Origin of the sequence: Pseudomonas sp. UBA2684, from assembly GCA_002354655.1 — a bacterium.
Classification (GTDB): Bacteria; Pseudomonadota; Gammaproteobacteria; order Pseudomonadales; family Pseudomonadaceae; genus Aquipseudomonas.
Map to the genome: position 1 here is coordinate 1 of DELY01000040.1, position 110,980 is coordinate 110,980.

Annotated in this window: 106 protein-coding genes, 4 tRNA genes and 2 pseudogenes (1 of these 112 cut by a window edge); 68 read left to right on the forward strand and 44 right to left on the reverse strand. The window is 61.8% G+C overall.

The window, feature by feature from the left end; all coding sequences use genetic code 11:
* Positions 1–274 precede the first annotated feature (274 nt).
* Entirely contained in the window at positions 275–877 is a 603-nt protein-coding gene (locus tag B3M58_RS13090) for a hypothetical protein (RefSeq protein WP_296219704.1), read from the forward strand.
* Here B3M58_RS13090 and B3M58_RS22625 read toward each other — a convergent pair.
* The 3 genes and pseudogenes from B3M58_RS22625 to B3M58_RS13100 form a co-directional block, all read right to left on the reverse strand.
* Positions 832–1,203, reverse strand: coding sequence for a KilA-N domain-containing protein (locus B3M58_RS22625; RefSeq protein ID WP_414704086.1), 372 nt, complete (start codon positions 1,201–1,203; stop codon positions 832–834). The two genes, B3M58_RS13090 and B3M58_RS22625, sit on opposite strands and share 46 nt — an antisense overlap.
* 607 nt (positions 1,204–1,810) lie before the next feature.
* Positions 1,811–3,481, reverse strand: coding sequence for a recombinase family protein (locus B3M58_RS13095; RefSeq protein ID WP_296219706.1), 1,671 nt, complete (start codon positions 3,479–3,481; stop codon positions 1,811–1,813).
* A 64-nt stretch (positions 3,482–3,545) separates the two neighbouring features.
* A pseudogene (locus tag B3M58_RS13100) lies at positions 3,546–3,734 on the reverse strand (FKBP-type peptidyl-prolyl cis-trans isomerase); the annotation flags it as partial.
* A 253-nt stretch (positions 3,735–3,987) separates the two neighbouring features.
* On the opposite strand from B3M58_RS13100, the gene B3M58_RS13105 reads away from it, so the two are divergent.
* Positions 3,988–5,913: a DEAD/DEAH box helicase gene (locus tag B3M58_RS13105; RefSeq protein ID WP_296219708.1), complete on the forward strand. Its 1,926-nt coding sequence runs from the start codon at positions 3,988–3,990 to the stop codon at positions 5,911–5,913.
* Between the two features lie 52 nt (positions 5,914–5,965).
* Here B3M58_RS13105 and B3M58_RS13110 read toward each other — a convergent pair whose 3' ends face one another.
* Positions 5,966–6,895, reverse strand: coding sequence for a DMT family transporter (locus tag B3M58_RS13110; RefSeq protein ID WP_296219709.1), 930 nt, complete (start codon positions 6,893–6,895; stop codon positions 5,966–5,968).
* A 109-nt stretch (positions 6,896–7,004) separates the two neighbouring features.
* Here B3M58_RS13110 and B3M58_RS13115 point away from each other — a divergent pair, with 109 nt between their 5' ends.
* The gene (locus B3M58_RS13115) at positions 7,005–7,802 is read left to right on the forward strand and encodes an AraC family transcriptional regulator (RefSeq protein ID WP_296219711.1); all 798 of its coding nucleotides are present in this window, start codon (positions 7,005–7,007) and stop codon (positions 7,800–7,802) included.
* 17 nt (positions 7,803–7,819) lie between these two features.
* On the opposite strand, the gene B3M58_RS13120 is transcribed toward B3M58_RS13115, so the two are convergent.
* From B3M58_RS13120 to B3M58_RS13135, 4 genes are all read right to left on the reverse strand, one after another.
* Positions 7,820–9,016, reverse strand: coding sequence for an MFS transporter (locus B3M58_RS13120; protein ID WP_296219712.1), 1,197 nt, complete (start codon positions 9,014–9,016; stop codon positions 7,820–7,822).
* Positions 9,017–9,317: 301 nt separating this feature from the next.
* Positions 9,318–9,929 carry a LysE family translocator gene (locus B3M58_RS13125; protein WP_296219713.1) on the reverse strand — a complete coding sequence of 204 codons (612 nt, stop codon included), beginning with the start codon at positions 9,927–9,929 and terminating at the stop codon, positions 9,318–9,320.
* Between the two features lie 160 nt (positions 9,930–10,089).
* Positions 10,090–11,163 (reverse strand): hypothetical protein, encoded by a 1,074-nt coding sequence (locus tag B3M58_RS13130; protein WP_296219715.1) that lies wholly within the window; start codon positions 11,161–11,163, stop codon positions 10,090–10,092.
* A gap of 92 nt (positions 11,164–11,255) precedes the next feature.
* Complete coding sequence (locus B3M58_RS13135) at positions 11,256–12,866, reverse strand: FMN-binding glutamate synthase family protein (protein WP_296219717.1); 1,611 nt, start codon at positions 12,864–12,866, stop codon at positions 11,256–11,258.
* A gap of 389 nt (positions 12,867–13,255) precedes the next feature.
* On the opposite strand from B3M58_RS13135, the gene B3M58_RS13140 reads away from it, so the two are divergent.
* From B3M58_RS13140 to B3M58_RS13185, 10 genes and pseudogenes are all read left to right on the forward strand, one after another.
* Complete coding sequence (locus B3M58_RS13140; protein ID WP_296219718.1) at positions 13,256–14,377, forward strand: beta-ketoacyl-ACP synthase III; 1,122 nt, start codon at positions 13,256–13,258, stop codon at positions 14,375–14,377.
* A complete protein-coding gene (locus B3M58_RS13145) occupies positions 14,377–14,988 on the forward strand; it encodes an RNA polymerase sigma factor (RefSeq protein ID WP_296219719.1) in 612 nt (203 codons plus the stop codon). Before B3M58_RS13140 ends, B3M58_RS13145 begins: the two co-directional genes overlap by 1 nt.
* Entirely contained in the window at positions 14,982–15,212 is a 231-nt protein-coding gene (locus tag B3M58_RS13150) for an anti-sigma factor family protein (protein ID WP_296219720.1), read from the forward strand. The genes B3M58_RS13145 and B3M58_RS13150 overlap by 7 nt, the downstream gene beginning before the upstream one ends.
* A gap of 263 nt (positions 15,213–15,475) precedes the next feature.
* On the forward strand, positions 15,476–15,769 hold the full coding sequence (locus tag B3M58_RS13155) for a hypothetical protein (RefSeq protein ID WP_296219722.1): 294 nt from the start codon (positions 15,476–15,478) through the stop codon (positions 15,767–15,769).
* A gap of 21 nt (positions 15,770–15,790) precedes the next feature.
* A complete protein-coding gene (locus B3M58_RS13160; RefSeq protein WP_296219723.1) occupies positions 15,791–16,633 on the forward strand; it encodes a DUF692 domain-containing protein in 843 nt (280 codons plus the stop codon).
* Positions 16,630–17,337 (forward strand): DNA-binding domain-containing protein, encoded by a 708-nt coding sequence (locus B3M58_RS13165; RefSeq protein WP_296219724.1) that lies wholly within the window; start codon positions 16,630–16,632, stop codon positions 17,335–17,337. The genes B3M58_RS13160 and B3M58_RS13165 overlap by 4 nt, the downstream gene beginning before the upstream one ends.
* Positions 17,338–17,364: 27 nt before the next feature.
* The gene (locus tag B3M58_RS13170; RefSeq protein ID WP_296219725.1) at positions 17,365–17,961 is read left to right on the forward strand and encodes a DoxX family protein; all 597 of its coding nucleotides are present in this window, start codon (positions 17,365–17,367) and stop codon (positions 17,959–17,961) included.
* A 313-nt stretch (positions 17,962–18,274) separates the two neighbouring features.
* Positions 18,275–19,573, forward strand: coding sequence for an OprO/OprP family phosphate-selective porin (locus B3M58_RS13175; RefSeq protein ID WP_296219726.1), 1,299 nt, complete (start codon positions 18,275–18,277; stop codon positions 19,571–19,573).
* Between the two features lie 106 nt (positions 19,574–19,679).
* Positions 19,680–20,579: pseudogene (locus B3M58_RS13180) on the forward strand (ParB/Srx family N-terminal domain-containing protein).
* Between the two features lie 104 nt (positions 20,580–20,683).
* The gene (locus tag B3M58_RS13185) at positions 20,684–21,808 is read left to right on the forward strand and encodes a GNAT family N-acetyltransferase (protein WP_296219728.1); all 1,125 of its coding nucleotides are present in this window, start codon (positions 20,684–20,686) and stop codon (positions 21,806–21,808) included.
* A gap of 126 nt (positions 21,809–21,934) precedes the next feature.
* On the opposite strand, the gene B3M58_RS13190 is transcribed toward B3M58_RS13185, so the two are convergent.
* The 5 genes from B3M58_RS13190 to B3M58_RS13210 all read right to left on the reverse strand — a co-directional run bounded on the left by B3M58_RS13190 (position 21,935) and on the right by B3M58_RS13210 (position 26,796).
* Positions 21,935–22,435: an REP-associated tyrosine transposase gene (locus B3M58_RS13190; protein ID WP_296219730.1), complete on the reverse strand. Its 501-nt coding sequence runs from the start codon at positions 22,433–22,435 to the stop codon at positions 21,935–21,937.
* Between the two features lie 97 nt (positions 22,436–22,532).
* Positions 22,533–24,365, reverse strand: a complete 1,833-nt coding sequence (locus B3M58_RS13195; protein WP_296219732.1) for an ABC transporter ATP-binding protein — start codon at positions 24,363–24,365, stop codon at positions 22,533–22,535.
* A gap of 117 nt (positions 24,366–24,482) precedes the next feature.
* Positions 24,483–25,037, reverse strand: coding sequence for a peptidylprolyl isomerase (locus B3M58_RS13200; protein WP_296219733.1), 555 nt, complete (start codon positions 25,035–25,037; stop codon positions 24,483–24,485).
* A gap of 12 nt (positions 25,038–25,049) precedes the next feature.
* Positions 25,050–25,856 carry an alpha/beta fold hydrolase gene (locus tag B3M58_RS13205; protein ID WP_296219735.1) on the reverse strand — a complete coding sequence of 269 codons (807 nt, stop codon included), beginning with the start codon at positions 25,854–25,856 and terminating at the stop codon, positions 25,050–25,052.
* A 13-nt stretch (positions 25,857–25,869) separates the two neighbouring features.
* Positions 25,870–26,796, reverse strand: coding sequence for a LysR family transcriptional regulator (locus tag B3M58_RS13210; protein ID WP_296219737.1), 927 nt, complete (start codon positions 26,794–26,796; stop codon positions 25,870–25,872).
* 85 nt (positions 26,797–26,881) lie between these two features.
* Here B3M58_RS13210 and B3M58_RS13215 point away from each other — a divergent pair, with 85 nt between their 5' ends.
* The 3 genes from B3M58_RS13215 to rarD all read left to right on the forward strand — a co-directional run bounded on the left by B3M58_RS13215 (position 26,882) and on the right by rarD (position 29,427).
* Entirely contained in the window at positions 26,882–27,196 is a 315-nt protein-coding gene (locus B3M58_RS13215; RefSeq protein ID WP_296219738.1) for a 3-phosphoglycerate kinase, read from the forward strand.
* 174 nt (positions 27,197–27,370) lie between these two features.
* Positions 27,371–27,970 carry an FMN-dependent NADH-azoreductase gene (locus B3M58_RS13220; RefSeq protein WP_296219739.1) on the forward strand — a complete coding sequence of 200 codons (600 nt, stop codon included), beginning with the start codon at positions 27,371–27,373 and terminating at the stop codon, positions 27,968–27,970.
* 563 nt (positions 27,971–28,533) lie between these two features.
* Positions 28,534–29,427 (forward strand): EamA family transporter RarD, encoded by an 894-nt coding sequence (rarD, locus tag B3M58_RS13225; protein ID WP_296219741.1) that lies wholly within the window; start codon positions 28,534–28,536, stop codon positions 29,425–29,427.
* Between the two features lie 2 nt (positions 29,428–29,429).
* Here the strand turns inward: rarD and B3M58_RS13230 are convergent, their stop codons facing one another.
* Positions 29,430–29,843 (reverse strand): anti-virulence regulator CigR family protein, encoded by a 414-nt coding sequence (locus B3M58_RS13230; RefSeq protein WP_296219743.1) that lies wholly within the window; start codon positions 29,841–29,843, stop codon positions 29,430–29,432.
* 174 nt (positions 29,844–30,017) lie between these two features.
* Between B3M58_RS13230 and B3M58_RS13235 the strand changes: the two genes are divergently transcribed.
* Complete coding sequence (locus B3M58_RS13235) at positions 30,018–31,370, forward strand: DEAD/DEAH box helicase (protein WP_296219744.1); 1,353 nt, start codon at positions 30,018–30,020, stop codon at positions 31,368–31,370.
* A 99-nt stretch (positions 31,371–31,469) separates the two neighbouring features.
* On the opposite strand, the gene B3M58_RS13240 is transcribed toward B3M58_RS13235, so the two are convergent.
* Positions 31,470–32,450: a zinc-dependent alcohol dehydrogenase family protein gene (locus tag B3M58_RS13240; protein ID WP_296219745.1), complete on the reverse strand. Its 981-nt coding sequence runs from the start codon at positions 32,448–32,450 to the stop codon at positions 31,470–31,472.
* A 280-nt stretch (positions 32,451–32,730) separates the two neighbouring features.
* Positions 32,731–34,512 carry a S8/S53 family peptidase gene (locus B3M58_RS13245; RefSeq protein ID WP_296219747.1) on the reverse strand — a complete coding sequence of 594 codons (1,782 nt, stop codon included), beginning with the start codon at positions 34,510–34,512 and terminating at the stop codon, positions 32,731–32,733.
* Between the two features lie 185 nt (positions 34,513–34,697).
* Between B3M58_RS13245 and B3M58_RS13250 the strand changes: the two genes are divergently transcribed.
* The 3 genes from B3M58_RS13250 (at position 34,698) to B3M58_RS13260 (ending at position 37,027) form a co-directional block, all read left to right on the forward strand.
* A complete protein-coding gene (locus tag B3M58_RS13250; protein WP_296219748.1) occupies positions 34,698–34,865 on the forward strand; it encodes a hypothetical protein in 168 nt (55 codons plus the stop codon).
* A 135-nt stretch (positions 34,866–35,000) separates the two neighbouring features.
* Complete coding sequence (locus tag B3M58_RS13255) at positions 35,001–35,723, forward strand: substrate-binding periplasmic protein (protein ID WP_296219750.1); 723 nt, start codon at positions 35,001–35,003, stop codon at positions 35,721–35,723.
* 155 nt (positions 35,724–35,878) lie between these two features.
* A complete protein-coding gene (locus tag B3M58_RS13260) occupies positions 35,879–37,027 on the forward strand; it encodes a PQQ-dependent sugar dehydrogenase (protein WP_414704087.1) in 1,149 nt (382 codons plus the stop codon).
* 21 nt (positions 37,028–37,048) lie between these two features.
* Here B3M58_RS13260 and B3M58_RS13265 read toward each other — a convergent pair whose 3' ends face one another.
* Together B3M58_RS13265 and B3M58_RS13270 are read right to left on the reverse strand one after the other, a co-directional pair.
* On the reverse strand, positions 37,049–39,262 hold the full coding sequence (locus tag B3M58_RS13265) for an LTA synthase family protein (protein ID WP_296219753.1): 2,214 nt from the start codon (positions 39,260–39,262) through the stop codon (positions 37,049–37,051).
* A gap of 240 nt (positions 39,263–39,502) precedes the next feature.
* Positions 39,503–39,691, reverse strand: coding sequence for a hypothetical protein (locus tag B3M58_RS13270; protein WP_296219754.1), 189 nt, complete (start codon positions 39,689–39,691; stop codon positions 39,503–39,505).
* A gap of 323 nt (positions 39,692–40,014) precedes the next feature.
* Here B3M58_RS13270 and B3M58_RS13275 point away from each other — a divergent pair, with 323 nt between their 5' ends.
* From B3M58_RS13275 to B3M58_RS13285, 3 genes are all read left to right on the forward strand, one after another.
* Entirely contained in the window at positions 40,015–40,857 is an 843-nt protein-coding gene (locus B3M58_RS13275; protein ID WP_296219755.1) for a CvfB family protein, read from the forward strand.
* Positions 40,858–40,989: 132 nt separating this feature from the next.
* Positions 40,990–41,065, forward strand: a tRNA-Thr gene (locus B3M58_RS13280).
* Positions 41,066–41,178: 113 nt separating this feature from the next.
* Positions 41,179–41,526 (forward strand): hypothetical protein, encoded by a 348-nt coding sequence (locus B3M58_RS13285; RefSeq protein ID WP_296219757.1) that lies wholly within the window; start codon positions 41,179–41,181, stop codon positions 41,524–41,526.
* A 43-nt stretch (positions 41,527–41,569) separates the two neighbouring features.
* Here the strand turns inward: B3M58_RS13285 and B3M58_RS13290 are convergent, their stop codons facing one another.
* The 3 genes from B3M58_RS13290 to msrB all read right to left on the reverse strand — a co-directional run bounded on the left by B3M58_RS13290 (position 41,570) and on the right by msrB (position 43,336).
* Complete coding sequence (locus B3M58_RS13290) at positions 41,570–42,007, reverse strand: ABA4-like family protein (RefSeq protein ID WP_296219758.1); 438 nt, start codon at positions 42,005–42,007, stop codon at positions 41,570–41,572.
* A gap of 121 nt (positions 42,008–42,128) precedes the next feature.
* Entirely contained in the window at positions 42,129–42,809 is a 681-nt protein-coding gene (gene msrA, locus B3M58_RS13295) for a peptide-methionine (S)-S-oxide reductase MsrA (protein WP_296219759.1), read from the reverse strand.
* A 2-nt stretch (positions 42,810–42,811) separates the two neighbouring features.
* Entirely contained in the window at positions 42,812–43,336 is a 525-nt protein-coding gene (msrB, locus tag B3M58_RS13300) for a peptide-methionine (R)-S-oxide reductase MsrB (RefSeq protein WP_296219761.1), read from the reverse strand.
* A 437-nt stretch (positions 43,337–43,773) separates the two neighbouring features.
* Between msrB and B3M58_RS13305 the strand changes: the two genes are divergently transcribed.
* Positions 43,774–44,085, forward strand: coding sequence for a DUF485 domain-containing protein (locus B3M58_RS13305; protein ID WP_296219763.1), 312 nt, complete (start codon positions 43,774–43,776; stop codon positions 44,083–44,085).
* Positions 44,082–45,740, forward strand: a complete 1,659-nt coding sequence (locus tag B3M58_RS13310) for a cation acetate symporter (protein WP_296219765.1) — start codon at positions 44,082–44,084, stop codon at positions 45,738–45,740. The genes B3M58_RS13305 and B3M58_RS13310 overlap by 4 nt, the downstream gene beginning before the upstream one ends.
* A gap of 155 nt (positions 45,741–45,895) precedes the next feature.
* On the opposite strand, the gene B3M58_RS13315 is transcribed toward B3M58_RS13310, so the two are convergent.
* Together B3M58_RS13315 and B3M58_RS13320 are read right to left on the reverse strand one after the other, a co-directional pair.
* Positions 45,896–46,939, reverse strand: a complete 1,044-nt coding sequence (locus B3M58_RS13315; RefSeq protein ID WP_296219766.1) for a GGDEF domain-containing protein — start codon at positions 46,937–46,939, stop codon at positions 45,896–45,898.
* 191 nt (positions 46,940–47,130) lie between these two features.
* Positions 47,131–47,559 (reverse strand): GNAT family N-acetyltransferase, encoded by a 429-nt coding sequence (locus B3M58_RS13320; RefSeq protein WP_296219767.1) that lies wholly within the window; start codon positions 47,557–47,559, stop codon positions 47,131–47,133.
* A 531-nt stretch (positions 47,560–48,090) separates the two neighbouring features.
* Between B3M58_RS13320 and B3M58_RS13325 the strand changes: the two genes are divergently transcribed.
* The 3 genes from B3M58_RS13325 to B3M58_RS13335 all read left to right on the forward strand — a co-directional run bounded on the left by B3M58_RS13325 (position 48,091) and on the right by B3M58_RS13335 (position 51,416).
* Positions 48,091–48,882: a PP2C family protein-serine/threonine phosphatase gene (locus tag B3M58_RS13325; RefSeq protein ID WP_296219768.1), complete on the forward strand. Its 792-nt coding sequence runs from the start codon at positions 48,091–48,093 to the stop codon at positions 48,880–48,882.
* A gap of 23 nt (positions 48,883–48,905) precedes the next feature.
* A complete protein-coding gene (locus tag B3M58_RS13330) occupies positions 48,906–50,438 on the forward strand; it encodes a serine/threonine-protein kinase (protein ID WP_296219770.1) in 1,533 nt (510 codons plus the stop codon).
* Positions 50,439–50,549: 111 nt separating this feature from the next.
* Positions 50,550–51,416, forward strand: coding sequence for an FHA domain-containing protein (locus tag B3M58_RS13335; protein WP_296219771.1), 867 nt, complete (start codon positions 50,550–50,552; stop codon positions 51,414–51,416).
* Positions 51,417–51,445: 29 nt separating this feature from the next.
* Here the strand turns inward: B3M58_RS13335 and B3M58_RS13340 are convergent, their stop codons facing one another.
* The 6 genes from B3M58_RS13340 to B3M58_RS13365 form a co-directional block, all read right to left on the reverse strand.
* A complete protein-coding gene (locus B3M58_RS13340; RefSeq protein ID WP_296219772.1) occupies positions 51,446–51,703 on the reverse strand; it encodes a hypothetical protein in 258 nt (85 codons plus the stop codon).
* A gap of 176 nt (positions 51,704–51,879) precedes the next feature.
* Complete coding sequence (locus B3M58_RS13345; protein ID WP_296219774.1) at positions 51,880–52,497, reverse strand: hypothetical protein; 618 nt, start codon at positions 52,495–52,497, stop codon at positions 51,880–51,882.
* A gap of 195 nt (positions 52,498–52,692) precedes the next feature.
* The gene (locus tag B3M58_RS13350) at positions 52,693–53,394 is read right to left on the reverse strand and encodes a YebC/PmpR family DNA-binding transcriptional regulator (RefSeq protein WP_296219776.1); all 702 of its coding nucleotides are present in this window, start codon (positions 53,392–53,394) and stop codon (positions 52,693–52,695) included.
* 190 nt (positions 53,395–53,584) lie between these two features.
* Positions 53,585–53,845 carry a hypothetical protein gene (locus tag B3M58_RS13355; protein ID WP_296219778.1) on the reverse strand — a complete coding sequence of 87 codons (261 nt, stop codon included), beginning with the start codon at positions 53,843–53,845 and terminating at the stop codon, positions 53,585–53,587.
* A gap of 117 nt (positions 53,846–53,962) precedes the next feature.
* Complete coding sequence (locus tag B3M58_RS13360) at positions 53,963–54,697, reverse strand: sulfite exporter TauE/SafE family protein (RefSeq protein WP_296219780.1); 735 nt, start codon at positions 54,695–54,697, stop codon at positions 53,963–53,965.
* A gap of 295 nt (positions 54,698–54,992) precedes the next feature.
* Positions 54,993–55,274, reverse strand: a complete 282-nt coding sequence (locus tag B3M58_RS13365; RefSeq protein ID WP_296219781.1) for a peptidylprolyl isomerase — start codon at positions 55,272–55,274, stop codon at positions 54,993–54,995.
* Between the two features lie 223 nt (positions 55,275–55,497).
* On the opposite strand from B3M58_RS13365, the gene B3M58_RS13370 reads away from it, so the two are divergent.
* The gene (locus B3M58_RS13370; protein ID WP_296219782.1) at positions 55,498–55,839 is read left to right on the forward strand and encodes a hypothetical protein; all 342 of its coding nucleotides are present in this window, start codon (positions 55,498–55,500) and stop codon (positions 55,837–55,839) included.
* 108 nt (positions 55,840–55,947) lie between these two features.
* On the opposite strand, the gene B3M58_RS13375 is transcribed toward B3M58_RS13370, so the two are convergent.
* A complete protein-coding gene (locus B3M58_RS13375; protein WP_296219783.1) occupies positions 55,948–56,313 on the reverse strand; it encodes an STAS/SEC14 domain-containing protein in 366 nt (121 codons plus the stop codon).
* Positions 56,314–56,414: 101 nt separating this feature from the next.
* Entirely contained in the window at positions 56,415–56,714 is a 300-nt protein-coding gene (locus B3M58_RS13380) for a hypothetical protein (RefSeq protein ID WP_296219785.1), read from the reverse strand.
* 184 nt (positions 56,715–56,898) lie between these two features.
* Here B3M58_RS13380 and B3M58_RS13385 point away from each other — a divergent pair, with 184 nt between their 5' ends.
* Positions 56,899–57,750 carry a CAP domain-containing protein gene (locus B3M58_RS13385; RefSeq protein WP_296219786.1) on the forward strand — a complete coding sequence of 284 codons (852 nt, stop codon included), beginning with the start codon at positions 56,899–56,901 and terminating at the stop codon, positions 57,748–57,750.
* Positions 57,751–57,910: 160 nt separating this feature from the next.
* Here the strand turns inward: B3M58_RS13385 and B3M58_RS13390 are convergent, their stop codons facing one another.
* The gene (locus tag B3M58_RS13390; RefSeq protein ID WP_296219788.1) at positions 57,911–58,492 is read right to left on the reverse strand and encodes an NAD(P)H-dependent oxidoreductase; all 582 of its coding nucleotides are present in this window, start codon (positions 58,490–58,492) and stop codon (positions 57,911–57,913) included.
* Between the two features lie 153 nt (positions 58,493–58,645).
* On the opposite strand from B3M58_RS13390, the gene B3M58_RS13395 reads away from it, so the two are divergent.
* Both B3M58_RS13395 and B3M58_RS13400 read left to right on the forward strand, forming a co-directional pair.
* Positions 58,646–58,951, forward strand: a complete 306-nt coding sequence (locus B3M58_RS13395) for a putative quinol monooxygenase (RefSeq protein ID WP_296219789.1) — start codon at positions 58,646–58,648, stop codon at positions 58,949–58,951.
* Positions 58,952–59,049: 98 nt separating this feature from the next.
* A complete protein-coding gene (locus B3M58_RS13400) occupies positions 59,050–59,649 on the forward strand; it encodes a DJ-1/PfpI family protein (protein ID WP_296219790.1) in 600 nt (199 codons plus the stop codon).
* Between the two features lie 666 nt (positions 59,650–60,315).
* Here B3M58_RS13400 and B3M58_RS13405 read toward each other — a convergent pair.
* Together B3M58_RS13405 and B3M58_RS13410 are read right to left on the reverse strand one after the other, a co-directional pair.
* Positions 60,316–61,686: a sensor domain-containing protein gene (locus tag B3M58_RS13405; protein ID WP_296219791.1), complete on the reverse strand. Its 1,371-nt coding sequence runs from the start codon at positions 61,684–61,686 to the stop codon at positions 60,316–60,318.
* Between the two features lie 279 nt (positions 61,687–61,965).
* Complete coding sequence (locus B3M58_RS13410) at positions 61,966–62,652, reverse strand: GNAT family N-acetyltransferase (RefSeq protein ID WP_296219792.1); 687 nt, start codon at positions 62,650–62,652, stop codon at positions 61,966–61,968.
* Between the two features lie 170 nt (positions 62,653–62,822).
* Between B3M58_RS13410 and B3M58_RS13415 the strand changes: the two genes are divergently transcribed.
* Positions 62,823–63,566: a class I SAM-dependent DNA methyltransferase gene (locus tag B3M58_RS13415; RefSeq protein WP_296219860.1), complete on the forward strand. Its 744-nt coding sequence runs from the start codon at positions 62,823–62,825 to the stop codon at positions 63,564–63,566.
* A gap of 594 nt (positions 63,567–64,160) precedes the next feature.
* On the opposite strand, the gene B3M58_RS13420 is transcribed toward B3M58_RS13415, so the two are convergent.
* Positions 64,161–64,691 (reverse strand): REP-associated tyrosine transposase, encoded by a 531-nt coding sequence (locus B3M58_RS13420; RefSeq protein WP_296219793.1) that lies wholly within the window; start codon positions 64,689–64,691, stop codon positions 64,161–64,163.
* A gap of 146 nt (positions 64,692–64,837) precedes the next feature.
* Positions 64,838–65,890, reverse strand: coding sequence for a hypothetical protein (locus tag B3M58_RS13425; RefSeq protein WP_296219795.1), 1,053 nt, complete (start codon positions 65,888–65,890; stop codon positions 64,838–64,840).
* A gap of 1,208 nt (positions 65,891–67,098) precedes the next feature.
* Between B3M58_RS13425 and B3M58_RS13430 the strand changes: the two genes are divergently transcribed.
* Positions 67,099–67,971: a hypothetical protein gene (locus tag B3M58_RS13430; protein ID WP_296219797.1), complete on the forward strand. Its 873-nt coding sequence runs from the start codon at positions 67,099–67,101 to the stop codon at positions 67,969–67,971.
* Positions 67,972–67,994: 23 nt separating this feature from the next.
* Here B3M58_RS13430 and B3M58_RS13435 read toward each other — a convergent pair whose 3' ends face one another.
* On the reverse strand, positions 67,995–69,245 hold the full coding sequence (locus B3M58_RS13435) for a ribonucleotide-diphosphate reductase subunit beta (protein ID WP_296219799.1): 1,251 nt from the start codon (positions 69,243–69,245) through the stop codon (positions 67,995–67,997).
* Between the two features lie 456 nt (positions 69,246–69,701).
* Entirely contained in the window at positions 69,702–72,608 is a 2,907-nt protein-coding gene (locus B3M58_RS13440) for a ribonucleoside-diphosphate reductase subunit alpha (RefSeq protein WP_296219801.1), read from the reverse strand.
* Between the two features lie 684 nt (positions 72,609–73,292).
* Here B3M58_RS13440 and B3M58_RS13445 point away from each other — a divergent pair.
* Together B3M58_RS13445 and B3M58_RS13450 are read left to right on the forward strand one after the other, a co-directional pair.
* Positions 73,293–74,060, forward strand: coding sequence for a response regulator (locus tag B3M58_RS13445; RefSeq protein ID WP_414704088.1), 768 nt, complete (start codon positions 73,293–73,295; stop codon positions 74,058–74,060).
* Positions 74,057–75,661 carry an ATP-binding protein gene (locus B3M58_RS13450; RefSeq protein ID WP_296219804.1) on the forward strand — a complete coding sequence of 535 codons (1,605 nt, stop codon included), beginning with the start codon at positions 74,057–74,059 and terminating at the stop codon, positions 75,659–75,661. The genes B3M58_RS13445 and B3M58_RS13450 overlap by 4 nt, the downstream gene beginning before the upstream one ends.
* Before the next feature lie 163 nt (positions 75,662–75,824).
* Here B3M58_RS13450 and B3M58_RS13455 read toward each other — a convergent pair whose 3' ends face one another.
* The 4 genes from B3M58_RS13455 to minC all read right to left on the reverse strand — a co-directional run bounded on the left by B3M58_RS13455 (position 75,825) and on the right by minC (position 78,542).
* Complete coding sequence (locus B3M58_RS13455) at positions 75,825–76,460, reverse strand: RluA family pseudouridine synthase (protein ID WP_296219806.1); 636 nt, start codon at positions 76,458–76,460, stop codon at positions 75,825–75,827.
* Between the two features lie 175 nt (positions 76,461–76,635).
* Entirely contained in the window at positions 76,636–76,890 is a 255-nt protein-coding gene (gene minE, locus B3M58_RS13460; RefSeq protein WP_025165363.1) for a cell division topological specificity factor MinE, read from the reverse strand.
* Positions 76,890–77,702 (reverse strand): septum site-determining protein MinD, encoded by an 813-nt coding sequence (minD, locus tag B3M58_RS13465; RefSeq protein ID WP_296219808.1) that lies wholly within the window; start codon positions 77,700–77,702, stop codon positions 76,890–76,892. Before minD ends, minE begins: the two co-directional genes overlap by 1 nt.
* 99 nt (positions 77,703–77,801) lie before the next feature.
* Positions 77,802–78,542, reverse strand: a complete 741-nt coding sequence (gene minC / locus B3M58_RS13470) for a septum site-determining protein MinC (protein ID WP_296219810.1) — start codon at positions 78,540–78,542, stop codon at positions 77,802–77,804.
* A gap of 155 nt (positions 78,543–78,697) precedes the next feature.
* On the opposite strand from minC, the gene B3M58_RS13475 reads away from it, so the two are divergent.
* The 16 genes from B3M58_RS13475 to B3M58_RS13550 all read left to right on the forward strand — a co-directional run bounded on the left by B3M58_RS13475 (position 78,698) and on the right by B3M58_RS13550 (position 95,092).
* A complete protein-coding gene (locus tag B3M58_RS13475) occupies positions 78,698–79,627 on the forward strand; it encodes a lipid A biosynthesis lauroyl acyltransferase (protein WP_296219811.1) in 930 nt (309 codons plus the stop codon).
* Positions 79,628–79,671: 44 nt separating this feature from the next.
* Entirely contained in the window at positions 79,672–80,874 is a 1,203-nt protein-coding gene (locus B3M58_RS13480; protein WP_296219812.1) for a patatin-like phospholipase family protein, read from the forward strand.
* A 341-nt stretch (positions 80,875–81,215) separates the two neighbouring features.
* Positions 81,216–82,436, forward strand: coding sequence for an aspartate aminotransferase family protein (locus tag B3M58_RS13485; RefSeq protein WP_296219814.1), 1,221 nt, complete (start codon positions 81,216–81,218; stop codon positions 82,434–82,436).
* A gap of 135 nt (positions 82,437–82,571) precedes the next feature.
* Positions 82,572–83,588, forward strand: coding sequence for an arginine/ornithine succinyltransferase subunit alpha (gene aruF / locus B3M58_RS13490; protein ID WP_296219815.1), 1,017 nt, complete (start codon positions 82,572–82,574; stop codon positions 83,586–83,588).
* Positions 83,589–83,597: 9 nt separating this feature from the next.
* Complete coding sequence (astA, locus tag B3M58_RS13495; protein ID WP_296219816.1) at positions 83,598–84,617, forward strand: arginine N-succinyltransferase; 1,020 nt, start codon at positions 83,598–83,600, stop codon at positions 84,615–84,617.
* A 72-nt stretch (positions 84,618–84,689) separates the two neighbouring features.
* Positions 84,690–86,153: a succinylglutamate-semialdehyde dehydrogenase gene (gene astD, locus B3M58_RS13500; protein WP_296219817.1), complete on the forward strand. Its 1,464-nt coding sequence runs from the start codon at positions 84,690–84,692 to the stop codon at positions 86,151–86,153.
* On the forward strand, positions 86,153–87,499 hold the full coding sequence (gene astB, locus B3M58_RS13505) for an N-succinylarginine dihydrolase (protein ID WP_296219819.1): 1,347 nt from the start codon (positions 86,153–86,155) through the stop codon (positions 87,497–87,499). Before astD ends, astB begins: the two co-directional genes overlap by 1 nt.
* A gap of 81 nt (positions 87,500–87,580) precedes the next feature.
* A complete protein-coding gene (locus B3M58_RS13510) occupies positions 87,581–87,868 on the forward strand; it encodes a topoisomerase II (protein WP_296219821.1) in 288 nt (95 codons plus the stop codon).
* A 10-nt stretch (positions 87,869–87,878) separates the two neighbouring features.
* Positions 87,879–88,889, forward strand: a complete 1,011-nt coding sequence (gene astE / locus B3M58_RS13515) for a succinylglutamate desuccinylase (RefSeq protein ID WP_296219823.1) — start codon at positions 87,879–87,881, stop codon at positions 88,887–88,889.
* A 180-nt stretch (positions 88,890–89,069) separates the two neighbouring features.
* Positions 89,070–90,071, forward strand: coding sequence for a low-specificity L-threonine aldolase (ltaE, locus tag B3M58_RS13520; RefSeq protein ID WP_296219825.1), 1,002 nt, complete (start codon positions 89,070–89,072; stop codon positions 90,069–90,071).
* Between the two features lie 185 nt (positions 90,072–90,256).
* A complete protein-coding gene (gene alaS, locus B3M58_RS13525) occupies positions 90,257–92,881 on the forward strand; it encodes an alanine--tRNA ligase (protein WP_296219826.1) in 2,625 nt (874 codons plus the stop codon).
* Between the two features lie 112 nt (positions 92,882–92,993).
* Positions 92,994–94,232 (forward strand): aspartate kinase, encoded by a 1,239-nt coding sequence (locus B3M58_RS13530; protein ID WP_296219827.1) that lies wholly within the window; start codon positions 92,994–92,996, stop codon positions 94,230–94,232.
* A 185-nt stretch (positions 94,233–94,417) separates the two neighbouring features.
* A complete protein-coding gene (csrA, locus tag B3M58_RS13535) occupies positions 94,418–94,603 on the forward strand; it encodes a carbon storage regulator CsrA (protein ID WP_025165378.1) in 186 nt (61 codons plus the stop codon).
* Between the two features lie 62 nt (positions 94,604–94,665).
* A tRNA-Ser gene (locus B3M58_RS13540) sits at positions 94,666–94,756 on the forward strand.
* A 109-nt stretch (positions 94,757–94,865) separates the two neighbouring features.
* Positions 94,866–94,942 (forward strand) — tRNA-Arg (locus B3M58_RS13545).
* A gap of 73 nt (positions 94,943–95,015) precedes the next feature.
* Positions 95,016–95,092, forward strand: a tRNA-Arg gene (locus B3M58_RS13550).
* 57 nt (positions 95,093–95,149) lie between these two features.
* Here the strand turns inward: B3M58_RS13550 and B3M58_RS13555 are convergent.
* The gene (locus B3M58_RS13555) at positions 95,150–95,641 is read right to left on the reverse strand and encodes a DUF4124 domain-containing protein (protein ID WP_296219828.1); all 492 of its coding nucleotides are present in this window, start codon (positions 95,639–95,641) and stop codon (positions 95,150–95,152) included.
* Between the two features lie 324 nt (positions 95,642–95,965).
* Between B3M58_RS13555 and mgtE the strand changes: the two genes are divergently transcribed.
* From mgtE to B3M58_RS13575, 4 genes are all read left to right on the forward strand, one after another.
* Positions 95,966–97,408 (forward strand): magnesium transporter, encoded by a 1,443-nt coding sequence (mgtE, locus tag B3M58_RS13560; RefSeq protein ID WP_296219830.1) that lies wholly within the window; start codon positions 95,966–95,968, stop codon positions 97,406–97,408.
* 196 nt (positions 97,409–97,604) lie between these two features.
* Positions 97,605–97,856 carry an OadG family protein gene (locus tag B3M58_RS13565; RefSeq protein WP_296219832.1) on the forward strand — a complete coding sequence of 84 codons (252 nt, stop codon included), beginning with the start codon at positions 97,605–97,607 and terminating at the stop codon, positions 97,854–97,856.
* A 25-nt stretch (positions 97,857–97,881) separates the two neighbouring features.
* Entirely contained in the window at positions 97,882–99,654 is a 1,773-nt protein-coding gene (gene oadA, locus B3M58_RS13570) for a sodium-extruding oxaloacetate decarboxylase subunit alpha (RefSeq protein WP_296219833.1), read from the forward strand.
* A gap of 11 nt (positions 99,655–99,665) precedes the next feature.
* Positions 99,666–100,802 carry a sodium ion-translocating decarboxylase subunit beta gene (locus tag B3M58_RS13575; protein ID WP_296219835.1) on the forward strand — a complete coding sequence of 379 codons (1,137 nt, stop codon included), beginning with the start codon at positions 99,666–99,668 and terminating at the stop codon, positions 100,800–100,802.
* Positions 100,803–100,892: 90 nt separating this feature from the next.
* Here B3M58_RS13575 and B3M58_RS13580 read toward each other — a convergent pair whose 3' ends face one another.
* Complete coding sequence (locus B3M58_RS13580; protein ID WP_296219836.1) at positions 100,893–101,219, reverse strand: Arc family DNA-binding protein; 327 nt, start codon at positions 101,217–101,219, stop codon at positions 100,893–100,895.
* A gap of 398 nt (positions 101,220–101,617) precedes the next feature.
* Here B3M58_RS13580 and phnC point away from each other — a divergent pair, with 398 nt between their 5' ends.
* The 12 genes from phnC to phnN all read left to right on the forward strand — a co-directional run.
* A complete protein-coding gene (phnC, locus tag B3M58_RS13585) occupies positions 101,618–102,451 on the forward strand; it encodes a phosphonate ABC transporter ATP-binding protein (protein ID WP_296219837.1) in 834 nt (277 codons plus the stop codon).
* A 55-nt stretch (positions 102,452–102,506) separates the two neighbouring features.
* Positions 102,507–103,511 (forward strand): phosphonate ABC transporter substrate-binding protein, encoded by a 1,005-nt coding sequence (phnD, locus tag B3M58_RS13590; RefSeq protein ID WP_296219839.1) that lies wholly within the window; start codon positions 102,507–102,509, stop codon positions 103,509–103,511.
* Positions 103,512–103,577: 66 nt separating this feature from the next.
* Positions 103,578–104,372 carry a phosphonate ABC transporter, permease protein PhnE gene (gene phnE, locus B3M58_RS13595; protein ID WP_296219840.1) on the forward strand — a complete coding sequence of 265 codons (795 nt, stop codon included), beginning with the start codon at positions 103,578–103,580 and terminating at the stop codon, positions 104,370–104,372.
* Between the two features lie 37 nt (positions 104,373–104,409).
* On the forward strand, positions 104,410–105,114 hold the full coding sequence (phnF, locus tag B3M58_RS13600; protein ID WP_296219842.1) for a phosphonate metabolism transcriptional regulator PhnF: 705 nt from the start codon (positions 104,410–104,412) through the stop codon (positions 105,112–105,114).
* 14 nt (positions 105,115–105,128) lie between these two features.
* Positions 105,129–105,575, forward strand: a complete 447-nt coding sequence (phnG, locus tag B3M58_RS13605; protein WP_296219844.1) for a phosphonate C-P lyase system protein PhnG — start codon at positions 105,129–105,131, stop codon at positions 105,573–105,575.
* The gene (phnH, locus tag B3M58_RS13610; RefSeq protein ID WP_296219845.1) at positions 105,575–106,186 is read left to right on the forward strand and encodes a phosphonate C-P lyase system protein PhnH; all 612 of its coding nucleotides are present in this window, start codon (positions 105,575–105,577) and stop codon (positions 106,184–106,186) included. Before phnG ends, phnH begins: the two co-directional genes overlap by 1 nt.
* Complete coding sequence (locus tag B3M58_RS13615; protein WP_296219846.1) at positions 106,186–107,277, forward strand: carbon-phosphorus lyase complex subunit PhnI; 1,092 nt, start codon at positions 106,186–106,188, stop codon at positions 107,275–107,277. Before phnH ends, B3M58_RS13615 begins: the two co-directional genes overlap by 1 nt.
* On the forward strand, positions 107,274–108,152 hold the full coding sequence (locus B3M58_RS13620) for an alpha-D-ribose 1-methylphosphonate 5-phosphate C-P-lyase PhnJ (RefSeq protein WP_296219848.1): 879 nt from the start codon (positions 107,274–107,276) through the stop codon (positions 108,150–108,152). The genes B3M58_RS13615 and B3M58_RS13620 overlap by 4 nt, the downstream gene beginning before the upstream one ends.
* A complete protein-coding gene (gene phnK / locus B3M58_RS13625; RefSeq protein WP_296219850.1) occupies positions 108,149–108,958 on the forward strand; it encodes a phosphonate C-P lyase system protein PhnK in 810 nt (269 codons plus the stop codon). Before B3M58_RS13620 ends, phnK begins: the two co-directional genes overlap by 4 nt.
* Before the next feature lie 116 nt (positions 108,959–109,074).
* Positions 109,075–109,788, forward strand: a complete 714-nt coding sequence (phnL, locus tag B3M58_RS13630) for a phosphonate C-P lyase system protein PhnL (RefSeq protein WP_296219851.1) — start codon at positions 109,075–109,077, stop codon at positions 109,786–109,788.
* Positions 109,778–110,923: an alpha-D-ribose 1-methylphosphonate 5-triphosphate diphosphatase gene (locus tag B3M58_RS13635; RefSeq protein ID WP_296219852.1), complete on the forward strand. Its 1,146-nt coding sequence runs from the start codon at positions 109,778–109,780 to the stop codon at positions 110,921–110,923. Before phnL ends, B3M58_RS13635 begins: the two co-directional genes overlap by 11 nt.
* A protein-coding gene (gene phnN / locus B3M58_RS13640; protein ID WP_296219854.1) for a phosphonate metabolism protein/1,5-bisphosphokinase (PRPP-forming) PhnN crosses the window boundary here: on the forward strand, positions 110,923–110,980 show its 5' end (the start). Its footprint extends 536 nt past the window's final position; the window shows 58 of its 594 coding nt (coding positions 1–58); its start codon is at positions 110,923–110,925; its stop codon lies off the right edge, out of view. The genes B3M58_RS13635 and phnN overlap by 1 nt, the downstream gene beginning before the upstream one ends.

A 110,980-nucleotide genomic window follows, 5' to 3' on the forward strand; every position in this document is an offset into this window, starting at 1 on the left:
GAGTCAGCGTGGAATCCGCAGACAGCCCAGAGAACGCCCCCGATCAGGGCGAGAACGACTAGCAGGCCCGATAGAAAATCGAGTGTTTTGATTACCATGTTTTTCATAGTTTCCTCCGTGAAGCGCCAGTAGTGCGTACTTGTCCAATGCAACAGTGCCAGCATCTCTGCCACTACGCCACCCAGCACCCACGCCTAGTATTTGTGCACAGCCCCACGGCGGGGCAGGGGTTTGGTAGCATCGCTGCCAATACAGGGCAGATGGGAGTAGCGGAATGGGTGTTGTGGATTGGATGAAACACCACTGGAAAGGGGGCGCTACTTTTGTGCTCGCCACCACTGCTGCAGCCATCATCACAAAGATCGTTGATCAGCGTTTTGATTTAGGTTGGTTTGCAGTAACCCCCGACTTGGTTGCCAACATCTACCGCCAGCTGACCGGCTGGCTAGCATTCCAAGTCTCGTTACCTGTCTGGTTGCTGCTTCCAGTCCTGGCGGCTGTCGTATTTATCACGCTCCGCCTACGTGGTGACCGCTCCCAGCTGACTCAATCGCTGACCGAAGCCATGACAGAGCTTGAGGGGCTGAAGCAGCCAAAGACCCCTGCTGTGCCTGTCCTGAACGCTGATCAACAGATTGTGCTCCAGACCATTGCCGCCGAGATTGAGAAGCAGCGTGGCTTTCCTTGCTTCGCAGATTTGAAGAGGGGAACGGGGTTTAGCCACCTTGTCACTGAAGGTGCAACAGACGTTCTTATAGACGCAGGGTTGATTCGGTGGGATTGGGATCGTATGGACATTATGCGCGCGAACTTGACCCCTGCCGGACGTGCCTACCTGCTGAGCACTGGAATCAGCGACAGCCAGCCGCACGGATAACCTTCAAATGATACTCGGGGCGGGAGACGGCGTAGCTGACGACCTCTCCACATGGCATATGCGTACACCAGCTCCTTCACTGCGTAGGTGCCAACCCGTTGCTTGGACACTAGTGGGGCAATACTGGGATTTCCCAGTATTAGTTCCTGAATAATGGATTGCCCTGACAGGCGGACCCACTGGCTAGGGGCGCTGGTGATGGCGTGAGCACCACTAGCCTTGTGCACATCGTTCAGGCAGTAGCGACCATGAGCATCCTGCTTAATAATCCAGCCATCAATCATCACTACAGGTGCAGCGACAGCTTCGCCGTCTTGCGAATTCATCGTGCACGGACAGCAGCAAGAGCATTGCACTACCAGAGTCTACGGCCAGCGCATACTACCACTCGTCAGATATAGCTTGACACTATCGATATGCTGCGTACAATAGAGCGAAAGCGAGTACGGAGCGAAGCGTAGTACGAAGCTTGAGCGATGCTCTTGATCTTATTGTATTAGGAAAACACTACATCTAGTATTTTTGAACGTAGTGAACCTACTAGATAAGCTATTATCACTGTAAGACTATGTGTTCTTATCTTATATCTAACAGAGTGAAACTCTGAGATTTATACTACTTATAGATATAAGGTATTTAACAGCTAGCCCTAAAGGGCTCCTGCTTCGCAGGCCCTACGCTGTTTCCTGCGCTTCCAGCAGCGCCCCGCCACAAAGCCCCCGCTTACCAAGCAAAATCCCCGATTTCGGAGATTAACGCCAATACAACCACCCGCACAGCCAGCACAAGGCGCAGGAAGGCACCAAAGAAGCCCGTAGAGCCTCATAGCGGCTATTGGTAGTGGATTGGTAGCCACAATTGATAATCGTTTGTTGTATTGGCCTTACTGGAGCTTCTAGCGAGCTGAATGCTGGTCATGATCAAGCATGAACGTTACTTTCGCTTCCACTGTACATAAGGCGGGTCAAGGTGCTCTTCTTCCTCGCCTTCTTGCTCAATCACCAATTCCGCATACCGTGCATAACGAATATCGACTTCTTCCGGGGCGGCATCTTCGCCATCGCCAAGGACTGCCGGAACCTCAACCGCCACGTCTGGATTGATTAGGAGTGTGGTTGACCATCCCCCCTCCCCGGCTCGCAACCTGTACCCCTCTGTCGTGTTGCTTCTGGCCTTCCGCTTAACGCCAAGATATGTCCACTGCTTGCCGTTCTCCGTGGTCGTAACGTTCCCCACGATGTCGCAGTAGATCGCATACCCCGAATCTTTGAGCATGGCATTCAGGACAATGGAGTCAGATTCCAATAGCTTGGTTTCTTCCCTGAGAACCTTGACCGATTCGCTAAGAACCTTGTCGCCGGCTGCAAGCGCTTTGAGTTCTTCTCCCAGCTTCCCGCGCTCGGCTTTGAGTGCAGCAAGCTTCTCTGCCACCTCAGCAAGATCAACAACAGCCGCCAACTCAACCAGTTTGCCAATCTCCTTGGCTACCCGGTCAAGCTCAGCTTCGAGTGTAATTTTCCGCTTCTCAGATGCTGAAAGTGTTTGCTTGGCGAGTGCGCGCTTGAAGGCCAGGTTTGAGGTCAACACCTGCACCAACTTAATTATGTTGATTGGAATGGACTTGTTGTTCTGGCAGCCAGCCAGTTTCAGCCGATGATGTGTCAGACACCGCATGGCCGCAGGCTTGCCATTTACCATGTGCATGACCATAGATTTTTCGCAGTGCTTGCACCTGACCAATCCCACAAGGAAGTGCTTGCTGGTTCTGGCACGGACTACCGAACGTTCTTTAAGTAGCCTTTGTGCCAGATAAAATGTTTCAGGTTCGATGATCGCCGGGTAGACGCCCGAGATTGAGTCAGCATCTGTATCTGAGTTCGCCCACGATCCAATCACAGCAGGATTGCTCAACCATCCCTGGACAGTTGGCCCGGAACACTTGGACAGTTTTTCGACACCTGACAGCCTGATCTTCGCTGCAATGGAATGCTTGCCAACACCAGCGATATACCAGTCAAAGACCAACGCAACCTGTTGTGCAATCTCAGCGATCACAGCGCCATCTGCAGTAAGCCATACAGGTGTGTGCCGCTTGATCGCTTCCCCTGCTAGCGCCAGCTTTCGCCGCGCCTTGTACGACGCCGCAACTCGTTCTGACAGGGCTTTACTGTAGTTGTGTGCGGCTTGTAGCTTAGCTATCAGCAGAAATATCTGAGAGCCGTTCAAGCTCTGTTCGGTGTATTCCTGCCCGTCATCAATCGTGACGATACTCACCCCGGCACGCAGGATAGGCGTTAGCAGGTCTAGTGCATCGAATGTCCCCTGCCTAGTTGCTCTGTCGATTGCTTCGATGAGCACACAATCCCCAGCCCGGATCAACCCCGCCTCGATTGCTTGCCGAATCTTGATAAACCCGCTGGCAGCCTTTCCTGCCTTCGTGGAGAAGCCACTTTTCTTTAGGTCGTCGTACACAAGATTTGATTTCGTGTAATCCGTGTGACTGCTTAGCCAGCTCTCAATTAGGTCAGCCTGTCGCCGGTAGGAGTCACCCTCGGATTGTCGGAACGATGAATATCTGATGTACGGAATGGCCTGCTTGGTCATGCTCTGTTGTTCCGGGTGCATGGCGGAAAGGGCTACCATACCCGAAAGTCAACTAACGTAGAAGCTGCTCCCAGCCTTTGATCACCCGACCGCTGCCAATCACGCATTGGAACGGCTTGCCGCGATCGTAGGATGAATCGAACGGCGTTCCGTCTTCGAGAAAGCCGCTGTACTGGGTGGTGATCAAGGCGCCTTTGACCACGGCTTTGCCGTCACCCAATTGAATGTCTACAACCTGCAATTCGTTGCTCATCACTCACTCTCGTTGATTCGCTGGCCTGTGGATGGCTATCCGGGCAGCGTTTTCTCAAGAATTGCCCGGCCTGGCAAGTGCCTTGAGGGGCAGCGGCGCAACGCCGTTGCCCGACCAACGCAGTGGCCAACCGAGGTATGTGATGGCCATGGTGTAGACGAAGGACTGACCGCTCCTCCAGCGGTTGCCAGCCATCGGTAAAAAGCACTTATCATTCAACGATATACCTGATGGTCTGAGTGGGAATCGTGGAATGCTGGCTGCTGTAAAACGCTACAAATTGCTCCTCTCCGGGGCGTTTGCTCGGTATTTTCCGCGCACGACGGCGTATTTACATGCCGAGCGCGAGGCGGCCGTGCCGCAGAAAACGCCCAGGGCGCGGGTCAAGGCGGCCAGCCGGGCGAAAAAGCCCACCAAGCCGCGCGCGGCAAGCCCCCAATCGCTCAGCACTGCGATCTACGGCCCCGCGCTGATGGCGGTCGACGAGCACCAGGCCAAGGCCATGCGCGAGCGGGTGGGGCAGGCGGTGGCGGCGGGGGTGATCAGCGCGCCTTCGGATGAACAGTGGGCGATGATTCTCGGTCGCAATCCGCTGACTCGCATCTTCGCCGGGGCGGGCTCGGGCAAGTCCACCACCCTGGTGCTGCGCGTGGTGTTCATGCTCTGCCATATGCGCGTCGAGCCTGGCCGGCTGACGGTGATTTCCTTCACCAATGCCTCGTGTGCGCAACTGCGCGAGCAGTTGATCCAGGTCCTGGGGTTTTGGTCCTATCCCTTTGACGCCGCCCAGGCCCGGCAATGTGTGCGTACCTTCCACTCGGCCATGGCTGTGCAGGCCAAGGCGCTGCTGAACAACCCGGCCTGGTTCGAGCAGTTGGACGACAGCAGTGGCGCGCCGCGCGAGCCGGATAATCCGCTGACCTCCGCGCGCTTGCGACCTGCTCAGCAGCGTGTGTTGAAACAGGCCTACCAGCGGTGTTATGCCGAGCATTCGGACTTTCGCGAGCGAGTGCATCGCGTGCTGGGCTTGCCGCTGCCCTGCACCGAAGGCAAGCGTGTGCGCATACCCAAGGCGCCCCTGGACGGGTTCAAGCTGGCGGGCGAGTTCAGCGCGGTACCGCTGTTCGAGGCCTTCTATGTGCAAGCCGGTTTTATGGAAAGCATCGGCATTCGCCTCGATCGGGTAAACCTTCAGACGCTGACATGTTCGGCGCACGAACGGGCCTTTATCGAGGCACTGCTGCCGTTCTGGGCGACGTTCGCTACGTGTTTGCGCGAGCAGCGGCTGATGACCTTCAACGGCGCCTTCCAGCAACTGACCCAGGCGTTGTCGGCTGGCCAAGAGCCAGGCGCGAGCACGGCTCTGGCGCCGTTCACGCACCTGCTGATCGATGAGTTTCAGGACATCTCGCCGCAGATCGTGCAGTGGCTGCAAGCCGTCCAGCGACGGTTGGCGGAGACCGGTGAGGCGGTCAGCCTCATGGCCATCGGTGACGATTGGCAGTCGATCTATGGCTGGCGGGGCAGTTCCCCTGAGCTGTTTATGGACTTCGACAAGCATTTCCCGGGTAAAGGCAAGGCGAAGAAAAGCGCTGTGCTCCTGCTGGAAACCAATTACCGCTCCATCGAGCCGGTGATCCGCGATGGCGAGGCGGTGCTCGCTGACGTTGCCTACAAGCACGCGAAAACCAGCAAAGCCTTCAAGGCCATGCAGCCGGGCGATCATGGCGTCAAGGTGGTGCAGCGTTTCGATAGCAAGACGCAGTTGCCGGAGCTGTTGCGGGTCATCAACAGCCAATGCGCGCACGTCGCCACCCGCAGCATGGCCGAGCGCACGGCGGTGCTGGTATTGAGCCGGCGCAACGAGCCCTTGCAGCGCATTCAGGCCCAGCTGGACAGCACGTTGCCGGTCAAGGCCTACACCATCCACCGCGCCAAGGGGCTGCAAGCCGAAGTCGCGATCATCGTCGACGACTGCGCGCCGCCGGAAAAACACCCGCTGCGCAATGCGCTGTATGCCTACTCGGGGTTCTTTCGCAACAGCTACGACCAGGCGATGGCCGATGAAAGCTTGCGCCTGGCGTATGTGGCGATTACCCGTGGCGTGAGTCGGGTGCTGTGGTTTACCCAGAAAGCCCAGGGGGCGACGCAGGTATTGCTGAAGCGCAACGGGCGCTGACGCCTTTCTGCGGCCTGGCCCCGAGCACTGCCGGTGCTCCGCCTGGCGCGGATTACTTGCCCAGGCGGGTCAGCAGGTGCTTGAGCCATTCGTAGCCACTCACCAGCAGTATCCCACCGAGGACCAGCAGTGCCCCGGCAACGAAGTTGGCTTCCAGGGGCTCGTCGAGCAGCCATACGCCGAACACGATGCCGAACAGCGGCGTCATGAACGACAGCACGCCCAGCCTGGAGGCGAGGTAGTGGCGCAGCAGCCAGAACCAGGCAAGGAAGCTGATAAACGACACCAGCAATACCTGGAAGAGCAAACTGCTCCAGAGCAGCGGGGTCAGCCTGACGTCGGTCTGCCCGAGAACCATGGCCGCCAGCAGCAACAGCACAAAGGCGCCGAGCAGCTGATAGAGCAAGGTTTGCGTGGCGGGTGCCTGGGCCAGGCGCGAACACCGCACCACGACGGTGGTGGCGCCCCAGGCGATGCCGCCCAGCACGCCGAGGAAGTCGCCGAACAACGCGGCGCTGGCGTCGCCACTCGCGGGCTCGGCGGCCCGCCCGCTAAACGCCGTGACAATACCGGCGAAGGCGATGGCAATGCCGAGCCACTGCACCGGCTTGAGGCGCTCCGTGGGGAGTCGCCAATGCAAGCCCAGGGCGGCAAAGATCGGTGCCGTGTAGAGAAAAATCACCATATGCGAGGCGCTGGTGTGGCGTAAGCCTTCGCCGACCAGCAGAAACTCAAGCGCAAACAACAGCCCCACCAGCAGGCCCGGCCGCCAGGTGCCGTCGCTCAACGCCATACGCTCACCGCGCGCGAGCATCAGCAGGCCGACTAGCAGCGCAGCGATGCTGGAGCGCACGGCAATTTGCAGGATGGGCGTCATGTCGATGGCCGCGGCCTTTATCGCGACCTGCTGCAAGCCCCAAATGGCGCACAGAACGAGCATCAGCCCGCTGGCTCGACCATCAATCGCCATACGCGTCGTCATGTTCTGTGCTTCGCCTTGCTGGGAGTGGTGAGGGATTGTCGGCTTGGCAGTTCTTCTTGATATAGCTTTAATACGACAGTCGATGCCAGTAATCCGCCAAGGTTGCCCGATGAACACCATGTTCCAGCACCCGCAACTTCCCCCCTTCAGCGAGGCGCTGCCTGCCCCGGTGTTTTTCCGTACGGCCAACATGCCGGCGCAGGCCAGCTACCCGCGGCATCGCCACGCCTGGGGTGAGTTCGTCTACTCATACAGCGGCGTGATGGAGATCGAACTCGCCAACCATCACTACCTGGCGCCGCCTCAATACGGCATATGGCTGCCGCCGAATGTCGAGCACATGGGCTTCAATCGGCATGAGGCGTGCCACTGTTCGCTGTACCTCGCGCCTGAGCTGTGTGCCGCGCTGCCTGCCAGCACTTGCGCCTTGACGGTGAGCCCGCTGGTGCGGGCGATCCTCGACGAGCTGCGGGGCAACCCGCCGCAATTGCCGCAAACCGATGAACAGCAGCGGCTCCTGCGGGTACTGGTGGACCAACTGGTGCAGGCGCCGCCCGCTGGCAGTTACCTGCCCACTTCCAGCGATCCACTGCTCGGGCCCGTGCTGCGTGCACTGGCAGCCTGCCCCGCCGATCCGCGGTCGCTGCCGGAGTTGGCCCGCGCCGCCAATACCACCGAGCGCACGCTGATGCGGCGCTGCCAGCGCGATCTCGGCATGTCATTCGTGGAGTGGCGACAGCGCCTGAAAGTCGTCGAAGCCCTCGCCCTGCTCGAACAAGGCCAAACCGTCGAAACCATCGGTCTGGACCTTGGCTACAGCAGCGCGTCGGCGTTTATCAGCATGTTCCGCAGAATGATGGGCGCCACGCCCGACGAATACCGCAAGGGCAACATACCCAAGGCATAAAGCGCTGCCCCAGGGCTTTAGCTGTGCGCGGGCGCCTGAACCTTCCAGGCCCAGTAGAACACCAGCAAACCGGCCACGGCGGTGGCGGCGCCGATGTAGCCGGTGGCGGTCCAGCCGAAGCCGGCGGTGATCGCCAGGCCGCCCAGCCACGGGCCGAGCGCGTTGGCGATGTTGAAGGCGGCGTGATTGGAGGCGGCGGCCAGGGTTTGCGCGTCGTGCGCGACATCCATCAAGTGGGTTTGCAGGGCGGGCGACAGCGACACCATGGTGCCGACCGCGAACACCGCCGGGAACATGCTCCAGGGCGATTGCGCCGCCAGCGGGAAAATCAGCAGCACCAGCGCACTCCACAGCAACAGCCAGGCCACCGCCTTGAAGCGCAGCCGGTCGAACAGCCAGCCGCCGAACATGTTGCCGAGAATGCCGCCCAGACCGAACGTCGCCAGGGCGAAGGGAATCCAGCCGGGTTGCAGCCGGGTCACTTCGAGCAGCGTCGGCGCCATATAGCTGAACACGCAAAACATGCCGGCGAAGCCGACCGAGCTGATGGCCAGCGCCAGCCACACGGGGGCGCGGTTGAAGGCGCGCAGCTCGCGCATCGGGTAACTGCGCTGCTGCTGTTTATCGCCCGGCAGAAAGAGCGCGAGCATGGCCACGGTGAGCAGGGCGATCAGCCCGACCAGGCCGAAGGCATAGCGCCAACTCAGCGCCTGGCCGAGCCAGGTGGCGATCGGGTTGCCGATCAGAATGGCGACCGTCAGCCCCATCAACACCCGACTCACGGCCTTGGCGCGTTTGTGCGGTGGTGCCATCGACGCCGCCACCAGCATCGCCACGCCGAAGTAGGCGCCGTGCGGCAAGCCGGCGAAGAAGCGAAACAACATCAGTGCGTGGTAGTCGGGAGCCAGGGCGCTGGCGAAGTTGCCGAGGGCGAACGTCGCCATGAGCAGCAGCAACAGGTGGCGGCGCAGCAGGTGCGAACCGAGGATCGCCAGCACCGGCGCGCCGACCACCACGCCGAGGGCGTAGGTGCTGATCACGTTGCCGACCTGTGGCTCGCTGATGCCGAGGTCCTCGGCGACATTGGGCATCAGCCCCATGACCGCAAACTCGCCGGTGCCGATGGCGAAGCCGCCGAGGGCCAGGGCCAGTTCGATGAGAACGATCGCGCGGGGCGAAAGGCGGGCTGCTGTGGCCGTGGCGTGCGCGGGCATGGTCCAGTCTCTGATGGCAAGCGAGTAAGGCGCGCCATTATTCACCGATTCGCCGCGCGAGGTAACCGTGGCAAGCGCTCAAGCCTGCGGTTTTCAGCGATTTCTTCGGGGTTATCCCAATGACGTGCTGCATGAGCCGTCAGGCTGTTGTGGCCGCACTCTTGACCACGAACTGTTCACGCCACGCGCACGCCCCCGCACAGCCTAAAGCGCGTGCGGCCAAGGCCCTCCTACTTCGCCAGCGTATGGGCCTGCCGCTTTTTCGCGGTTAAAGCTGGTCGATGGGGCGCTGGCACGCGCGTCAACGGGTCATCGGCAGGGCGGCGCCCATCAGCGCGAACATGCCGCCGCAGCAGCGATTGAAGGTCTTGCCGCTGCGTACCAGCCACGGGCGAATGCGCTGAGCGGCGCGCGCCAGCAGGTATTCGACCAGCCCTTCGACCACCGCGAAGGTCAGTGCCATCACCGCGAACTGCAGCCAGAGGTCGCGCGTCGGGTCGAGGAACTGCGGCAGGAAGGCACCAAAGAACAGGATCACCTTGGGGTTCGACAGTGCCGACAGCAGGCCCTGACGGAACAGGCTCGATCCGGCCTTGGCGGTGGCCTGGGTTGGCGCATCGAGGTGCGGCGGCGGGGCGCGCCAGAGCTGGATACCCAGCCAGATCAGGTACAGGCCGCCGATCCACTTAAGCAGGGTCAGGGCGTTCGCCGAGGCTTTCAGCAGGGCGCCGATGCCGAACATCGACAGGGCCATCAGCACCGCGAAGCCGATCACCCCGCCGGCCACGGTCCACAGGGTTTTGCGGTGGCCGTAGAGGGCGCCGTGGGTCAGCGCCAGCAAGCCGTTGGGGCCGGGCGTCAGCGACAGGCCGATGACGGCGGTGAGAAACAACAGCCAGGTGTGCAAGGCCATGGGCGGGTATCCGTAGCAGGTTGAGTTCCAGGGCCTTGAGGCAAGGCCTGGCGCTCATCTTTTTCATGCTTCGGCGTGGCGGTCAAGCGGCGGGTTGGCGGGAGACGCCGCGCGACTGTCGGTGGCCTTGCCGGCGCGGCCCTGCCGGGTGGGTAAGGCTTCAGCGGTTGGCCTGGGTGAAGCTGTCGTCGGACGGTTCTTTGCTGTAGGCGCCCTGGTTGTGGACCTGTTTCTTGCTGCCATTCATCAGGCTGGCGATGCGGCTGTCGGCGGTGCGGGCGGACGCCGCCTGGTTGCTGCTGCCAGTGATCAGCGGCGGGTTGAAACTGAAGGACCACAGGTAATGCCAGGCTGCGGCGTTGTGTTTTTCGGTCAGTTGCACGGCATTGAAGTACCAGGGCTTCAGTTCGCTGAAGGCGGTCATGTTCATCAAACCGCTGTTGCTGTCGCCGATGAAGCCGGTGCTGCTGGCGCCCGAGGAGCGGTAGGCCTCGAAGATCACGCCCTTGCCCTTGAGTTCGCTGACGTAGTTGCGGCTGACCTCGCCGACCCACTTGTTGCCCAGGTAGCTCTTGGCGTTGTTGGAGTAGAACGGGTCGAGCAGGGCCACGCGCTTGGGCAGCAACTTGCTGCTGACGGTGCCGGCCGTCACGGCGTCGCTGATCTTCTTGGTCAGGACGATGGCCATCTGGTTGCCCAGCGAATGGCCGAGCAGACGGATGTTGCTGCCGTTGTAGCCGGCCAGGTTGGCGGTGTAGCTCTGCAGCAGCAGGTCGCCCGCCGACTGTGCTGGACCACTGCTGTAGACACCGTTACTGTTGCGCCAGCGCATGGCGCGCGGGCCGCTGGCGGTCCAGATTTTGGCCTCGGCGTCCCTGACTTCGCCCTCGTCGGCGAACTGGTTCCAGTAGAGGATGCCGACGTTGTAACCGGCAGTCAGCCAGGCATGGGCCAGGTCGAGGTTCGGCCCGCCGGCATCCTGGCGGTTGAAGGTTTCGCGGTTCTTCGCCTGGCTCGAACCGTTCTGCCAGCCGTGGATATAGATGACGGTCGGTTTGCTCGCGCCGTAGTAGGCGTTGCTGTGGCCCGGCTGGGCTTTTTGCCAGCTGTCGCCGTAGCCGAACCAGTACAGGCCGTAGTCGAGGTTTTGGAAGTTGCTGTCGGGAAACACGCCGGTGGCGGCTTCGGCGACAGAGGTCAGTGTCAGCAGGCATAGCAGAATAAGTTTGCGCATGGCGGCCCGATCTTGTTGTTGTGTGGGGTGGCCAGAGCATAACCAGCGGCCTGGCGCGCACCATCGCCCAGATGGGGGAGCGCCAGGGGGAATCAGATCGCGGCGGCCTCGAAGCTGTCGGCCCGCGCCATAAGCCACATGCGTCCGTAGAACTCGCCGTCGATCTTGCCGCTGAGCAATTCGCCGGGCTTGAGAAACACATGCTGTTGCGAGAACAAGCGGATCTCGGTGGCGGACATGCGTTGCACCAGGTGCTTGGCATCGATCTGCGCAGGGTGATCGAGGCCGGCGGCGGCCAGCATTTCGGCCAGCGCCTTGAGGGTGTTGCGGTGGAAGTTGTAGACCCGCTGGGCCTTGTCCTCGACCACCAGGGCGCGCTGGCGCAGCGGGTCCTGCGTCGCCACCCCGGTTGGGCATTTATTGGTGTGGCAACTCTGGCTCTGAATACAGCCGATGGCGAACATGAAACCGCGCGCCGAGTTGGCCCAGTCGGCGCCGATGGCCAGCACCCGGGCGATGTCGAAGGCGCTGACGATCTTGCCGCTGGCGCCGAGCTTGATCTGGTCGCGCAGGTTCAGCCCAACCAGGGTGTTGTGCACGAACAGCAGGCCTTCGCGCATCGGCACGCCGAGGTGGTCGGTGAACTCCAGGGGCGCGGCGCCGGTGCCGCCTTCCTTGCCGTCGACGACGATGAAGTCGGGCAGGATGCCGGTCTCCAGCATGGCCTTGGCGATGCCCATGAATTCCCACGGGTGACCCAGGCAGAACTTGAAACCGACCGGTTTGCCGCCGGACAGCTCGCGCAACTGGGCGATGAACTGCAACAGCTCGATGGGCGTGGCGAAGGCGCTGTGGCGCGACGGCGAGATGCAGTCTTCGCCCATCGGCACGCCGCGGGTCGCCGCGATTTCAGCGGTGACCTTGTGTTTCGGCAGAATGCCGCCGTGGCCGGGTTTGGCGCCCTGGCTGAGTTTGATTTCGATCATCCGCACTTGCGGCATTTGCGCCTGGGCGGCGAAGCGTTGCGGGTCGAACTGGCCGCTGGCGGTACGGCAACCAAAGTAGCCGCTGCCCAGCTCCCAGGTCAGATCGCCGCCGTATTCACGGTGGTAACTGCTGATGCTGCCTTCGCCAGTGTCGTGGGCGAAGTTGCCGAGCTTGGCGCCTTTATTCAGCGCGCGAATGGCATTGGCGCTGAGCGAGCCGAAACTCATTGCCGAGATATTGAACAGCGAGGCGCAGTAGGGCTGGCTGCACTGCGCTCCGCCGATGATCACCCGGAAGCTGTTCGGGTCGCTCAGCGGCGCCGGGCGCATGGAGTGGCTGATGAACTCGAAACCGTTCTGGTAGACATCCAGCAGGGTGCCAAAGGGTTTGTCCGCACCCTCGTTCTTTGCCCGCGCGTAGACCAGCGAACGCTGCGCGCGGGAGAACGGCAATTGCTCGCCATCGGCTTCCAGCAGGTACTGGCGAATCTCCGGGCGGATGCCTTCGACCAGGTAACGGATATTGCCCAGGATCGGGTAGTTGCGCCGCACCGCCTGGCGTTTTTGCAGCAGATCACCGGTGCCGACCAGGCTTAATAGCGCACCGATCAGGGTGAAAGGCCACAGCCATGGGTGGTCGAGAAAGGCCAGGCTGACCAGGGTGAATAACACGCAGCAGGCGAAAAAGGCGTAACGGCTGAGCAGTGACAGGGTCATGCGGGCTCCCGATGGCATCGTGGCGCAAAGCCTCAGGGTAGATCGCCGGGCGGCATTGCGTCGACCGTGGGTATACCTGCCTGGCCAATACGCCGGTTTCCAGACGCTGAAGCGGCCAGCCTGAGCCGGGCGCGCGTCGTGTGTCGAATGCCGTGGTGCTGGCATCGTCTGCGGTTTGAACGGTATTGCCGCTAAAATCGATAGGCTGGCGCTTATCTGAGGTGCAGGCGAAGCTGGGTTGGCTGTGGCACACTCTGCGGCTTGGAACGGGGCATGCTCCTGCCTGGCGCTTGCGCCCCGTCGGTCCCCAGAATATGTGCCTCTGGTTCGTGGCCAGAGGCTCCTGCATAACCGGCCGCTACGCGCGGCAAAGAACAAGAGGAATGACCGTGCACAACGTCGTCATTAGTGGCACCGGCCTGTACACCCCGGCCAACAGTATTTCCAACGACGAGCTGGTGGAATCCTTCAACGCCTATGTGCAGCTGTTCAATGCCGACAACGCCGCGGCCATCGCCCGCGGTGAGGTCCTGGCGCTGACCGAGTCGAGCAGTGCCTTTATCGAGAAGGCCTCGGGCATCAAGAGCCGCTTCGTCATCGACAAAGCCGGCATCCTCGATCCCACGCGCATGACTCCGCGCATCCCCGAGCGCTCCAACGAGGAGTGGGGCGTGCTCTGCGAGATGGCGGTGGGCGCCGCCAAGGACGCCCTCGAACGTGCCGGCAAGACCGCGGCGGATATCGATGGCGTGATCGTCGCCTGCTCCAACCTGCAACGCGCCTACCCGGCGGTGGCCATCGAAGTGCAAGCGGCACTCGGCATTCAGGGCTTTGGCTACGACATGAACGTGGCTTGCTCCTCGGCCACCTTCGGCATTCAGGCGGCGACCAACGCCGTGCAGCTCGGCCAGGCGCGGGCGATTCTGATGGTCAACCCGGAAATCTGTACCGGGCACCTGAATTTCCGCGACCGTGACAGCCACTTCATCTTTGGCGATGCCTGTACCGCGGTGATCGTCGAGCGTGCCGACCTGGCCACCGCCAAGCAGCAGTTCGACATCGTCAGCACCAAGCTGCTGACCCAGTTCAGCAACAACATCCGCAACAACTTCGGCTTCCTCAACCGCGCTGCGGAAGAGGGCATCGGTGCACGCGACAAGCTGTTCGTCCAGGAAGGCCGCAAGGTGTTCAAGGATGTCTGCCCGATGGTCGCCGAACTGATCGGCGCGCACTTGCAGGAGAACCAGCTCAACGTCGGCGACGTTAAGCGCTTCTGGCTGCACCAGGCCAACCTCAACATGAACCTGCTGATCGCGCGCAAGCTGCTGGGTCGCGATGCCGAACCGCATGAAGCGCCGGTGATTCTCGACACCTACGCCAACACCAGTTCGGCCGGTTCGGTGATCGCCCTGCACAAGCACCAGGACGACCTGCCGAGCGGTGCCCTGGGTGTGCTCAGCTCTTTCGGTGCGGGTTATTCCATTGGCAGCGTGATTCTGCGTAAGCGTTGATGGACTATCCCGTCGACAGCGCCTTGCTCACCCGCCTGCTGGCGGGTGAGCAGAAGGCCTTCCGCGAACTGGTCGCCACCTACCAAGGGGCGATGCGCGCAGTGGCGTTCGCGATTGTCGGCAGCCGCAACGCCGACGAGGTGGTGCAGGATGCCTGGCTGGCCGTGGTGCGTAACCTGGACGGCTTTCAGGGGCGTTCGAGTCTGAAGACCTGGCTGCTGACCATCACCGCCAACACCGCCAAGACCCGCCTCAAGCACAACCGCCGCGAAGTGCTGCTGGACGACCTGCCATCGCCGCACGGCAGCCTTGGCGATGAGCGTTTTTCCACGGACGGCCACTGGCTGCTGGCGCCGCACGCGTGGCATCAGGACACGCCGGAAGCGCTGCTGACCGAAGCCGAGCTGCGCGAGTGTCTGGAGAAGACCCTGGCCAGTCTTTCGGAACTACAAGGCAGCGTGTTGCAGCTGCGCGAACGTCAAGGATTGGAATTGGAGGAAATCTGTAATCTTTTGGAAATCTCGCTCTCCAATGTGCGGGTGTTGTTACACCGCGCACGCCTGAAGGTGTTCGCCACCCTGGAACACTTCGAGGAGACCGGCCAATGCTGAGTTGTAAAGAGCTGGTGGCACATTCCAGCGATTTTTTAGATGGCCAGTTGAACCTGCGTCAGCGTTTGTCCGTGCGTGCGCATTTGGCCATGTGCCGGCATTGCCGACGGTTCATCAAGCAGCTGCGCCTGAGCCAGGCCGTCGTGCGCAAACTGCCGCAAGGGCAGAGCGCCGAACTCGATGCCCTGGCCGCCAAACTGGCGGAGATGCGGCGCTCACGCTAATTCCTTTGTAGCCGACCCGTGGTGGCGATGCCTTCGCCCTCCCATGGGCGCGGCGTTAGCCTCATCCATCTCGGGTTTGACGCTAGCCGAACGGGGCCGCGCTCGGTGCCTGCATGTGAGCTGGCCGCCAGGTTGTTGCAGCGATGCGTGCAGCATCTCGTCAATAAAAAATCACCCGCCGCTGTAACGCTTGGCCCCCAAGCCCGTCCATTATGCCGAGGGAGCCAATCCGGCCCCATTCTGATCTGCATTGGAGATTTGCCATGAAACATCTGAACGTTGTTGTTGCCACTCTGGGCGCTGCGCTGTTGAGCGCTACCGCGGTGACTGCTCAGGCCGCGCAGAACCCCTTTGCCGCTCAGGAACTGAGCAGCGGTTACAGCCTGGCGGCTGGCGAGAAGTCGGCTGAAGGTGCCTGCGGCGAAGGCAAGTGCGGTGGCGAAATGAAGAGCGAAGGCGAGGGCAAGTGCGGTGAAGGCAAGTGCGGCGGCGAGGCCAAAGCCGATGGCGAAGGTAAATGTGGCGAAGGCAAGTGCGGCGCTGAGAAGGCCGAGTAAATGAGCGGCAGCGGACAGCCCATGTCTCCCGTGTTTGTCAGCGGCGCCGGCCTCGGTCTGCGCCGTGGCTTGCTCGCCGCGTTGCAGGACAGCGCCGCGCAGCAGCTGGACTTTCTCGAGGTGGCACCGGAGAACTGGATCGGCGTCGGCGGTCGGCTGGGCAGGCAACTGCGCGCGCTGACCGAGCGCCTGCCGTTTCTCTGCCATGGCTTGTCCCTCAATCTCGGCGGCTTCGCGCCGCTGGATATTGAGCTGCTCAAGGCGATTAAAGGGTTTCTCGACCAGCACGGCATTCGCGGGTACAGCGAGCATCTGTCGGCCTGTGCCGATCACGCTCAGCTGTACGACCTGATGCCGTTGCCGTTCAGCGAAGAGTCGGTGGCGCGCATCGCCGAGCGTGTGCGCACCGTGCAGGACGTGTTGGAGCGGCCGCTGATCATCGAGAACGTGTCGGCCTATGCGCAGTTGCCCGGCGAACTGGACGAGGCGAGTTTCATCCGCGCCGTGCTGGAGCGGGCGAACTGCCAGTTATTGCTCGATGTGAACAACGTGTTCGTCAACAGCATCAATTTTGCCTTCGATCCGTTCGCCTACATCGCGGCGATGCCCAGCGAACGGATCGCTTACCTGCATGTCGCCGGTCACTACGACCAGGCGCAAGACCTGAAGATCGACACCCATGGCGCGCCGGTGATCGACCCGGTGTGGGCGCTGCTGGCGCACGCCTATGCCGTGCACGGTGTGCGGCCGACGCTGCTGGAGCGCGACTTCAACTTCCCGCCGATTGCCGAGCTGTACGCCGAAGTGGCGCAGATCCGTGAGTTGCAGGCGGCGGCCGAGCCCTGGCGGAGTGTCGGCACATGAACGGCATGCAGCTGCAACGCGCCTTCGCCGCGCGCATCCGTCAACCGGCGCAGCAGCCACTGCTCGCGGGCATCAGCGCGGCGCGCATGGCGGTGTACGAAGAGCTGTTCTTCAACAACATCGAAGGCTTTATCAGCGGCGGCTTTCCGCTGCTGCGGCGGCTATTCGACGATGCCCGCTGGCAGCGCCTGGTGCGCGGTTTTATCGCCGGGCATTCAGCGGCCACGCCGTATTTTCTGCAAATCGGCGAGGAGTTCATCGCCTGGTTGCAGCAGGGCTATGTCGCCGAAGCTGGCGATCCGCCGTTCCTCCTGGAGCTGGCACATTACGAATGGGTCGAGTTGGCGCTGGATGTCAGCGAGGACGAGCCCCCCGATAGCGGTTGGTCGCCGCTGGCCTGGCCGCTGGCTTACCACTGGCCGGTGCAACTGATCGGCGTGGACTACCAGCCAACCGAGGCGCCGGACACGCCGACGTGTCTGCTGGTCTGGCGCGATGTGCAGGACAAGGTGCGCTTCATGCAGCTGGCGCCCTTTGCCTACCAATTGGCCGTGCGCCTGCACGCCGGCGAAGCGCCCTTCGAGGTGCTGGACAACCTGGCCACGTTACACGGCCTGCACGCCGATGCCGGCTATTTCAACCATGCCCAGGCCTTACTGGATGACTGGCAGCGCCAGGGCATCTGGTTCGGCGAGGCGCTTTAACCTCGTTTTCCCTCGCGGAGATTCACCATGCTGACCCTGCTCAATCGTCTCCAGGATTGCCTGGACGCTACTCGTCGCCTGGATTTTCTGGGCCCGTTGTTGCTACGCCTGTATCTGGTGCCGATCTTCTGGATGGCCGGTACCCACAAACTGGCCGATATCGGCGCCACCGCCGCTTGGTTCGGCAACCCGGATTGGGGCTTGGGCCTGCCGTTCCCGACGCTGCTGGCCTGGGCCGCGGCGCTGACCGAAACCGGTGGTGCGCTGTTGCTGTTGTTCGGCCTGGCGGTGCGCTGGATCAGCATTCCACTGATCGTCACCATGCTGGTGGCGATCTTCGCCGTGCACCTGCCGTTCGGCTGGCAGGCGATTGCCGATGCCTCGGCGCCGTTCGCCAACGAGCGAGTCATGGCCTCGGTGGAAAAGATCGAGCGGGCGCGGGCGATTCTCAAGGAGCACGGCAATTACGACTGGCTGACCGGCAGCGGCAAGTTGGTGGTGCTGAACAACGGCGTCGAATTCGCCGTCACCTACCTAGTCATGCTGGTCGCACTGTTCTTCAGTGGCGCCGGGCGTTGGCTGAGCCTGGATTATTGGCTGGCCAAGGGGCTGCGCCGCCGCTGAGGGTTGCATTCAAGCTTCGCGGCTAAAGCCGCTCCCACAGAGTTCGCGAGCAATGTGGGAGCGGCTTTAGCCGCGAATAATCGCTTATGCGCCGCCTTACCACATTGAGGCCCCGCCGCATGAGCCGTAAAAGGTGCGGACTAGAGCGGTCAACTGCTTATATGCAAACGAAGTAAAAAGTTCCGTTGTCATCAAATATTTATATATCAGCAACTGCGCTGAAATAACCCCCCGCCAAGATTCCCTCCAGCACGAACGAGCCCAAACGCTCGGGTGTTTTCAACACTTCTAAAGTTCATTAGGGGAATCTTCGATGATCCGTAAGCACTTCGCCGGTTTCGCAGCCAGCGCCCTGGCTCTGGCCGTTTCCGCCCAGGCTTTCGCTGGCACCGTCACCACCGACGGCGCCGATATCGTTGTCAAAACCAAGGGTGGCCTGGAAGTCGCTACCACTGACAAGCAGTTCGGCTTCAAGATTGGTGGTCGTCTGCAACTCGATGGCGGCAGCTTCGACGGTTTCTACACTCAAAATGGCAACCGTGCCGACGAAACCTATCTACGCCGTGCCCGCCTGGAAATTTCCGGTGTTGCCTACCAAGATTGGGAATATGTATTCAACCGCAACTTCGGCGATAGCGGTGGAGACGATAACTGGGACGAAGCATCCGTCTCTTACACCGGTTTTGACCCGGTCACCCTTAGCGTAGGCCGCATCAATCCGACTTTCGGTCTGGAAGAGGCTGTCAGCTCCAAGTGGATTACTTCCATCGAGCGTTCGGCAATCAATGATTTGGCCCCGTGGACGAATACCCACGAGAATGGCGAAGGCATCCGTCTGCGTACTACTCTCGGCGGCATGTTCCATGGCGAGGCTGGTGCCTATCGCCAGGATGGTAACCAGGACCAAGACGGCGAAAATAACTACTCCATCATCACGCGTGGTGTATTCGCTCCAATCGTTGAAGAGGGCCAGGTTCTACATTTCGGCCTGAACTACGCAACCCGCGAAGTTGAAGATGGCTTCCGTGAACGTATTCGCTCTCGCCTTTCGGTACGCGGCACCACCGAAGATGAAGTCAATGGCAACCGTGGTACTTACGGCGACGCTTTCCTGGACGGTACTGATAGCGCCTATGGTCTCGAAGCGGCCTACATGATGGGGCCGTTCTCCGTGCAGGGCGAATACCTGAAGCGCACTGCCGATGGCTCCGAGCTGTTGAATGGCAACGATAACGATCTAGAAGCTTCCGGTTATAACGTTCAGTTGGCCTACACCCTGACCGGTGAGTCGCGCAGCTACAAGCTCGATGGCGGCAAGTTCGACAAGATTAAGCCGAGCAACAAGCAGTTGGGTGCTTGGGAAGTCTTCTACCGCTACGACAACATCACTGTTGACGAAACTCCACGCTTGCCTGCCGGCGCTGTCGCCGGTTTGACCGCAGACACCATCGAAGCCGGCGCCAAAGTACATACCGTGGGCGTGAACTGGTACGCCAACGAGTCCGTCAAGGTGGCTGCAAATTACATCACCGCTAAAGCAGACGATCTTGCAAACACTGCTGGCGACGACGATGGCGATGCTGTGACCCTGCGTTTGCAGTACCTGTTCTAAAAGCACTATCGGTAAAACGTTGCTCCTTTGAAGCCCCGCTCCGTGCGGGGCTTTTTTTATCGACCGATCAGTGGAGGTTCGCGTGCTGCGTGCCCTGTTTAGCCTGATGTTAGCGACGGCGTTGAGCCTGAATGCCATGGCCAATGATTTCAGTGCGGCCAAACCTGGCGAGCTGGTGCAGGTTCGTCTCGAACAACTGCACCCGACCCAGTCCGTGGTTGGCTACGACCAGATCTATTACAAGCTCGGGCGTTTCGCCAAAGAGCCGAAAAAACGCTACGACGAGTATTGCGAGGCCAATGGCCAGGGCGAGAGCAGCAAGGTGCCGAACGGCGCCAACCTGCATGCGCCGCAGAGCTTCGAATGCCAGGGCGCTGTCGGTTCGCGCGGCAGCGAGATGAAAACTGTGGTGGTCGGCCCAGGCGGCCAGCTCTACCTCACCGACGGCCATCACACCTTCACCACCCTCTGAGAACAGCCGGGCGCGGGGCCGCAGTTGCAGGTGTGGGTCAAGGTCACCGACAACTTCAGCGACAGTGCCAACCTGTCGAGCTTCTGGCAGCGCATGCAGGACGCGCGCAAGGTCTGGCTGAAAGACGGCAATGGTCAGCCGATCGAGTCGCAGCAGATTCCCGCGCAATTGGGCCTGGCCAATCTGCACAACGACCCATACCGCGCGCTGGTCTACTTCACCCGTGAAGTGGCCTACGACAAGCCGCGTTCCGGTGACGTGGCGCCGGAGTTTCTCGAGTTTTACTGGGGCAACTGGCTGCGCGGCCAGCTCGCCTTGAGCGATTACGACTTGCACGACCGCGGTGGTTACCGCGCTGCGGTCGAGGCCGCGGCCCAATTGATGGTCGCGCAGCCGGCGGACCGGGTGATCGGCGACAGCGGTTTGCAAGCCCGCCAACTGGGCGGCTATGCGGCGGTGGATCGCAAGGAACTGGGCAAGATGGCCACGACTAAGCTGCACTACCTGATCGGCTACAAGGCCCAGCTCAACTGATCGGGCGTTATCGCCAGGCGCCGCGCGGTCGCCTGGCGATTGCCATTCAGCCCGTCGCCTGCTTGACGTTATAGTGCAGCCTCGCCACACCATGAGAGCTGTCGATGTCCGTGCACTGTTTGGCCTCGCTGAATGACCTCGCGCCCGCCTGTTGGGATGCCTTGCTGACGCAGCCGCAGCCCTTCCTGCGCCATGCGTTTCTCTCGGCTCTGGAAGACAGCGGCAGCGTGGGCGGGCGCAGTGGTTGGCAGGCCGCGCATCAGGTGCTGCTCGATGGCCAGGGCCAGCCGCTGGCGGCGCTGCCGGCTTATCTGAAAAGCCATTCCTACGGCGAATATGTGTTCGACCACGGCTGGGCCGATGCCTGCCGCCGCGCCGGGATCGACTATTACCCCAAGCTGCTCGGCGCCATCCCCTTTTCCCCGGTGACTGGCCAGCGCCTGTTGGGCGATCCGTTGGCGGCGGGGCAGCTGCTCGATGAGCTGACCGTGAGCCTGGAGCGCCAGGGCCTGTCCAGCCTGCACATCAACTTCACCGACGAGGCCGCCGATGCTCTGCTGCGTGGCCGCGACGGCTGGCTGGAGCGCCTGGGTTGCCAGTACCACTGGCGCAACCGTGGTTACCGCGACTTTCAGGATTTTCTCGACAGCCTGAGTTCGCGCAAACGCAAGCAGCTGCGCAAGGAACGCGAGCAGGTGGCGGGGCAGGGCATCGACTTCGACTGGCGCGCGGGGCACCAGCTCAGCGAGGTCGAGTGGGATTTCGTCTACCTGTGCTACGCCAACACCTACCGCGTACGTGGCCAGGCGCCGTACCTGACGCGGGCATTTTTCAGCCTGCTGGCCGAGCGCATGCCCGAAGCGATCCGCGTGGTACTGGCGCGTCAGGGCGCCCAGCCGGTGGCCATGGCGTTCAGCTTGCTCGGCGGCGACAGTTTGTATGGCCGCTACTGGGGCTGCCTGGCGGAGTTCGACCGCCTGCATTTCGAGACCTGCTTCTACCAGGGGATGGACTACGCGATTGCCCAGGGCCTCCAGCGCTTCGACGCCGGCGCCCAGGGCGAGCACAAGCTGATTCGCGGCTTCGAGCCGGTGATCACCCGCTCCTGGCATTACCTCTGCCACCCCGGCCTGCGCGCGGCGGTGGCGGATTTTCTCGAACAGGAGCGCGCCGGCGTGCAGGGTTACGCCGAGGAAGCGCGTAGCCTGTTGCCGTATCGGCAGGGTTGATCGCCTCTCGCCTGATCGATTGCGGTTCGCGGGCATGGCCCGCTCCTACGGGTGATGCAGCGTTCATGTAAGCGCGGGCCATGCCCGCGAAGCGATGTTAGCTACAGCAACGATCTCTGCGCCTTATCAAAGCCAGATCGCGTTCCAGAAAGGATAATCGCCGATTCGTTTTACCAGGCCCGCCCGCCGCGGGTTGGCGACGATATAGCGGGCGACGGCTTGCAGCCCGTCTTCAGCGCGCAAGGCGTGATCGTGAAAGGTTTTCGCCCAGAGCGGCCCTTGTCGATCCAATAGGCGATTGGCCTGCCGTGAGCTGGCGGATTTGAGCCGGCCAACTACATCGCCGAGCCTGTCCTTGTCACCAAGCTGAAGCAGCCAGTGCGCATGATCGGGCATCAGCACCCAGGCGAGCATGCGACTCTCACCGAGCAAGGCGCGGTCCTCGAAACAGCGTGCGGCCGAGCAGGCCGCTGGAAAATAGGCGAAGCGTGGCTCGCGCTTATCTGTAGTTGCGGTAATCAGATAAACCGTATGGCCCAGGGAGACTCGGCCTTTGCGCAAGGCCGCGTGCCCGGATTTTCTGTGTAGGAGCGGGCCATGCCCGCGATGGCTGTGATGCTCATCCATAAGCATTCTCCTGGGGTATTTCACGAGCGTGGCCCGCTCCTACAGTTGGACATCACGCGCTGCTGCTGTAGGCGCGGCCCATGGCCGCGATCAGGCTTCAATCGACCCCGACAAAACCGCCGGTCTGGTGCTGCCACAGGCGGGCGTAGAGGCCGCCCTGGGCGATCAGTTGGCTGTGGCTGCCGGTTTCGACGATGCGCCCCTGGTCGATTACCACCAGGCGGTCCATGCGCGCGATGGTCGACAGGCGGTGGGCGATGGCGATCACGGTTTTACCGTGCATCAGGCTGTCGAGGCTTTCCTGGATCGCGGCTTCGACCTCGGAATCCAGCGCCGAGGTGGCTTCGTCGAGCACCAGGATCGGCGCGTCCTTGAGCAGCACACGGGCGATGGCGACGCGCTGGCGCTGGCCGCCGGAAAGCTTGACCCCGCGTTCGCCGACCATGGCATCGAAGCCGCGGCCGCCCTGGCTGTCGTCGAGTAAGGGGATAAACCCATCGGCGCGGGCCTTGCGTACCGCGTCGCGCAGTTCCGCTTCGCTGGCCTCGGGTTTGCCGTAGAGCAGGTTGTCGCGGATCGAGCGGTGCAGCAGCGAGGTGTCCTGGGTGACCACGCCGATCTGCGCGCGCAGGCTTTCCTGGGTCACCTCGGCGATGTTTTGGCCGTCGATGAGGATGCGCCCGCTCTCCAGGTCATAGAGGCGCAGCAGCAAGCTGACCAGGGTCGATTTGCCAGCGCCGGAGGGGCCGACCAGGCCGATTTTTTCCCCGGCCTGCACCTGGAGGTCCAGGCCGCCGATCACCCCGTGGCGTTTGCCGTAGTGAAAGTGAATGTTGTCGAAGTGCACGGCGCCCTGGCTGACGTGGAGCGGTCTGGCCTGTGCCTGGTCGAGCACCTGGCGCGGCTGGACGATGGTTTTCATGCCGTCCTGCACGGTGCCGACGTTTTCGAAGATGCCGTTGACCACCCACATGATCCACTCGGCCATGTTGTTGATGCGGATCACCAGGCCCAGCGCCAGGGCAATGGCGCCGGTGCTGATCTGGCCCTGAGTCCACAGCCACAGCGCCAGCGCGCCGGTGCCGACGATCAGCACGCCGTTGAGGCTGGTGATGAGGAAATCCAGGGTGGTGATGGTGCGCGATTGCAGGCGGAACTTGTCGAGCAGCTCCTGCATCGCTTCGCGGGCGTAGTGTTCTTCGACCTGGGTGTGGGCGAACAGCTTGAGGGTGGTGACGTTGCTGTAGCCGTCGACCACCCGCCCCATGACTTTCGAGCGCGCCGCCGAAGCCGCTGCCGAGCGTTCCTTGATGCGCGGCACGAAGTAGCAAAGCGCGGCGCAGTAACCGGCGATCCAGAGCAGCAACGGCAGGATCAGGCGCAGATCGGCGGCGGCGAACAGGTACAGCGCACTGCCGGCATACACCGCCACGTGCCAGAGGGCATCGACCACCTGCATCGCCGAATCGCGCAGCGACGGCCCGGTCTGCATGATGCGCTGGGCGATACGCCCGGCGAAGTCGTTCTGGAAGAAGCTCAGGCTCTGTTTGAGCACGTAGCGGTGATTCTGCCAGCGGATCAGGTTGGTCAGACCGGGGTTGATGGTCTGGTGCGTCAGCAGGTTGTGCAGGCCGAAGACCAGGGGGCGGATGACCAGCGCCACCAGCAGCATCCACAGCAACTCGTTCTGATACTGGCTGAAGAATTCGCGGCTCGGCGTGGCCTGGGACATGTCGATCAGTTGACCGAGGAAGCTGAACAGCGCCACCTCGATCAAGGCGGCGAAGAAGCCGACCACCAGCACGGCGATCATCAGCGGCCAGACCTGGCGCAGGTAGTGGGCGTAGAACGGCAGGATGCCGGCCGGTGGCTCGACGTCCGGGCTGGCTTTGAATACGTCGATCAGGGCTTCGAAGCGGCGAAACAACATGTCAGGCATCCTGCCTCGGTCGGGGAACAGAGCCTGATTCTAGCGAGTTTTGCGCGGCTGGGTGGCGGCGCTTGGTGTTGCCTAGGCTGGGCTTCAGCCCAGCCTAGGCGAGTGGCGTCAGAGGCGTTTGGCGTCGATGATCAGCACCGGCTCCAGCGGCACGTTCTGGTGGCCGCTACGGGTGGCGGTCGGCACCTGGGCGATCTTGTCGACCACGTCCATACCGCGCAGCACTTTGCCGAACACTGCGTAGCCGAAGTCACGCGAGCCGTGGTCGAGGAAGGCGTTGTCCTTGTGGTTGATGAAGAACTGGCTGGTGGCCGAATCGCGCACCTGCGTACGGGCCATGGCCAGGGTGCCGCGCACGTTGTGCAGACCGTTGTCGGCTTCGTTCTTGATCGGCGCCTGGGTATCTTTCTGCTGCATGTCGGCATCGAAACCGCCGCCCTGCACCATGAAACCTGGGATTACCCGGTGAAACTGGGTGTTCTTGTAGTAACCGCTGTCCACGTAGGCAAGGAAGTTCTGCGCGCTGATCGGGGCTTTATCCGCAGCCAGTTCGATTTCGATGTCACCAAGGCTGGTGGTCAGCAGCACTTTCGGGTTTTCCGCAGCCAGCAGGCTGGTGGCGAACAGCAGTGAGCAGGCGGCGAGGGCAAGTTTCTTCAGCATTCTTGGCGATCCTTATTGAGTGGTGGAGGCAGTCTGTTCGACTTCATCGAGAAAGGCGAGCAGGCTGCTATTGAAGCGTTGCGGTTGATCCAGTGGTGTGGCGTGGCGCGAGTCTTCGATCACCAGCAGGCGTGCGTTGGGCAGTTCTTTGACGTAGGCCTCTTTCTGCGTCACCGGGGTGTAGTCGCGGTCGGCGCTGATCACCAGGGTAGGACAGGTGATACGCGCCAGGCGTTCCCGCACGCCCCAGCCGATAATCGCGTCAAGACTGGCGAGGTAGGCGCGCTTGTCGTTCTGTGGCCAGCGTTGCTCGATCTTGCGGCGCAGTTCGGCCTGTTCGGGCTTGGGGAACAGCAGCTTGCCGAGGGCCTTGGCGATGGTGTCGAGGCTGAGCAGACGCGACAGGCTCCAGCGTTTGGCGATTTCCAGGTAGTCGCGCGGGCTTCTCGCTTTCACTTCCGGGCCGCTGTTGACGATGGTCAGGCTCTTCAGCAAGTCGGGGCGCTCGACGCCCAGCTGGAAGCCGATCATGCCGCCCATGGAAATGCCGACCAGGTGCACCGCATCCAGCTTGAGGTGTTCGATCAGCGCGACGACGTCCTCGGCGAACCCGGCGATGCTGTAGCGTTCGCGGGGTTTATCGGAGCGGCCATGGCCGCGCACGTCGAGGGCGATCACCCGGTAGTGCGCCGCCAGCTCGGCAATCTGGTACTCCCAATCGCGGGTGCTTGAACCCAAGCCATGAACCAGCAACACGGGGGCGCCGTGACCGTATTCTTCGTAGTGCAGCTGGCAACCGTCGTTATCGAAATAGGACATGGGCGACTCCTTGTCAGGTGGGCGGTAGCGGGGCGGCGAAGGCGGCGCTGAGCGGCGCGGCATCGAAGCGCTGGATCAGGTCGATGAGAATCTGCGTGGCCGGGCCGAGCGGTTTGTCTTTGTTCGAGTAGAGAAAGAATACCGGGTTGCGGCTGCCACCCTTGTCCAGTGGCAGCGGTTTGAGCAGGCCGTCTTTCAATTCGCGCTCGATCATGTGGCGCGGTAGCCAGGCGAAGCCCAGGCCGTTGCCGACGAAGCTGGCGGCGGTGGCCAGGCTGCCGACGGTCCAGCGCTGCTCGGCGCCCAGCCAGCCGACATCGCGCGGTTGCTGGCGGCCGGAATCGCGGATGACTACCTGCATCTGGGTTTCCAGGTCCTGGAAACTCAACTCGCGCTGCAGGCGGTGCAGCGGATGGTCCGGGTGGGCGACGGCGATGAACTCCACCGTACTCATTTCCGAGCCGAGGAAGCCGGGAATATTGAAGCCGCAGATGGCCAGGTCGGCGACACCTTCCTTGAGCACCTCCTCGACCCCGGAGAGCACTTCCTCGCGCAGGCGCACGCGGCAGCCGCGGCTCTGCGGCATAAAGGCGGTCAGCGCGCGCACCAGCCGCGCATTGGGGTAGGCGGCATCCACCACCAGGCGTACTTCGGCCTCCCAGCCCTGCTCCATGTGGTGGGCCAGGTCTTCCAGCTGGCTGGCCTGTTTCACCAGTTGCCGCGAGCGGCGCAGCAGCACATCGCCGGCTTCGGTGAGCACCGCCTTGCGCCCGTCGATGCGCAGCAGCGGCACGCCGAGCTGATCCTGCATGCGCGCCACGGTGTAACTAACCGAGGATTGCGAGCGGTGCAGCACCTCGGCGGCCTGGGCAAAACCGCCCTGGTCGACCACCGCCTGCAAAGTGCGCCATTGATCCAGGGTCACACGGGGCGCTTTCATTATCCTCTCCTATTCACACGAGTCGTCGGGTGCACAGCGAGGCTAACTCGCCCTAAACTGGCAGTCCTTTGTTGGAGACTGCCGCATGAAAAAGCTCTGCTGTGCCCTGATCGCCTTATTGCCGCTGACGGCGTTTGCTTATCCGATCGAGCTGGAGAAACAGTTCAACGGCGCCGAAGTGTCTGCCACGCCCCAGGAAATCGACCACAACATGGGCGCGGTGATGCTCTACAACTATGGCCAAACCGACGCGCACTGCACGGCGATATTTCGCAACGGTCCTGAAGCACCGCGCACCCGCAAGATGGTGTTGGCGGCGGGGCAGAGCAGCAACATGACCGTCAAATTCGCCCGCAGCATCATCAAGCTGCGCGTGCAGCTGACTTGCGGCCTGAAGTAGTCGGCGCGTTGTAGTGTGGCGACTTTTCCAGGCGAAGCTGAGACTAGTGCGGGGGTGTTGATAAATCAACTTAATCGATAGTTTGAAGCGGTTTTTTGCGCTTTTTTATCGATGCGTGTCGCTCTATTCTCTGCTCCATCGACATTTAACAACCCCTTCGATGGAGCACACAGCATGTCCCGCGTTCTGGTTATCGAAAGCAGCGCCCGCCAACACGGTTCGGTGTCCCGCCAGCTCACCGAGCAATTCATCGCTCATTGGCAAGCAGCTCACCCGGCCGATCCGATCACGGTTCGCGACGTGGCCGTCGAGCAGGTGCCGCACCTGGACGCTAATCTGCTGGGCGGTTGGATGACTCCGGCCGAGCAACAGAGCGATGCGGAAAAAGCCGCGCTGGCGCTGTCCAATACGCTCACCGATGAGTTGCTGGCCGCCGATGTGCTGGTGCTGGCCGCGCCTATGTACAACTTCACCATCCCCAGCACCCTCAAGGCCTGGCTCGACCACGTGCTGCGTGCCGGGGTGACTTTCCAATACACCGAAAGCGGCCCGCAAGGCTTGCTCAGCGGCAAGCGTGCCGTGGTGCTGACCGCCCGTGGCGGCATCTACGCCGGCGGCAGCATGGATCACCAAGAACCCTACCTGCGTCAGGCACTGGGCTTTATCGGGATTCACGACGTCAGCTTTATCCATGCCGAAGGCCTGAATCTGGGCGCTGAGTTCCTGGAAAAAGGCCTGCAACAAGCTCAGGCGCAGCTGGCACAAGTGGCCTGATGGCCAGGCGCCTAGCCGTTTAACCGACTCTCCTCTTCGCGCCCTCAGCTCCTGGGCGCGCATGCCCGGTCAACCGCCTTGGTGGTTGGCTGGGCTTTTTTTTGGTTTTGGCCCCGCTAACTTTTGCTGCAACCCAGCGCCGCATGGCAGTGGCTTTAGCCGCGAAAACACGAAAAATCTGCTCGCCGCAGCCGTGCGCGGGCTAGGTAGGAGGGGCTTTAGCCGCGATTCAGCGCGCTGCCTGAACCGCTCGCGGTCAAGGCCACTCCCACAACAGCAGGCTGGCGTTGGCAATGGAGTTTGTTCGAGCCCTCTAGCATGCCCTCTGCGCCGCTCATTCCAGCCAGCGCCACAGGACTCAGCGCGGCCGGCTGTCTGTTCCGCCAGGGGGTTCGCAAATAACGCGCCCGCGCGATTGTTCAAGCCACGTCGACAGGCTAAGGTCGCCGCCTTGCTAAGCGCAGCACCGGAGGTTAGCCCGTCTGGGTAACGCTGGCGTTAGTGTGTGTATCGCGGTGTGATGGCCTGATCTGGCGCGCGTCGTAGCGACTGAAGGTGGTGTGATGAATTTGTCTGGACGTGGCGTGGCGTTATCGGTGTTCGCCTCGCTGTTGTTTGCCCTGATTCCTGGCTATGTGCAGCAACTGGCGCCGCTCGATGGTGTGCAGGTGTTTGCCCAGCGGGTGCTCTGGTCGATTCCGGCGGTGTTGCTGTTGCTGGCGGTGGCGCGGCAGTGGGGCGTATTGATCACGGTGTTCGGCCGTTTACGTCGCGAGTCGTTGCTGTTGGCCGCCTTGCCGCTGGCGGCGGCGTTGATTGGCGTGCAATGGGCGTTGTTCGTCTGGGCGCCGCTGGCCGGGCGCATGCTCGATGTGTCGCTGGGCTACTTTTTGCTGCCGCTGGTCATGGTGTTGGCCGGCCGACTGTTTTACGGCGAGCGTTTGCGGCCGTTGCAGCGCTTGGCGGTGGCCTGTGCGCTGCTGGGCGTGCTGCACGAGCTGTGGCGTTCGCAGGCCTTTTCCTGGGTCACCTTGGTGACGGCGCTGGGGTATCCGCCGTATTTCATGCTGCGTCGCTGGATGCGCCTGGACGCGTTGTCCGGCTTTGCTCTCGAGATGCTGATGCTGACGCCGCTGGCTGTTTGGCTGATCGTCGTGTGGGGGCCGAGCGATGTGTTCACCCAGGCGCCGCAACTCTGGTGGCTACTGCCGGGCCTGGGCTTGCTCGGTGCCCTGGCCTTCGCCGCGATGATGGCGTCCAGCCGGTTATTGCCGCTGGGACTGTTCGGCATCCTCAGTTATGTCGAGCCGGTGCTGTTATTTATGGTGGCGGTGGTGTTTCTCGGTGAGGTGTTCAATGCCGAGCAGTGGTTGACCTACCTGCCGATCTGGTTGGCTGTGCTGTTGGTGGGCTGGGACAGTGCGCGTTTGCTGGTCAAGCAGCAGAGACCTGCGTGAGGTCAGTCGAGTATGTTGCGCAGCACTTCGTAGACAATACCGGTGGCTATCGCTACCAGCACCACGTCCGTGCCGATCTGCTTCCACTCGTAGCCGTCGTAGCGCGGCAGTTGACCGAGCAGGCGGCTGTCGAAGTTCTTGGCGATGCCCGGCGGTAAGGGTTTGCCGCGCGCCAGGTTCTTGGCGATGCCGGGCGGCAGCGAGCTGACCGGGCCGATCAAGTCGCGGTTGTCGCCGAGAATGATGCGTACCCGGCCAATATCGATCGATGGGCCATGCAGGTTGACGTCGATAGTGTTGTCGCCGCCCCCGTGTTTGCCGGGGTTGTCGTGTTTGGGCGCTGCCAGGGCGCTGTGTGCGGCGAGGGCGAGTAGCAGACCGCTACAGATCAGCAGAGAACGCGAAGGGTTGAACATAGGATTCTCCAGCGCCGGATTGGCAGTTGTCATGGCTGATTGGAGCGCTTGACGCTGGCTTCGTTCAAGCCCCGTGCCTAAATGATGTGCGGGCCGGCACAAAGAAATTCGGCCGCGACGCGGGAAACCGTTACGCTATACAGCTGATTTCCGTTTCTTTGTCGAGGTTACCCCGTGTTTTCCCAATTTGCCCTGCATGAACGCCTGCTTAAAGCCGTGGCTGCGCTGAACTTTGTCGAGCCCACCCCGGTGCAGGTAGCGGCTATTCCGCTGGCGCTGCAAGGGCAAGACCTCCGGGTAACCGCGCAGACCGGCAGCGGCAAGACCGCCGCCTTTGTGTTGCCGATGCTCAATCGCCTGCTGGGCGATGGTGCGTCTTCGCCGCGCATGAGCGTACGCGCGATGATCCTCCTGCCGACCCGCGAGCTGGCGCAGCAAACCCTCAAGGAAGTCGAGCGCTTCGCCCAGTTCACCTTTCTCAAGGCCGGGTTGATCACCGGTGGCGAGGATTTCAAGGTACAGGCGGCGATGCTGCGCCGGGTGGATATCCTGATCGGTACGCCGGGTCGTTTGATCGAACACGCCAATGCCGGCAACTTGTTGTTGGACGAGGTCGAGGTGCTGGTGCTCGATGAGGCGGACCGCATGCTCGACATGGGCTTTGCCGAAGACGTGCAGCGCTTGGCCGAGCTGTGCAATGCCGAGCGCCAGACCCTGCTGTTCTCCGCCACCAGCGGTGGCGCCGGGCTGCGCGAGATGGTCGAGAAGGTGCTCAAGGAGCCGCAGCATTTGCAGCTCAACCGCGTCAGCCAGCTCAACGAAGGCACGCGTCAGCAGATCATCACCGCAGACCACAACCACCACAAAGAGCGTCTGGTCGACTGGCTGCTGGCCAACGAGACCTATGAAAAGGCGATCATCTTCACCAATACCCGGGTGCAAGCGGACCGCCTGTACGGCAAGTTGGTGGCCAAGGAATACAAAGTCTTCGTGCTGCACGGCGAGAAAGACCAGAAAGACCGCAAGCTGGCCATCGACCGCCTCAAGCAGGGCGCCGTGAAGATCCTCGTCGCCACCGATGTGGCCGCGCGTGGCCTGGATGTCGACGGCCTGGACCTGGTGATCAACTTCGATATGCCACGCTCCGGCGACGAATACGTGCACCGTATCGGTCGTACCGGCCGTGCCGGCGCGGAAGGCTTGGCGATTTCATTGATCTGCCACAACGATTGGAGCCTGATGTCGAGCATCGAACGCTACCTCAAGCAGCGCTTCGAACGTCGCACCATCAAGGATGTGAAAGGCATCTACCAAGGCCCGAAGAACCTCAAGGCTTCGGGCAAGGCAGTGGGGCCGAAGAAGAAAAAGATCGACCCGAAAACCGGCAAGAAGATCGTCGCGAAGAAGCCGGCCGCCAAGGCGCCGAGCAAGCGCAATACCATCAACAAGCCCAAAAGCGATGCGCCGGTGCTGGTCAGTCAGGACGGCCTGGCGCCACTGAAGCGGCGTAAACCTGCCGTCGAGTAAGGGCGCATAGGGATTTGGCGCCGCGTGTCCGCCCGGCAGTGGCGGACACGCGGCGCTGCGGTATGGCTTGATCCTGAAGCCCGCCCCCCGTGGTTGCAGTTACTTCGGCACGATCAGGATCTTGCCGTCGCGCTCGCCACTGGCGGCTGCGGCCACGGCCTCCTTGATCTGGCTGACGTCGTAGGTGGCCGCTACGCGGGTGCGCAGCTTGCCGCTAGCGATCAGTTGGGTCAGCTCGCCAAATACCTTCATCTGCTCGGCCGGGGTCGCGGTTCTGAACCACTTGGCCAGCCAGAAACCGCGCAGGGTCACGTCGCGGAACACGAACGAACCTGGCGACACCTGGCAAGGCTGGCGGCTCATCATGCCGTAGTTGACCAGCACACCGCCGTCGCTGAGGCTGGCAGCCAGGTGATCGGTGGCGGCGCCGCCCACGGCATCGATGCCCAGGCGCACTGCCGCGCCACCGGTGGCGGCGCGCACGCGTTTGGCCAGGTCCAGGCCATCCACCAGCACCACATCGCCCCCTTCCGCCTCGACGCTGGCCACCGCCGATTCGCGGCGCACCACGTTGAGGGTCTTGAAGCCGCGTAGCTTGGCCAGTTGGATCAGGTAACTGCCCACCCCGGAGTTGGCGGCGTTCTGAATTACCCAGTCACCGGGCTTGAGGTCAACGAACTGGCTGAGCATCAGCGAGGCGGTCGGTGGGTTGACGGTCATCATCGCCAGTTGCTGCGGATCGGCCTCGGGCAGCGGAATCAGCTTGTTCGCCGGTGCATTCAAGTGGCTGACCCAGGTGCCGCAGCCGACCGGCAGCAGCACCAGTTGGCCGACTTTCAGGTTGCTCACTTGCGCCCCCAGCGCCTCGACGCGGCCCACGCCTTCGTTACCGCCAATGGCGGGCAACGGCGGCAGCATGCCGTATTCGCCGGTCAGGGTGAGCACGTCAGAGGGGTTGATCGGCGCCGCCTCGACCTTGATTCGCGCCTCGCCTGCGGCGGGAGCGGGCAGTTGCAATTCGACGGCGGCGATGACGTCTTGGGGTACTGGGCCGCGGGTCTGGTATTCGGCTTTGAGCATGATGGTTCTCCGGTAGGGAAAGTGGCTGCGTCTATCGGGCTCAGGGCTGTACGGCTGCGCCAGTCCGATGGATACCTCGGTGGAGAGAGTCTAGTGGCCTGTGTGGTTAGTTCAATGAGTCAATGCCGGCGATCCTGCGGCGGTACTCCTTGCCATCGCCCGCGATGACTCGTTGCAGCGTCTTGTCTCGGGCGCACAGGCCACTCAACCTGAGCGCCTCTAAGGCGGTGCGCATCAGCGATAGGATTCGCCGCTCTATCGACTGTGGCCATTGCCCGCTTTAACGCACCCGGTCGCGACTTTTTACCGCCAGATCAAGGGCCTTTTGCATGTCCAGGCGTGCCGAGCGCCCGATGTCCGGGTTGTTCAGATCGAAGTTGCGCTCGGAGGGGAGAATGGGGGCCGTCAGGTCTTCGGCGTCGGTGGGTTCGAAGTCGAATTCCTCGCCGAGGGTCATGGCGCTGCGGCGCAGCAACATGCGCAGTTGATCGGGATGCAGTTCTGGGTTGATCGATATCAGCCCGGCGACGATGCCGGTGACCATGGGGGTGGCGTAGGACGTGCCGCAATGCGCTGCGCCTTGTTCGTCGGCCCGCAAGGTGGAGGCGTGGGCGCAGGCGGCGGCGGTGATGTCGACGCGCGTATCGCTGTTCGACGAGCTGCGTTTGACCACATAGGCGGGGTCGTCCACGGCTACGTCCTGACGCTCGCTGCGTTGGTGGCCGCCGACCACCAAGAGCTGATCGGTGACGAACGAGGACGGCAGGCGGTATTCGTCGGCCCCGGAGAACGAGGCGCCATTGCCGGCCGAGTTGACCACGACCACCTCTGGGTGTTCGCGGCGCAGCCAGAGGAAGAACTCTTCGAGCAGTTCCTCATAGCCGCTCATGGCCAGGCCCGAGCGCACCAGTGAATCGATTTCATCGCCCCGAATGTTTTTCGCGCCGATGCGGTGAATACCCCAGCTCCAGTTGAGCACCCGGACGCCGTCTTCCACCAGGTTGACCGAGGCGGCGATATTGGCCGTGATGCCGGCGTCGGAGTTGCGTTCGACGATCACCTCGAAGCCTGGTCCGGCGCCGTCCAGGCCCCTGAGAAAGCCGGTATTGCCGCCCGTATCCCAGCGGGCGGCGAGAATTCCGGCGACTGTCGAGCCGTGGCCATCGGGGCGCTTGGCATCGCGGGCATACAGACGGGTGTGCGGTTTGCCATCGGCGCGCGTCGCCGCGCCGAGGTAGTCCTGGAAGTCGGCGGCGTCGAAATCGACATCGCGCTCGATGACTCCGATGCGCACGGGCGTAGTGACAATCGGCGAGGTCTTCGAGGGAATGCGCCGCTGGTAATAGTTGACCGCGTCGAGAAAGCGGTTGGCCGCCCATTCATCGCCGCTGGGTGCCTCAAGTGGCGGGTTGACGCGCTGCGTCGCTTCGTTTTCCTCGGCGGAGGACTCCTCGATCACCACTGCATCCACGCTGACTTCACTGCCCAGGCGCAGCACCAGGGCATCGCGTTCGATGAGGTTGTCGGCCGGTAGGCGCAGTTGGTAGACGTTGAGCGGCGCAATCGCCCCCACCACTTCGGCGTGGTATTTCTGCGCCAGCTGCCGGGCGACCGTGAGGCCATCGGCATCTTCTTCGATGATCAGGCTGACCAAATCGACATAAGTGGTCAGTCCATCCATGTTTTTCGCCACTTCGCTGGGCTTGGCAGCCAATACATGACTGCCCTTGAGCGACAGCCAGACCGGGTTGCTGGGCTGGCCATGCTGTTCCAGCCAGATCGGCCCGCTCTGCTGCGCTGTAGCGGATAGGTGTACGCGAAGTTGCTGGCCGTCGCGCTCAATGGCCGCGTCCGGCAGCGCCTGGCCATCGAGCAGCACGCGCAACGAGTCGCGCTGCACGCCCTGTGCGCTCAGGCAGAACTGCTGAGTGCGGTTGTCGAGCAGGTCGCCGCAGCGTTGCAGGTGCATCAGGCGCAGGGGCTCTGCTGCCAGTGCTGTGAAGCTGGCGCTGGCGAGTAACAGGCCAGCCAGTGCTGGGCGGAGCAGGTGCAGGTGTGGCATGCGGTGGGGGCCTCTGGGGGTGTCTGACTCATGCCCTGGAGCAGGGTTCAGTCTGTGCTGGTGCTTAGAGTGGTTCGCGCGAACCTTGTTCTGTTTTTGCAGGTCGGAATTCAAGAGCGCCGAACCCGCAGCCGTGGCGACGCATTCGGCAGCCATCGAACGATACGCTAAAGGAAGCGCCTGGCATGACTTACAACGGCGATCTTACCGAGCGCGGATTGCCGCCGTTGAGCATGCGCGACAGCAGTTTCCCAGGCGATGAGCACCTGCGCGAGTTACTCGACCGACAGAGTACGGCGGCCTTGCTGCCAGAAGTCTTCGACACGCTCGCCAGCGAGGCCAATCTTCTCTAATCGCGGCTGTGGGCCCTGCTGTACGGCGATTGGGTGGTTTGCACCGTGCATCGCGATGCCCAATAGCCGATTGACCATGTCCCTGCGCCCCCGTGGCCGGCTATGCTGCGCGCTGGATGAACGAAAGGTATCGGGATGAAGTGGTTGTGGGGGATAGGGCTGCTCTGGTTCAGCGCATTGGCTGTCGCGGATACGTTGCGCCTGGGCTTCGGCACGCATAAACCGCCTTATATTTTCGAAGGCGAGGCCCGCGGGCTGGAATACGACATCGTCACCGCTGCGGCCCGCAATGCCGGCTTTACCGTGCAGGTGCATTACATGCCCCTGGAGCGCTTGCACCTGATGTTGCGCCGTGGCGAGATCGACGGCATTGCCCCGACCAATGAACACAGTGGCATCACCGCGTTTTATTCCAACCCGCATATTTATTACCAGAATGCCGCAGTGGCGTTGCGCGAGCGTAACTACGACATTCGTACAATCAGCGACCTGGGGCGTTATTCGGTGAGTGCGTTTCAACGCGCGCGTTTTTTGCTTGGCAGTGAGTTTCAGCAGATGGCCGAGGGTAATCCGCGCTATCGCGAAGAGGCACAGCAAATTGCCCGTAATCGCCTGCTCTATAGCGGCCGGATCGATGTGGTGATTGCCGATGTGCGTATCCTGCGTTACTTCAACCGCGAGGTGTACACCCAGGTCGATGTCAGCCAGCCGCTGACCTGGTATCCGCTGTTTGCGCCGACGCCTTACCAGGTAGGGTTTCGCTTGCAAGCCCAGCGCGACCAGTTCAACCGTGGCCTGACCGCCATCCGCGTGAGCGGCGAATATACGGCCATCGAGCGTAAATACGCGATCTATTGACGCAGCACATGCCGTGTCGCGGCGTTGCTCCTGACATGTGCGGTAATGCTCGTGGGGCTGAAAGGCCGCCGCTGCTGTTGCACTATTTGCCCTTCACGTGTTGCCGCAGGCAGTAAACCGTGGCAACTCACATCAGGCAGAAGGAGGAGAACGCTATGGCTCGTATGCGTCTATTACCAATTCTGGGCATGGCTGCCGCACTGACGGCAACAACGGCCAGCGCGCAGAGCAGCGAATACCCGAGTGAGCGCGGCCTGCTGCAGGTCACCACGTTGCTTTCAGGCCTGGAAAACCCCTGGAGCATGGCTTTTCTGCCGGATCAACAAGGTCTGTTGGTGACTGAGCGGCCGGGCCGTTTGCGCTTGGTCAGCCTGCAAGGCGAACTGTCCGACCCCATCGCCGGTTTGCCGGCGGTGTATGCGAAAAGCCAAGGCGGATTGCTCGATGTGGCGTTGTCGCCGGACTTTGCCAAGGATCGACTGGTCTACCTGTCCTATGCCGAAGCGGGTGATGGCCAGTACACCGGCACGGCCGTCGGGCGTGGCAAGTTGTCGGCCGATAAGCGCCGGCTAGAAGACTTTGCAGTGATCTTCCGGCAGTTGCCAAAACTCTCCAGCGGCGCGCATTTCGGCTCGCGGCTGGTGTTCGATCGCGACGGCTTCCTGTTTATCGCCCTGGGCGAAAATAACCAGCGCTCGACCTCGCAAGACCTCGACAAGTTACAAGGCAAGGTGGTGCGGGTGCATCCCGATGGCCAGGTGCCGAGCGACAATCCCTTTGTCGATCAGCCGGGCGCCCGCGCGGAAATTTGGTCCTATGGCCACCGCAATCAGCAGGGCGCGGCGCTCAATCCCTGGACTGGGCAGTTGTGGACGCATGAGCATGGGCCACGCGGCGGCGATGAGATCAATATCCCGCAGGCCGGTAAGAACTATGGCTGGCCGCTGGCCACCCACGGCGTCAACTACTCGATGTTGGCGATCCCGGAAGCTCAGGGGGAAGCGGTCGAAGGCACTGAGCCACCGCACCATGTGTGGGAAAAATCGCCGGCGATCAGTGGCATGGCGTTCTACGACGCCAAGCGGTTTGCGGCATGGCAGCACAACCTGTTTATCGGCGCGCTGGCTGGGCAGGCGCTGATTCGCCTGGAGTTGGACGGCGACAAGGTGGTGCATGAAGAGCGCCTGCTGGAAGACCTTAACGCGCGTATCCGTGATGTGCGTCAAGGCCCGGACGGTTACCTGTACGTGCTGACCGATGCCTCGGCAGGGCAGTTGTTGCGCTTGAACTTGCAGCCGCAATAGGCGGCTGTGGTTAGTCGCGACTCAATGGGTCAGGGCGTCATCCTCGTCGCCCTGGGCCGCCAGTAGCTTCGACTCAAGCGGTTCGCTGACCACGCTGAAATCACTGATTTCGATGGCGCCTTGGCCTTGGCCGAGTAAGTGGAAGGAGAACGCTTTGCGTGTGTCGAGGTTGTCGAAAGTAAAGCGCACCTCGATTGGTTGACCGACCTTGAGCAGCGGCAACTCGGGCATCTGCACCACCACGTCGCGGTCGAACTCCTTGGTTTTCAGCTGCAAGGTGGCGCCCTGTTTGCCCATGCGCACCGCGCGTACCTTCAGGCTGACCGTGGTTTGCGTGCCTTTCGGCAGTTCCAGGTATTGCGCGCCGACCAGGTTGTCCGCCCAGTCATCGCCGAACGTGGGCTTGAGGATGATTCGTTCGTTGTTGGCGAATTGGTACTGTTGGCCCATCTGGCCGTTGTGCAAGGATTGATCGAGCAGCGCTGCCCGTTGGCTGATCAAGCGCGCTGGCTGGCCGGTCATCCGCCCCAGATAGCGTGCGCTGTCGGCAATGAAACCCTGGCTGGCGTAGCGCCGGCAGACGTGCTGGAAGTCGCACTCGGTGAAGGTGCCTTGACCGTCGTGCTGGCGCAGCAGGCCGTTGGTGTAGGACATGATTTCCCGGCCGCTGGCGTAGTCGCGCAATAACGAACGCCCGGAGAGGGTGCTTGGGACAGGCAAGGCGAAATAGTCGAGTACCGATGCCGTCAGGTCAACGTGCCCGTAGACCCCGCTCTTGAGGGCCGGCAACTGGCTTTGTTCGGGTGCCAGGAGCAGGTTGAAGCCCCAGGCCGAGGCCAGGCGAACGTTTTCCAGTCCGTGGGATTCGTCCGAGGTGACGATGACCAGGGTGTCTTTGAGCGTGCCTTGTTTTTCCAGCCCGCTGAGGAAGTCCGCCACGGCGTCGTCCAGGTAGGCAATCGCGGCCAACTTGGCGGTGGGGTAACGCGCGAGATAGTCCTGGGGCGCCGAATAGGGCTGATGCGTGCCGACCGTGAGCAGGGTGAGCATCCATGGTTGTTTTTGCCGACGCAGTTGCTTCACATAGCCCAGGGCACCTTCGAAATAGGCTTTGTCGTCCATGCCCCAGGCAAATTGCAGGTACGGTTTGTTCTTGAACCAGTTACGCCCAAGGGTTTTGTCGAACCCCATGCGCGGCATGATCTGGTCCTTGGCCATAAACCGCAGGCCGGCCCCTTGCAGGTAGTGGGTGCTAAAGCCGTGATCGCGCAATTGCGCGGGTAGGCACTGCTGGCTGCGTTGCGGGTTGTTTAGCAGCTCGATGCCTTTCGGGGTGCTCGAATCGAGCTTGCTGTAATCGCCGCACAGCATGGCGTACAGGCCGCGAATGGTCTGGTGGCTGTGCAGGACGTAATCAGTTGTGAGCATGCCGCGCTCGGCCCATTCGCTCAGCCGCGGCATCGGCGCTTGCGAATAGCTGCTGTGGATAGCCTTGCGGCTGCCCTCGATATAGGCGCCGGGTATGCCTTCCAGGGTAATGATCAGCACGTTGCGCGCTTTGCCGGGCTGCTCCAGCAGGGGCTTGCCGGTGAGGTCGAGTTGGTTGAGCCCGGCAATGTCCGGTGGCGCGCTCGGCCGGCCGCCGGCCAGCCAGTCTTCCAAGTGCAATTGAGCCGCGTTGAGGCTTTCGGCCAGCAGTTTGTGTGGCAGGTTGAATTGCAGCCATTGGTCGGCTTCGCTCGGGCTGCGGTATTGATAGGCCGCATGCGCGCTGAACAGCAGCAGCGATGGCACTAACCAGGCAACGGAGAGCGCACGCTTTGGCTGCGATTTTTGCCGCCAGCGCAGCAGCAGGTAACCGCCCACGGTGATCGCCAGGGCCAATGCCAGCAGCGGATGGCTCAGGCCGCCACCTTGGGTCGAGTGGCTGACGAACTGGGCGTCGGTCAGATAATGCAAGTCGGCTGGTTCGGGCATCCGCCCAACGGCGACCACCAATTCGGCGGTACTCAAGGTGAAGACGCACCAGATCACGATCAACGGCACGCTGAGCAGCCAGGCGCGATGGTGTAGCAGCACCAGTAAAAGGCTGCCGATGGCCAAGTCGGATAGATAGCCGAAAGGATGTGACCAGCCCAACCCATAACGGCTAGCCAGCGGAATCACGATAAATAGAAAGCCCAGCGCCAGCAGGACGCTAACGGGGTGCTGCAGCCAATGGCTGAAAGGGCGCACACATACTCCTGAGGCAATTGCCATCAATCACCAACGGCAATGCCGAATCCGCCGCGAAAGGCGACCTGACATGATTCTGAAACATGATTGTGCTAACCGCCAGTGGCGAGAGACGAATTGCCTAAAAAACCCATGGGTGCCGGGCAGGGGGCATCGTGGGCGAGTCAGGAGGTGGAGCGGAGGGGAAGCCTAGCGCCTTGCTGAAGCAAACAAAGCGCTGCGCGGCCGGGTGACAGTCGGTTATTTCTTACCGATGGTGATTTGCTTGGTGGTGCCGTAAACCTGACCGCTGACGCCCTTGGCGATTTGTTGAATTTCGCCGCCGGCGTTTAAGAAGGCCGCAATTTGCGCGTCGATCGAGGCGCTAGTTTCTACGGCGGGAGCGGGCTTGGATTTGGTGTTGGATGCTTTTACGCGCATGACGGCCATTAACCTATTTAAAAATTAATTTGGCCGTGCATTGTACCGGAAAGGCTTGACAATTGCTTGATAAATAACGCTTGGCATCTAGTTGTAGGCGTTTTAAACCGCTAGATAATCGGCCGGCCGGGGTGGCTGTTGCCGAGTAAGCCATTGTTTCGTCAGGCTTCAAGGCGTGTGCGGCCGTACATCGGCTGGCGTGGGTGATGCCTTTCCGCTGGTCGGGATCGCTGCTGGTTCCGCCAGCGTGGTGCTGCTACGGGCGCATTGCCGCCGAGAAACCGGGCGTCAACTCGGGTAGAATGCCAGCCTCGAAATGAGGGTAGGGCACCATGGCTGTAATTGGACGAATGAATTGTTTGCAGGTTGTGAAACACACCGACTTTGGCCTGTATTTGGATGGCGGCGCAGATGGCGAAATATTATTGCCCAAGCGTTATATCCCCAGCGATACGCCAAGCGAGGTGGAAGACTGGCTGAATGTATTCATTTATCTGGACAGCGAAGACAAATTAATTGCCACCACGGAAAAACCGAAAGTGCAGGTGGGTGAATTCGCCAGTTTGAAAGTGGTAGATATCAACCGTGTCGGTTTATTCCTCAACTGGGGGCTGCCAAAAGATTTGTTATTGCCGCATTCGGAAGAAAAGCGGCCATTACAAATTGGCGATTACTGCGTTGTGCATGTCTTCCTCGACAAACGCAGCAAGCGCATTACTGCCACAGCCCGGCTCGATCGTTACCTGGACAACGTACCGCCCACCTACCAGGCTGGCCAGGAAGTCGACCTGTTGGTGGCCGAGTCTACCGACATGGGGTTCAAGGCGATTATCAATGGCCGACACTGGGGCCTGATCCATAAGAACGAATTGTTCAAGTTTCTGCGCAGCGGTATGCAGGAGAAGGGCTTCATCAAGGAAGTACGCGCCGACGGCAAAATCAGCTTGAGCTTGCAGCCTGTGGGGCAGGAAGCCGCGAGCAGCCTGGGCGAGCAGATTCTGACCAAGTTGCGTGAAAGCGATGGCGTCCTGCACCTCAACGATAAAAGCTCGCCGGAAGCGATCAGCGCATTGTTTCGCGTCAGCAAAGGCAACTTCAAGAAAGCCATCGGCGGGTTGTACAAACAAGGACGGATTGTGATCCACGAGGATCGCATCGAACTGGCCGGAAAATAACCCGCATACCCTCGCCACGCGGCGTACCAGAGATCTGCATGCGCCTGTTGAGGCGCAGCACGTAGCACCCGTTCAGGTATCAAAAGGCGCTTGAGCAGGTGCACGCTCCATTGAATAATGCGCAGGCATTTCGCCGTTGTAGCTCAGATGGTAGAGCACGTCATTCGTAATGATGGGGTCGGGGGTTCGATTCCTCTCAACGGCACCAATTCTCTTCTACGTCGATTCTCGACGGCACCGCTTGTCCGGGTGATTGAACCGTCATGCCACGCTCATTGCCTGAATTAGCAGGTTTCCCATCGGTGCAGAACAGAGGTCGATATGACGAAATTTGCATGCAGCGTTGCGCTATTGGGCCTGTTGTCGGCTTTGCAGGCATGGGCGGCTGAGCCGCAGGCCGCGCCTCCGACGATTCGCCTGATTCCCCAAGCCTATGTCAGCCCGGGAGCCAGTGGCAGCATTGGTACTTCCCAGCGCTATGAGCGTCATGACCTGTATGGCGGGCAACGGCTGCCAGATCATCTCGGCTCGACGCGCGAGCAAAGCCAGTACGGCAGTCAGTCGCTGGAAACCCGTGGTGGCATTCGCCAAAGCATCGAATACCCCGGCGGCTATGAAGTCCAGCAGTCGCCAGGGCAGGGCAGTTATCGGCGTGAGAGCACTCGCTGATTCTCCGGTAAACCGTTGCTGGTGTTCTGCACCGCCGGTTGGCTCACATGCCCGGGCCAAGCCACCAGCGCAGTGCAAGAAACGCCAACAGACCCAATGGGCCGAACATCAGTGTCAGCACGTAGCAAGGCAGCAGTGCCCAATGGCTGATGCCGGCCAGGGCACCCTCGTCGCGGATATACAAACCGACCATCAAATCGAATGCCAGGATGTGCACCCAGGCAGCCAGCGCCGCGGTGGGTTGGCGCAGCAGGGCGAGGACGCCGCCGAGGCTGAAAAACCCGGGTTTGCCGCTGCCAGGTTCTGGCCGTTGGCGTATGGCCGCGCCTAGCAACCAGGTGTAAATCAGCGCTAGCAGCAGGACCGACAGGCCCAGCACCAGTTCGTCGGTCCATTGCCAGTGCGGCAGGCAGACCAATAGCAGCCAGCCGCCCAGCGCCACCAGTGAGGCCAGTTTGAACAGCGGTTTCAGCAGTGCCATGACTAACCTCGCAGCAGAGTGTGCTGCGAGGTTAGCGGATGTTGATGTGCCCGGCTGGCCTTAGCCGGGCGCTGAATGCCGCGGCATCAGCCAGCGTGAGCCTGGCGTTGCGGCGAATGGCTCAGCCCTGTTTACCCCACAGTTGCTCCAGCCGGTCGTCTCGACCGCAACCGTTGCGGTAGTAGCTGTAGCGCAGCGGATTTTTCTGGTAGTAGTCCTGATGGTATTCCTCGGCCGGGTAAAACGTGGTGCCCGGCAGTATCTCGGTGACAATCGCTTGCTTGAGGCGCCCAGACGCCTGCAGGGCATCCCGGGAGGCTTCGGCCAGGGCCTTTTCTTCGGGCGTACTGTAGAAAATCGCGCTGCGGTATTGCGGGCCACGGTCGCAGAATTGCGCGTTTGGCGTCACCGGATCGATGGTCGGCCAAAAGGCTTCCAGCAACGTGGCGTAGTTGGTCTTGCTGGGATCGTAGTTGACCAGCACTGCTTCGATATGCCCGCTGGTACCCGCCGACACTTGTTCATAACTGGGGTTCGCCAAGCTGCCGCCGATGTAGCCGGAGGTGGTGGCGATCACGCCCGGCACTTTGTCGAAATCCGACTCGGTGCACCAGAAACACCCACCGGCAAACACCGCGACGCCTTGCTCGCCCGGGGCGAGGTTTGTCGGGGTGGCGGGCGGCGTGGATGGAGCCGCTGGGGTTTCCGCCGAAGTCGGCTTGCACGCCGTCAATAGCAGGGCGCAGAGCAGCGTTGCCGTAAGCGATACGCGGTTTGGCCTGGAACGCAGGACGGTCGTCATCGTCAACTCCTCAGTGCGGGCAAGGGTTCGCCCTGGGCAATGAAACGCAGGGCTACACCGTTATTGCACCAGCGCTCGCCGCGCGGTGCTGGACCATCGTCGAACAGATGGCCTTGGTGCCCACCACAGCGCGCGCAATGGTATTCCGTGCGCGGGAAGAACAGCTTGAAGTCGCGCTTGATGCCCGTATGGCCGTCTATCGACTGAGTGAAGCTTGGCCAGCCGGTACCGCTTTCGTACTTGTGTTGGCTGTCGAACAGCGGCAAATAGCAGGCGGCGCAGAGGTAGGTGCCGGCGCGTTTCTCCTGGTTCAACGGGCTGCTGCCTGGGCGTTCGGTGTCTTCTTCGAACAGCACCGCATAGGCTTCGGGGGACAGTTGTTCACGCCAGGCCGCGTGCGGCTTTTGCAGCGGCACAACGGCCGCTGCGCTGCCGGACGATGCGGCATGGCTGCGGCTGGCGTAGCCGCCAAGCACTGGTAAGACTGGCAGCAAGGCGAGGCCTTGGAGTAGGGAGCGTCGTTTCATGGCGGGTCTCTAAGCGAGGGGGCATGCAATAGACACGTTAAGGCCTGGCTTGTTACAGGTCGCGCGTGGAATTGCGCAGAGGATGCCGACGAACATAGCCGCTATGTTGCCGGCGAGCACTGAAAACCGTTTGGCGGCTACCGTACGCTATGCAACACACCTCGCACAGTGACGTTCGCGAAATGCCTGCGGCAGAGGCACTGAATAGGCTGATGCGATACCAGAGATGGCCACTGGAAACAGGCTGGTGCCAGAAACTCGGCAGCAGGCGCGAGTTAGCGAAGTTGTACGGCTAACTACCCCTGCGATGTGCCAGCATTTTGCCGCTCTAGACTTTGGTCGTGAAACGCCTGACGCTTCGACTAAGGTCGTCTGTTGCGCTGTAACCGCCGATTTAGAGTGTCCGCCACCAGCATCCCCTGCTGTGGAGGACTACCATGAGCGACACCATTTACCAGCAGATTGAACAGAATCCGCGTTTTAAAGAATTGGTATCCAAGCGCGAGCGTTTCGCCTGGATACTCTCCGCCATCATGCTTGGCCTGTACCTGGCTTTTATCCTGCTGATCGCCTTCGTGCCCGAGTGGCTCGGCGTGCGCATCACGCCTGAATCAACCACCACCTGGGGTATTCCGCTGGGCGTCGGCTTGATCCTCTCGGCCTTCGTGTTGACTGGGATTTACGTGTACCGCGCCAACGGCGAGTTCGACGACCTCAATCAACTGATTCTCGATGAGGTGCAGAAATGATCGCGCGTCTGCTGAGTGCCATTGGCTTGATGGCCATCACGCCGGCGCTGTGGGCTGCCGGTGCGCTCGAAGGCGAGGTGCAGCGGCAACCGCTGAATACCGCAGCCATCGTGATGTTCCTGGCGTTCGTCGGCGCCACCCTGTGCATCACCTACTGGGCCTCGAAACGCAACACCTCGACCAGCGACTTCTACACCGCTGGCGGCAGCATCTCGGGCTTCCAGAACGGCCTGGCGATTGCCGGTGACTACATGTCGGCCGCGTCCTTTCTGGGTATTTCCGCCCTGGTGTTCACCTCGGGCTACGACGGCCTGATCTACTCCATCGGCTTTCTGGTCGGTTGGCCGGTGATCCTCTTCCTGATCGCCGAACGCCTGCGTAACCTGGGCAAGTACACCTTCGCCGACGTGGCGTCTTACCGCCTTAAACAGAAGGAGATTCGCACCCTGTCTGCCAGCGGCTCGCTGGTCGTGGTGGCCTTCTACCTGATCGCGCAAATGGTCGGCGCCGGCAAGCTGATCGAGCTGCTGTTCGGCCTCGACTACCATGTCGCGGTGATCCTGGTCGGCATCCTGATGGTCATGTACGTGCTGTTCGGCGGCATGCTGGCGACCACCTGGGTGCAGATCATCAAAGCCGTGCTGCTGCTCTCCGGCGCCTCGTTCATGGCGTTGATGGTCATGAAGCACGTCAACTTCGATTTCGGCATGCTGTTCGCCGAAGCCGTGAAAGTGCACGCCAAAGGCGAAGCGATCATGAGCCCCGGCGGTCTGGTGAAAGACCCTATTTCGGCGATTTCCCTCGGCTTGGCGCTGATGTTCGGCACCGCTGGCCTGCCGCATATCCTGATGCGCTTCTTCACTGTTTCGGATGCCAAGGAGGCCCGCAAGTCGGTGTTCTACGCCACCGGTTTCATCGGTTACTTCTATATCCTGACCTTCATCATCGGCTTTGGCGCGATCCTGCTGGTCAGCACCAACCCGATGTTCAAGGACGCCACCGGCGCGTTGCTGGGCGGCAACAACATGGCGGCGGTGCATTTGGCCAACGCGGTGGGCGGTAGCTGGTTCCTCGGCTTCATCTCCGCGGTTGCCTTCGCCACCATCCTTGCGGTCGTGGCTGGTCTGACCCTGGCCGGCGCTTCGGCGGTGTCGCATGACCTCTACGCCAGCGTACTGAAGAAGGGCAAGGCCAACGAGAAGGATGAGCTGCGCGTCTCGAAGATCACCACCGTGGCCCTGGGTGTGCTGGCGATCGGCCTGGGTATTCTGTTCGAGAAGCAGAACATCGCGTTCATGGTCGGCCTGGCGTTCTCGATTGCCGCCAGCTGCAACTTCCCCGTGCTGTTCCTCAGCATGTATTGGAAGAACCTGACTACCCGTGGCGCCATGATCGGCGGCTGGCTCGGCCTGGTTACCGCGGTGACCTTGATGATCCTCGGGCCAACCGTGTGGGTGCAGGTACTCGGCAATGCCGAAGCCATCTTCCCCTACGAGTACCCGGCACTGTTCTCGATGATCGTCGCATTTAGCGGTATCTGGTTCTTCTCGATCACCGACACGTCGCAGTCGGCCGCCGAGGAACGGGCGCGCTTCCTGCCGCAGTTCGTGCGCTCGCAGACCGGCTACGGGGCCAGTGGCGCTGTTGCCCACTGAGCCATGCAGTAGTCACGAACAGGGCAGCCATTGGCTGCCCTTTTTTGTGGCGCTGTGCCAATTACGTGTCGCATGAACCGTCAGGCTTTTGAGGGCGGCCAAGGCCTTCGGCATGGCGGATTGTTCCGCGGGGCTGCATGCCCGCGACGGCAGCATCAATTGACCGGCGAGTTACTCGCCGGGATCGGTGTCTCATCGATGAGAGTGCAGTTGCGCCCGGCGCTTTTGGCTTGATACAGGTGCTGATCGGCCCGCTGTAGCCAGCTTTCCCAGTGTTCACCCGGACGCAGGATGGCACCGCCCATGGACACCGTTACCGGTCCGCCCGGCCCTTTCAGGTTTTGCCCAACCTGGCGTTGCAGGTGCGCAGCCGCTGCCTGCAAGCCGGCTCTATCGGTATTCGGCAGCAGCAGCAGGAACTCTTCGCCGCCGAAGCGAAACAGCCGATCCTCCTTGCGCGAGGCCTGCTTGATCAAGCTGACGAATGCCACCAGCACCTGGTCGCCAGCCTGGTGGCCAAACTTGTCATTGATCAGCTTGAAGTGATCCAGGTCCATCACCAGCACGCCATAGTTATTGCCATGTCGGCGGTGGGTGGACATGGCAATTTTCAATTCTTCGTTCATCGCCCGGCGGTTGCGCGCGCCGGTCAGCGGGTCTTGAATCGCCAGGGTCTGCAGCTGGTCGCGCTGGCTACGCGTGCGGTAGGCGAAGATGCATGTGAGGAGGCTGGCCATCATGCTGGTGACCAGGAATGAGATCATCTGGTAGGTACTCTCGAACACCGACCCCGGCACGATCAGCGCATGACTGACCAGCGCCGTGAGTATCAGCAACGTGGCCACTGCCGCTTTGCCCGGCGACACCATAAAGAAGTTGAAGAGGATCAGCGGGTAGATCCAGAACAGGCCGTTGACCCCCAAGTTGATGGCGATCAGCGTCGAGCCCACGGAGAAAATCGCCGCCAGGTACAGGCCCGGCTTGACCGTGTCGCCGGTGCGCCAGGCGTAGAGCACGGCAAAAACCGTCGACAGCACGATGATGGTATCGGCGATGCTGACCAGGTAGTTGCCTTCTGCCAGGCGGTATATGGCATAGGGCGAGATAGCCAGGACGCCGAATAGACCCATCAAGGTGATGATGGACAGCTGGAAATCGTTACGCAGGCGCTTGAGCAGCCGCGAGGTTTGCATAGACATAGCCGGTACTTTCTAGTTGTTATGGGCTAACAGGCCGTTGAAACGGGCATATCGTCGATGTGCCGCCGTGTTCAAGGGCGTGTTTAGGATGCAGAGCTTTACCCGAACCTGGCAAGGGTAAAAGCTGAGCAAAGTGCCAGCATTTGCGCCAAATAGCCGTGTGAGCCCTCTACCACGCGGTTTTCCGCTGGTCAGGTGACGGCAGGTATGGCGCGTTGACGAACGAGGGCGATCAGCGTCTTGCTGCGTTGGTAGCGTGACAACCGCTCGTTCAGTGCGGCTGGTAGCGCAGTGCAGGGCATAAATCCCTGGTGCCGATAGAACGCGCTCAGTTCGGGGTGGCAAAACAACCAGACCGGCTCGTCGATTGGCGCCAGTGCCTGTGCGATCAGTTGCCGGCCAAGGCCTTGGCGGCGCGCGGCCGGGGCGACGAACAGGCTGGTCAGCCAATACCCGGGCGTCATGGGCCGCAGGCACAGCGCGGCGACAATCTCGCGCTGTTGCGCGACCCACACGCGATCCTGGCGGGCAGTGCGCATGGCTGAGCGCTGCGCTCGGTAGAAGGTGTCTGCCAGCGGTTTCAGGTGCGCGGGGAGTGCGCGAAAGTGCAGGTCGTGCATGCGGCGGGATCAATGAGTTCGAGGGTCAGGTAAATGCCCAGCAGCCGGCGTATGGCCGCCGCTGGGCAGGTGGGTCAGGCGTTAGCGGAGTGACTGCCGAGCAGGGTTTTATCGGCGTGTTTGCCTTTCTTCGCCATGCGCTTTTCTTGCGCGGTTTTCAGTGGTTTTTTCTTCGCCTGTTTCTTTGAATCCATGCCTTTGCTCATGATCGTCACCTCGGTTTACAGAGTGGTTGGGTGCTGTGGTGATCGTAGGGGTTTCTGGGTCACTGCCACCTCCCAAGCTGCATGAGCCTGCATGGATCGAAGTCTACGGCCTATCTTCAAGAATAGCTGGATAGTCACACTGTAAAGGCCGGTTGTGGGCTATTCATCGGCTCGCACTCTGCTGCCGGGGCTCGACTGGTTAACACTTCACTGGAAAATCTGCCGCGGCCGATGACAGCGCCGCATGCCGGTCGCATCATGCGCTCTGGCGCATTCGCCACGGCGATGCCGGCTGTGCCGTCCTCAAGGTTACGAAGAAGCAAGCATGTCCACGACGTTGATTGAACAAGCCCTGGTGTATGCGGCGCAAAGCGTTGCCGGCCAGGTGCGTGAACACAATGAAGACGCGGTGTTGTGCTGCGCCGAGCTGAGACTCTGGGCGGTCGCCGATGGCATGGGCGGTCACCAGTGTGGCGAGGTGGCCAGCGCCTTGGCACTGGAAGCCTTGCAGGGTGCCAGTGCGGCTGGCGAGGGATTAGTCGCCGCCGTGCACGCCGCCAATCACGCGATTCTTGCGGCCGCCGCGCAGGATGGCGAGGGGCGTGGCATGGGCACTACGCTGGTTGCCGCGCACTTCAGCGGTGCCGATTTCGAGATCGCCTGGGTTGGCGACAGCCGTGCCTACCGGGTCAGCGCCGACAACATCACGCGTTTGACCCGCGACCACAGTTGGGTGCAGGCGATGATCGATGCCGGTGAAATGAGTAGCGAGGCCGCGCGCAGTCACCCGCAGCGCAATGTCATCTTGCAGTGCCTGGGGCGCGACGACCAGGCGCTGGATGTTGGCCTGGTCTGCGGCAGCCTGGGCGCGCATGAGTTGCTCTTGCTATGCAGTGACGGGCTGACCGGCGAGCTGAGCGATACGCAGATCCAGCAAGTGTGCAGCAGCGCCGCCACCCTCGACGCGCTGGTCGGCCAACTGATCGCCCTAGCCAATCAGACGGGCGGCAGGGACAATATCTCCTGCATCGTGCTCGGCCGTGCCGCCAGCGCGCCCGCAGTTGCCGTACGCCCGCGCAGCTTCCTCAGCAAGCTGTTGAAACCCTTGAAACCCTAACCACTCGACGTGCGCCGCCCCCTATGAACGAAGGCTTGATTGAGATACCTGGCTACAGCGTGCACGGCCGTTTGGGCAAGGGCGGCATGGCTGAGGTCTACCTGGCTACCCAGCAGTCGTTGCACCGCAAGGTGGCGGTGAAAGTCCTGCTCAGCGCCGACGACGAAGCGTTCAGCCAGCGATTTATCAAGGAAGGCCACATCGTAGCCTCCTTGCATCACCCTTCGATCATCACCATCCATGACATCGACCGGCTCGCCGATGGCCGCTATTACCTGGCCATGGAGTTCGTTCCCGGTGGCGACCTGGCGCAGTACAAAGGCGAGGTATTCGAGGTGCAACGTGCCTTGCGCCTGGTTCGACAGATCGCCAGCGGCCTGGCGGTGGTGCACGACAAGGGGCTGGTACATCGCGATATCAAGCCGGCCAACATTCTTTTCCGCGACGACGCTACGGCGGTGATCACTGATTTTGGCGTGGCCAAGGAAGTGACGCTGGATCACGACCTCACCCAGTTCGGCATCGCCGTTGGCAGCCCGGCCTACAGCAGCCCGGAACAGGCGCAGTGCCAGCCTCTGGATGCGCGCAGCGATATCTACAGCCTCGGCGTGATCCTGCTGGAGATGCTCACCGGCACTAATCCCTACCGCGGGGCCAACTACACGCAGACCGTGATGAACCATGTGCAGATGGACCTGCCGGTTTTGCCGACGCACCTGAGCGGCTACCAATGGTTGCTTGAACGCATGCTGGCGAAGAATCCCGACGAACGCTTCGCCGATTGCCGCGTTCTGCTGGCCAGCCTGGATGAACTGCACGAGCAGGACTCCGACAGCACCCGCATCGCCCCTGCGCTCGTGCTGGGCCTCGCGCGGCCGCGCGCGCCTGCCGGCATCCGCCGCCCCGTGTTGCTCTGGGCATTACTCGGCGTACTGCTGCTCGCGGGCGCGGGTGGTGCGGGCTACTACGGCTACCAGCAGATGCAGATCGCCGATTACCTGGCGCAGGCTGAACAGCGTCTGGGCGAGGGCAAGCTGCTTGAACCGCCACAGGATAATGCCGACTTCTTCTTCCGCCAGGCGTTGCTGCTCGATCAGCACAACGTGCAGGCCCTGGACGGCCTCAATCGCGTGCTCCAGGCGCGTATCAACGGCTACCTGCAACTGGCCGAGCAGCGCATCGGCGAGGAACGGTTATGGCTGCCCGAAGACGACAGCGCGGTGTTCTATTTTCGTCAGGTGCTGGCCTGGGAGCCGGACAACTTGCTCGCTCTGGCGGGGATGAACCGTGTGGCGCAGCGGTTTATCGAACTCAGCGAGCAGGCATATACCCGGCGCGAGTACAGTTTGGCACTGGAGTACATCAAACAGGGGCTTGAGGTAGAACCGGTCAACGAAATCCTGCTAAAACGCTATGACGATCATGAGCGCCGCGTGCGTGTGGCTCAGGCGCCTCGCGCGCCGGCCGGCACGCGCAGCACGGGGAATGCCGCGGCGCGGGAGCCGGGCGCGCAAAACCCGATCAAGCGCCTGTGGAACAACATTTTCAACGATTGACTGCGGCCACTGCGTTGGCCACTGGCGCAGCGTGCGCTGGATTAGCGCCGGGCCGTAGCGGGGCTGCTCATGCAACACGTAATTGCGACATAGCCAAGGTAAACGCCGAACATGCTCAGAATTCACTTCAGCGACAACCGCCAGGCGCCGATCTGGCTGGCCGACGAGCGTTTCACCATCGGCCAGGACAGCCGCAACAGCCTGGTGCTGGCCGATGCCGACATCGGCCCGTTTCATGCGGAGGTTCGCCAGGATCATGGTTTCTATTACCTGACCGACTTTGGCAGCCCGGCCGGCACCTTCGTCAACGACGAACGGATCGGGGCGCGTTACCAGATTCGCGCCAACGACCGTGTGCGCCTGGGCGCGGTCGAGCTGCTGTTTGTCGATCCAGCCAAGAGCAAGGCCAAGGTCGAAACGGCCGCGCGCTGGTTCTTGCAGGTCATCAAGGGTGAGCATGAGGGCAAGAAGTTCCATGTCACCGGGTCGATGACTTTTGGCCGCTCGGTCAAGTGCGAGCTGTGCTTTGGCGACCTGGAGCTGTCGCGTCGGCATTGCGAATTCTTCCTCAAGGACGACGTGCTGGAGGTCAAGGACCTGGCCTCGGCCAATGGCGTGCAGGTCAACCAGCAGAAAGTCAGTACCGCGGTATTGCAGCCGGGCGATCAACTGAAAATGGGTTCGGTAACGTTGCTGGTGATCGGCCCGAAGATCGACGTGGCGCAAGCCGAGGACGAAGACGCCACGGTGTTCATGCGGGCCATCGACCTGCCTAAACCGATCAAGAGCCAGGCCGTGGTCAGCCCGGCGCCAGCCAGCGCCAACCCGCTGCGCACGGCTGGCCAAGCCAACCCCGCGCTGAAAACCAGCGTGCCTGCGGCAGCGCCCGAGACGCGGATCAATCGGCTGTTGCTGGGCGTGCTGGCACTGGTGGTGGTTGCTGCGGCCGCGACGCTGGCGGCCAAGACTCTGCTCTAAGCGGATGCGGCTTGCTCTGCTGTGTGCGTTCAGCTGCGATTGGCGTCCGCTGGCGCCGTTGCTTCGACGTCCTTGATCGCATTGGACATGCGGTGCGCTGGATTCATCAGGGCGCGCCGGATTTTCTCGTAGTCCTCGTATGGCAGGTTGCTACGGCTGAGCATTTCCAGGGCAAATTGCTTGATCTGCGCGTCGCTGTACGGACGCTCGGGCGGCGCGGACTGGGTGGTGCAGCCTGCGAGCAGCAGGCTGAGGGTGGCGAGCATAAGAGCGAGTGAGCGTTTCATCTGAGCACCGGGTGCCAAGGGCTTTAACGGGATGCGCTCAGGCTATTGGACGGCTGGGCAAAGCCGAAATCATTCGCTTCGATAGTGACTATAAGCAGCCTGTCGATCCGGCAGTGCGCCCGCGAGGTGAGATCGCGGGCGCCAAAGGCCGGCACTATGGCGGGTGTGGCGCAGGCTCAGCGCTGGATAGGGCTGGAAAACGCGCTGATCTGACCGAAAGGCGAGCTGTTCATACCGACTTTGACGGCCATCAGTGGCGAGTTATTGAGCCACACATCGTCGATGACGATGGTCTTGCCGACGTCTTCGTTGTCGGCGGCCACCAGCAGGTAGTAGGTGCCATCTTCCGGCGCCTCGCCATCCCAGCCCAGGCTCACCACGCCGACGATCGTCGAGGCACGCGATGGCTTGCTGGCGATCACTGCGCCGTAGGCATCGAGCAATAGCGCACGGGGTTTGAGGGCGAACTTGTTGATGCCCAGGCACGCGTCGTTGCACAGCGAATTGACGTTCAGCGTGTAGCGCTCGCCCTTTTTCAGCTCCAGGGAGAACACCCGGTAGTTGGAGATCGAGCTGCCGAAGTCCATGCGCGGCTCGCCAGCGCTGATCGGCCACTGCGGCGGCAGACCGGGGTTTACCGGCAGGGGGATGACCTCGGCATTGTGGATGGCTTCGAGGTTGCTCTTGGCGATGGGGCTGCTGCCGGTTTGTACGGCGTGCTGGTAGAGCGCCTGCGGCTGGCTAGCGCAGGCGCCGAGTAGCAGGCAGGCGCTGAGGGTGAGTAGCTTATGCAAAGTCAAATTCCTGTGTGGCGACGTCCATGTGTGCATGCTCTGCCTAGGAGCCTCTGGTGACCCGGCAGCCGAGCAGTGTAACTGCTTAGCTCGCTACGGAGTGTGATCAAAGCCCGATGATCGCATCACCCCGCAGCTCGGCTGGCCGCGCATCCCTCCAGTCCTGTCGCTGTCGAGGGCCACCACCACGGCCTGTCAGCCCGACAGGCCAACGTAGACGTTTTGCACGTCGTCATGGGCGTCGATGGCTTCGAGGAAGGCTTCTACTTCTTCCAGTTGCGCGGCGCTCAGGTCACTGATCGGGTTCTTTGGCCGGTAGCCCAGTTGCGCCGATTGCACGGTGAAACCCTGTTCCGGCAACGCGCGGCATACGGCATCGAGGTCCGTCAGTTCGGTGATGAACAGCGTATTGCCTTCCTCGGCAGGCTCGAAATCCTGGGCGCCGGCTTCGATGGCGGCCAGTTCGGGGTCGGCGTCGCCTTCCGGCGTGGCTTCGATCAGGCCGACATGCTCAAAGTCCCAGGCAACCGAGCCGGACGCGCCCATTTGTCCCTTGCGAAACAGCACGCGAATCTCGGCGACGGTGCGGTTAACGTTATCGGTCAGACACTCGACGATCAGCGGCACCTGATGCGGGGCAAAGCCTTCGTAGGTGGTGCGCTCGAACTGCACGTTGTCGCCGAGCAGCCCCGCCCCTTTCTTGATCGCGCGATCCAGGGTGTCTTTGGGCATCGAGGCTTTTTTCGCCTGATGGATGGCCAGGCGCAGCTTGGGATTCATGTCCGGATCGGCGCCATTACGCGCGGCGATCATGATTTCTTTCACCAGCCGGCCGAAAATTTTGCCTTTGGCGTTGGCGGCGGCTTCTCTAGGTTTGGCTTTCCACTGTGCGCCCATGCTGGTTCTCTCGATCGGGTAGCTAAGGAGTCGGGTTGCCTCACCCGCCCGGTGGGGCATTGGCCGGCGGCAATCCGGGATTACGGATTCAGGTTGCGGATTTTAGTCGCTCTGCCACGTCCTGACACCTGCCAATCCTCGCTGCCAGAGTGCGTCGAGGATCGTCCTGCTTGAGCACAATGTTACGCGTTTAGCGCTTGCCCATGGAGCGGCGGGTGCCGTTGGGCGCCGGGCCGATTTTCTTCTCGTGCGCGGATTTATTACCTTTCTGGTTCCAGTGCTGGCCATCGTTCTTGGCGGAGGTGGCCGCGGCGGCTGAAAACAGCGAAGCAAAGCCTGCAGCAGCGGGCTTTTTCGCTGGCGCCGGTTCAGCGGCAGGGTGGTTGTCGAGCGCAGTGGCCTCGGTAGCCTGGGTGGCAGGCGTGTGGTCAGGCGAATGTGTGGTGGTCATGTGAGGTCCGCGGGGTGCCGAGTGGTGGGTCGATAGAGGCAGCAGTATACCTGCCTGGCATGGCCATGCCGCCGATGAGGACGTGCGGCATTGCATATTGAGATAGCGTGGGGTGGGTTACAGGTTGCGCCATATCAGCTGAATGCCGGCCAGCAACATGCCCAGGCGCGCAATGCGGTAGAACCACGTGTGGTTGACCCGCGATTGCAGCCACAGGCCGGTCCACACGCCAATCGGCACAATCGGCGCGAGCATCAGGCTCAGCAGCAGGTTTTCCTCGGTGAACTGCCCCAATGCGCCGTAGGGGATCAGCTTCAGGGCGTTGGTGAGCAGAAAGAACATATTGATGGTGGCCACGTAACGCACCTTGTCCAGCTGTTGCGGCAGCAGGTGCATCATCACTGGTGGACCGCCGGCGTGGGCGACAAAGCTGGTAAAGCCGGCCAGGGTCGACAGCAGGGTGCCGCGGCCTTTGTGCAGTGGGCGTGGCGCCTGGCTGCTGTTCAGCACGCCGAGTAATACGAAGGACACGGCGATCACGCCGATCAGCAAACCAATCAGGTTTTCATTGAGCAATTCGAACGTCAGTGAGCCGATGAGGATGCCGATCAGCGCGCCGGGCATCATCACCTTCAGGTTGGCCGTATCCCATTTGCCGAAGTAGGCCTTCAGCCCGACCACATCGGCCAGGCAGAGGATCGGCAACATGATCGCCACCGCCTGTTTCGGCGTGCTGGCCAACGCCAGCAACGGCACCGCGATACCGCCCAGCGCTCCACCGAACCCACCCTTGGACAGCCCGGTGAGAAACACCGCCGGCAGCGCGAACAGCAGAAAGTCGGACAGGCTCATGGGGGTTACCGCAGCGGCAAAGCGCGCAGGGTAGCAAACACATGCGGTTTGCAGAATGCACGAGCATGCGGCTTTAACAGCGGCTTAATTGGTGGCGATCACATTTTTTTACCCAGCCGCTTATCCCCGTGCATAGACGGCACGGTGCGCTGGTGTGGCGATTGGCTAGGAGAGGGGGGGAATGGAAAAGACCGGCAATCACACCGGTCCTTTCAACTCAGCAGGGCACTGGCGTGCCCCGGAGGCGCTCGCCTGGAGGTTTACCGGCGAGCGCTGAGTGTGGCGGCGGGCAATATCAATCCTGACGGCTGGTAACTTCCAGCAGGTGGTAGCCGAACTGAGTTTTCACCGGGCCCTGCACCACATTGACCGGTGCGCTGAACACCACGGTATCGAATTCTTTAACCATCTGGCCAGGGCCGAACGAGCCGAGGTTGCCGCCGTCGCGGCTGGATGGGCAAGTGGAGTTGTCTTTGGCGATTTGGGCGAAATCAGCGCCGCCTTCGATCGCCGCTTTCAGTTCGTTGCACTTGGCTTCGGAGGCAACCAGGATGTGGCGGGCAGTGGCTTTGGCCATGGGGAATTACTCCTTTCAAAGAAGCTGCAAAGCCTACCGGAATCAGAAAGCTATTCAAGCGCTGGCCATCAGCAATCACCGGGTAGGGCGCGCGGCACAGCTTTAGCCGCTCATCCTGTGCAGGCGAGTCGCGGGGCAACGGATTAACGCGACCTTGTAGGTTGTCTAAAATTGAGCAGGCGGGCGTGCCTGTGCCCGTGCGTTCACTTCAGGAGGTCTTGCCATGAATACCCTGACCATCGAAGGCTGGTGCAAAAGCAGCGGCGACAAAAAGTCCACCCCGATGGGGAGCATCCACTTTCACCTCAATGAACTCGACCATTTGCGTCTGGAGCAGGCCGAAGAGCGTCTGCAGAAGACCCATGAGCCTGAGGTCATGGTCGATGTCGATATGGCCGCGATTGATTTGGTGACCCCGGAGGCGTGCGGGCCGTTATCCGACTGCAAAATACGGGTCTATTTGAGTGCCGGCGATCAGCGCGGCCAGTTCCACCTGGTCGGCCATCGGGCGAGTGACGGCAGCCTGATCTATACCAACGCGGTGATGGTCGATCAGCTGGGTTAGCGCGTATTGCCGACGCGGGGGATGCTCGGCGGCACAGCCGGGGCGTCCTCTGCGTGTTGCCGGGGCGCTAGTTAGAGCCGCGCGCAGGCGTATGCCTGAGACGGCACTCTAGTGTTGCAGCCAGGCTTGTGCTTCCTCTTCTTGAGCTGGATCGAATGCCTTGATCGTCAGCCCTGGAATCAGTGAGCCCTCGATCTCGCTGGCTTTCCTCAGCCATTCCTTGTGGGCAACGACCGCCATGCGCTCGAAGCGCCGAACGAACCGGAACAGTTGAGGGATGCGTGACAACTCGACGGCCACTGCGCCCAGCGTAGGAAACTCGAATGCGCTGATTCGATAAAGCATTCGGCCATGCTCGATGCCTTCGGATGTTTGGCTCAGCTCATCAAGCAGGGCTTTCATGTCATGGCTGTCGAGCTTTCCGGAAAGCGCCAAGTCGATGCGGTTTTCGCCGTTTCGCGTTACCTGGAACATAGCGACTCCTCCACGGGGGATGGAATTCTCACGATACGCCGCTTGTTACGGGCTGTTAAGCCGATTGGCTCGCTACTGCGTGCGGGAGCGCTATGCCGTAGTTATTTGACGACATGCAGGCGCTGGTCGGTGAACACACAGAGCACGCCAGCGCGGTTGTACATCACCTGATGGTTGAAGTCGCAATAGGCCGCCGCCACGCTCAGCGCCCCCTGTTCGCTGATCGGTTGTTCCTGGTCCGGCTTGAACCAGGCCATCTGACCGGGCGTGCAGCGTTCAGCCTGAGGGTCGGTGTTGTAGGTGCACAGACCGCTCTGGTCGATGCGCGGCGCATCATCGAAACAGGCGGACAACGACAGGGCAGCGGTGCTCAACAGGAACAGGCGGACGAGGGTGTGCATGGCGGTATCCCGACGATGGAAGAAAGGCTGCGAAGTTAGTGCCGGGAAAGCCGCGAAGGTTCCGTAGCCGCCAGGTTGATTGCTGCTGAGCCGATACACCCGGTACGCCATATTGCTGCCCAGGCATTGCCCACGCGGGCATGCAGTCCGCATCATGGGCGCAGTCAGGGCGAAGGAGGTTTGCATGGCCGTCAGATCATGCGTTGCAGGTTGTGCTGCGTTGTCGCTGGTATTGCTGGGCACTGCTGCCGTCGGTGCGACCGAAGAGGCGCAGTTGCTTGAGGCGATCAACGCTTACCGCAGCGAGGTGCAGCGCTGTGCCGGGCAGGCGTCCGAGGAGTTGCCACCGCTGGCGGCTGATCCACGCCTGGTACTGCCGATCGCTGCTGGCGGTGAGCTGCAACAGGCGCTGAGTGCGGCGGGCTATCCGATGGTCAACGTGCAGGCGATCAGCCTGTCCGGCCCGCGCGATGCGCCGGCGGCGCTGAAAGTGCTGCAAGAGAGCTTTTGCCAAGTCCTGCTGGACCCGCAGTTCGTCGACGTCGGTGTGAGCCGGCTGGAGCGCGACTGGCGCATCGTGCTGGCGCGACCGCTGTTGGGCGGACGCCTGGGGGACTGGCAGGCAGAAGGGCAAAAGCTGCTCGAACAGGTCAATGCCGTGCGTGCCCAGCCGCGCCAGTGCGGCGCCCAGTCCTTCGCCGCGACGACGCCGCTGGTGTGGAACGCCACGCTGGGCGCGGTGGCCGAAAGCCACAGTCGGGCCATGGCTAACGGCAACTTCTTCGCCCACCGCGACCGCGACGGCCGCACCCCCGGCGACCGTGCGGAGCTGGCGGGCTACAGCGGCCAGCGCGTCGGCGAGAATATCGCCGCCGGGCTGGACGCCGCGCGCAAGGTGGTCGATGGCTGGCTGGCCAGCCCCGGTCACTGCGCCAACCTGATGAACCCGCAATTCAGCGAGCTGGGCGCAGCCTACGCGGTCGACCCGAAAAGCGATGCCGGGATCTACTGGACGACGCTGTTCGGCGCGCCGTAAGCAGGCTACCACCCAGGCCTGTCTGTAGGAGCGGCCACTGTGTCGCCGACCAGGCGAGACAACCCGATTACCGCTTGGTGGGGCAGTCACTGTGTGGTTGCTGCTCTAGCCCTGGCTCTGCGCCGCTTGCCTGCCGCCACAACAGCGACGCGCCATATATTTAACCCAGCACCTGCGCCAGATGCTGCTCGTAGCGCAGGACATCCGCCTCGATGGCCGGACGCTTCATCACGTCGACGCAGAGGAAGGTCGGCAGGGCGTTCATGCCGAGGAACTGGTTGGCTTTGTGGAAGGGGAAGTAGACGGCATCCGCGCCCTTGCCTTCGAAGAAGTCGCTAGGGTCGTCGAAGGCCTGCTGCGGCGCATTCCAGGTCAGCGAGAGCATGTACTGCTTGCCCTGAAGCAGGCCGCCGCTGCCGTACTTCTGCGAAGCATCCGCGCGGGTACGCCCGTCGTTGGCGTAGAGGCTGCCGTGGCCTTCGGTAAACACCTCGTCGAGGTACTTCTTCACTGTCCAGGGCGCGCCCATCCACCAGCCTGGCATCTGATAGACGATCACATCGGCCCAGAGGAATTTTGCCACCTCGGCGGCGATGTCGTAGCCGCTGTCGATATGGGTGTGCTTGAGGTCGAAGCCGGCGCGGTCGAGAAAGGCCAGCGCGGTGTCGTGCAGGGTAGCGTTGTAGCGGCCATCGGAATGGGCGAACTGTTTACCGCCGTTGAGCAGCAGGATCTTCTTCATGGCATGGGCCTCGGTAAATTGATGGCGGCATGCTAGGGCGCGCGGGCGGGTAGAAACAGCCGCTGGCGCGCAAATGACATGTGACTAAAAGGCATGAATACGCTGGGTTTGGCTGTTGTAGGGTAAATAAACACTGACCTGCCAGGAGCCCTCATGGCTGATACCTACGGATTTATCCTGCACGCCCACACCCGGCCGGAAAAAGCCGCCGAGTTCGAGGCGTTGTTCCGCGCTTATGTCGAGCCCAGCCGCGCCGAGGCGGGCTGCATCGCCTACCACATGCTGCGTGACAGACACGACCCGACGCTGTTTATCTTCTATGAGGTCTGGCAGTCGAAGGAGCACCTGGCGGTTCACAGTGCCTTGGCGCATATGCGTCAGTTCCATGAGCAGCGCATGGACTACCTGCGCCGTGATTTCGAGATCCGCGAGATCGAGATGCTCAGCCCCGCGCGCTGACGGCCCGCGTCTGTATGGCTGTTGCCACGCATGATTGTGTCTATGCCACGGCGGCTGCCGGGTCGAGAATGGCCTGATTCCATCGCGCAGGCTCCGCCATGCATATCGCCATCCTCACCTTTGACGGCTTCAACGAACTGGATTCGCTGATTGCCCTGGGCATCCTCAACCGTATCAAGCAGCCGGGCTGGCGCGTGTCCCTGGCGGCGCCGAGCGAAACGGTGACCTCGATGAACGGCGTGAAGCTGCATCGCCAGGCGCGGCTGGATGAGGTCGAAGCATTCGACGCGGTACTCGTCGGCAGCGGCATCAAGACCCGCGAGATCGCCCAGGACGCAGGCGTGATGCAGCTGCTGGCGCGGCTCGATCCCGCCCGTCAACTGATCGGCGCGCAGTGCTCCGGCACTCTGCTGCTGGCCAAGGTGGGTTTGCTGGACGGCATTCCCGGCTGTACCGACCTCACCACCAAGCCTTGGGTGCAGGAGGCCGGCATCGAGGTGCTGGAGCAACCGTTCTTCGCCCGTGGCAATCTGGCCACCGCCGGCGGTTGTCTGGCCTCGATCTATCTCGCCGCCTGGACCCTGGCGCGCCTGGTTGGACGTGAGGCCGCGGCCGAAGCGCTGCACTACGTCGCGCCGGTTGGGGAAAAAGAGGAGTACGTCGCGCGGGCGCTCGGCAATATCGAGCCCTATCTGTAGGCGTGGCCGATGGCCGCGATGCTCTGGTGTGCCTGAGACTTAGCCCGGCGTTAATCTGCCGCAAACCTGTAGGTCCGACCGGGATGCTTTTGCCTTGACGATGGTCACTGTTGCATCAAGCGTCCGCCGAACACGGCTCGCGGCTAAAGCCCCTCAGTAGACCACTACAGTCCGCCAGCTCGCGGTGGGCGGGAGGCGGTGGACAAGCTGGCGCATGTCCACCCTACGGGGTCGCAGGTGTGTTCGGTTTCGGCAGGCGTGGCGGGGCGCCCAGCCCATGGCCGCGAATGACGAGGTGTGCGTAGGGCGGACATGCCGCAGGCTTGTACCCTGACCGAGGCCGTTCAGCGCATCGGCGTACTCAGGTGAACCACTGGTGGGAGGGGCTTTAGCCGCGAGCTGATTGATTCAGCTATGCATCTCTCCGGCTAAATCCCAATCGCGCATCTGCGTTTTTGCCTTTCGTTCTGCCTTCCACAAACCGCCCAGACAAAGCGATCCCCGCATTCCGTCAGAAAGCCGAAGCCGAGTAACAGCCGCAGGGCGAGTATTGCGAGTCAAGAGGTAGTAACTCGCCGCAAGGGCGAAAGATTGGCCGTGCAGATGTGGCGGCTAGCGAGTCGATAAAGTCCAAGCCGTAAGTCAGCGGAAAGCGTGGTCTGCCCACTATTGCTTCACAGACGCCTCGACAACGATATAGCGCTTGCCGCCACCGCGTTTGGCCACGTACATGGCTTCATCCGCGTGCCGAATTAGATGCAGGTCATTCTGGCCGTGCTCGGGGTATACCGCGATACCCATGCTGGGAGCACTAATCAAGGTTTTTCCTTCCAGAAGATAGGGGGCGCTGAGGGTGGCGAGAATTTTCTCGGCCACCACGGTGGCATCTTCCTGCCTGCTGATGTTATCCAAAAGAATCGCGAATTCGTCACCGCCCAAACGGCCAACCGTATCGGATTCGCGCACGCACTGCCTGAGGCGGTGAGCGACTTCCCGCAGCAGAAGGTCGCCTGTGGTGTGGCCAAAGGTATCGTTGATGTGCTTGAAGTTGTCCATGTCGAGATAAAGTACCGCCAGCCGTAAGGAGTCTCTCTGCGCCCTTTGCAGAGAACTTCGCAAGCGGTCCATAAACAGCGCACGGTTTGGCAGTTCAGTCAGTTGGTCGTATTGTGCAAGAAACTCCAGGCGAGAGTGCGTGCGTTTACGCTCTATCGCAGCCGCCACCTGGCTCGATACAAATTGCAGCAGCTCCTTGTCCCGTTCGTTGTAACGGACGGTCCCGGAATAGCTCTGCAGCACCAGAGCACCGATGGTATCCGTGCCCGATATCAGCGGCACACCCAGCCAGTCTAGGGGATGCTTACCGGCCGTCGTGCCACTCTTTGCACGCATCTGCTCGGCCGTCTCGGGCGTTAACAACAGGGCTTCACCGGAGCGAATAACCTCGGCACTGAAGGTGCCGGAGCCTAGCGGCCTGGGCGACGGCGGCGGGTCAAATTGATCGACGTAATAGGGAAAGCTGAGCTGGTCATTCGCGGCGTTGTATAACGCCACAAAAAAATTCTCGGCGGGCAGCAACTGACTAATTACCTCGTGCACTCGCCGATATAGTGTTTGCAGATCGTCAATTGAGTGAGCAGCTTCCGATACCGCATACAACGAAGCTTGCATCGCATCTGCACGCTTACGCTCAGTAATGTCCCGAGCCACGCCCACCCGCACTTGCTCGGCCTCAAGCCATTGGGCAGACCACATGATATGAACGATATGACCGTCTTTGTGAAAGTAGCGGTTCTCATGATCATGCGAGGGTTGGCCCAAATTAATGCGCTCTACGAGCGCACGGCTGGCGGCGCGATCGTCCGGGTGCATCATTTCAAAGGCGGTCCGGCCAACCATCTCTTCGGGCAGGAAGCCGAAAACGCGCTTGCTGGCCGCGCTTACCGATAGAAAGCGACCCTCTTTATCCACTACGCAGACAACGTCCAGCAGCAGATCCAGCAGTTTGTCGTGGGGCAGATGGGAGGGTGGAGTCATGGCAATAACTATACTGTTATGCCTGCTGGATTCGCTAGCACGATGATCTCTCTATGACCGGACTCGGCGTAAGGCCGAAATCAGTAATAGCGGTTAATGGAAATCGTGATCTCACCTCTAGCGACTGAGGTTATTGAGCGGCCGGCCATCGCAGTGGCGGCACGTCGCCGGGCAGCATACAGGCCTGGGTGTTGCGTTTGCGCACCAGCAGCAGGCGGCGGGGCCATGGGGTTTCCATGCGCGGTTCTTGTGCGGCAGCACAGTCATGCTGCGTTTACCTCAATGCACGATGAGGCGTTCACGTACCAAGACCTGAGCCTGTTGGGTCAGTTGGTCGAGTTGCCGGTCGCGCTGTTTCTCCGCATCGCTCATGGCCCGTTTGCCGTGCTGCTTCACCAGGTAGGCGTGGATCTGCCGGACTTCCTTGGATTGGAAGATCGGTGCCAGATCCTGCACGGCCAGCATGCCGTCCGCGCTGTAGTCCCGAGTGTTCATCAGCACTTGCGGCCCCCGCGCCGCCAGCACCTGAAAACCCATGGCCTCGAAGGTCGGCACCTTGCTGGCCACACAGGCCAGTTCGGCATGCGGGTGACGGCTGATCATCTGTTGCAGCATGGCGCGGGCAATGCCGTGGCGGCGCTGGCTGGCCTGCACGGCCATATAGGCCAGGCTACAGGCCTCGGGGGCGTCCTTGACCGGCAGATACAGGGCAAAGCCCAGCACCTGCGAGGGATCCAGATCGTCCAGGGCCAGGATCAACCGCGCGCTGGTCTCCAGGGCACTGTCCATCGCCTGCAGGTACAGGTGCATCTCGTAGCCAATCACGTACTGGTACAGCTGGTAGAGGGGATTACTGGGCGTCAGCGATACCGGGCTGATGTCGCTGAAGTAGTCCACCACCATCTGCAGAATCTGGCTTTTCAGTGACTCGGGTGGTGGGGTGTCCAGGTGTACAAGGGTGAACATCGTCAGTCTGGCTCCGGGGCTTGCGCGATTGCGCTGTCGGCGTGGGCGGCATTGTAACGCCCGCGGAGTTGATCCTTGCCACGGGTAAGTGGGCGGCAGCTGAACGGGGCTGGCCAGGCTTGGGCTATGATGCGCCCCCGCAAAAGCTGCTCGCCAATCATCAGGTCACTATGTCCGTTAATGCCCTCTATACCGACCTGTCTGATTATTACGATCTGATGTGTGCCGATATCGACTACCAGGCGCAGAGCCACTGTATCCACCGGCTGCAGCAGCTGTTTGGTAACGCCGGCACCCGCCACCTCGATCTGGCCTGTGGTACGGGTCCGCATGTGCGCCATTTCATCGATTCCGGCTACACCAGCAGTGGCCTCGATATTAATCAGCCGATGTTGGACAAGGCCGCCATTCGTTGCCCGCAAGCGCACTTCGCGTTGCAGGATATGTGCAGTTTCACGGTGGATGAGCCGCTGGACCTGATCACCTGCTTCCTCTATTCCATTCATTACAGCGGCGGGATCGAGCGGTTGAAAGCCTGCATCGTCAGTGTGCATGCGGCACTCGAGGCCGATGGCCTGTTCTGCTTTAACGTTGTCGACAAGGGCAAAATCGACAACAGCCTATTTGCGGCGCATAGCATTGAACATGATGAAGGCCTGTTCACCTTCAGTTCTGGCTGGAGTTACGGCGGCGAGGGCGAGAAGCAGTCGTTGCGGCTGCGGATTGAGAAATCGACGGCAGGACAAACCGAGGTGTGGGACGACGAGCACCCCATGGTCGCTGTGGGTTTTGTTGAGTTGCAGGCGCTGTTACAGCCGTACTTTGACGTGCATGTGCTTGAGCATGATTACCAGAAGATCATTCAGTGGGATGGGGCGTCTGGGAATGCCCTATTCGCCTGCGTAAAAAAGTAGTGCGTTGATCGACAACGCGGGTGGCCGCTTTGTGTCGTCCATGCGATGCGCATATCCAGGCTGCTTTGCTGTTTGTGGGAGGGGCTTTAGCCGCGAGCCGGTCAGTCCGGTTTTGTAGGATGGGTGGAGCGTAGCGATACCCATCGCTGGACTGGCCAAGACTGAATGTCTAACGGATGGTTAGACGCCGCTTCTGTTTTGTTATCGGGTAATGGTTCCGCCCTTACGGCGGCTCACTTTTGGCAGACGCCCGGATGGCCGGCCCCGCCAAAAGTAAGCAAAAAGTCTTGCCCCTTGCATACGGCCCGACTTCGTCGACTTGATTCGCTTCGCTCACCCTTCGGGCCAGCCTGCGGCTGTTACTTCGCTGCGCTCCGTTTCCTCGTTCCATCATTGCTCCAGGGGCACGCCGCGAAGGGCCATCCCTGGCCCATCGCGGCTCTCGCGGCATCCATGCCGCTCAACCCCTTACGCAACGATTCCACTCGGCCTTCTGATGGGGCGTTTGGCTTCGTCTGCGAGATTGGTGTTTTAGCCTGTAGGGTGGATGACGCTTTTTTCATCCACCATTGCGGCGGTTGTCCGGTTACATGCTCACTCACCATAACCACTATCGACCTGCTCCGGCTCGACGCACCAATCTCCGGAATAAACACCCATTGCCACTGCCCGGTGAAAGCTCGAATAGGGCCAGTCCGCCAGCCGTTCGACATACCCATGCTTCAGCGGGTTGCAATGGATGTAGTTGAAGTGGCGTTGGTAATCCCCTTCATCGCGGATCAGATGCTCCCAGTAGCGCCGCTGCCAGATGCCACGCTCGCGCCTGCGCTGTTGATTGACGGTGCGCACTTCGCTGATCGGCAAGCGTTTGGCGAAGGCAAATTTGATGACCTTCCAGCGCAAGGCAAAGTCGGCATCGCCTGGCGGTAGCGTCCACATGCAGTGCATATGTTCAGGTAGCACCACCCAGGCATCGATATGGAAGGGATGTCGCAACCGTGTCGCGCGTACCGTCTCGCGCAATAGATCGATTTCACGGATCAGCAGATTGCTGCTGCGGTCACGCAGGTTGACGGTAAAGAAGTAAGTAGCACCGGCAACACGGGCGCGACGGTAGTTGGGCATGGCGGCTCATCCTTGAGCGTTTGGGTATTTGAACCATGGTGGACAAGCTTCGCGTTGTCCACCCTACGCGCTGGCACATTGGTGATCCGTAGGGTGGATGACGCTCTATTCATCCACCGATGTTGCGGTTGTCCGGGCTACTCGCTTTATTTATCTGATTTCACAATGGCTCGAATGAATCTGGATGGAATATGCATGGTGCGATCATCGTTGGTGCGAAGTATCAGGTTTTCGCCAAATGACCAAACAACGTGGACCTTTGTCTGTGCGCAGCTTTCGTCCAGCAGGAGTTGTTTCAGTGCCGCTCCGCCGCAATAGCTCTGCTCCAGCAAGACTGTGTCAGCTTGGTAATTCCCGAGCCCCAGGGCGCGCACCGTTTTGTCTGGCAGGGTGGTGAGTAGGCCGCTGTAGCCGGCAATCATCAATGCGAAGAATACGGAAAAGTGCAGTGCGACACTCCAGCCTGCGATAAAGAGAAATGAGCACATCGCCGCTATAAATGAGGCGGCCAGCATGACAGCGATATAAACCAGCCACTTCCAGGCCCCAATATCGAACCCTTCGATGATCGGCGCGGTTTGCACCAGCATAAAAGTGACAAACCCGCCTACTGTCATGACTGGTACATACGCACCCCATAGATAGCGAAGGAAGCTGAGCGGCGGCAACCCAAAAGCGGCTTGGACTATTAGGCCGGCGACCAGGCTGACCAGAACGGGTATCAGAAAGATCGATAGAACAAAGAGTTTCGGGGCAAGGATGGCGACCGCCAGCAGCCCGGCCGCACAGGCCAAGAAGGGAAGCCAGTACACCAGGCAGCCCAGTTTCAGGACCCACCAGACGCGTTGGTCATCAATATAGGGGCGCGAGTATCGCAGCTCGTCCTTGATCGTCTTGTGTTCGAGAAATTGGCTGAAGATCCACGGGCCCGGTAGGAATAGCGGCACTACCAGAGCGGTAATGATGGCGAAGCCAATGGCTGCGGCAGCAAGCAGCAAAGAAGAGAACTGGAACAGGTCGAAGCTGGGGTAGAACTGGTTGCGGTAGAAATAGAAGACGAATATGCCGAAGCCGAAGAGCGGTGGGGCGACCTTGGCCACCAAGGAAAAATGCCGGCGGAAAAAGCCGTTAGATAGCTCAAGTGTCAGATCAAACCAATCGGTGTCCGTGGCCGGGCGGTCAATCCATTTCTCTTGCATTTCATCGTCCTTGGTGCCGGTTCGAAACGGAAGTTTACAGAGGCTAAACCAGCAGTGCTGTTTCTTCTTCTGATCGTCCACGCACCGCGTTTAATGCATCTCGGGCGGCATTTCCATTCGAGAGCGTGGTCGCGATCAGCCCGAAAAGGGGGCAGCCGGCAGTGAAAATAGCAGCTTAAAAAAGGCTGACGCGACAACTACCTTGCAAAGCGCTGGTCGCTGGCATGTACCCGCCGCTTCTGTATCGACATATCTAACGGTTCCGCCCTTACGGCGGGTCACTTCTGGCAGACGCCCCAGAAGTAACCAAGAGGTCTTGCCCCTTGCATCCGGGTCTCGCTGCGCTCGACTTCCCTCGTTCCATCATTGCTCCAGAGGCCCGCCGCGAAGGGCCATCCCTGGCCCATCGCGGCTCTCGCGGCATCCATGCCGCTCGACCCCTTCCGCAACGATTCCACTCGGCCTCCTGATGGGGCGTTTGGCGTCGTCTGTGAGATCGCGGGGGAAAAGCAAAAAGCATGGCGGGGTTCACCCGCCCTACAGGCTACGAACCCGTAGGAGCGGCCCATGGCCGCGATGCTTTTGCCTTTGTTCTGCCTTCCACAAATCGCCCAAACAACGCGGTCCCCGAATCCCGTCAGGAGGCCGAGTGGAGGTGCTGTGGAGAGGGGCGTTTGGCATGGATGCCAAACGAGGAACGATGGGTGGGGCCGCCTAGGCCAGGGATGGCCCACCGTGACGACCCTCGGAATAGTGCCGGAGGGAGGGGAGTCTGGCGTAGTCAGACCCGGATGCCGGGCGCGCTTTCTCTTTGGTTACTTTCTCTTTCGCGCGAGCATACGGAGCGAAGCGCAGTAACAGCCGCAGGCTGGCCCGAAGGGCGAGCGCAGCGAGTAAAGAGAAAGTAACTCGCCGTAAGGGCGAAAACGGTAATGAAGGCTTCCGATAAATCGTGACCTGTCCCCCGATTACCCGGGTGGACAAGCTTCGCGTTGTCCACCCTACGTTCCTATATCCCGCTTGCGGAGGCTGAGGCAAACTGCCACCGACAATAAACTGGTCAGGTCATGGCCGCCTGCCTTAGAGAAACGGCCTCCATGAACCCCAGGGTGATTCAAGTTGGCTATTAGCGTTGGCTTGAGATCGGTGAATGGGGGGCACCTTTTCCTCACCCCTTTTGCTTCCAGCGAACCAGCGAGGCACTGCAGATGGATGGGCAAAATGTGCAACAGAACGGTAAATCGGATTTGGTAGAAGCGACCGCCGGCCCTATTACCTATGCGGTAGGGTGGTTGCTCACTGGTGTGGTTCTACTCGGTGTCCTGGCCTTGGCACTTTCCAGCTCGTATCCAAGTATTACTGGCTGGTTGGTGAGCATTGCAGGCGGCTTGGTTACTTCGTCCGTTGTATTGACGGTCTACGACCGCGTACGTGAGGAAAAAGAGCGTCGCCGCACAGAGGCGATGAGCCGTCTTTTCATCAGAAGGGCAGGCGCTCACGTTAGCCAGATCGTGAATCTTTATTGTGAAATGCATTGGTCAGGTAGCCAGATCAAACCATTGGCGACCTCCAAGATTCAGGCACTGGTCAGCCCCAACTTCAAACAGTCAATTTTGAGTTTTGATGGTACAGCGCCTGGCTTTGATGCATCCAATGACAAGTACGCGACCCCCTGGGGAAACTATTTGGGCCGTACGCTTAGAACCAAACTGGATGCCCTGGACAGACTCTACGCGCGATACCAAATCTATCTAGACGAAACGTTGAGTACACAGGTTGAGCAGGTGCTGGCTACTAGCCTCCCTGATCTGCTTTATGGTCTAGATCAAACTTTCTACAAGGGGGAGGGCGTAGATCCAGTTGCCAGCTTAGTTACCCAGATCATTGTCAGAAGTACCTTCCCGCTAGCCGGGCCTTGCGTCGAACACGCCCGAGATGTCGCCGAGCTCGCTAACAGCTTTAATACAAGGCAGCCTGGGGTAGTGGAAGACGCGCCGTGGTGGTTAAGCGGTCAGCCACCACGGCCGCACGGGTATGCACTGCTGCCTATAGTCAGGACGCAAGAAGGCTACGAAGAGTAATGATCAGGTCCGGTTCTTCTTGATCAATCCCAGCTCAACGCCCCACCAGTCTGATACTCAATAACCCGCGTCTCGAAGAAGTTCTTCTCTTTCTTCAGGTCCATGATTTCCGACATCCATGGGAACGGGTTAGACGTACCTGGGTACTCTTCCTTCAAGCCAATCTGAGTCAGACGACGGTTGGCGATAAATTTGAGGTAGTCCTCCATCATCGCCGCGTTCATGCCCAGTACGCCGCGCGGCATGGTGTCGCGTGCATACTCTATTTCAAGCTGGGTGCCCTGGAGAATCATCTGGGTGGCTTCATCTTTGAGCTGGGCATCCCACAGGTGCGGGTTTTCGATCTTGATCTGGTTGATCACGTCGATGCCGAAGTTCAAGTGCATGGACTCGTCACGCAGGATGTACTGGAACTGCTCGGCGACGCCGGTCATCTTGTTGCGGCGACCCATGGAGAGGATCTGGGTGAAGCCGCAATAGAAGAAGATGCCTTCCAGTACGCAGTAGTAAGCGATCAGGTTGCGCAGCAGTTCTTTGTCGGTCTCGACCGTGCCGGTGTTGAAGGTCGGGTCGGAGATCGAGCGGGTGTACTTGAGGCCCCAGCTGGCTTTCTTCGCGACCGATGGAATCTCGTGGTACATGTTGAAGATCGCGCCTTCATCCATGCCCAGCGATTCGATGCAGTACTGGTAGGCGTGGGTGTGGATCGCCTCTTCGAAGGTTTGGCGCAGGATGTACTGGCGGCACTCCGGGTTGGTGATCAGGCGATACACGGCCAGGGCCAGGTTGTTGGCGACCAGGCTGTCGGCGGTGGAGAAGAAACCGAGGTTGCGCATCACGATGCGGCGCTCGTCGTCGGTCAGGCCGTCCGGGGTTTTCCACAACGCGATGTCTGCGTTCATGTTCACTTCTTGCGGCATCCAGTGGTTGGCGCAACCATCCAGATACTTCTGCCAGGCCCAGTCGTACTTGAAGGGTACGAGCTGGTTGAGGTCGGCGCGGCAGTTGATCATGCGTTTTTCGTCGACGGCTACGCGCGCGGCGGTGCCTTCCAGCTCGGCCAGGCCTTCGGCGATGTCGAGTTGGTCGAGCGAGGCTTTGGCGCGGGCTACGGCGTCGCTGTCGTCAGCGGCTACGGCGCGGGCTTCAACGGCGGCAGCACCGCCAACCTGGTCAAGTTTGTCGATGCTCATGTCTGCCATGTGGGCAGAGGCTTTGCTTGCTACAACGGCGTCGGTGCCGTCTTCCTTGTCAAATTCATCCCAGCTCAGCATGGCTTGGCTCCTGCTTGCGGGCCGGTGAAATAACCGACCTGTGTGGATATACAGTCTTGATTGTGTTCCGTTGCGTACAGCGCGCAAGGGCAAAACGGGTACCGCTGGTCGGGGGCTCTAATGACTGGCCGTTGCCCCGAGACCCTCACCGCTAACGGCAAGGGCTGGTAATTAGTGGGGGAGGGCGGTGTTGCCTTTTTCCCTCTCCCCAGCCCTCGGCTTTGGCATCCTGCGTTGCCCTACCTCCTGCATCCTTGCAGTCGTCTCCCCGGAGGGGCGAGGGGATAAAACGGTGTGTTGCTTGTGCTCTTCGCTCGACGTTCAAGCGCGTAGCTGAGCGAGTAGTCGCAAGGCACCTGCTGGAGTGGAGCCCCTGAGCGTACGGCTGTACGTGATGGGGGCCGCTCCGGCAGGTAACGCCGCGAATGCCGCTCAGATCCGCGCGCTGCCGAACACTTACTGGCACGCCTCACAATCCGGTTCGTCGATCGCACAGGCTTTTGGGACCGGTGCTGGGCCTGCACTCATTTCCACTTCCGGGGCCTTGGCCGGTGCTGCGCTCAGGCCGTCGTTGCCACCACTGGACACGGCGTTCAGCTTGCCGGTGTTGATGGTGGACTTCTCGGTGCTGGTCGCGGCCAGGGCACGGAGGTAGTAGGTGGTTTTCAGGCCACGGTACCAGGCCATGCGGTAGGTCACATCGAGCTTCTTGCCCGAGGCGCCGGCGATGTAGAGGTTCAGCGATTGCGCCTGGTCGATCCACTTCTGGCGGCGGCTGGCGGCATCGACGATCCACTTGGTGTCGACTTCGAACGCGGTGGCGTAGAGATCTTTCAGCTCTTGCGGGATGCGCTCGATCTGCTGTACCGAACCGTCGTAGTACTTGAGGTCGTTGATCATTACCGAGTCCCACAGGCCGCGGGCCTTGAGGTCGCGAACCAGGTAGGGGTTGATCACGGTGAATTCGCCCGAGAGGTTCGATTTCACATAGAGGTTCTGGTAGGTCGGTTCGATCGACTGCGATACGCCGGTGATGTTGGCGATGGTGGCGGTCGGTGCGATGGCCATGATGTTCGAGTTGCGGATGCCTTTCTGCACACGGGCGCGGATCGGGGCCCAGTCCAGGGACTCGGTCAGGTCGACGTCGATGTACTTCTGGCCACGGGCTTCGATAAGGATCTGCTGCGAATCCAGCGGCAGGATGCCCTTGCTCCACAGCGAGCCTTCGAAGGTGGAGTAAGCGCCGCGCTCGTCGGCCAGGTCACAGGAGGCCTGGATGGCGTAGTAGCTGACCGCTTCCATCGATTTGTCGGCAAATTCCACCGCGGCGTCGGAGCCGTACGGAATGTGCTGCAGGTACAGCGCATCCTGGAAGCCCATGATGCCGAGGCCGACCGGGCGGTGCTTGAAGTTGGAGTTCTTCGCCTGCGGCACGCTGTAGTAGTTGATGTCGATAACGTTATCGAGCATGCGCACCGCGACCTTGATGGTCTTTTCCAGCTTGGCGGTGTCCAGCTTGCCGTCGACGATGTGGTTCGGCAGGTTCACGGAACCCAGGTTGCACACGGCGATTTCGTCGGCGTTGGTGTTCAGGGTGATCTCGGTGCACAGGTTCGAGCTGTGTACCACGCCCACGTGCTGCTGCGGGCTGCGCAGGTTGCATGGGTCCTTGAAGGTCAGCCATGGGTGGCCGGTTTCGAACAGCATGCTGAGCATCTTGCGCCACAGGTCTTTGGCCTGGATGGTCTTGAACAGCTTGATCTTGCCGCCGTACTGGGTCAGGGCTTCGTAGTACTCGTAGCGCTCTTCGAAGGCCTTGCCGGTGAGGTCGTGCAGGTCCGGCACTTCGGATGGGCTGAACAGGGTCCACTGGCCATCGTCAAACACGCGCTTCATGAACAGGTCTGGAATCCAGTTGGCGGTGTTCATGTCGTGGGTGCGGCGACGGTCGTCACCGGTGTTCTTGCGCAGCTCGATGAACTCTTCGATGTCCATGTGCCAGGTTTCCAGGTAGGCGCAGACCGCGCCCTTGCGCTTGCCGCCCTGGTTAACTGCAACAGCGGTGTCGTTGACCACTTTGAGGAACGGCACCACGCCTTGCGACTTGCCGTTGGTGCCCTTGATGTAGGCACCCAGAGCACGTACTGGAGTCCAGTCGTTGCCCAGGCCGCCGGCAAACTTGGAGAGCATGGCGTTGTCGTGGATGGCGTTGTAGATGCCCGACAGGTCATCCGGCACGGTGGTCAGGTAGCACGACGACAGCTGCGGCCGCAGGGTGCCGGCGTTGAACAGGGTCGGCGTCGAGGCCATGTAGTCGAAGGACGACAACAGGTTGTAGAACTCGATGGCGCGTTCTTCTTTCTGCTTCTCTTCAATCGCCAGGCCCATGGCCACGCGCATGAAGAACACTTGCGGCAGTTCGAAGCGGATGCCGTCTTTGTGGATGAAGTAGCGGTCGTAGAGGGTCTGCAGGCCCAGGTAGGTGAACTGCTGGTCGCGCTCGTGGTTGATCGCCTTACCCAGTTTTTCCAGATCGAAGCTGGCTAGTACTGGGTTGAGCAGTTCGAACTCGATACCCTTGGCGATGTAGGCCGGCAGGGCCTTGGCGTACAGCTCGCTCATCTCATGGTGAGTGGCGCTGGTGGCGACACCGAGGAAGCCCAGGCCTTCGGCGCGGATGTTGTCCATCAGCAGGCGGGCGGTGACGTAGCTGTAGTTCGGCTCACGCTCAACCAGGGTGCGTGCGGTCATCACCAGGGCGGTGCTGACGTCGCTCTGCGCTACGCCGTCGTAGAGGTTCTTCAGGGTTTCTTTCTGGATCAGCTCGCCATCGACTTCCGCCAGGCCTTCGCAGGCTTCGGTGACGATGGTGTTGAGGCGGCCCATGTCCAGCGGCGCAACAGTGCCGTCGAGGTGGGTCACGCGAATGCTTGGGTGCGGCTGGGCAATGTCGGCGGCGCCGGTCTTGCGCGCCTGGCTGCGCGATTCACGGTAGATCACGTAGTCGCGGGCAACTTTCTGCTCGCCGGAACGCATCAGCGCCAGTTCGACCTGGTCCTGGATTTCTTCGATATGGATGGTGCCGCCGGACGGCATGCGGCGCTTGAAGGTGGCGCTGACCTGTTCGGTCAGGCGCGCGACGGTTTCATGGATACGCGACGAAGCGGCAGCGGTGCCGCCTTCAACTGCGAGAAAGGCCTTGGTGATGGCAACGGTGATCTTGTCGTCGGTGTACGGCACCACGGTGCCGTTACGCTTGATCACGCGCAGCTGGCCTGGCGCGGTGGCGCTCAGCTCCTGGCTGGCATCGGCGGCCTGCGGCGCTTGGGCCTGCGGGTTCTCGCGAGTGGTGTCGGTATGCATGAATGTCTCCGTGTTCTGTATTTATTTAGTTGGACGCTATGCAGTGGATCGCTGCGGCGTACCCGCCGTTCATTCCATTTCAACAACGCCATGCGCACAGCCAAGGGCCGGGCGCATGGGACTTGCAAACTGGGCAGGGAAGGTACGACTAAAGCGCCTTCCTGGCTCAAAAGTCACACGCTATGGCGTTACGGCGCCATAACTACAACATATAGTGGTGCAGCACGCGGTGGTGCTGCACCGAAACCGCCTTTCAGGCGCGCTGTGCGCTGCACTGAAGCGGAACCTGCCGCAGTAGGGCAGGCGTGTTGCAAAGAGCGATTCAACCTACCGGTGACGACCTGCGAGCGGGTCGTGTGCGGGTTATTCTACTTGTGTCCGGTGGCTTGCCTAAACCCAACATGTGGTGGGTAGGGCGCGATGGGGATACAAGATAATGCGCTATTTGGGCTATTGCAAGGCGACTGAGCAAGAACAACCTGTGGATAAGTTGTGGGTGAATTGTGGGTGAATGTGCGGCGTTCCCACGCAGCCCCCGTGACTGCTGGGGTGTACCGTTCGTCGCCGCTGATGGGGCGTTATCAGGCTTTTGCAGAGAAGTGGCGTGGCTCACAGCTGCATACTACATCTAGTGTTTGTACGTAAATGTGGCATGCGCTATGCAGCGGCTAGGCCGTTGTTACAATGCGCGCCTATACGCCGTCGTTGATCTGGCCTTGGGAGGCAGCAGTGCAGCAAGATTCCTGGCACATCCTTATCGTCGAAGACGACCAGCGGCTGGCCGAATTGACCCGTGACTACCTGCAGAGCAATGGCTTGGCGGTGAGCATCGAGGCGGACGGCGCGCAGGCGGCTGCGCGCATTCTGAAGGAACAGCCCGACCTGGTGATTCTCGACCTGATGCTGCCTGGCGAAGACGGCCTGTCGATCTGCCGCAAGGTGCGCAGCGGTTACGAGGGGCCGATCCTGATGCTCACTGCGCGTACCGACGACATGGATCAGGTGCTCGGCCTGGAGATGGGCGCCGACGATTACGTGTGCAAGCCGGTGCGCCCGCGCGTGCTACTGGCACGCATCCGCGCGCTGTTACGTCGCCGCGAGGGCAGCGAGGCGGGTGGTGCCGAAGATCGGCGACGCCTGGAGTTCGGCCCACTGGTGATCGACAGCGCGATGCGCGAAGCCTGGTTGGGCGAGCAGAGCATCGAACTGACCAGTGCCGAGTTCGACCTGCTGTGGCTGCTGACGGCGAATGCCGGGCGGATTCTCTCGCGCGAGGAAATCTTCACCGCCCTGCGCGGCATCGAATACGACGGCCAGGATCGCTCCATCGATGTGCGCATTTCGCGTATCCGTCCGAAAATCGGCGACGACCCGATGCACCCGCGGATGATCAAAACCGTGCGCAGCAAGGGCTATCTGTTTGTCGCCGAGGCGGCCGAAGCGCTGCTATGAACTCGATCTTTCTGCGTATCTACGCCGGCATGCTCAGCGTACTGGTGCTGGTCGCACTGCTCGGTGTGGGCACCTTGCACCTGGCCAACGAAGTGCGTTCGGATCAATACCGCGAACGCCTGGCGCGCGGCACGTTTCGCCTGATGGCCGACAACCTGGCGCCGATGGTCGAGGTCGAGCGTCGCCGCGCGGTCGCCGTGTGGGCACGCTTGCTGGGGATTCCGCTGAAGATCCAGCCGTTGGACGAGGCCACGCTGGAGACCAGTGCGCGTAACCGCCTGCTGCGCGGTCAGGTGCTGGTGCAGCAAACCGGCCCGCACGCGGCGCAGATCTACAGCCTGATCGGCGAGGCGCAACAGTTGCTGCTGACCGGCGAGGTGCAGCAGGTCAGCGAGCAGTTGGCGCGGGCCACGATTTATCTGTTGATCGATGAGCTGATTCGCTACCCGGTGGCCGAGCAGCCGCAGCGGCTGGCCGAATTGAAAGCGGCCAAGCAGTTCGGCTTCGACCTTCGCCTGGTGCGTCTGGACGAAGCCAATCTGGATATCGATCAACGGCGCCGAGTGGACGAGGGCGATACGGTGATGGCGCTAGGCAAGGGCGGCGACAGCATTCATGTGTTCTCCGGCATGGTCGACACGCCTTGGGTCCTGGAAATCGGCCCGCTGTACCAGATGAACCCCTATCCGCCGCAGTTATTGGTGCTGATCGGTGCGCTGGGGCTGAGCCTGATCGGGCTGATGGTGTATCTGCTGGTGCGGCCGCTGGAGCAGCGACTGAGCGACCTGGAAGGCGCCGCTACGCGGATCGCCAGCGGCCATCTGGATGCCCGGGTGCCGACCCGCGGCAGCGATTCGGTAGGGCGCTTGGCGGCGGCGTTCAATGCCATGGCCGAGCACTTGCAGCGCTCGCTGAGTATTCAGCGCGAGATGGTGCGCGCGGTGTCGCATGAGTTGCGCACACCGGTGGCGCGCCTGCGGTTTGGCCTGGAGATGATTGGCGATGCCGAGAGCGAGGCGGCGCGGCGCAAGTACATGGACGGCATGGACAGCGATATCCAGGACCTCGACAAGCTGGTCGACGAGATGCTCACCTACGCGCGCCTGGAGCAGGGCGCGCCGGCGCTGAATTTCCAGCAGGTCGATCTGGATGGCTTGATCGATCAGGTGATTACCGAGCTGGCGCCGCTGCGCGCCAGCGTGCGGGTCGAGCGTGGCCCGGCGTTGAGTGCCTTGGATGGCAGCGGTGCATTGGTCGAGGCCGAGCTGCGCTACCTGCACCGCGCGTTGCAGAACCTGGTGACCAACGCCATGCGCCATGCCGAGTCGCGCGTGCGGGTGAGTTATCAGGTCGGCCAGCAGCGCTGCCGACTGGATGTCGAAGACGACGGTCCTGGCGTGCCGGAAGAAGCCTGGGAGCGGATCTTCACGCCCTTCCTGCGCCTGGACGATAGCCGCACCCGCGCCTCCGGTGGGCATGGCCTGGGGTTGTCGATCGTGCGGCGGATCATCTATTGGCACGGTGGCCGCGCGCAGATCGGCCGCAGCGACAGCCTGGGCGGCGCGCGCTTTAGCTTGATCTGGCCGCGCAAGCAGGGGTAACGCTGGGGGCTTGTTGACGGCGGAGCGTTCAACCTCATTCAAGGCTAAAACCCTGCCGCAGTGGTGTGGTGTCTGCTTGGCGGACAAGGCTTCGCCATGTCCACCCTACGGGGCGCGGTGTTGGGTCGGGCGGGCATGCCGCAGGCTGGTCCGTCGAGGTGTTTTAGAACGGCGCCGGGCACTCGAAGCGCAGGCGTTCGCCGCTTTGTGGGTGGGTCAGGCCGAGCATGCAGGCATGCAGGCACAGGCGTGGGTAGGCCGCCAGGGCTTGCTCATGGGCATACAGGCCGTCGCCGAGCAGCGGGTGACCGATCGACAGCATGTGCACGCGCAGTTGATGTGAGCGACCGGTGATTGGCGTCAGTTCGACGCGGCAGTGATCGCCGCTGCGTTCGAGGACGCGCCAGTGGGTCAGGGCATGTTTGCCGTGTTCATGGTCGACCACGTGGCGTGGCTTGGTGGGCGGGTCGTAGCGCAGCGGTAGGTCGATGCTGCCGCTGTCTTGCTCGGGTTGCCCCCAGCACAGCGCGGTGTAGGCCTTCTCGGTCTCGCGGTCATGGAACTGCCGCGACAGCTCGCGGTGGCTGTCGGCGTCGCGCGCCAGGACGATGATCCCCGAGGTTTCCCAATCCAGGCGGTGGACGATGCGCGCTTCCGGGTAGCCGTTTTCCTGCAGGCGGGTCACCAGGCAATCGCGGTTGTCCTCGGCGCGGCCGGGTACCGAGAGCAGCAGGGTGGGCTTGTTGATCACCAGCAGGGCGGCGTCCTGGTGGAGGATTTCTACTTGGCTGAGGGGCATGGGCTTCTTGAGTGCGCGTCGGTCTGCTGGTGTAGGAGCGGGCTTGCCCGCGATGGCTTTGTGGCGAGTTAAAAGCTTCGCGGACAAGTCCGCTCCTACAGGTTCTGTGTAGTGCTGAAATGAAATGGCGGCCCTTGGGCCGCCATTTTATTCAGGTTTCGCCTGCGGATACGGATTAACGGTCCGGCAGGGTGATGTTGAGTTCCAGAATGGAACAGCTGCCCTGGTTTTCCAGCGCGACCTGGACTTGGTCCGAGTCGATATTCACGTACTTGCGAATCACCTCGACCAGCTCTTGTTGCAGGGCCGGCAGGTAGTCCGGCTGGCTGCGCTGGCCGCGCTCGTGGGCGACGATGATCTGCAGACGCTCTTTCGCAATGGACGCCGTGGTTTCCTTTTTGCGTTCACGAAAGAAGTCGAAAATATTCATTAGCGCGCTCCAAACAGGCGTTGCATGAGTCCTTTCTTCTGCACGTCGAGGAAGCGGTGGGCGACTTCCTTGCCTAGCAGGCGGTCGACGGCATCGCTGTACGCTTGGCCGGCGTCGCTCTGGTCGTCGAGGATCACCGGCACGCCCTGGTTCGAGGCTTTGAGTACCGCTTGCGATTCCGGGATCACGCCGAGCAGGCGAATAGCAAGGATTTCCTCGACGTCGTCCACGCCGAGCATTTCGCCCTTGGTCACGCGCTCCGGGTTGTAACGGGTCAGCAGCAGGTGTTCCTTGATCGGCTCGTCGCCTTTCTCGGCGCGTCGCGATTTGCTGGCGAGCAGGCCGAGCATGCGGTCGGAGTCGCGTACCGAGGAGACTTCCGGGTTGGTCACGACAATCGCCTCATCGGCGAAGTACATGGCCAGGTGCGCGCCTTTCTCGATACCGGCCGGCGAGTCGCAGACCACGTATTCGAAGCTTTCGCGCAGCTCGTTGATGATTTTCTCGACGCCGTCCTGGGTCAGCGCGTCTTTGTCGCGGGTCTGGCTGGCGGCCAGCACGTAGAGGTTTTCCAGGCGCTTGTCTTTGATCAGCGCTTGCGACAGGGTCGCTTCGCCGTTGACCACGTTGACGAAGTCGTACACCACGCGGCGTTCGCAGCCCATGATCAGGTCGAGGTTGCGTAGACCGACGTCGAAATCGACGATGACAGTTTTGTGCCCGCGCAGGGCGAGGCCGGTACCGATGGCGGCGCTGGTGGTGGTTTTACCGACGCCACCTTTGCCGGACGTGACTACGAGGATCTTGGCCAAGGTGATTCACCCCAAATATGAAGATAAAGCGGGAATCCGTAGCCGCAAGAGGCTTCCAGATGCCCTTTTTGTGTCCCTGAAAATTGGCCGCAGTATCCGTTAAAGGCGGGTGATGTTCAACACGTCACCCGACAGGCTGACATGCACTGCTTCGCCCCATAGCGGGTCGCGGCGCAGGTCTTCGGCGACCTTGTATTGGCCGGCGATGGAGAGCAGTTCGGCGCCCAGTTGCTGGCAGAAAATCCGTGCTTTGCCGTTGCCCTTGATGCCGGCTAGAGCTCTGCCGCGCATCGGTGCGTAAACATGGATATTGCCATCGGCGAGAAGTTCCGCGCCGGCGCTGACCGGTGCCAGGACGATCAGGTCGCCGCCCTGGGCATACACCTGCTGGCCGCCGCGCACTGGTGAGGTGATTACTTTGCTCGGGCGGACCTCAGGTTCGGCGGGCTTCTCCGGCTTTTTCGGCGCCGCGTTGCCGCCGGTCGGATCGATTGGGCGTTCGCGGGCGCCCGACGGCGGCAGCACCGGCAGGTCGAGGGCATTGGCTGCCTGGATGTCGTCTTCGCGGTTGGCGCGTACCGCCAGGGTGCGCAGGCCATGGCGACGGCACACGGCCATCAGGGCGGCGAGGTCGAGCGCGCCTTCGCCTTCCGGCAGCTTGTCCAGGGCCAGCACCAGCGGGGTGTTGCTGAAGAAGTTCGGCGCCTGGGCGACTTTCTCGGCCAGTTGCTGGTCGAGGCGGTCGAGGTCGTTGTGCGCCAGTTCCATCACGGTGATGGCCAGCATGCTGCCTTTGAGCTGGAACACGGGGTCTTGGTCGAGGAGATCAGCTTGGCTCATGGTCTGCCTGATGCGGCCGGTAACTAAAGTAGCCCGGACTTATAGCGAGAACGTCGCGCGCTCGCAAGTTGACTGCCGGTGAAAGCGTCGGTCGGGCAAGCCGGCGACCAACTACTGATAGAATGCCGCGCTTTATGATCTGCCTGGACCTGTTTATGGATCGTCCTGTCTTTCGCGCCGCCTTCCTGCATCCGCGTTACTGGCTGTTATGGCTGGGCTTGGGCCTGTTGTGGCTGGTCGTTCAGTTGCCTTACCGGGTGCTGCTGTTGCTGGGGCGTGGCCTGGGAGCGCTGATGTACCGCCTGGCCGGTGCCCGGCGCAAGATAGCCGCGCGCAACCTGCAGCTGTGTTTCCCGCAGATGTCGGCTGCCGAGCGCAAGGCCCTGCTCAAGGAAAACTTCGCCTCCACCGGCATCACCTTCTTCGAGATGGCCGGCGCCTGGTGGTGGCCGACTGAGCGTCTGCGTCGCCTGGGCAGCATCGGGGGTCTGGAACACCTGCGCAAGGCGGAGGCCGAGGGTCAGGGCGTGATCCTCATGGCCTTGCACTTCACCACCCTGGAAATGGGCGGTGGTCTGCTCGGTGTGGCTCAGGACATGTACGGCATGTATCGCCCGCACAAGAATCCGCTGTTCGACTTTATCCAGCGCCGTGGCCGCGAGCAGCGCCTGCTCGGGGTGATCGGTCGCGACGATGTGCGCGGCATGCTCAAGCTGTTGCGCGCCGGCGGGGTGGTCTGGTATGCGCCCGACCAGGATTATGGCGCACAGCGCAGCGTGTTCGTGCCCCTGTTCGGCGTGCCCGCGGCAACTGTTACCGCCACCAGCAAGTTCGCCCGCCTGGGCCGTGCCCAGGTGATTCCCTTTACCCAGCAGCGCTTGCCCAATGCCCAAGGCTATCGTCTGACTATTCACCCTCCACTGGCCGACTTCCCCGGCGACAGCGAGGAGGCCGATTGCCTGCGGGTCAACCAATGGATCGAGCAGGCCGTCGGTGCCTGCCCGGAACAGTACCTGTGGGCGCATCGGCGTTTCAAAACGCGGCCGCCAGGTGAGGCGAAACTCTACAAGAAGCGCCTGAGCTAGGCATTGCGCCTCTCTATACTCGGTAAAACCTTCGGACTTGGCCTATGACGCAAATCACCCCCGCAAAGCAACCAGTGACCGGGCTGATTCTCTCGGGTGGCGGCGCGCGGGCGGCGTATCAGGTGGGGGTACTGGCGGCGATTGCCGACTTGCTGCCGGATGCTGCGCAGAACCCCTTTCCGGTGATCGTCGGCACCTCGGCCGGGGCGATCAATGCCGTCGGCCTGGCCTGTGGAGCGCTGCATTTCAGCGAGGCGATCCGCCGGCTGACCAATGTCTGGCAGGGTTTCCACACCCATCAGGTGTACCGCAGCGATTGGCCCGGCGTGCTGCGCCAGGCCAGTCGCTTTATCGGCCACAGTCTGCTTGGTTTGGGCGGTCAGGTGCCGGTGGCGCTACTCGACAGTTCGCCGTTGGCGGAGCTGTTGAAGCGCGAGCTGGATTTTTCCGGGATCGCCGCCGCAGTGCGACATCGCCAGTTACGCGCCGTGGCAGTGACGGCATTCGGTTATGAGTCCGGCCAGGCGGTGACCTTCTACCAAGGCCGCGCGACCATCGATCCGTGGTTTCGCCATCGCCGCGTCGGCGTACCGACCCGTTTGTCGCTGGAGCACTTGCTGGCCAGCGCCTCGATCCCCTTGATCTTTCCGCCGGTGAAGATCAGCCGTGAATACTTCGGCGACGGCGCCGTGCGGCAATCCGCGCCAATCAGCCCGGCCCTGCACCTCGGTGCGACGCGCGTGCTGGTGGTCGGCGTCAGTGGCAACCCGCAGGGCGAGCAGGCCAACACCGAGGTTACTCGCTTGCAGAATGCCAAGCCGCCGAGCCTGGCGCAGATAAGTGGGCACATGCTCAACAGCACCTTTATCGACAGTCTGGAAGGCGATATCGAGATGCTCGAGCGCCTCAATCATCTGGGTCGGCTGATTCCGCCGGAGCGTCGGCCGCGTGGCCTGGGTTTGAAGCCTGTCGAGGTGTTGGTGATCTCGCCGAGCCAGCCGCTGGATGTGATTGCCGCCCGCCATCGCCACGAATTGCCCGCCGCGCTGCGCATGTTCCTACGTGGGCCGGGTGCGACCAAGGCCAGCGGCGCGGGCGTGCTCAGCTATTTATTGTTCGAGCCCGGCTATTGCAACGAGTTGATCGAGTTGGGCTATCAGGATGCGATGGCGCAGAAAGTCGCGTTGAGCGATTTCCTTAGTCTGGCTCGTCCGTCGGTTGCGCAGGCGACTCCAGAGCCGGCGTAGGGTGACCATGGCGAAGCCTTGTCCACTCTTGGCGGGTTACAGAGCAGGCAAGTCGCGCGGCGGCATGGTCGCCCTACGCTCGCCTTACGACGCTGAGAAAAGCGCAAGAACTTGCCAGTCAGCTTGTGGGGGAATTGCGCAAGCTGTGCACCTCTGTGGCGAACAGCGTTTAAACTGCGCCTTCCCGACGCTTTCTGTCGCATTTGCGAAAGCGCCGGTTTTCCTCGGGTTGGCGCTATAAGAAGTTGTCGCATAGCGGCAATGCCAGCCCCGGATCAATCCCTACAATCCTTTTCATCGCCTGCCGCCCCCAGCAGGTGTTCCTCGTCAGGAGAGTTCCGATGTCTGTTCAGCACGACCCGGTGCAGCGCGCCGATTTCGACCAGGTGATGGTGCCCAACTATGCCCCCGCTGCTTTTATTCCGGTGCGCGGTGCGGGCTCGCGAGTCTGGGACCAAAGCGGTCGCGAGCTGATCGACTTTGCCGGTGGTATTGCCGTCAACGTGCTGGGCCACGCGCATCCGGCGCTGGTCCAGGCACTCACCGAGCAGGCCAATACCCTGTGGCATGTCTCCAATGTGTTCACCAACGAGCCGGCCCTGCGCCTGGCCAAGAAACTGGTCGACGCGACCTTTGCCGACCGCGTGTTCTTTTGCAACTCCGGCGCCGAAGCCAACGAGGCCGCCTTCAAGCTGGCCCGTCGCGTGGCGTTCGATAAGTTCGGCGAAGACAAGTACGAAATCATCGCGGCGACCAACAGCTTCCACGGTCGTACCCTGTTCACCGTCAGCGTCGGTGGTCAGCCGAAGTATTCCGACGGTTTCGGCCCGAAGATCCAGGGCATCAGCCACATTCCTTATAACGATATCGAGGCGCTGAAGGCCGCAGTGTCGGACAAGACCTGCGCCGTGGTGCTGGAGCCGATTCAGGGCGAGGGCGGCGTACTGCCGGCCGACCTGGCTTACCTGCAAGCGGCCCGCGAGCTGTGCAACCAGCACAACGCGCTGCTGGTGTTCGACGAAGTACAGAGTGGCATGGGCCGCAGCGGTTCGTTGTTCGCCTACCAGCACTACGGCGTGACCCCAGACATCCTCTCCAGTGCCAAGAGCCTGGGCGGTGGTTTCCCGATCGGCGCCATGCTCACCACCACTGAACTGGCCAAACACCTGGCCGTCGGCACCCATGGCACCACCTACGGCGGCAATCCGCTGGCCTGTGCGGTGGGCGAGGCGGTGATCGACACCATCAACACCCCTGAAGTGCTGGCCGGCGTGAAAGCCAAGCACCAGCGCTTCAGGACCAAGCTGGAGCAGATCGGCGAGCAGTACGGCGTGTTCAGCCAAGTACGCGGCCTCGGTCTGTTGATCGGCGCGGTGCTCTCTGACGCCTGGAAGGGTAAGGCCAAGGTGATTCTCGATGCCGCGGCGGTCGAGGGCGTGATGGTCCTGCAAGCCAACCCGGACGTGGTGCGTTTCGCCCCGAGCCTGGTGGTGGAAGACGCCGACATCGACGAAGGTTTGGCGCGTTTCGAGCGTGCCGTGGCCAAGCTGAGCCAGGCCTGAGTCGCAACCCGGCGCATGGATGCGCCGCGTTCCATCCACGGATGACCGTTTCTGTGTGCGCCGCGACCAGCGTCGCGGTTTCTCTGGGCAACTCTGCGCGAGTGGCTCGGAGCTTTTCTTGAAAGGAGTGACACCATGCTGGTGATGCGCCCCGCGCAAATGGCCGACCTCACTGAAGTGCAGCGTCTCGCCGCGGACAGCCCGGTTGGTGTGACTTCACTGCCCGACGATGCCGATCGCCTGCGCGATAAGATCGCCGCATCAGAGGCTTCGTTCGCCGCAGAAGTCAGCTTTAACGGCGAAGAAAGCTACTTCTTCGTCCTCGAAGACAGTGCCAGCGGACGTCTGGTCGGGTGTTCCGGCATCGTCGCTTCGGCCGGTTACTCCGAGCCGTTCTACAGCTTTCGTAACGAAACCTTTGTGCACAACTCCCGCGAGCTGAAGATCCATAACAAGATCCACGTGCTCTCGTTGTGCCACGACCTCACCGGCAACAGTCTGTTGACCAGCTTCTACGTCGAGCGGCCGCTGGTGGGCAGTGCCTGGTCCGAGCTCAACTCGCGTGCGCGCTTGCTGTTCGTCGCCAACCACCCGGAGCGTTTCGCCGATGCGGTGGTGGTGGAGATCGTCGGCCACAGCGACGAGGCCGGCGATTCGCCGTTCTGGGACGCGGTGGGGCGCAACTTCTTCGACATGAACTACGCCGAGGCCGAGCGCCTGTGCGGGTTGAAGAGCCGCACCTTCCTCGCCGAGCTGATGCCGCATTACCCGATCTACGTGCCGCTGCTGCCGGATGCCGCGCAGGAAGCCATGGGCCAGGTGCACCCGCGGGCGCAGATCACCTTCGACATCCTCATGCGTGAGGGCTTCGAGACCGACCACTACATCGACATCTTCGATGGCGGGCCAACCCTGCATGCGCGCACCTCGGGCATTCGCTCCATCGCTCAAAGCCGCGTGGTGCCGGTGAAGATCGGCGAGCCCGGTAAAGGTGGGCGCCCGTACCTGGTGAGCAATGGCCAGTTGCAGGATTTCCGCGCCATCGTCGCGGAGCTCGATTGGGTGCCCGGCAAGCCCGTCACCCTCAGTCTTGCAGCCGCCGAAGCCCTCGGCGTCGGCGAAGGCGTCAGCGTCCGTCTGGTCGCGGTTTAAGGAGTCGTTATGATTGTTCGTCCTGTACGCAGCGCCGATCTTCCGGCCCTGTTCGAGCTGGCGCGCAGCACCGGCGCCGGCCTGACCACCCTGCCGGCCAACGAGGAGCGCCTGGCGCACCGGGTCGGTTGGGCGGAAAAAACCTTCCGTGGCGAAGCCGAGCGTGGCGATGCCGATTATTTGTTCGTGCTGGAAAACGACGACGGCCAGGTGGTCGGCATCTCCGCCGTGGCCGGCGCTGTCGGCCTGCGCGAGCCCTGGTACAACTACCGCGTGGGGTTGACCGTCAGCGCTTCGCAGGAGCTGAATATCCATCGCCAGGTGCCGACGCTGTTCCTGGCCAACGACCTGACCGGCAACTCCGAGCTGTGCTCGCTGTTCCTGCGTGCCGACCAGCGCAGCGGCCTCAACGGCCGGCTGCTGTCGAAGGCGCGCTTTCTGTTTATCGCCGAATTTCGCGAGCTGTTCGGCGACAAGGTGATCGCCGAGATGCGCGGCATGTCCGATGCCAGCGGCCGCTCGCCGTTCTGGGAAAGCCTCGGTCGGCACTTCTTCAAGATGGAATTCAGCCAGGCGGATTACCTGACGGGCGTCGGCAACAAGGCCTTTATCGCCGAATTGATGCCCAAGTTCCCGCTGTACACCTGCTTTCTCTCCGAAGACGCGCGCAACATCATCGGCCGCGTGCACCCAGACACCGAGCCGGCGCTGGCCATGCTCAAGGCCGAAGGTTTCAGCTACCAGGGCTATGTCGACATCTTCGACGCCGGCCCGGCCATCGAGGCGGAAACCGCGAAGATCCGCGCGGTGCGCGATAGCCAGACGCTGGTGCTGGCCATCGGTACGCCGGGCGACGACGCCACACCGTTCCTCATGCACAACCGCAAGCGCGAAGACTGCCGCATCACTGCCGCGCCGGCCCGCCTGGCCGCCGGCACCCTGGTGGTCGATCCGCTGACCGCCAGGCGCTTGCAGCTGTCGGCTGGCGATCAGGTGCGCGCGGTGCCGCTGTCGGCCCGCGGCGGCTGACCGCACGCTTAGAACGATTAGCCCAACCAGCGCCATGCGGGTTGGTGAATTTGCTGGGAGTGATAGAACAACATGAGCACTCATTACATCGCCGGTAGCTGGCACCTCGGCCAGGGCGAGGCCCTGGAATCACTCAATCCGGTTACCCAGGAGCGCATCTGGAGTGGCCAGGGCGCGGCTGCCGTTCAGGTCGAGGCGGCCGTGCAAGCGGCTCGCGCAGCATTCCCGGCCTGGGCTTCGCGCTCGCTGGATGAGCGTATCGCCGTGCTGGAGCAGTTCGCGGCCACGCTCAAGGCGCATGGCGACGAGCTGGCGCGCTGTATCGGCGAGGAAACCGGCAAGCCGCTGTGGGAGTCGGCCACCGAAGTGACCAGCATGGTCAACAAGGTCGCCATCTCGGTGCAAAGCTATCGTGAGCGCACGGGCGAGAAGAGCGGCCCGCTGGCGGACGCGACGGCGGTGCTGCGGCATAAGCCGCACGGCGTGGTGGCGGTGTTCGGCCCGTACAACTTCCCCGGCCACCTGCCCAACGGCCATATCGTGCCGGCGCTGTTGGCCGGCAACGCGGTGGTGTTCAAGCCCAGCGAGCTGACCCCGAAAGTCGCCGAGCTGACCGTCAAGTGCTGGATCGAAGCCGGCCTGCCAGCCGGCGTGCTCAATCTGCTGCAGGGTGCGCGTGATACTGGTGTCGCTTTGGCGGCGCATGACGGCATCGACGGGCTGTTCTTTACCGGTTCGAGTCGCACCGGCAACCTGCTGCACAGCCAGTTCGCCGGGCGCCCGGAGAAAATCCTCGCCCTGGAAATGGGCGGCAACAACCCGCTGATCGTCGAGCAGGTCGCCGACCTCGATGCGGCGGTGTACACCATTATCCAGTCGGCCTTTATCTCCGCCGGTCAGCGCTGCACCTGTGCCCGCCGCCTGCTGGTGCCGCAGGGCGCCTGGGGCGATGCGCTGCTGACGCGGCTGGTCAATGTGGCGGCCAGCATCAAGGTCGGCGCCTTCGATGCCACGCCAGCGCCGTTCATGGGCTCGGTGATTTCCCTGGCGGCTGCCGAGCACCTGATCAAGGCGCAGGAGCGGATGATCGACAAGGGCGCCAAGCCATTGCTGGAAATGACCCAGCCGCTGCAAGGCTCGGCTTTGCTGACCCCCGGCATCATCGATGTGACGGCAGTGGATAAGCGCCCGGATGAAGAGTTCTTCGGCCCGCTGCTGCAAGTGATTCGCTACAGCGACTTCGCCGCCGCCATTGCCGAAGCCAATGCCACCCAGTTTGGCCTGGCCGCCGGCCTGTTGTCGGATTCCAAGGCGCGCTACGAGCAGTTCTGGCTGGAGAGCCGCGCTGGCATCGTCAACTGGAACAAGCAGCTCACCGGTGCCGCCAGCAGCGCGCCATTCGGCGGCATCGGCGCCTCCGGCAATCACCGCGCCAGCGCCTACTACGCGGCCGATTACTGCGCCTACCCAGTGGCCTCGCTGGAGAGTGAAACCCTGAGCCTGCCCGCCACCCTGACCCCGGGAGTAAGCCTGTGATGTCCGCCTATGAAATGAACTTCGACGGCTTGGTCGGCCCGACCCACAACTACGGTGGTCTGTCCTACGGCAACGTCGCCTCGCAGAGCAACAGCCAGGCCGCGTCCAACCCGAAAGAGGCGGCCAAGCAGGGCCTGGCGAAGATGAAGGCGCTGATGGACATGGGCTTCCAGCAGGGCGTGCTAGCCCCGCAGGAGCGCCCGGACGTCGCCGTGCTGCGCAGCCTGGGCTTTACCGGGACTGACGCGCAGGTGATCCAAAAAGCCGCGAAAGATGCCATGCCGCTGCTGGTCGCCAGTTGTTCGGCATCGAGCATGTGGACGGCCAACGCCTGCACCGTCAGCCCGAGCGCCGACACGGCGGATGGCCGCGTGCATTTCACCGCCGCCAACCTCAACTGCAAATTCCACCGCTCGATCGAGCACCCGACCACCAGCCGCATACTTGGGGCGATGTTCGCCAATCAGCAGCACTTCGCCCACCACGCCGCGCTGCCTGCGGTGGCGCAGTTCGGCGACGAAGGTGCAGCCAACCACACGCGCTTCTGCAAAGGCTATGGCGACGCGGGCGTGGAGTTTTTCGTCTTCGGTCGTAGCGCCTTCGACAGCCGCTTCCCGGCACCGCAGCGCTATCCGGCGCGGCAAACCCTGGAGGCCTCGCAGGCGGTGGTGCGCCTGCATGGCCTGAGCGAGGCGGGCGTGGTCTACGCGCAGCAGAATCCGTCGGTGATCGATCAGGGCGTGTTCCACAACGATGTGATCGCGGTGGGCAACGGCGAGGTGCTGTTCTATCACCAGGACGCTTTCCTCGACACCGACAAAGTGCTCGCCGAGCTGAGCGACAAACTCGCCCACCGTGGCGGCAACTTCAAGGCGGTGTGCGTGCCGCGCGAGGCGGTGACGGTGGAGGACGCGGTCAGGTCCTACCTGTTCAACAGCCAGTTGCTCAGCCGCGCCGACGGCAGCATGTTGCTGATCGTGCCGGAGGAGTGCCGCAACAACGCCAATGTGTGGGCTTACTTGCAGCGCTTGACCGTCGAGGGCGGACCGATTCGCGAGGTGCAGGTCTTCGACCTCAAGCAAAGCATGCAGAACGGCGGCGGCCCGGCGTGCCTGCGGCTGCGCGTGGCGCTCAACGATACCGAGTTGGCCGCGGTCAATCCGGGCGTGATCATGACCCCCAGCCTGTACGACACGCTCAACGTCTGGGTCGACAAACATTACCGCGATCGCTTGAGCGAAAACGACCTGGCCGATCCACACTTACTGCTCGAATGCCGTGCGGCATTGGATGAACTGACGCAGATCCTTAAACTGGGCGCGGTTTATCCCTTCCAACTTAGCTGAGTAGGGTGGTTCGCGCTTTATCGATCCGCCGGTGGATGTAAAACGCGACATCCACCCTACGTCCAACACTGTGGAGATTTTATGAACGATGCCCTGCAACTGATCCTCGAAGACACTGACGGCACCCAGCTGGAAACCTCCTGTACGCGGTTTGCCGTGCTCTGGCAGGGCAAGGAAGTCTGGATTCAGCAAGATGGCCGTGGTCAGTTGATCATCGGCGTCGATGTCGAAGAGGGTGACGCCGAGTACGCCAACCTGCTGCTGCGTCCGCTGGCGACCAACCTGGTCAGCCTGCAGTTGGAAATGGAGCCGGCCGAGCTTGGCGATGACGACGAGCATGTGCACGGCCCTGACTGCCACCACGATTGAGGTAACCCCTATGCTTGCCCTTGGCAAACTGCTCGAACTGACCCTGGCCGGCCATGAACCGGCAGCGAAGATCCAGCTGACGCCCGAGGGCACGCGGTTGCGCTGGCTGGCCGAGGGCGCACTGGAAGTGACGCCGCCAGTGGCCGTCGACAATGGCCTGGATCTGCTGCTGTCGGCGGGCGTCCATGGCAATGAAACCGCGCCCATCGAATTGCTTGATCGCTTGTTGCGCGGTATCGCCCGGAGCGAGCTGAAACCGCGTGCGCGGATACTGTTCCTGTTGGGCAACCCACCGGCGATCCGCCGGGGTGAGCGCTACATCGAACAGGACATCAATCGCCTGTTCAACGGTCGCCACGAGCAGCACAGCGGCGCCGAGGCGATGCGCGCCTGTGAACTCGAGCACTTGGCTGCGGCGTTCTTCAGCAAGCCCGAGCGCACGCGCCTGCATTACGACCTGCACACGGCCATCCGCGCGTCGAAGATCGAACAGTTCGCCCTGTATCCCTGGCATGAGGGGCGTGTGCACTCCAGGCGCGAGTTGGCCCGCCTGAACGCTGCCGGCATCGATGCGGTGCTGCTACAGAGCAAGGGCTCGATCACCTTCAGCTCCTACACCTACGCCCAGCTCGGGGCTGAGGCCTTTACCCTGGAGTTGGGTAAGGCGCGCGCGTTTGGCGAGAACCAGCAGGTCAATCTCGATCTGCTTGAGGCGCGCCTGCACGGCATCATCGAAGGGCGCGAGCCGGAGCAGGATGGCGCTGGCCTGGATGGCTTGCAGTTGTTCGCCGTGGCGCGGGAAATCATCAAGCACAGCGATGCCTTCCGCTTGCATCTGCCGAGCGATATCGAGAACTTCAGCGAACTGCCGGTCGGCTACCTGTTGGCGGAAGACGTCGCGGGCACGCGCTGGGTGGTGGAAGAGCAGGGCGCACGGATCATCTTCCCCAACCCCAAGGTGAAAAACGGCCTGCGCGCCGGCATCCTGATCGTCCCCAGCGACGGCGCTTATCTGGCCTGACGAACACTTTGCATTTAGCCGTGACATGCCGGATTTGACGGCTATCTTGGCGCGGCTAAAGGTCTTTGCGCAGGTGGCTTCCCACGTTTATCTGTGCGCCCCAGATCGCCCTTGTCTGTACCTTGTTCGTCGCTGTCGGGCGCCTTAGCATCGGGGTTTCGTCACCATCAGGAAGCGTCCATGAGCATCATCGACCTGCGCAGCGACACCGTCACCCAGCCCACGCCCGGCATGCGCGAGGCGATGTGGGCGGCCGAATTGGGCGATGACGTGTATGGCGAAGACCCGACGGTCAATCGCCTGGAGACCTACCTGGCCGAGCGCCTGGGCTTTGCCGCGGCGTTGTTCGTGCCGACCGGCACCATGAGCAACCTGCTGGCGTTGATGGCGCACTGCGAGCGCGGCGACGAGTACATCGTCGGCCAGCAGGCGCATACCTATAAATACGAAGGCGGCGGTGCGGCGGTACTCGGCTCGATTCAGCCGCAACCCATCGACGGCGAAGCCGATGGCTCGCTGGACCTGACCAGGGTCGAGGCGGCGATCAAGCCGGATGATTTCCACTTTGCCCGCACCCGCCTGTTGGCCCTGGAAAACACCATGCAGGGCAAGGTGCTGCCGCTCGACTACCTGGCCGCGGCCCGCGAGCTGACCACGCGGCGTGGTCTGGCGCTGCACTTGGACGGCGCGCGGCTGTTCAACGCGGCGGTCAAGCTGGGTGTGGACGCCCGACAGATCACCCAGCACTTCGACTCGGTCTCGGTGTGCCTATCCAAGGGCCTCGGTGCCCCCATCGGCTCGGTGCTGTGCGGCAGCGCCGCGCTGATCGCCAAGGCGCGCCGTCTGCGCAAGATGCTCGGCGGCGGCATGCGCCAGGCCGGCGGGCTGGCGGCCGCCGGGTTATACGCGCTGGAGCGACAGGTCGAGCGCCTGGCCGACGATCACCGCCATGCCGAGTTGCTCGCCGATGGCCTGCGTGAATTGGGGTTCGCCATTGAGCCGGTGCAGAGCAACATGGTCTATGCCCAGGTGGGCGAGCAGGCCGCGGCGTTGAAAGCCTTCTGCGCCGAGCGTGGTATCAAGCTCACCGCCGCGCCGCGTCTGCGCATGGTGACCCACCTGGACGTCAGTGGCGCTGCTATTGGCCGCGTCATCGAGGCTTTCGCCGCCTTCCGGCGCTAGGGCGTACAGGGCGAAGGCTTGTCCGCTTTGCGGCTTGCCTTGATGCTGGACCAGGCTTCGGCCTGTCCAGCCTACGTTGATAGTTGCTATCTATCGATAAAGGCACTAGCCGCAGGCGTTCGGCCCGATATAATGCGGCCCTTTGCCGGCTTTTGCCGTGGCCGCCTGTTTCCGTGGAAGACCCTATGAAAAGCGCAGAAATCCGTGAAGCCTTCTTGAGCTTCTTCGAAGAGAAAGGACACACCCGTGTCGCTTCCAGCTCCCTGATTCCGGGCAATGACCCGACGCTGCTGTTCACCAACGCCGGGATGAACCAGTTCAAGGACTGCTTCCTCGGCCTGGAAAAGCGCGCCTACACCCGCGCCACCACTAGCCAGAAGTGTGTGCGCGCCGGCGGCAAGCACAACGACCTGGAAAACGTCGGCTACACCGCGCGTCACCACACCTTCTTCGAGATGCTCGGCAACTTCAGCTTCGGCGACTATTTCAAGCGCGATGCGATCCACTACGCCTGGGAGTTTCTCACCGGCGACCAGTGGCTGAACCTGCCCAAGGAAAAACTCTGGGTCACGGTCTACGCCAGTGACGACGAAGCCTACGACATCTGGAACAAGGACATCGGCGTGCCGAGCGAGCGGATGATCCGCATCGGCGACAACAAGGGCGCGCCGTATGCTTCGGATAACTTCTGGGCCATGGGCGACACCGGCCCGTGCGGTCCGTGCACCGAAATATTCTTCGACCACGGCGAGCACATCTGGGGCGGTCCGCCCGGTTCGCCTGAAGAAGACGGCGACCGCTACATTGAAATCTGGAACAACGTGTTTATGCAGTTCAACCGCACGGCTGACGGCGTGATGCACCCGCTGCCGGCGCCGAGCGTGGACACCGGCATGGGTCTTGAACGTATCAGCGCGGTGCTGCAACACGTCAACTCGAACTATGAGATCGACCTGTTCCAAAGCCTGTTGAACGCGGCGGCCAAGGCCATCGGTTGCGCCAACGAAGGCCAGGCGTCGCTGAAGGTGGTGGCCGACCATATTCGTTCCTGCGGCTTCCTGATTGCCGATGGCGTGACGCCGTCCAACGAAGGCCGTGGCTACGTGCTGCGTCGCATCATCCGCCGCGCCTGCCGCCATGGTAACAAGCTGGGCGCCAAAGGCAGCTTCTTCTACCAGATCGTCGCCGCGCTGGTGGCCGAGATGGGCGAAGCCTTCCCGGAATTGAAACAGCAGCAGGCGCATATCGAGCGCGTGCTGAAGACCGAAGAAGAGCAGTTCGCCAAGACCCTGGAGCAGGGCCTGAAAATCCTCGAACAGGATCTGGCCGAGCTCAAGGGCAGCGTGATTCCGGGCGAAGTGATCTTCAAGCTGTACGACACCTTCGGCTTCCCGATGGACCTTACCGGCGACATCGCCCGTGAGCGCGAGCTGACTCTCGACGAGGCTGGCTTCGAACGTGAGATGGAAGCTCAGCGTGTACGTGCGCGCTCGGCCAGCTCTTTCGGCATGGACTACAACGCCCTGGTCAAGGTCGACAGCGACACCGAATTCCTCGGCTACCAAGGTACCAGTGGCAGCGGCAAACTGATCGCCCTGTTCAAGGACGGCCAGGCTGTTGACAGCTTGAGCGAAGGCGAGGAGGGCGTGGTGGTTCTCGATCAGACACCGTTCTATGCCGAATCCGGTGGCCAGGTCGGTGACTGCGGCTTTCTTGAAGGCGCCGGCGTGCGCTTCGATGTGCGCGACACCACCAAGGCCGGTGGCGCCTTCCTGCACCATGGCGTGGTCGCCAAGGGCAGCTTGAGCGTTGGTGCTTCGGTCAAGGCCGAGGTGGATGCCTCGGTGCGCCAGGCCACAGCCCTCAACCATTCCGCTACCCACTTGCTGCATGCCGCGCTGCGTCAGGTGTTGGGCGAGCACGTGCAGCAGAAGGGGTCGTTGGTCGACAGCCAGCGCCTGCGTTTCGACTTCAGCCACTTCGAGGCGATCAAGCCCGAGCAACTGAAGGCGCTGGAAGACATCGTCAACCGCGAAGTGCGCAAGAACTCCGAAGTCGAGACCGAAGAAACCGATATCGAAACCGCCAAGGCCAAGGGTGCGATGGCGCTGTTCGGCGAGAAGTACGGCGACAACGTGCGCGTGTTGAGCATGGGCGGCGATTTCTCGGTCGAGCTGTGCGGCGGTACTCACGTTTCGCGTACCGGCGACATCGGTCTGCTCAAAATCACCAGCGAAGGCGGGGTGGCGGCCGGCGTGCGGCGTATCGAGGCGGTCACCGGTGCTGCGGCGCTGGCCTACCTGAACGGTGCGGAAGAACAGCTGAAAGAAGCCGCGGCGCTGGTCAAGGGCAGCCGCGACAACCTGCTGGACAAGCTGGCTGGCGTGCTGGAGCGCAATCGTCAGCTGGAGAAAGAGCTGGAGCAGCTCAAGGCCAAGGCCGCTAGCGCGGCAGGCAACGACCTGGCGGGTTCGGCTGTCGAGGTCAAAGGCATCAAGGTGTTGGCCGCGCGTCTCGACGGCCTCGACGGCAAGGCGCTGTTGGCCATGGTCGATCAGTTGAAGAACAAGCTCGGCACGGCACTGATTCTGCTCGGCGGTGTGCAGGACGACAAGGTCGTGCTGGTGGCCGGCGTAACTCAGGACTTGACCGCCAAGCTCAAGGCCGGCGACCTGATGAAACAGGCCGCCGCGGCGGTGGGCGGCAAGGGCGGTGGTCGTCCGGACATGGCCCAGGGCGGCGGCGTCGACGCCAGCAAATTGGACGAGGCCTTGGCCTTGGCCCATGCATTTGCCGAGCAGGGTCTGTAACGGCGGGCATGCCCGCGTTGCGTCCAAGGTCCGGCACACGCCCGGCGGGCCTTGGCAGTCTGTCGAGTTGTATGTTTAATGGGCGCCCTTCACGGGCTGAGGCGGCTTTGAAATGGCTTTGATCGTACAGAAATTCGGAGGCACCTCCGTCGGCACCGTTGAGCGCATTCAGCAGGTAGCCGAGAAGGTGAAGAAGTTCCGCGAGAACGGCGATGACATCGTCGTCGTGGTGTCCGCCATGAGCGGCGAAACCAACCGCCTGATCGATCTGGCCAAACAGGTCAGTGGCGATCAGCCGGTACCGCGTGAACTCGATGTGATGGTATCCACGGGCGAGCAGGTGACCATTGCCCTGCTGGCCATGGCGCTTATCAAGCGCGGCGTACCGGCGGTGTCCTACACTGGCAATCAGGTGCGCATCCTGACCGACAGCGCGCACAACAAGGCGCGTATCCTGCAAATTGACGATCAAAAGCTGCGCGCCGACCTCAAGGCCGGTCGTGTGGTGGTGGTCGCCGGTTTCCAGGGCGTCGACGAACACGGCAATATCACCACCCTTGGTCGTGGCGGCTCCGATACCACGGGCGTGGCCCTGGCCGCGGCGCTGAAAGCTGACGAGTGCCAAATCTATACCGACGTCGATGGTGTCTACACCACTGATCCGCGTGTGGTGCCGCAGGCTCAGCGCCTGGAGAAGATCACCTTCGAGGAGATGCTGGAAATGGCCAGCCTCGGCTCCAAGGTGTTGCAGATCCGCTCGGTGGAGTTCGCCGGCAAATACAATGTCCCGCTGCGCGTGTTGCACAGCTTCCAAGAGGGCCCGGGCACCCTCATTACCCTTGATGAAGAGGAATCCATGGAACAGCCGATCATCTCCGGCATCGCTTTCAACCGCGACGAAGCCAAGCTGACTATCCGTGGCGTGCCGGACATCCCGGGCGTGGCCTTCAAGATTCTTGGCCCGATCAGTGCCGCTAACATCGAAGTGGACATGATCGTGCAGAACGTAGCGCACGATAACACCACCGATTTCACCTTCACCGTGCACCGCAACGACTTCACCGCTGCGCAGCAGGTGCTGGAAAACACCGCGCGTGAGTTGGGTGCTCGCGAAGTGATCGGCGACACCAAGATCGCCAAGGTGTCGATCGTTGGCGTCGGCATGCGTTCCCATGCTGGCGTTGCCAGTCGCATGTTTGAGGCGCTGGCCAAGGAAAATATCAATATCCAGATGATCTCGACCTCGGAAATCAAAGTGTCCGTGGTGATTGAAGAGAAATATCTGGAGTTGGCGGTGCGCGCCCTGCACACTGCTTTTGAACTGGATGCCCCGGCCCGACAGGGCGATTGAGGCATCATCCAAAAGGCGCGGTTTATCCCGCGCCTTTTGTCTTTTTTGGCGGGTGTGGTCGGAACTTTCTTTCTGCCCACACTGGTCAATACTTGGGTGGAGGCTCCGCTTAAGATGTGTGGAGCTGCCATCATTTTCTTTTTTGCAGACTGTTGTCCTGAACTGAAATCCGTAAGGAGAAAGGAATGCTGATTCTGACTCGCCGGGTCGGAGAGACCCTGATGGTGGGTGACGAAGTCACTGTCACCGTGTTGGGCGTGAAAGGTAACCAGGTGCGCATTGGCGTTAACGCGCCGAAGGAGGTTGCGGTGCACCGTGAGGAGATTTACCAGCGTATTCAGAAAGAGAAAGGCGAAGAACCAAGCCACTAATTTTTATCGAAATTTTGGCTTTGCAAACGGGGAAAACATGGTTATCATGCGCCCCGTGTTGCGGAGAGGTGGCCGAGTGGCCGAAGGCGCTCCCCTGCTAAGGGAGTACACCTCAAAAGGGTGTCGGGGGTTCGAATCCCCCCTTCTCCGCCATATTTTGTGTTGTAAGGTTCGATACCTGCGTTAGAGCGATAAGTTATTGAAACTGCTCGATTTAATGCTTGATTATCAGATTTGACTCCTTATAATGCGCACGCTTGTTGCACTCATAGCTCAGCTGGATAGAGTACTCGGCTACGAACCGAGCGGTCGGAGGTTCGAATCCTCCTGAGTGCACCATATTTGAAATGGCTTGCAGCAATGCAGGCCATTTTGTTTCAGCCAGTGGTGATCTGGTTTAAAAGCGCCGAATGCACTCATAGCTCAGCTGGATAGAGTACTCGGCTACGAACCGAGCGGTCGGAGGTTCGAATCCTCCTGAGTGCACCATTAAAGAAGGGCCTGCAGCGATGCAGGCCCTTTTTCTTTGTCTGGCGGTTTTGTCTGCTAGCGTTTGCCTTTGACGCAGCCGTCTTCGTCGAAGCTCACATTGCGGCTGTTACCTTGCCGGTCGCGGTAGTGGTAACGCGTTTGGCCATTCTGGCTGCTGGTGCGCTGCGGCGTACCCAGCGTGCTTTCCACGTCTGCCTGGGTCATGCCGCTGCGCACCTGTTGTTTGATGATGGCGTCACGGCGTTCGCGGCCAGTGATGCGATTGCCGCAACCATCCTGCCGTTCGCCGACTACCACCAGTGCGCTGCTGTTTTCCGCGGCTTTGCCGCGTGCCGGTTTGCCGGTTTTCGCCAAAGGCACAGGTTTGCCGCTGCCGGGTGTTGGGTTGTAGGCGTCTTGCAGGTATTGATCCTGCTCGGTGGGGCAGCCTTGCTGGGTGAACGTGATGTGGCCGTTGGCGTCTTCGCAGCGAAATACGCTCGAGGCCAGTAGCGGGGTGGGGCAGAGCAGAATGGCGCAGACAGCTGCGCAGTGCAGTCCATGCATCGAAACGTCCTCCATGACGGTCGCCCAGCAAGCTTAGTCGATGAGTTTTTATCTGCCAGTGGTGCCCTGCACTGCGCCTTCGGCGTCGTATGTGCATATTTATAAGCCGTGCTCAAGTTTGTGGTGCAAGCGCTTGTTCTTGCCTAGTTTTTGTCACGTGCAAAGCGAGCGCGCGGTGTTATCATCTGCCGCGTCAGCCCCGCCGGGGCTTGTGGAATACCACCATGGACTTACCCAGTAGTTACTTTGAATCCCGATTGTGCAATCGCGTATTGACTGATTGACCCTCTGTGGCGCGCGCCGTCGCTGGGGGTGGAGCGCGCCATGACTGAAGTAGAAGCTAAAAAACCGCAAGAAAGCCTGCAGGACCGCCTCGCTCAGGTGGTTGAATTGCTGCATCGGCACCGCCTGGTCGAAGACCTGACGCATCGTCAGGAAGGCCAGCATCATGACCGGGTGGAAAACCTGGTGCATCGGCAGAATCTCGCCGAGCTGCAACGCAAGCTCGATGACCTGCACTCTGCCGACGTCGCCCACATCCTCGAAGCGTTGCCGCTGAATGACCGTTTGACGGTTTGGCAGTTGGTCAAGGCCGAGCGCGACGGCGACATCCTTCTCGAAGTATCCGACGCAGTCCGCGAAACGCTGATCGCCGACATGGACGACCACGAGATTCTCGCGGCGGCCAAGGACATGGATGCCGACGAGTTGGCGGACTTGGCGCCTGAGTTGCCGCGCGATGTCGTGCATGAGTTGATGGAAACCCTCGATGCGCAGCAGCGCGAGCGGGTACGTTCGGCCTTGTCTTATGAAGAGGACCAGGTCGGCGCGCTGATGGACTTCGAGATGGTCACCATCCGTGAAGATGTCAGCTTGGAAGTGGTGTTGCGTTATCTGCGCCGGCTCAAGGAGCTGCCAGGGCATACCGACAAACTGTTCGTGGTCGACTACGACGGCGTGCTCAAGGGCGTGTTGCCGGTCAAGCGTTTGCTGGTCAACGATCCGGAAAAGCTGGTCAGTGAGGTAATGGCCACCGATCCGGTGAGTTTCCACCCGGACGAAGACGGTTATGACGCGGCGCAGGCATTTGAGCGTTACGACCTGATTTCCTCGCCGGTGGTGGACAAAAACGGCAAGTTGATCGGCCGCCTGACCATCGATGAAATGGTCGACCTGATCCGTGAGGAAAGCGAAAGCGAAGTGCTCAACATGGCGGGTCTGCGCGAGGAAGAAGATATCTTCGCCTCGGTGTGGAAATCGCTGCGTAACCGCTGGGCCTGGCTGGCGATCAACCTGATCACTGCGTTTCTGGCTTCACGGGTGATCGGCTTGTTCGAGGGGTCGATCGAGAAACTGGTGGCGCTGGCCGCCTTGATGCCGATTGTGGCCGGGATTGGCGGCAATTCGGGCAACCAGACCATCACCATGATCGTCCGTGCCATGGCGCTGGATCAGGTCAGTACCGGTAACACGGCGCGCTTGATCCGTAAGGAGCTCGGTGTCGCCTTGGTCAATGGTGTGGTGTGGGGAGGGGTGATCGGTGTGGTTGCCTACCTGCTCTACGACAGCTGGTCGCTGGGTCTGGTGATGACGGCGGCAATGACCCTGAACCTACTGCTTGCCGCGCTGATGGGCGTGCTCATTCCGATGACTCTGGTGCGTATGGGGCGCGACCCGGCGATGGGCGCCAGCGTGATGATCACCGCGGTGACCGACAGCGGTGGTTTCTTTATCTTCTTGGGAATGGCGTCGTTGTTCCTGCTTTAGCCCTTGGTTATTGCGCGTCATGGGCTGTGGTGGCTCGTGGCGCGATGCTCTGCGAACAACTCTGGTGTGGCGATCTGAAGGTTTGCTTCAAACGCTTGTTTCACGCTAAGGTTCGCCAGCTCTGCCCGGCTGTGCCCGGGCGACTCCTCTAATAAAAGAAAACGCGTCCCCTGAGACGCCGTTATAAGGAGCCACCATGACCCCCAGTCAACTCCTGCTCGAGGGCGTCGAGCTCATGCTGTTTGGCATGGGTTCCGTGTTTCTCTTCCTGGCTCTACTGATTCTGGCGATTCGCCTGATGGCGCGGTTGATCGAGCGCTTCGCGCCGCCGGCCGCATCGCGTGCGGCCGTTGTGCCGGCGCCGACCCAACTCGTCGAGCAACCTGAGCCCGCGGTGCTGGCCGCGATTCAGGCCGCCATTCATCAACACCGCGCGCGCCGCGGTTGATCCAGGTTTGTCAGGGAGTTTGCATATGACTGCTGCGAAAAAAACGCTGGGCATTACCGATGTGGTGCTGCGCGATGCCCATCAATCGATTCTGGCGACTCGCGTACGTTTGGAAGACATGCTGCCGATCGCGCCCAAACTCGACCAGGTGGGCTTTTGGTCGGTAGAGTCCTGGGGCGGCGCGACCTTCGATGCCTGTATCCGTTACCTCGGCGAAGACCCTTGGCATCGTATCCGCGAGCTGAAGAAGGCCATGCCCAATACCCGTCAGCAAATGCTCCTGCGCGGACAGAATTTGCTGGGCTACCGCCACTACGCCGATGACGTGGTGGAAAAGTTCGTCGAGCGCGCCGCGGTCAATGGCGTCGATGTGTTCCGTGTGTTCGATGCGATGAACGATCCGCGCAACCTGCAGACTGCGCTGAAGGCGGTCAAGCAGCAGGGCAAGCATGCCCAGGGCACGATTTCCTACACCACCAGCCCGGTGCATACCCTGGAAATGTGGGTCGATCTGGCCAAGCAGATCGAAGACATGGGCGCCGATTCGGTGGCGATCAAGGACATGGCTGGCATCCTCAACCCGTACATCGCGTTCGAGTTGGTATCGCGCCTCAAGGCCAGTCTGTCGATCCCCATTCACATGCAGTGCCATGCGACTGCCGGCCTCTCCACCGCGGCCATTCTCAAGGCCGTGGAAGCCGGTATCGACAACGTCGACACCGCAATTTCCTCGCTGTCGATGACCTACGGCCATTCGCCGACTGAGTCGGTGGTGGCGATCTTCCAGGGCTCCGAGCGCGACACCGGGCTGAACCTGGAGCTGCTCGAAGAAATCGCCGCCTACTTCCGCGAAGTGCGGAAGAAGTACGCCAAGTTCGAGGGCAACCTCAAAGGCGTCGATTCGCGCATCCTGGTCGCCCAGGTGCCGGGCGGCATGCTCACCAATATGGAGAGCCAGCTGAAAGAACAAGGCGCCCAGGATAAGTTCGACGACGTGCTGGCGGAGATCCCGCGGGTGCGCGAAGACCTCGGCTTTATCCCGCTGGTGACGCCGACCTCGCAGATTGTCGGCACCCAGGCGGTGATTAACGTGCTCACCGGCGAGCGCTACAAGTCGATCACCAAGGAAACCGCCGGCGTGCTCAAGGGTGAATACGGTGCGGCCCCCGCGCCGTTCAACTCGGCGCTGCAAGCCCGCGTGCTGGATGGTGCTCAAGCGATTACCTGCCGCCCGGCCGATCTGCTCAGTGCGGAAATGCACCGCTTGACCGCTGAGCTCAAGGGCCTTGCCGAGGAGAAAGGCATCACGCTGGCCAAGGACGAAATCGATGACGTGCTGACCTATGCGCTGTTCCCGCAGATCGGTCTGAAGTTTCTGGAAAATCGCGGTAACCCGGCAGCCTTCGAGCCGACCCCGAACGGTAAGGATGCGCCGTCTCGCGAGGCCGGCAAGCCTGAGGTCTACACCGTCGAAGTCAGCGGCAAGTCCTACGTGGTGCAGGTCAATGAGGGCGGCGATATCGACGGCATCAAGCCGCTGGGTAGCGCTACGCCTGCCGCGGTTATCGCCGCGCCGGCGGGGGCTGGTGAGCCGCAAGCGGCGCCGCTGGCGGGCAACATCTTCAAGGTCTTGGTGCAGCCAGGCGAGGTGGTCGAGGACGGGCAGTTGGTGATCATCCTCGAGGCGATGAAGATGGAAACCGAGATCCGTGCGTTCAAGGCCGGTACTGTCGGCGCGGTTAACGTCAAGGTGGGCGATTCGGTGGCGGTGGGCGACAGCCTGCTGACCATTGGCTGAGGACGGAATTCATGGAGAAGCTCCTCAAGTTGTGGCAAAGCACGGGTCTGTATCACATCGAGCCAGGGCAGGCGTTGATGATGGTGATTTGCCTGGGCCTGATCTACCTGGCGATCAGAAAAGGCTTCGAGCCGCTGCTGCTGATCCCGATTGGCTTCGGCGGTTTGCTGGCGAACATTCCGGTGGCCGGGATGGCCGAAGGCAGTGGGATTTTGCACCTGTTCTATGAGGTGGGTCTGCCGACCAGTGTGTTCCCGTTGCTGATTTTCATGGGCGTCGGGGCGATGACCGATTTCGGTCCGATGCTGGCCAACCCGAAGACCTTGTTCCTGGGGGCGGCCGCGCAGTTCGGCATCTTCGGGACGTTGATCGGTGCATTGGCGCTGACCTCGCTGGGCATTCCTGGCCTGGAATTCACCCTGCGCGAAGCGGCGTCGATTGCGATTATCGGCGGTGCCGATGGCCCGACGTCGATCTTCGTCACCTCCAAGTTGGCGCCCGATTTGCTCGGCCCGATTGCCGTGGCGGCGTATTCGTACATGGCCCTGGTGCCGCTGATTCAGCCGCCGATCATGCGGGCGCTGACCACCAAGGAAGAGCGCGCCATCGTCATGCAGCAACTGCGGCATGTCAGCCAGGTCGAGAAAATCGTCTTTCCGCTGGTGCTGTGCCTGCTGGTCGGCATGCTGCTGCCAGATGCCGCGCCGCTGGTGGGTATGTTCGCCTTCGGCAACCTGCTGCGCGAGGCCGGGGTAGTCGAGCGGTTGGCCGATACCTCGCGCAACGCGCTGATCAATATCGTCACCATTGCTCTGGGCCTGACGGTCGGCTCCAAGCTGTCGGCCGAATCCTTCTTGCAGCTGAAGACCCTGGGTATTCTGGTGTTGGGCATGGTCGCGTTCTGTGGCGGCACGGCGGCAGGGGTGTTGATGGCCAAGCTGATGAACCTGTTCAGCGATAACAAGATCAACCCGTTGATCGGTTCGGCTGGCGTATCGGCGGTGCCAATGGCGGCGCGGGTGTCGAACAAGGTTGGCCTGGAAGCCAACCCGCAGAACTTCCTGTTGATGCATGCCATGGGGCCGAACGTGGCCGGGGTGATCGGTTCGGCGGTGGCGGCGGGGGTGCTGCTCAGCTTTATCGGCTGATGCATGCCGCCCGAAAAAGCTGCCAGGTTAGGCAGCCTTTTCGGGCACACAAAAAAACCGGCCAGAAGCCGGTTTTTTTATTGCTGACATTTACGCTTCTTCAGCAGCCATTTCGGCGTCATGGGCAATCAATGCCACCAGGGCATTCTGTTGACGACGCGACAGCTGGCGGAAGCGTTGCAGCAGCTCACGCTCATGCAAAGACAACTCGGGGCTGTCTAGGCGCACTTCAAGATCGTCACCCAGCGTGCCCTCTTGGAGCATGCTCTGCTCGAGGCGGGCGATGATCTCCGAGTTCATGCTGCGGTGATGATTACGCGCTACATCAGCGATGCGCTCGCGCATGCCATCGGGCAAGCGAACGACGAACTTGTCAGCCGTACGGCTGGAATAAATAGCCTGTTTCATAGGGCGCATACATTAAACCGGTTAGTTCAGGGAAGCGATGCTGGCATTGAGCTGCAGGATTGTCACCGGTTTGACCATCTTTAGCACTAGCCGTTCAACCAGAATCGCCATTCGCGTCGTTTATGACCTTGCGGTCACCTAAACAATTCATTGACGCCAATTACGTGTCGCATTTTGACTAAGGTGCAGGCTTTTTGCCAGCACCGGTTGTCAGAAATGCGTGTCATTGGACACAAACTGGACATTTCGTTCACCGCTTCAGCAAAACCTTCAAGCAATCGTCACTTAAGCGTCATGGCTCATTAACGGGGCTGACACAGGATTTGCCTACCTTGGTCTACACCAGCGAGCAGCCTGGCAGATGGCGGCCTGGCGTCGCCGAGTAACCGTTAATAAGAGGGCATCCCATGAATGCAGTGATCCGCGTTGAGAGTCTGAACAAAACGTTCGGCCGCAAACAGGCGCTGTACGACCTGGCCTTGTCCGTGCAACCAGGTGAAATGGTCGCGTTGATCGGCGCATCGGGCTCCGGCAAGTCGACCTTGTTGCGGCATGTCGCGGGTCTGGCCTGTGGCGATCGCAGCGGCGCTGGACGCATTCACGTGTTGGGCCGCGAGGTGCAGGCTCAAGGGCGCTTGAGTAGCGATGTGCGTCGACTACGCGCGGATATTGGGTACATCTTCCAGCAATTCAATCTGGTCGGTCGCTTGAGCGTAGTACAGAACGTATTGCTTGGCTGCCTGGGCCGTACGCCACGCTGGCGCGGCACCTTGGGCCTGTTCACCGTTGAAGAAAAGCAGCGTGCGCTGCATGCCCTGAAGCGTGTCGGCCTGGCCGATCTGGCCATGCAGCGCGCCTCGACGCTGTCCGGCGGCCAGCAGCAGCGCGTAGCGATTGCCCGTGCCCTGTGCCAACGCGCCAAGGTGATTCTGGCCGACGAGCCGATTGCCTCGCTGGACCCCGAGTCGGCGCGCAAGGTCATGCAGATTCTCGCCGACATCAACCGCGAAGACGGCACCACCGTGGTGGTCACCCTGCATCAGGTCGACTACGCCACGCGTTATTGCCAGCGCGCCGTGGCCTTGAAGGGCGGACGCATCCATTTCGACGGGCCGACCGTCGACCTCAACCCGAATTTCCTCAATGACCTCTACGGCGCCGACCTCGATACCAGCCTGCTGGTTGATAAGCCGCGCCGCCAGCGTCCACAGGATGTGCCGCTGACCCTGGCCAAAGCCTGATCGCCGCAGCCTCCGCCTTATTTCCGAACGCCAACCCGCAACAGGAGTGCTTTGCATGTTTAAACGCATCAGTCACGTTCTCGCCGCCTCGGCACTGCTGACCGGCTCGATTCTGGGCAGCGCCCAGGCCGCCGAGCAGGAAATCAATTTCGGCATCATTTCCACCGAGTCGTCGCAGAACCTCAAGGGTACTTGGGACCCGTTCCTCGCCGACATGAGCAAGCAGACCGGCATGAAGATCAATGCCTTCTTCGCCCCGGACTACGCCGGGATCATCCAGGGCATGCGCTTCGACAAGGTCGACGTGGCCTGGTACGGCAACAAGGCAGCGATGGAAGCGGTGGATCGCGCCGGTGGCGAGGTATTCGCCCAGACCGTCGCAGCCAACGGCTCCCAGGGTTATTACAGCCTGATGGTGGCGCACCAGGACAGCCCGCTCAATTCGATCGCGGACATGCTGAAAAACGCCAAGAACCTGACTTTCGCCAACGGCGATCCGAACTCCACTTCGGGTTATCTGGTGCCCGGTTACTACGTGTTCGCGCAGAACAATGTCGATGCCAACAAGATCTTCAAACGCGCGCTGAACGGCAGCCATGAGGTCAACGCGCTGTCGGTGGCCAACAAGCAGGTCGATGTCGGCACCTTCAACAGCGAGGGCATGGAACGTCTGGAAATCACCGCGCCGGACAAAGCCGCGCAGCTGAAAGTGATCTGGACCTCGCCGCTGATCCCGTCCGACCCGATGGTCTGGCGCAAGAACCTCAGCGCCGAAGACAAAATCAAGCTGCGCGAGTTCTTCATGACCTACGGCGACCAGCCCGCCGAGCTGAAGGTTCTGGAAGGTCTGCAGTGGGGCAAGTTCCGCGCCTCCGACGATGAGCAGCTCCTGCCGATCCGTCAGCTCGAACTGTTCAAGCAGCGCAGCGAAGTGGCCAACAACACCAAGCTGTCCGACGCCGACAAGCAGGCCAAGTTGCAGGCGCTGGACGAGCAACTGGCCAAGCTGGAACAGCGCATGGCCGAGCGTGAGCAACAGAACGCCGCCAGCGCTGGCTGATCGCGCCAGTCGCCTGGTCCACCAGGGCCGGGCGACTGACCCCGTCGTTTTTATCGAGAGAGCGTTATGACCACCCTGATGTCCACCTCCACCCTCGATGCCAGCGGCAAACGCTCCTGGCCGCAGTTGCTCGGTTGGGGCCTGTTCTTCGCGATGCTGGCCTGGTCCTGGCAGGGCGCCGAGATGAACCCGCTCGGCCTGATCCGCGACTCCAGCAACATGGCGACCTTCGCCGCAGACTTCTTTCCGCCGGACTTCAGCAACTGGGAGCTGTACCTCAAGGAGATGATCGTCACCGTGCAGATCGCCTTGTGGGGCACGGTGCTGGCGATCGTCTGCGCGATTCCGCTGGGCATCCTGTGTTCCGCCAATATCGTGCCGTGGTGGGTGTATCAGCCGGTGCGTCGGGTGATGGACGCCTGCCGGTCGATCAACGAAATGGTCTTCGCCATGCTCTTTGTGGTGGCCGTCGGCCTAGGCCCGTTCGCCGGGGTGTTGGCACTGTTTATCGGCACCACCGGGGTGCTCGCCAAGCTGTTCGCCGAGGCGGTCGAGGCCATCGATCCGGGGCCGGTCGAAGGGGTGCGCGCCACCGGCGCCAGCGCCATGCAGGAGGTGATCTTCGGCGTCATCCCGCAAGTGCTGCCGCTGTGGATTTCCTACTCGCTGTACCGCTTCGAGTCCAACGTGCGCTCGGCCACGGTGGTCGGCATGGTCGGTGCCGGCGGGGTTGGGGTGATTCTCTGGGAAGCGATTCGCGGCTTCCAGTTCGCCCAGACCTGCGCCTTGCTGATCGTGATCATCCTGGTGGTAAGCCTGATCGACATCCTCTCGCAGCGCCTGCGCAAACAGTTCATCTGACGGAGACCAGGGTGCCTGCGGGCGCCCTTAATACGCCATGCACTTGTCTAGACAAATCGAACCGCTGTACCGCGAGCTGGCTGCCGTGTTGCGTGCCGAAGTGCAGTTGCTGGCACCCGGCGATTACCTGCCGGGGGAAATCCAGCTGGCCGCGCGTTTCGCGGTCAACCGCCACACCCTGCGCCGCGCGGTGGATGAACTGGTGCTCGAAGGCCGCCTGCTGCGCCAGCAGGGTAAAGGCACGCGGGTGCTGGCCCGGCCGCTGATCTATCCGGTGGAAGCTGGCAGCGCCTACAGCGATTCGCTGTCCGCGCTGGGCCATCGGGTCGAGGCGCAATTGCTCGAGCGGCGCCAGCGCACGGCCACCCAGGAGGAATGCCAGCACCTGCAACTGAGCGCCGCCGCCGATGTGCTGGAACTGAGCACCCTGCGCCTGCTCGACGGTCAGCCGGTCAGCCTAATTCGTCACCGCTTCTGCGCCAGCCGTGTGGCCTTACTCGCCGCTTACCGGGGCGGCTCGTTGCGCCATTACCTGGCCGAGCGCGACCTGCCGCTGACTCGCACCTTCAGCCTGATCGGCGCGCGCCTGCCGAGCCGCGACGAAGCTGCGCGCCTGCTGATGCCGCAACACGCGCCGCTGCTCAGCGTACTTACCTTGTCCCGCGACATGGCCGGGCGGCCGGTGGAGTTGGCCTTATCGACCAGCCGCGCCGACCGCTTCCAGTACCAGGTCGCGCCCTGATGGAGACCTTGACCATGCCCCACGATCCACAGATCGCCACCCGCCAGCGCTGGATGGGTGTACTCGCCCGTGCCGGCGGCCAATTGGCGGCCTACGCGTCGGCGTTGCAGGAAGCCGAATACCGCCTGATTCGCGCCCCGGAAATCGGCATGACCCTGGTGCGCGGACGCATGGGCGGCACCGGCAGCCCGTTCAACCTCGGCGAAATGAGCGTGACCCGCTGCGTGGTGCGCCTGGCCGATGGCCGCACCGGTTACAGCTACGTAGCGGGCCGCGACAAACAACACGCCGAACTGGCGGCCCTGGCCGACGCGCATTTGCAAGGCGTCGAGCAGCCGCATTGGCTGAGCCGGCTGATCGAGCCCCTGGCCGCCGCTCAGCAGGCGCAACAGGCGGCCAAGGCCGCCGAAACCGCAACCACCCAGGTGGAATTCTTCACCCTGGTCAGAGGAGACGACTGATGAACGCGGCGAATAGCTCGCAATGGCTGCAACCGGCCTTCAACGACCCGGTGCTGGACGCGCAGACCAGCTTCCGCAGCGCCCTCAAGGCCCTGGCCGAGCCTGGCCTGGTGCAACCGCTGAACCGCGCCCTGGCGCTGGAAAATCTGCATCCGGCGACCTACGCCCTGTGCCTGGCGTTTCTCGATGGCGACACGCCGCTGTGGCTGGCGCCGCGTTTCGACACCCCAGCGATCCGCGCCAACCTGGCGTTTCACTGCGGCTGCCCGATTGTCGCCGAGCGTGAGCTGGCGCTGTTTGCCCTGCTCGATGACAGCGAACTGACGGACCTGTCGGCCTTCGACAATGGCAGCGAGCGCTACCCGGACCAGTCCTGCACCCTGCTGATCCAACTGGATACCCTCGGCAATGGCGCAGCCCTGCGCTGGCGCGGGCCGGGGATCAAGGACGTACGCAGCGTCGAGCTGCCGCTGCCAGCGGCGTTCTGGCAGCAGCGCCAGGCACGCAGCGCCTTTCCCCGTGGCCTGGATGCCTTCTTCGCCGCTGGCGAGCAAGTGATCGGCCTGCCGCGCAGCACCCGCGTGCTGGTCAAAACCGAGGAGGCCGCCTGATGTACGTCGCCGTCAAAGGTGGCGAGCGCGCCATCGACAATGCCCACTTGCTGCTGGCGAAAAAGCGCCGTGGCGATACCGCGATTCCCGAACTCAGCGTCGAGCAGGTGCGCGAGCAAATGCCGCTGGCCGTGGCGCGGGTCATGAGCGAAGGCTCGCTGTACGACCCGCAGTTGGCTGCATTGGCGATCAAGCAGGCGGCCGGCGACCTGATGGAGGCGATCTTCCTGCTGCGCGCCTACCGCACCACGCTGCCGCGCTTCGGCGCCAGCTCCGCGCTGGACACCACGCAGATGCAGCTCTCCCGGCGCATTTCGGCCACCTTCAAGGACCTGCCAGGCGGCCAGCTGCTCGGCCCGACCTTCGACTACAGCCACCGTCTGCTGGATTTCGCCTTGCTGGCCGAAGGCGAAAAGCCAGGGCCGCAGGTCGATCCGCTGGCTGAACTGTCGCCGTGCCCGCGGGTGCTGGATTTTCTCGCCGACGAAGGCCTGATGGCCCGCGAGGCGGATGACCGCGCCACCGTGCCGGATATCACCCGCGAGCCGCTGGATTTTCCCGCTAGCCGCGCCCAGCGCCTGCAGGCCCTGGCCCGGGGTGATGAAGGCTTTCTATTGGCCCTGGGTTATTCCACCCAGCGCGGCTACGGCCGTAATCACCCGTTTGCCGGGGAGATTCGCATCGGCGAAGTCGAGGTCTGGCTGGAGCCGGAAGAACTCGGCTTCGCCGTGCCGCTGGGCGATATCGAGGTGACCGAGTGCGAGATGGTCAACCAGTTCGTCGGCGGCAAGGGCATCGATGCGCAGTTCACCCGTGGCTACGGCCTGGCCTTCGGCTATGCCGAGCGCAAAGCCATGGGCATGGCCCTGGTCGACCGTTCGCTGCGCGCGGCGGAATACGCCGAAGAGGTGGAAGGCCCGGCGCAGCAGGAAGAGTTCGTGCTGATGCACTGCGACAACGTCGAGGCGGCGGGCTTCGTCTCGCACCTGAAATTGCCGCACTACGTCGACTTTCAATCCGAGCTGGAGCTGATCCGCAAACTGCGCAAGCAGACATGCGAGCAGTCGGCCGCCGAGGAGCAACGCGCATGAATGCCCAAAGCCAGATCACTCACGCCCTGGAAGCCGGGTACAACTTCGCCTATCTCGATGAGCAGACGAAAAGAATGATCCGCCGTGGCCTGCTCAAGGCCGTGGCCATCCCCGGTTATCAGGTGCCGTTCGGTGGCCGCGAGATGCCGCTGCCCTATGGCTGGGGCACCGGCGGCATGCAGCTGACCGCTGCCATTCTCGGTGCCGAGGATGTGCTCAAAGTGATCGATCAGGGCGCGGATGACACCACCAACGCGGTGTCGATCCGGCGCTTTTTTGCCCGCACGGCTGGGGTCAAAACCACCACCCGCACCCCCGAGGCGACGGTGATCCAGACTCGCCACCGCATCCCGGAAACGCCGCTGACCGGCGAGCAGATCATGGTCTATCAGGTGCCGATTCCCGAGCCGCTGCGCTTTATCGAGCCCTCGGAAACCGAGACCCGCACCATGCACGCGCTGGAAGATTACGGCGTGATGCACGTAAAACTGTACGAGGACATCGCCACCTTCGGCCATATCGCCACCAGCTACGCCTACCCGGTGACGGTGGATGAGCGCTACGTGATGGACCCCTCGCCGATCCCCAAATTCGACAACCCCAAGCTGCACATGAGCCCGGCGCTGATGCTGTTTGGCGCCGGCCGCGAGAAGCGCCTGTACGCCGTGCCGCCGTTCACCCGCGTGGTGAGCCTGGATTTCGCCGATCACCCGTTCGAGATCCAGCGCTGGGACGAATGCTGTGCCTTCTGCGGCAGCCAGGATTCTTACCTCGACGAGCTGATCGTCGATGACGCCGGGACCAAGCGCTTCGTCTGCTCCGACACCGATTACTGCATGCAACGCCGTGACCTTGAAGAGGAGGGCGCGCAATGAGTGCTGCCGAACAGTTGCACCTGCACAACGACACGGCGCAGCCGCTGTTCAGCGTGCGTGACCTGACCCGCCTGTACGGTCCGGAGACGGGCTGCCAGGGCGTGTCCTTCGATCTGTATCCGGGCGAGGTGCTGGGCATTGTTGGCGAGTCCGGCTCGGGCAAGTCGACCCTGCTCAGCCTGCTCTCTGGGCGTTGCCCGCCGGATCGCGGCGCAGTCAGTTATCGCGACAGCGCCGGCAACTGGCTCGATCTGTACAGCGCCAGCGAAGCGCAGCGGCGCACGCTGCTGCGCACCGAGTGGGGCTTTGTCGAGCAGAACCCGCGTGACGGTCTGCGCATGGGCGTGTCGGCCGGGGCCAATATCGGCGAGCGGCTGATGGCTCAGGGCGTGCGCCATTACGGCGAACTGCGCGCGGCCGGCATCGGCTGGCTGAAACAGGTGGAGATCGACCCGCTACGTATCGACGACTTGCCGCGCACCTTCTCCGGCGGCATGCAGCAGCGTTTGCAGATCGCCCGCAACCTGGTCTCCAGCCCACGTCTGATCTTTATGGACGAACCCACCGGCGGCCTCGATGTGTCGGTGCAGGCGCGCCTGCTTGATCTGCTGCGCGGGCTGGTGCGCGAGCTGGACCTGGCGGTGGTGATCGTCACCCACGACCTGGCGGTGGCGCGCTTGCTCGCGGATCGGCTGATGGTGATGCGCCGCTCCCAGGTGGTCGAGGCCGGTCTGACCGACCAGATTCTCGATGATCCGCAGCATCCCTATTCGCAGTTGCTGGTGTCGTCGGTGTTGCAGCCCTGACGAGACTCTGTGTGGTAGGGCGGACATGCCGAAGGCTTGTCCGCCAACGGGCTGGCAGCGGTGGACAAGGCTTCGCCATGTCCACCCTACGGGTACAGGTTTAATCCGAGGTGTGTATGAACAACCTGATCGAGGTCTCCGGCCTCAGCAAGACCTTCACCCTGCATCAGCAGCACGGCGTGGTGCTGAATGTGTTGAGCGGGCTGCATTTCAGCGTGCGCGCTGGCGAGTGCCTGGTGTTGCACGGCCAATCCGGCGCCGGCAAGTCGACCTTGCTGCGCACCCTGTACGGCAATTACCTGGCCGCTGGCGGCAGCATTCGCGTGTTGCACAACGGCGAATGGGTCGAGCTGGTCGGCGCCGAGCCGCGCCAGGTGCTGGCGGTACGCCGGCAGACCCTGGGCTACGTCAGCCAGTTTCTGCGGGTGATTCCCCGGGTCGCCACCCTGGATGTGGTGATGGAACCGGCCCTGGCCCGTGGTTGGCGCAAGGCCGATGCCGAGGCGCGGGCGAAAAGCCTGCTGAGTCGCCTGAATATTCCCCAGGCCCTGTGGCAGTTGGCCCCCGGCACCTTCTCCGGCGGCGAGCAGCAGCGGGTGAATATCGCCCGCGGCTTTATGGTCGCCTGGCCGCTGCTGCTGCTGGACGAACCCACCGCCTCGCTGGACGACGCCAACCGTCAGGTGGTGCTGGAGCTGATCGATGAAGCCAAGGCCGCAGGCAGCTCGCTGATCGGCATCTTCCACGACCGTGCCGCCCGCGAGGCGGTGGCCGAGCGCTTTCTGGACATGAGCGCTACGGCGCAGCAGGAGTACATCTATGCCAGCTGAGCAGATTTTCACCAACGCGAGGATCGTCACCGCCGAGCAGGCGTTTGTCGGCACCCTGGTGCTGCGTGACGGCCTGATTGTTCAGGTGCAAGAGGGCGTCAGCGGCCTGCCCCAGGCGCAGGACCTCGGCGGCGATTACCTGCTACCCGGCCTGGTCGAGCTGCACACCGACAACCTGGAAAAGTACATGAGCCCACGGCCGGGGGTGGATTGGCCATCGGCCTCGGCGGTGCTGACCCACGATGCGCAGATCGCCTCGGCCGGCATCACCACGGTGTTCGATGCCCTGGCGATTGGCGACGTCAACCCGCGTGGCAAGCGTATGCAGCAACTGCCGGCCATGCTCGACGCCATCGCCGACGCCGCCGCGGCCGGGTATCTACGCGCCGACCACCGCCTGCACCTGCGCTGCGAGCTGTGCCACCCGGACAGCCTGGCGGTGTTTCGCGATCTGGTCGAGCACCCGCTGGTGCAGCTGGTCTCGGTGATGGATCACTCGCCGGGCCAGCGCCAGTTCGCCAAGGAAGACAAATACCGCGAGTACTACATGGGCAAATATCACCTCAGCGAGGCGGAAATGGATGCCTTTGTGCGCGAGCAGGTGGCTAACTCCCTGGAGTTCAGCGACCGCCATCGTCGCGCGATTGTCGCGGATTGCCACGCCCGTGGCCTGTCTCTGGCCAGTCATGACGACGCGACCCTGGCCCACGTGCAGGAGTCGGCGGGCTTCGGCATGTCCATCGCCGAATTTCCCACTACCCTGGAGGCGGCCAAAGCCAGCCACGAGCTGGGTCTGAAGGTGCTGATGGGCGCACCGAATATCGTTCGCGGCGGCTCGCACTCGGGCAATATTGCCGCCGCCGAGCTGGCCCGCCATGAGGTGCTGGATATCCTCTCCAGCGACTACTACCCGGCCAGCCTGTTGCAGGCCGCTGTGCTGCTGGCCGGGCAGGATAACGACTATGATCTGCCGCGGGCGATTGCCACCGTCAGCCGCGTGCCGGCACAGGCGGCAGGGCTGGATGATCGTGGCGAAATCCGCGTCGGCCTGCGTGCCGACCTGGTGCAGGCACAGGTGCACGGAGGCCAGGCGGTGATCCAGCAGGTCTGGCGACAAGCGAAAAGGGTGTTCTGATGAGCGGCCGGTTGATCTATCTGATGGGGCCTTCGGGCTCGGGCAAGGACAGCCTGT

Excerpts from the sequence above, each read along its gene's own strand:
- B3M58_RS13090 (WP_296219704.1), top strand. The coding sequence starts at position 275 with ATGGGTGTTGTGGATTGGATGAAACACCACTGGAAAGGGGGCGCTACT.
- B3M58_RS22625 (WP_414704086.1), bottom strand. The coding sequence starts at position 1,203 with ATGAATTCGCAAGACGGCGAAGCTGTCGCTGCACCTGTAGTGATGATT.
- B3M58_RS13095 (WP_296219706.1), bottom strand. The coding sequence starts at position 3,481 with ATGACCAAGCAGGCCATTCCGTACATCAGATATTCATCGTTCCGACAA.
- B3M58_RS13105 (WP_296219708.1), top strand. The coding sequence starts at position 3,988 with ATGCTGGCTGCTGTAAAACGCTACAAATTGCTCCTCTCCGGGGCGTTT.
- B3M58_RS13110 (WP_296219709.1), bottom strand. The coding sequence starts at position 6,895 with ATGACGACGCGTATGGCGATTGATGGTCGAGCCAGCGGGCTGATGCTC.
- B3M58_RS13115 (WP_296219711.1), top strand. The coding sequence starts at position 7,005 with ATGAACACCATGTTCCAGCACCCGCAACTTCCCCCCTTCAGCGAGGCG.
- B3M58_RS13120 (WP_296219712.1), bottom strand. The coding sequence starts at position 9,016 with ATGCCCGCGCACGCCACGGCCACAGCAGCCCGCCTTTCGCCCCGCGCG.
- B3M58_RS13125 (WP_296219713.1), bottom strand. The coding sequence starts at position 9,929 with ATGGCCTTGCACACCTGGCTGTTGTTTCTCACCGCCGTCATCGGCCTG.
- B3M58_RS13130 (WP_296219715.1), bottom strand. The coding sequence starts at position 11,163 with ATGCGCAAACTTATTCTGCTATGCCTGCTGACACTGACCTCTGTCGCC.
- B3M58_RS13135 (WP_296219717.1), bottom strand. The coding sequence starts at position 12,866 with ATGACCCTGTCACTGCTCAGCCGTTACGCCTTTTTCGCCTGCTGCGTG.
- B3M58_RS13145 (WP_296219719.1), top strand. The coding sequence starts at position 14,377 with ATGGACTATCCCGTCGACAGCGCCTTGCTCACCCGCCTGCTGGCGGGT.
- B3M58_RS13150 (WP_296219720.1), top strand. The coding sequence starts at position 14,982 with ATGCTGAGTTGTAAAGAGCTGGTGGCACATTCCAGCGATTTTTTAGAT.
- B3M58_RS13155 (WP_296219722.1), top strand. The coding sequence starts at position 15,476 with ATGAAACATCTGAACGTTGTTGTTGCCACTCTGGGCGCTGCGCTGTTG.
- B3M58_RS13160 (WP_296219723.1), top strand. The coding sequence starts at position 15,791 with ATGTCTCCCGTGTTTGTCAGCGGCGCCGGCCTCGGTCTGCGCCGTGGC.
- B3M58_RS13165 (WP_296219724.1), top strand. The coding sequence starts at position 16,630 with ATGAACGGCATGCAGCTGCAACGCGCCTTCGCCGCGCGCATCCGTCAA.
- B3M58_RS13170 (WP_296219725.1), top strand. The coding sequence starts at position 17,365 with ATGCTGACCCTGCTCAATCGTCTCCAGGATTGCCTGGACGCTACTCGT.
- B3M58_RS13175 (WP_296219726.1), top strand. The coding sequence starts at position 18,275 with ATGATCCGTAAGCACTTCGCCGGTTTCGCAGCCAGCGCCCTGGCTCTG.
- B3M58_RS13185 (WP_296219728.1), top strand. The coding sequence starts at position 20,684 with ATGTCCGTGCACTGTTTGGCCTCGCTGAATGACCTCGCGCCCGCCTGT.
- B3M58_RS13190 (WP_296219730.1), bottom strand. The coding sequence starts at position 22,435 with ATGGATGAGCATCACAGCCATCGCGGGCATGGCCCGCTCCTACACAGA.
- B3M58_RS13195 (WP_296219732.1), bottom strand. The coding sequence starts at position 24,365 with ATGTTGTTTCGCCGCTTCGAAGCCCTGATCGACGTATTCAAAGCCAGC.
- B3M58_RS13200 (WP_296219733.1), bottom strand. The coding sequence starts at position 25,037 with ATGCTGAAGAAACTTGCCCTCGCCGCCTGCTCACTGCTGTTCGCCACC.
- B3M58_RS13205 (WP_296219735.1), bottom strand. The coding sequence starts at position 25,856 with ATGTCCTATTTCGATAACGACGGTTGCCAGCTGCACTACGAAGAATAC.
- B3M58_RS13210 (WP_296219737.1), bottom strand. The coding sequence starts at position 26,796 with ATGAAAGCGCCCCGTGTGACCCTGGATCAATGGCGCACTTTGCAGGCG.
- B3M58_RS13215 (WP_296219738.1), top strand. The coding sequence starts at position 26,882 with ATGAAAAAGCTCTGCTGTGCCCTGATCGCCTTATTGCCGCTGACGGCG.
- B3M58_RS13220 (WP_296219739.1), top strand. The coding sequence starts at position 27,371 with ATGTCCCGCGTTCTGGTTATCGAAAGCAGCGCCCGCCAACACGGTTCG.
- rarD (WP_296219741.1), top strand. The coding sequence starts at position 28,534 with ATGAATTTGTCTGGACGTGGCGTGGCGTTATCGGTGTTCGCCTCGCTG.
- B3M58_RS13230 (WP_296219743.1), bottom strand. The coding sequence starts at position 29,843 with ATGTTCAACCCTTCGCGTTCTCTGCTGATCTGTAGCGGTCTGCTACTC.
- B3M58_RS13240 (WP_296219745.1), bottom strand. The coding sequence starts at position 32,450 with ATGCTCAAAGCCGAATACCAGACCCGCGGCCCAGTACCCCAAGACGTC.
- B3M58_RS13245 (WP_296219747.1), bottom strand. The coding sequence starts at position 34,512 with ATGCCACACCTGCACCTGCTCCGCCCAGCACTGGCTGGCCTGTTACTC.
- B3M58_RS13250 (WP_296219748.1), top strand. The coding sequence starts at position 34,698 with ATGACTTACAACGGCGATCTTACCGAGCGCGGATTGCCGCCGTTGAGC.
- B3M58_RS13255 (WP_296219750.1), top strand. The coding sequence starts at position 35,001 with ATGAAGTGGTTGTGGGGGATAGGGCTGCTCTGGTTCAGCGCATTGGCT.
- B3M58_RS13260 (WP_414704087.1), top strand. The coding sequence starts at position 35,879 with ATGGCTCGTATGCGTCTATTACCAATTCTGGGCATGGCTGCCGCACTG.
- B3M58_RS13270 (WP_296219754.1), bottom strand. The coding sequence starts at position 39,691 with ATGGCCGTCATGCGCGTAAAAGCATCCAACACCAAATCCAAGCCCGCT.
- B3M58_RS13275 (WP_296219755.1), top strand. The coding sequence starts at position 40,015 with ATGGCTGTAATTGGACGAATGAATTGTTTGCAGGTTGTGAAACACACC.
- B3M58_RS13285 (WP_296219757.1), top strand. The coding sequence starts at position 41,179 with ATGACGAAATTTGCATGCAGCGTTGCGCTATTGGGCCTGTTGTCGGCT.
- B3M58_RS13290 (WP_296219758.1), bottom strand. The coding sequence starts at position 42,007 with ATGGCACTGCTGAAACCGCTGTTCAAACTGGCCTCACTGGTGGCGCTG.
- msrA (WP_296219759.1), bottom strand. The coding sequence starts at position 42,809 with ATGACGACCGTCCTGCGTTCCAGGCCAAACCGCGTATCGCTTACGGCA.
- msrB (WP_296219761.1), bottom strand. The coding sequence starts at position 43,336 with ATGAAACGACGCTCCCTACTCCAAGGCCTCGCCTTGCTGCCAGTCTTA.
- B3M58_RS13305 (WP_296219763.1), top strand. The coding sequence starts at position 43,774 with ATGAGCGACACCATTTACCAGCAGATTGAACAGAATCCGCGTTTTAAA.
- B3M58_RS13310 (WP_296219765.1), top strand. The coding sequence starts at position 44,082 with ATGATCGCGCGTCTGCTGAGTGCCATTGGCTTGATGGCCATCACGCCG.
- B3M58_RS13315 (WP_296219766.1), bottom strand. The coding sequence starts at position 46,939 with ATGTCTATGCAAACCTCGCGGCTGCTCAAGCGCCTGCGTAACGATTTC.
- B3M58_RS13320 (WP_296219767.1), bottom strand. The coding sequence starts at position 47,559 with ATGCACGACCTGCACTTTCGCGCACTCCCCGCGCACCTGAAACCGCTG.
- B3M58_RS13325 (WP_296219768.1), top strand. The coding sequence starts at position 48,091 with ATGTCCACGACGTTGATTGAACAAGCCCTGGTGTATGCGGCGCAAAGC.
- B3M58_RS13330 (WP_296219770.1), top strand. The coding sequence starts at position 48,906 with ATGAACGAAGGCTTGATTGAGATACCTGGCTACAGCGTGCACGGCCGT.
- B3M58_RS13335 (WP_296219771.1), top strand. The coding sequence starts at position 50,550 with ATGCTCAGAATTCACTTCAGCGACAACCGCCAGGCGCCGATCTGGCTG.
- B3M58_RS13340 (WP_296219772.1), bottom strand. The coding sequence starts at position 51,703 with ATGAAACGCTCACTCGCTCTTATGCTCGCCACCCTCAGCCTGCTGCTC.
- B3M58_RS13350 (WP_296219776.1), bottom strand. The coding sequence starts at position 53,394 with ATGGGCGCACAGTGGAAAGCCAAACCTAGAGAAGCCGCCGCCAACGCC.
- B3M58_RS13355 (WP_296219778.1), bottom strand. The coding sequence starts at position 53,845 with ATGACCACCACACATTCGCCTGACCACACGCCTGCCACCCAGGCTACC.
- B3M58_RS13360 (WP_296219780.1), bottom strand. The coding sequence starts at position 54,697 with ATGAGCCTGTCCGACTTTCTGCTGTTCGCGCTGCCGGCGGTGTTTCTC.
- B3M58_RS13365 (WP_296219781.1), bottom strand. The coding sequence starts at position 55,274 with ATGGCCAAAGCCACTGCCCGCCACATCCTGGTTGCCTCCGAAGCCAAG.
- B3M58_RS13370 (WP_296219782.1), top strand. The coding sequence starts at position 55,498 with ATGAATACCCTGACCATCGAAGGCTGGTGCAAAAGCAGCGGCGACAAA.
- B3M58_RS13375 (WP_296219783.1), bottom strand. The coding sequence starts at position 56,313 with ATGTTCCAGGTAACGCGAAACGGCGAAAACCGCATCGACTTGGCGCTT.
- B3M58_RS13380 (WP_296219785.1), bottom strand. The coding sequence starts at position 56,714 with ATGCACACCCTCGTCCGCCTGTTCCTGTTGAGCACCGCTGCCCTGTCG.
- B3M58_RS13385 (WP_296219786.1), top strand. The coding sequence starts at position 56,899 with ATGGCCGTCAGATCATGCGTTGCAGGTTGTGCTGCGTTGTCGCTGGTA.
- B3M58_RS13390 (WP_296219788.1), bottom strand. The coding sequence starts at position 58,492 with ATGAAGAAGATCCTGCTGCTCAACGGCGGTAAACAGTTCGCCCATTCC.
- B3M58_RS13395 (WP_296219789.1), top strand. The coding sequence starts at position 58,646 with ATGGCTGATACCTACGGATTTATCCTGCACGCCCACACCCGGCCGGAA.
- B3M58_RS13400 (WP_296219790.1), top strand. The coding sequence starts at position 59,050 with ATGCATATCGCCATCCTCACCTTTGACGGCTTCAACGAACTGGATTCG.
- B3M58_RS13405 (WP_296219791.1), bottom strand. The coding sequence starts at position 61,686 with ATGACTCCACCCTCCCATCTGCCCCACGACAAACTGCTGGATCTGCTG.
- B3M58_RS13410 (WP_296219792.1), bottom strand. The coding sequence starts at position 62,652 with ATGTTCACCCTTGTACACCTGGACACCCCACCACCCGAGTCACTGAAA.
- B3M58_RS13415 (WP_296219860.1), top strand. The coding sequence starts at position 62,823 with ATGTCCGTTAATGCCCTCTATACCGACCTGTCTGATTATTACGATCTG.
- B3M58_RS13420 (WP_296219793.1), bottom strand. The coding sequence starts at position 64,691 with ATGCCCAACTACCGTCGCGCCCGTGTTGCCGGTGCTACTTACTTCTTT.
- B3M58_RS13425 (WP_296219795.1), bottom strand. The coding sequence starts at position 65,890 with ATGCAAGAGAAATGGATTGACCGCCCGGCCACGGACACCGATTGGTTT.
- B3M58_RS13430 (WP_296219797.1), top strand. The coding sequence starts at position 67,099 with ATGGATGGGCAAAATGTGCAACAGAACGGTAAATCGGATTTGGTAGAA.
- B3M58_RS13435 (WP_296219799.1), bottom strand. The coding sequence starts at position 69,245 with ATGCTGAGCTGGGATGAATTTGACAAGGAAGACGGCACCGACGCCGTT.
- B3M58_RS13440 (WP_296219801.1), bottom strand. The coding sequence starts at position 72,608 with ATGCATACCGACACCACTCGCGAGAACCCGCAGGCCCAAGCGCCGCAG.
- B3M58_RS13445 (WP_414704088.1), top strand. The coding sequence starts at position 73,293 with ATGCGCGCCTATACGCCGTCGTTGATCTGGCCTTGGGAGGCAGCAGTG.
- B3M58_RS13450 (WP_296219804.1), top strand. The coding sequence starts at position 74,057 with ATGAACTCGATCTTTCTGCGTATCTACGCCGGCATGCTCAGCGTACTG.
- B3M58_RS13455 (WP_296219806.1), bottom strand. The coding sequence starts at position 76,460 with ATGCCCCTCAGCCAAGTAGAAATCCTCCACCAGGACGCCGCCCTGCTG.
- minE (WP_025165363.1), bottom strand. The coding sequence starts at position 76,890 with ATGAATATTTTCGACTTCTTTCGTGAACGCAAAAAGGAAACCACGGCG.
- minC (WP_296219810.1), bottom strand. The coding sequence starts at position 78,542 with ATGAGCCAAGCTGATCTCCTCGACCAAGACCCCGTGTTCCAGCTCAAA.
- B3M58_RS13475 (WP_296219811.1), top strand. The coding sequence starts at position 78,698 with ATGGATCGTCCTGTCTTTCGCGCCGCCTTCCTGCATCCGCGTTACTGG.
- B3M58_RS13480 (WP_296219812.1), top strand. The coding sequence starts at position 79,672 with ATGACGCAAATCACCCCCGCAAAGCAACCAGTGACCGGGCTGATTCTC.
- B3M58_RS13485 (WP_296219814.1), top strand. The coding sequence starts at position 81,216 with ATGTCTGTTCAGCACGACCCGGTGCAGCGCGCCGATTTCGACCAGGTG.
- aruF (WP_296219815.1), top strand. The coding sequence starts at position 82,572 with ATGCTGGTGATGCGCCCCGCGCAAATGGCCGACCTCACTGAAGTGCAG.
- astA (WP_296219816.1), top strand. The coding sequence starts at position 83,598 with ATGATTGTTCGTCCTGTACGCAGCGCCGATCTTCCGGCCCTGTTCGAG.
- astD (WP_296219817.1), top strand. The coding sequence starts at position 84,690 with ATGAGCACTCATTACATCGCCGGTAGCTGGCACCTCGGCCAGGGCGAG.
- astB (WP_296219819.1), top strand. The coding sequence starts at position 86,153 with ATGTCCGCCTATGAAATGAACTTCGACGGCTTGGTCGGCCCGACCCAC.
- B3M58_RS13510 (WP_296219821.1), top strand. The coding sequence starts at position 87,581 with ATGAACGATGCCCTGCAACTGATCCTCGAAGACACTGACGGCACCCAG.
- astE (WP_296219823.1), top strand. The coding sequence starts at position 87,879 with ATGCTTGCCCTTGGCAAACTGCTCGAACTGACCCTGGCCGGCCATGAA.
- ltaE (WP_296219825.1), top strand. The coding sequence starts at position 89,070 with ATGAGCATCATCGACCTGCGCAGCGACACCGTCACCCAGCCCACGCCC.
- alaS (WP_296219826.1), top strand. The coding sequence starts at position 90,257 with ATGAAAAGCGCAGAAATCCGTGAAGCCTTCTTGAGCTTCTTCGAAGAG.
- B3M58_RS13530 (WP_296219827.1), top strand. The coding sequence starts at position 92,994 with ATGGCTTTGATCGTACAGAAATTCGGAGGCACCTCCGTCGGCACCGTT.
- csrA (WP_025165378.1), top strand. The coding sequence starts at position 94,418 with ATGCTGATTCTGACTCGCCGGGTCGGAGAGACCCTGATGGTGGGTGAC.
- B3M58_RS13555 (WP_296219828.1), bottom strand. The coding sequence starts at position 95,641 with ATGCATGGACTGCACTGCGCAGCTGTCTGCGCCATTCTGCTCTGCCCC.
- mgtE (WP_296219830.1), top strand. The coding sequence starts at position 95,966 with ATGACTGAAGTAGAAGCTAAAAAACCGCAAGAAAGCCTGCAGGACCGC.
- B3M58_RS13565 (WP_296219832.1), top strand. The coding sequence starts at position 97,605 with ATGACCCCCAGTCAACTCCTGCTCGAGGGCGTCGAGCTCATGCTGTTT.
- oadA (WP_296219833.1), top strand. The coding sequence starts at position 97,882 with ATGACTGCTGCGAAAAAAACGCTGGGCATTACCGATGTGGTGCTGCGC.
- B3M58_RS13575 (WP_296219835.1), top strand. The coding sequence starts at position 99,666 with ATGGAGAAGCTCCTCAAGTTGTGGCAAAGCACGGGTCTGTATCACATC.
- B3M58_RS13580 (WP_296219836.1), bottom strand. The coding sequence starts at position 101,219 with ATGCGCCCTATGAAACAGGCTATTTATTCCAGCCGTACGGCTGACAAG.
- phnC (WP_296219837.1), top strand. The coding sequence starts at position 101,618 with ATGAATGCAGTGATCCGCGTTGAGAGTCTGAACAAAACGTTCGGCCGC.
- phnD (WP_296219839.1), top strand. The coding sequence starts at position 102,507 with ATGTTTAAACGCATCAGTCACGTTCTCGCCGCCTCGGCACTGCTGACC.
- phnE (WP_296219840.1), top strand. The coding sequence starts at position 103,578 with ATGACCACCCTGATGTCCACCTCCACCCTCGATGCCAGCGGCAAACGC.
- phnF (WP_296219842.1), top strand. The coding sequence starts at position 104,410 with ATGCACTTGTCTAGACAAATCGAACCGCTGTACCGCGAGCTGGCTGCC.
- phnG (WP_296219844.1), top strand. The coding sequence starts at position 105,129 with ATGCCCCACGATCCACAGATCGCCACCCGCCAGCGCTGGATGGGTGTA.
- phnH (WP_296219845.1), top strand. The coding sequence starts at position 105,575 with ATGAACGCGGCGAATAGCTCGCAATGGCTGCAACCGGCCTTCAACGAC.
- B3M58_RS13615 (WP_296219846.1), top strand. The coding sequence starts at position 106,186 with ATGTACGTCGCCGTCAAAGGTGGCGAGCGCGCCATCGACAATGCCCAC.
- B3M58_RS13620 (WP_296219848.1), top strand. The coding sequence starts at position 107,274 with ATGAATGCCCAAAGCCAGATCACTCACGCCCTGGAAGCCGGGTACAAC.
- phnK (WP_296219850.1), top strand. The coding sequence starts at position 108,149 with ATGAGTGCTGCCGAACAGTTGCACCTGCACAACGACACGGCGCAGCCG.
- phnL (WP_296219851.1), top strand. The coding sequence starts at position 109,075 with ATGAACAACCTGATCGAGGTCTCCGGCCTCAGCAAGACCTTCACCCTG.
- B3M58_RS13635 (WP_296219852.1), top strand. The coding sequence starts at position 109,778 with ATGCCAGCTGAGCAGATTTTCACCAACGCGAGGATCGTCACCGCCGAG.